This is a genomic window from Emticicia sp. TH156 (genome assembly GCF_002855535.1).
Lineage (GTDB): Bacteria > Bacteroidota > Bacteroidia > Cytophagales > Spirosomataceae > Emticicia > Emticicia fluvialis.
Map to the genome: position 1 here is coordinate 57,672 of NZ_PKRS01000012.1, position 115,343 is coordinate 173,014.

84 protein-coding genes (2 of these 84 cut by a window edge) are annotated in these 115,343 nt (G+C 42.1%); 45 read left to right on the top strand and 39 right to left on the bottom strand.

Going from position 1 to position 115,343, the window contains the following annotated elements; translation table 11 throughout:
* On the top strand, positions 1–645 hold the 3' portion of the coding sequence (locus C0V77_RS20080; protein ID WP_101728177.1) for a serine hydrolase. It extends 762 nt beyond the left edge of the window; the window shows 645 of its 1,407 coding nt (coding positions 763–1,407); its start codon lies off the left edge, out of view; it ends in the stop codon at positions 643–645.
* A 174-nt stretch (positions 646–819) separates the two neighbouring features.
* Here the strand turns inward: C0V77_RS20080 and C0V77_RS20085 are convergent, their stop codons facing one another.
* Together C0V77_RS20085 and C0V77_RS20095 are read right to left on the bottom strand one after the other, a co-directional pair.
* A complete protein-coding gene (locus C0V77_RS20085) occupies positions 820–2,532 on the bottom strand; it encodes a DUF6089 family protein (protein ID WP_101728178.1) in 1,713 nt (570 codons plus the stop codon).
* Between the two features lie 231 nt (positions 2,533–2,763).
* Complete coding sequence (locus tag C0V77_RS20095; RefSeq protein WP_229236335.1) at positions 2,764–4,851, bottom strand: S9 family peptidase; 2,088 nt, start codon at positions 4,849–4,851, stop codon at positions 2,764–2,766.
* Positions 4,852–5,043: 192 nt separating this feature from the next.
* Here C0V77_RS20095 and C0V77_RS20100 point away from each other — a divergent pair, with 192 nt between their 5' ends.
* A complete protein-coding gene (locus tag C0V77_RS20100) occupies positions 5,044–6,525 on the top strand; it encodes a M20/M25/M40 family metallo-hydrolase (RefSeq protein WP_101728180.1) in 1,482 nt (493 codons plus the stop codon).
* 49 nt (positions 6,526–6,574) lie between these two features.
* Here the strand turns inward: C0V77_RS20100 and C0V77_RS20105 are convergent, their stop codons facing one another.
* The 4 genes from C0V77_RS20105 to C0V77_RS20120 all read right to left on the bottom strand — a co-directional run bounded on the left by C0V77_RS20105 (position 6,575) and on the right by C0V77_RS20120 (position 13,379).
* Positions 6,575–6,967, bottom strand: a complete 393-nt coding sequence (locus C0V77_RS20105) for a MerC domain-containing protein (protein ID WP_101728181.1) — start codon at positions 6,965–6,967, stop codon at positions 6,575–6,577.
* A gap of 217 nt (positions 6,968–7,184) precedes the next feature.
* Positions 7,185–11,948: a hypothetical protein gene (locus C0V77_RS20110; RefSeq protein WP_143706141.1), complete on the bottom strand. Its 4,764-nt coding sequence runs from the start codon at positions 11,946–11,948 to the stop codon at positions 7,185–7,187.
* A 35-nt stretch (positions 11,949–11,983) separates the two neighbouring features.
* A complete protein-coding gene (prmA, locus tag C0V77_RS20115; protein ID WP_101728183.1) occupies positions 11,984–12,811 on the bottom strand; it encodes a 50S ribosomal protein L11 methyltransferase in 828 nt (275 codons plus the stop codon).
* Between the two features lie 43 nt (positions 12,812–12,854).
* Positions 12,855–13,379: a DUF2911 domain-containing protein gene (locus tag C0V77_RS20120; protein ID WP_101728184.1), complete on the bottom strand. Its 525-nt coding sequence runs from the start codon at positions 13,377–13,379 to the stop codon at positions 12,855–12,857.
* Between the two features lie 326 nt (positions 13,380–13,705).
* Here C0V77_RS20120 and mutL point away from each other — a divergent pair, with 326 nt between their 5' ends.
* The 5 genes from mutL (at position 13,706) to uvrA (ending at position 22,284) form a co-directional block, all read left to right on the top strand.
* Positions 13,706–15,604: a DNA mismatch repair endonuclease MutL gene (gene mutL / locus C0V77_RS20125; RefSeq protein ID WP_101728185.1), complete on the top strand. Its 1,899-nt coding sequence runs from the start codon at positions 13,706–13,708 to the stop codon at positions 15,602–15,604.
* A 10-nt stretch (positions 15,605–15,614) separates the two neighbouring features.
* Positions 15,615–16,268: a rhomboid family intramembrane serine protease gene (locus C0V77_RS20130; RefSeq protein WP_101728186.1), complete on the top strand. Its 654-nt coding sequence runs from the start codon at positions 15,615–15,617 to the stop codon at positions 16,266–16,268.
* Between the two features lie 36 nt (positions 16,269–16,304).
* Positions 16,305–17,213 carry a rhomboid family intramembrane serine protease gene (locus C0V77_RS20135; RefSeq protein WP_143706142.1) on the top strand — a complete coding sequence of 303 codons (909 nt, stop codon included), beginning with the start codon at positions 16,305–16,307 and terminating at the stop codon, positions 17,211–17,213.
* Positions 17,214–17,391: 178 nt separating this feature from the next.
* Complete coding sequence (dxs, locus tag C0V77_RS20140) at positions 17,392–19,326, top strand: 1-deoxy-D-xylulose-5-phosphate synthase (RefSeq protein WP_101728188.1); 1,935 nt, start codon at positions 17,392–17,394, stop codon at positions 19,324–19,326.
* A gap of 114 nt (positions 19,327–19,440) precedes the next feature.
* Positions 19,441–22,284 (top strand): excinuclease ABC subunit UvrA, encoded by a 2,844-nt coding sequence (uvrA, locus tag C0V77_RS20145; RefSeq protein ID WP_101728189.1) that lies wholly within the window; start codon positions 19,441–19,443, stop codon positions 22,282–22,284.
* 62 nt (positions 22,285–22,346) lie between these two features.
* On the opposite strand, the gene C0V77_RS20150 is transcribed toward uvrA, so the two are convergent.
* From C0V77_RS20150 to C0V77_RS20160, 3 genes are all read right to left on the bottom strand, one after another.
* A complete protein-coding gene (locus C0V77_RS20150; RefSeq protein WP_015028821.1) occupies positions 22,347–22,568 on the bottom strand; it encodes a DUF2795 domain-containing protein in 222 nt (73 codons plus the stop codon).
* 253 nt (positions 22,569–22,821) lie between these two features.
* On the bottom strand, positions 22,822–25,332 hold the full coding sequence (locus tag C0V77_RS20155) for a PspC domain-containing protein (RefSeq protein WP_101728190.1): 2,511 nt from the start codon (positions 25,330–25,332) through the stop codon (positions 22,822–22,824).
* Positions 25,333–25,410: 78 nt separating this feature from the next.
* A complete protein-coding gene (locus C0V77_RS20160; protein ID WP_101728281.1) occupies positions 25,411–25,746 on the bottom strand; it encodes a PadR family transcriptional regulator in 336 nt (111 codons plus the stop codon).
* Between the two features lie 217 nt (positions 25,747–25,963).
* Here C0V77_RS20160 and C0V77_RS20165 point away from each other — a divergent pair, with 217 nt between their 5' ends.
* The 9 genes from C0V77_RS20165 to C0V77_RS20205 all read left to right on the top strand — a co-directional run bounded on the left by C0V77_RS20165 (position 25,964) and on the right by C0V77_RS20205 (position 37,632).
* Positions 25,964–26,881, top strand: coding sequence for an AraC family transcriptional regulator (locus tag C0V77_RS20165; protein WP_143706143.1), 918 nt, complete (start codon positions 25,964–25,966; stop codon positions 26,879–26,881).
* 179 nt (positions 26,882–27,060) lie between these two features.
* Positions 27,061–27,885, top strand: coding sequence for an aldo/keto reductase (locus C0V77_RS20170; protein WP_101728192.1), 825 nt, complete (start codon positions 27,061–27,063; stop codon positions 27,883–27,885).
* Positions 27,886–27,928: 43 nt separating this feature from the next.
* Positions 27,929–31,144, top strand: coding sequence for an efflux RND transporter permease subunit (locus tag C0V77_RS20175; RefSeq protein ID WP_101728193.1), 3,216 nt, complete (start codon positions 27,929–27,931; stop codon positions 31,142–31,144).
* A 48-nt stretch (positions 31,145–31,192) separates the two neighbouring features.
* Entirely contained in the window at positions 31,193–32,284 is a 1,092-nt protein-coding gene (locus tag C0V77_RS20180) for an efflux RND transporter periplasmic adaptor subunit (protein ID WP_101728194.1), read from the top strand.
* Positions 32,284–33,627, top strand: coding sequence for a TolC family protein (locus tag C0V77_RS20185; protein ID WP_101728195.1), 1,344 nt, complete (start codon positions 32,284–32,286; stop codon positions 33,625–33,627). Before C0V77_RS20180 ends, C0V77_RS20185 begins: the two co-directional genes overlap by 1 nt.
* Positions 33,628–33,732: 105 nt before the next feature.
* Positions 33,733–33,978 carry a type II toxin-antitoxin system ParD family antitoxin gene (locus C0V77_RS20190; RefSeq protein ID WP_101728196.1) on the top strand — a complete coding sequence of 82 codons (246 nt, stop codon included), beginning with the start codon at positions 33,733–33,735 and terminating at the stop codon, positions 33,976–33,978.
* A gap of 3 nt (positions 33,979–33,981) precedes the next feature.
* Positions 33,982–34,275 (top strand): type II toxin-antitoxin system RelE/ParE family toxin, encoded by a 294-nt coding sequence (locus C0V77_RS20195; RefSeq protein ID WP_101728197.1) that lies wholly within the window; start codon positions 33,982–33,984, stop codon positions 34,273–34,275.
* Between the two features lie 169 nt (positions 34,276–34,444).
* Positions 34,445–35,971 carry a S9 family peptidase gene (locus C0V77_RS20200; RefSeq protein WP_101728198.1) on the top strand — a complete coding sequence of 509 codons (1,527 nt, stop codon included), beginning with the start codon at positions 34,445–34,447 and terminating at the stop codon, positions 35,969–35,971.
* Between the two features lie 203 nt (positions 35,972–36,174).
* Positions 36,175–37,632: a Gfo/Idh/MocA family protein gene (locus C0V77_RS20205; RefSeq protein WP_101728199.1), complete on the top strand. Its 1,458-nt coding sequence runs from the start codon at positions 36,175–36,177 to the stop codon at positions 37,630–37,632.
* Positions 37,633–37,728: 96 nt separating this feature from the next.
* Here C0V77_RS20205 and C0V77_RS20210 read toward each other — a convergent pair whose 3' ends face one another.
* A complete protein-coding gene (locus C0V77_RS20210) occupies positions 37,729–39,270 on the bottom strand; it encodes a YifB family Mg chelatase-like AAA ATPase (RefSeq protein WP_101728282.1) in 1,542 nt (513 codons plus the stop codon).
* A 247-nt stretch (positions 39,271–39,517) separates the two neighbouring features.
* Here C0V77_RS20210 and nadA point away from each other — a divergent pair, with 247 nt between their 5' ends.
* Positions 39,518–40,477, top strand: coding sequence for a quinolinate synthase NadA (gene nadA, locus C0V77_RS20215; protein ID WP_101728283.1), 960 nt, complete (start codon positions 39,518–39,520; stop codon positions 40,475–40,477).
* 1,123 nt (positions 40,478–41,600) lie between these two features.
* Here the strand turns inward: nadA and C0V77_RS20230 are convergent.
* Positions 41,601–42,674 carry a hypothetical protein gene (locus C0V77_RS20230; RefSeq protein WP_101728202.1) on the bottom strand — a complete coding sequence of 358 codons (1,074 nt, stop codon included), beginning with the start codon at positions 42,672–42,674 and terminating at the stop codon, positions 41,601–41,603.
* A gap of 537 nt (positions 42,675–43,211) precedes the next feature.
* On the opposite strand from C0V77_RS20230, the gene C0V77_RS20240 reads away from it, so the two are divergent.
* The 3 genes from C0V77_RS20240 to C0V77_RS20250 all read left to right on the top strand — a co-directional run bounded on the left by C0V77_RS20240 (position 43,212) and on the right by C0V77_RS20250 (position 45,966).
* Positions 43,212–43,670, top strand: a complete 459-nt coding sequence (locus C0V77_RS20240) for a nucleoside deaminase (RefSeq protein WP_255408986.1) — start codon at positions 43,212–43,214, stop codon at positions 43,668–43,670.
* Between the two features lie 88 nt (positions 43,671–43,758).
* On the top strand, positions 43,759–44,364 hold the full coding sequence (locus C0V77_RS20245) for a superoxide dismutase (protein ID WP_101728205.1): 606 nt from the start codon (positions 43,759–43,761) through the stop codon (positions 44,362–44,364).
* 315 nt (positions 44,365–44,679) lie between these two features.
* Complete coding sequence (locus C0V77_RS20250) at positions 44,680–45,966, top strand: aminotransferase class V-fold PLP-dependent enzyme (protein ID WP_101728206.1); 1,287 nt, start codon at positions 44,680–44,682, stop codon at positions 45,964–45,966.
* A 48-nt stretch (positions 45,967–46,014) separates the two neighbouring features.
* Here C0V77_RS20250 and ileS read toward each other — a convergent pair whose 3' ends face one another.
* Positions 46,015–49,452, bottom strand: coding sequence for an isoleucine--tRNA ligase (gene ileS / locus C0V77_RS20255; protein WP_101728207.1), 3,438 nt, complete (start codon positions 49,450–49,452; stop codon positions 46,015–46,017).
* 226 nt (positions 49,453–49,678) lie between these two features.
* On the opposite strand from ileS, the gene C0V77_RS20260 reads away from it, so the two are divergent.
* From C0V77_RS20260 to C0V77_RS20275, 4 genes are all read left to right on the top strand, one after another.
* Positions 49,679–51,097 carry a DUF1800 family protein gene (locus tag C0V77_RS20260; protein WP_101728208.1) on the top strand — a complete coding sequence of 473 codons (1,419 nt, stop codon included), beginning with the start codon at positions 49,679–49,681 and terminating at the stop codon, positions 51,095–51,097.
* A gap of 49 nt (positions 51,098–51,146) precedes the next feature.
* Positions 51,147–52,349 carry a DUF1501 domain-containing protein gene (locus tag C0V77_RS20265; RefSeq protein ID WP_101728209.1) on the top strand — a complete coding sequence of 401 codons (1,203 nt, stop codon included), beginning with the start codon at positions 51,147–51,149 and terminating at the stop codon, positions 52,347–52,349.
* A gap of 378 nt (positions 52,350–52,727) precedes the next feature.
* Positions 52,728–53,183, top strand: a complete 456-nt coding sequence (locus tag C0V77_RS20270) for a hypothetical protein (RefSeq protein ID WP_101728210.1) — start codon at positions 52,728–52,730, stop codon at positions 53,181–53,183.
* A gap of 502 nt (positions 53,184–53,685) precedes the next feature.
* Positions 53,686–55,164: a capsule assembly Wzi family protein gene (locus C0V77_RS20275; protein ID WP_101728211.1), complete on the top strand. Its 1,479-nt coding sequence runs from the start codon at positions 53,686–53,688 to the stop codon at positions 55,162–55,164.
* On the opposite strand, the gene C0V77_RS20280 is transcribed toward C0V77_RS20275, so the two are convergent.
* The 18 genes from C0V77_RS20280 to C0V77_RS20365 form a co-directional block, all read right to left on the bottom strand.
* Positions 55,138–56,754 carry a nucleoside-diphosphate sugar epimerase/dehydratase gene (locus C0V77_RS20280; protein WP_229236336.1) on the bottom strand — a complete coding sequence of 539 codons (1,617 nt, stop codon included), beginning with the start codon at positions 56,752–56,754 and terminating at the stop codon, positions 55,138–55,140. The two genes, C0V77_RS20275 and C0V77_RS20280, sit on opposite strands and share 27 nt — an antisense overlap.
* Before the next feature lie 768 nt (positions 56,755–57,522).
* Positions 57,523–58,284 (bottom strand): hypothetical protein, encoded by a 762-nt coding sequence (locus tag C0V77_RS20285; RefSeq protein ID WP_143706144.1) that lies wholly within the window; start codon positions 58,282–58,284, stop codon positions 57,523–57,525.
* A 227-nt stretch (positions 58,285–58,511) separates the two neighbouring features.
* On the bottom strand, positions 58,512–59,639 hold the full coding sequence (locus tag C0V77_RS20290) for a DegT/DnrJ/EryC1/StrS aminotransferase family protein (protein ID WP_101728214.1): 1,128 nt from the start codon (positions 59,637–59,639) through the stop codon (positions 58,512–58,514).
* 343 nt (positions 59,640–59,982) lie between these two features.
* Entirely contained in the window at positions 59,983–61,263 is a 1,281-nt protein-coding gene (locus C0V77_RS20295; RefSeq protein WP_101728215.1) for a nucleotide sugar dehydrogenase, read from the bottom strand.
* Between the two features lie 290 nt (positions 61,264–61,553).
* Positions 61,554–62,594, bottom strand: coding sequence for a Wzz/FepE/Etk N-terminal domain-containing protein (locus C0V77_RS20300; protein WP_101728216.1), 1,041 nt, complete (start codon positions 62,592–62,594; stop codon positions 61,554–61,556).
* A gap of 76 nt (positions 62,595–62,670) precedes the next feature.
* Positions 62,671–65,040, bottom strand: coding sequence for an SLBB domain-containing protein (locus C0V77_RS20305; protein WP_101728217.1), 2,370 nt, complete (start codon positions 65,038–65,040; stop codon positions 62,671–62,673).
* Between the two features lie 306 nt (positions 65,041–65,346).
* Positions 65,347–66,204 (bottom strand): glucose-1-phosphate thymidylyltransferase RfbA, encoded by an 858-nt coding sequence (gene rfbA, locus C0V77_RS20310; RefSeq protein WP_101728218.1) that lies wholly within the window; start codon positions 66,202–66,204, stop codon positions 65,347–65,349.
* Between the two features lie 217 nt (positions 66,205–66,421).
* Complete coding sequence (gene pseI / locus C0V77_RS20315; RefSeq protein WP_101728219.1) at positions 66,422–67,462, bottom strand: pseudaminic acid synthase; 1,041 nt, start codon at positions 67,460–67,462, stop codon at positions 66,422–66,424.
* Entirely contained in the window at positions 67,459–68,478 is a 1,020-nt protein-coding gene (locus C0V77_RS20320; protein ID WP_101728220.1) for a GNAT family N-acetyltransferase, read from the bottom strand. Before C0V77_RS20320 ends, pseI begins: the two co-directional genes overlap by 4 nt.
* Positions 68,475–69,161, bottom strand: coding sequence for a pseudaminic acid cytidylyltransferase (gene pseF / locus C0V77_RS20325; RefSeq protein WP_101728221.1), 687 nt, complete (start codon positions 69,159–69,161; stop codon positions 68,475–68,477). The genes C0V77_RS20320 and pseF overlap by 4 nt, the downstream gene beginning before the upstream one ends.
* 7 nt (positions 69,162–69,168) lie before the next feature.
* Positions 69,169–69,801, bottom strand: coding sequence for a pseudaminic acid biosynthesis-associated methylase (locus C0V77_RS20330; RefSeq protein WP_101728222.1), 633 nt, complete (start codon positions 69,799–69,801; stop codon positions 69,169–69,171).
* The gene (pseC, locus tag C0V77_RS20335; RefSeq protein WP_101728223.1) at positions 69,798–70,985 is read right to left on the bottom strand and encodes a UDP-4-amino-4,6-dideoxy-N-acetyl-beta-L-altrosamine transaminase; all 1,188 of its coding nucleotides are present in this window, start codon (positions 70,983–70,985) and stop codon (positions 69,798–69,800) included. The genes C0V77_RS20330 and pseC overlap by 4 nt, the downstream gene beginning before the upstream one ends.
* Complete coding sequence (gene pseB / locus C0V77_RS20340) at positions 70,986–72,005, bottom strand: UDP-N-acetylglucosamine 4,6-dehydratase (inverting) (protein WP_101728224.1); 1,020 nt, start codon at positions 72,003–72,005, stop codon at positions 70,986–70,988.
* 354 nt (positions 72,006–72,359) lie between these two features.
* Entirely contained in the window at positions 72,360–73,901 is a 1,542-nt protein-coding gene (locus tag C0V77_RS20345) for a Do family serine endopeptidase (RefSeq protein ID WP_101728225.1), read from the bottom strand.
* Positions 73,902–74,167: 266 nt separating this feature from the next.
* Positions 74,168–74,599: an Hsp20/alpha crystallin family protein gene (locus C0V77_RS20350; protein WP_101728226.1), complete on the bottom strand. Its 432-nt coding sequence runs from the start codon at positions 74,597–74,599 to the stop codon at positions 74,168–74,170.
* Positions 74,600–74,877: 278 nt separating this feature from the next.
* Positions 74,878–75,606: an SOS response-associated peptidase gene (locus tag C0V77_RS20355; protein ID WP_143706145.1), complete on the bottom strand. Its 729-nt coding sequence runs from the start codon at positions 75,604–75,606 to the stop codon at positions 74,878–74,880.
* Positions 75,607–75,771: 165 nt separating this feature from the next.
* Positions 75,772–76,248 carry a hypothetical protein gene (locus tag C0V77_RS20360; protein ID WP_143706146.1) on the bottom strand — a complete coding sequence of 159 codons (477 nt, stop codon included), beginning with the start codon at positions 76,246–76,248 and terminating at the stop codon, positions 75,772–75,774.
* Positions 76,249–76,356: 108 nt separating this feature from the next.
* Entirely contained in the window at positions 76,357–77,751 is a 1,395-nt protein-coding gene (locus tag C0V77_RS20365; protein ID WP_101728229.1) for a BamA/TamA family outer membrane protein, read from the bottom strand.
* 166 nt (positions 77,752–77,917) lie between these two features.
* On the opposite strand from C0V77_RS20365, the gene C0V77_RS20370 reads away from it, so the two are divergent.
* Positions 77,918–79,132 (top strand): acyl-CoA dehydrogenase family protein, encoded by a 1,215-nt coding sequence (locus tag C0V77_RS20370; RefSeq protein ID WP_101728230.1) that lies wholly within the window; start codon positions 77,918–77,920, stop codon positions 79,130–79,132.
* Positions 79,133–79,139: 7 nt separating this feature from the next.
* On the opposite strand, the gene C0V77_RS20375 is transcribed toward C0V77_RS20370, so the two are convergent.
* Positions 79,140–80,342, bottom strand: coding sequence for a PAS domain-containing sensor histidine kinase (locus C0V77_RS20375; protein WP_101728231.1), 1,203 nt, complete (start codon positions 80,340–80,342; stop codon positions 79,140–79,142).
* A gap of 368 nt (positions 80,343–80,710) precedes the next feature.
* On the opposite strand from C0V77_RS20375, the gene rsmH reads away from it, so the two are divergent.
* The 15 genes from rsmH (at position 80,711) to C0V77_RS23265 (ending at position 99,064) form a co-directional block, all read left to right on the top strand.
* A complete protein-coding gene (rsmH, locus tag C0V77_RS20380) occupies positions 80,711–81,619 on the top strand; it encodes a 16S rRNA (cytosine(1402)-N(4))-methyltransferase RsmH (protein ID WP_101728232.1) in 909 nt (302 codons plus the stop codon).
* A gap of 9 nt (positions 81,620–81,628) precedes the next feature.
* Positions 81,629–82,612, top strand: coding sequence for a glycosyltransferase (locus tag C0V77_RS20385; protein ID WP_101728233.1), 984 nt, complete (start codon positions 81,629–81,631; stop codon positions 82,610–82,612).
* A 6-nt stretch (positions 82,613–82,618) separates the two neighbouring features.
* Positions 82,619–83,458 (top strand): glycosyltransferase, encoded by an 840-nt coding sequence (locus C0V77_RS20390; protein WP_101728234.1) that lies wholly within the window; start codon positions 82,619–82,621, stop codon positions 83,456–83,458.
* A gap of 59 nt (positions 83,459–83,517) precedes the next feature.
* Complete coding sequence (locus C0V77_RS20395; RefSeq protein WP_101728235.1) at positions 83,518–84,435, top strand: glycosyltransferase; 918 nt, start codon at positions 83,518–83,520, stop codon at positions 84,433–84,435.
* Positions 84,436–84,470: 35 nt separating this feature from the next.
* Entirely contained in the window at positions 84,471–86,282 is a 1,812-nt protein-coding gene (locus tag C0V77_RS20400) for a hypothetical protein (RefSeq protein ID WP_101728236.1), read from the top strand.
* Between the two features lie 21 nt (positions 86,283–86,303).
* Positions 86,304–87,629 carry an NAD(P)/FAD-dependent oxidoreductase gene (locus C0V77_RS20405; RefSeq protein WP_101728237.1) on the top strand — a complete coding sequence of 442 codons (1,326 nt, stop codon included), beginning with the start codon at positions 86,304–86,306 and terminating at the stop codon, positions 87,627–87,629.
* 204 nt (positions 87,630–87,833) lie between these two features.
* Positions 87,834–90,440, top strand: a complete 2,607-nt coding sequence (locus tag C0V77_RS20410) for a carbohydrate-binding domain-containing protein (RefSeq protein WP_101728238.1) — start codon at positions 87,834–87,836, stop codon at positions 90,438–90,440.
* Positions 90,441–90,782: 342 nt separating this feature from the next.
* Positions 90,783–91,727, top strand: coding sequence for a glycosyltransferase family 2 protein (locus C0V77_RS20415; protein ID WP_101728239.1), 945 nt, complete (start codon positions 90,783–90,785; stop codon positions 91,725–91,727).
* A 218-nt stretch (positions 91,728–91,945) separates the two neighbouring features.
* Positions 91,946–92,761 carry a 3'-5' exonuclease gene (locus C0V77_RS20420; RefSeq protein ID WP_101728240.1) on the top strand — a complete coding sequence of 272 codons (816 nt, stop codon included), beginning with the start codon at positions 91,946–91,948 and terminating at the stop codon, positions 92,759–92,761.
* A 153-nt stretch (positions 92,762–92,914) separates the two neighbouring features.
* Positions 92,915–93,247 (top strand): NADH-quinone oxidoreductase subunit NuoK, encoded by a 333-nt coding sequence (gene nuoK, locus C0V77_RS20425; RefSeq protein WP_101728284.1) that lies wholly within the window; start codon positions 92,915–92,917, stop codon positions 93,245–93,247.
* A gap of 71 nt (positions 93,248–93,318) precedes the next feature.
* The gene (gene nuoL, locus C0V77_RS20430; RefSeq protein ID WP_101728241.1) at positions 93,319–95,262 is read left to right on the top strand and encodes an NADH-quinone oxidoreductase subunit L; all 1,944 of its coding nucleotides are present in this window, start codon (positions 93,319–93,321) and stop codon (positions 95,260–95,262) included.
* A gap of 50 nt (positions 95,263–95,312) precedes the next feature.
* Positions 95,313–96,761 carry a NuoM family protein gene (locus tag C0V77_RS20435; protein WP_101728242.1) on the top strand — a complete coding sequence of 483 codons (1,449 nt, stop codon included), beginning with the start codon at positions 95,313–95,315 and terminating at the stop codon, positions 96,759–96,761.
* A 62-nt stretch (positions 96,762–96,823) separates the two neighbouring features.
* Positions 96,824–98,218, top strand: coding sequence for an NADH-quinone oxidoreductase subunit N (locus C0V77_RS20440; protein ID WP_101728243.1), 1,395 nt, complete (start codon positions 96,824–96,826; stop codon positions 98,216–98,218).
* 40 nt (positions 98,219–98,258) lie between these two features.
* Positions 98,259–98,753, top strand: coding sequence for a GtrA family protein (locus tag C0V77_RS20445; protein ID WP_229236337.1), 495 nt, complete (start codon positions 98,259–98,261; stop codon positions 98,751–98,753).
* Between the two features lie 134 nt (positions 98,754–98,887).
* Positions 98,888–99,064 (top strand): hypothetical protein, encoded by a 177-nt coding sequence (locus C0V77_RS23265; RefSeq protein ID WP_173830571.1) that lies wholly within the window; start codon positions 98,888–98,890, stop codon positions 99,062–99,064.
* 137 nt (positions 99,065–99,201) lie between these two features.
* On the opposite strand, the gene C0V77_RS20450 is transcribed toward C0V77_RS23265, so the two are convergent.
* From C0V77_RS20450 to C0V77_RS20460, 3 genes are all read right to left on the bottom strand, one after another.
* Positions 99,202–100,134, bottom strand: a complete 933-nt coding sequence (locus C0V77_RS20450; RefSeq protein WP_101728245.1) for a hydroxypyruvate isomerase family protein — start codon at positions 100,132–100,134, stop codon at positions 99,202–99,204.
* A gap of 81 nt (positions 100,135–100,215) precedes the next feature.
* Entirely contained in the window at positions 100,216–100,941 is a 726-nt protein-coding gene (locus C0V77_RS20455; RefSeq protein ID WP_101728246.1) for an RluA family pseudouridine synthase, read from the bottom strand.
* Positions 100,942–101,090: 149 nt separating this feature from the next.
* Positions 101,091–102,236: a 1-deoxy-D-xylulose-5-phosphate reductoisomerase gene (locus C0V77_RS20460; protein ID WP_101728247.1), complete on the bottom strand. Its 1,146-nt coding sequence runs from the start codon at positions 102,234–102,236 to the stop codon at positions 101,091–101,093.
* Between the two features lie 317 nt (positions 102,237–102,553).
* On the opposite strand from C0V77_RS20460, the gene C0V77_RS20465 reads away from it, so the two are divergent.
* Complete coding sequence (locus tag C0V77_RS20465; RefSeq protein WP_101728248.1) at positions 102,554–103,438, top strand: fructosamine kinase family protein; 885 nt, start codon at positions 102,554–102,556, stop codon at positions 103,436–103,438.
* Here the strand turns inward: C0V77_RS20465 and C0V77_RS20470 are convergent.
* On the bottom strand, positions 103,435–104,499 hold the full coding sequence (locus C0V77_RS20470; RefSeq protein ID WP_101728249.1) for an acyl transferase: 1,065 nt from the start codon (positions 104,497–104,499) through the stop codon (positions 103,435–103,437). The two genes, C0V77_RS20465 and C0V77_RS20470, sit on opposite strands and share 4 nt — an antisense overlap.
* A 106-nt stretch (positions 104,500–104,605) precedes the next feature.
* On the opposite strand from C0V77_RS20470, the gene C0V77_RS20475 reads away from it, so the two are divergent.
* On the top strand, positions 104,606–105,115 hold the full coding sequence (locus tag C0V77_RS20475) for a hypothetical protein (protein WP_101728250.1): 510 nt from the start codon (positions 104,606–104,608) through the stop codon (positions 105,113–105,115).
* Positions 105,116–105,443: 328 nt separating this feature from the next.
* Entirely contained in the window at positions 105,444–107,264 is a 1,821-nt protein-coding gene (gene typA, locus C0V77_RS20480; protein WP_101728285.1) for a translational GTPase TypA, read from the top strand.
* Between the two features lie 72 nt (positions 107,265–107,336).
* Here the strand turns inward: typA and C0V77_RS20485 are convergent, their stop codons facing one another.
* The 4 genes from C0V77_RS20485 to C0V77_RS20500 form a co-directional block, all read right to left on the bottom strand.
* Positions 107,337–108,143: a crotonase/enoyl-CoA hydratase family protein gene (locus tag C0V77_RS20485; RefSeq protein WP_101728251.1), complete on the bottom strand. Its 807-nt coding sequence runs from the start codon at positions 108,141–108,143 to the stop codon at positions 107,337–107,339.
* Between the two features lie 85 nt (positions 108,144–108,228).
* Entirely contained in the window at positions 108,229–110,604 is a 2,376-nt protein-coding gene (locus C0V77_RS20490; protein WP_158237980.1) for a M1 family metallopeptidase, read from the bottom strand.
* A gap of 87 nt (positions 110,605–110,691) precedes the next feature.
* A complete protein-coding gene (locus C0V77_RS20495) occupies positions 110,692–111,285 on the bottom strand; it encodes a HupE/UreJ family protein (RefSeq protein WP_101728253.1) in 594 nt (197 codons plus the stop codon).
* Between the two features lie 237 nt (positions 111,286–111,522).
* On the bottom strand, positions 111,523–113,661 hold the full coding sequence (locus tag C0V77_RS20500) for a peptidylprolyl isomerase (protein ID WP_101728254.1): 2,139 nt from the start codon (positions 113,659–113,661) through the stop codon (positions 111,523–111,525).
* Positions 113,662–114,238: 577 nt separating this feature from the next.
* On the opposite strand from C0V77_RS20500, the gene C0V77_RS20510 reads away from it, so the two are divergent.
* The gene (locus C0V77_RS20510) at positions 114,239–115,234 is read left to right on the top strand and encodes a gliding motility protein (RefSeq protein ID WP_101728256.1); all 996 of its coding nucleotides are present in this window, start codon (positions 114,239–114,241) and stop codon (positions 115,232–115,234) included.
* Positions 115,235–115,296: 62 nt separating this feature from the next.
* Positions 115,297–115,343: the 5' portion of an ABC transporter ATP-binding protein gene (locus tag C0V77_RS20515; protein WP_101728257.1), read on the top strand. 1,855 nt of this gene lie beyond the right edge of the window; 47 of the gene's 1,902 nt are visible here — the first part of the coding sequence; the start codon lies at positions 115,297–115,299; the stop codon falls past the right edge of the window.

Consider the following 115,343-nt stretch of genomic DNA (forward strand, 5'->3'; position numbering starts at 1 on the left):
ATTAACCTTTACAAAAAAGGAGACCCCATAGATGACCCCTACAAAAATTATGATACCGAACGGATGTACACCTATCTGAAACACTTTAAGCCGTTCCGTGAGGTAGGCCTCAACTATGAATATTCTAATTTTGCCGTGGGATTGTTAGGTAATATTTTAGCTGTACAAAACCACACCACCTACGAAAAACTTCTGGCTGATAAAATTACCGGCCCTCTGGATATGAAGCATACATTCATCACTATTCCCGCAAAACAGGCAGGCAACTTTGCGCAGGGCTACAACGAAAAAGGTGAAGCCACCTCTCCCTGGGACCTGAACAGCCTGGCAGGGGCGGGCGGCATACGGTCGACAATTAACGACATGGTTAAGTACATACAAGCCAACATGAACAAGGCACCTGCAAATCTGCAAAAAGCAATAGACCTGACCCACACCATTACATTTGAACAAGGCCAACAGATTATTGGTCTGGGCTGGCATTTAACTAAAAATAGAAACATTTATCAACATTCGGGAGGAACAGGGGGATTCAGGACTTTGGTTGCTTTTGATAAAACCAAAAAAACAGCGGTTGTGGTTTTGTCTAACTCAGCCGAAGAAGTAGCTCCTATAGGTTTTGAACTATTAAAAATAAACAAATAAAAACCCCAGGTTTGGCTGATTGGATTATAACCAATGTGGATATTAAACAACAATAACAGTTTGTTTTAAAGAAAATACAGCGCTTAAAACAGGTTGGCTGCATTGATACAAAACAAAACCCCGGATACACATACTGCGTAGCCGGGGTTTATTTATTGCTTTAATACTTAGCTCTTATTTCAACTGGAACTCAATACGAGTGTTGGTTTTCTTGCCATCCGGAGTTGTATAAGGAGTTGAAGGATCTTCGTCTCCTTTTCCTTCGTAGGTCATGCGTGCTTTGCTGATACATTTCTTTTTCAAGAAGTAAGCATAAACAGCGCAGGCACGCAATTTAGCAGCACGAAGGTTGGCGGCTGTGCTTGGGCCATCGTTGTATGCCACTACAGTAAGCATACTATCTGGGCATCTTTGCAACAATGTACAAACGCGGTCAAGTTTTTTGTAGGATGTTGGTTTCAGTTTGTTGGTTCCGCTGTAGAATTCAATTCCCTGAGCTGCTGCGCTTAGTTCATCCAATTCTTCTTTGGTAATCATACATCCGCTTAGCGTTCTGTAACCCGGAGCCATACCATTTACGTAACCTTCAGGACAACCATCGTTTGACGCAAGACCAGGCAGGTCAGGACATTTATCTTTATCGTCAGCTACACCGTCATTGTCGCGGTCTGGGCAACCTTTAGCAGCTACAGAACCGGCAACTCTAGGGCAAGCATCATCTTTATCAGGAATACCGTCGCCGTCTGTATCAGGACAACCTTTCAATGAAGCCGGACCAGGCTCGTTAGGACAAGCATCTTCTTTATCTGTAATACCGTCACCGTCTGTGTCAGGGCAACCATTCAAGGCTTTCAAACCAGGCACGTCAGGACAAGCGTCATCTTTATCAGCTACGCCGTCTTTGTCGCGGTCTGGGCAACCCTGCAAAGAAGCAGGACCCGCTAAAGTTGGGCAGGCATCATCTTTATCTGCTACCCCGTCACCATCTGTGTCAGGACAACCATTCAAGGCCATTGGACCAGCCTGAGTAGGGCAGGCATCATCTTTATCAGGGATACCGTCACCGTCTGTATCAGGACAACCCTGGAATTTACGAAGCCCTTTTTCATTAACACAGGCGTCGCAACGATCAACAACACCGTCTTTATCTGTGTCTTTATCGCCAAAACGGTAAGATACCAGTAAATTACCTACCGCATAACCATCATTATAAGCTTTATTAGACACAAGGCTTGTAGTAGCGCGGCTTGTTCCATCAAGATAATCAGAGAATGCGTAGCGGTAACCCACTTCAAGACCCAATGTCCATCTTTCTGCTACATTATATTTTACACCTAACCCAAACGGAATTGCAAGCGCACCTTTTTTAAGATTTGCTTTGTCTTCATCCATCCATGATTGCAACGGAGGGGCAGTAGCACCCGACTGAACCGTTACTGTAGGATTAGTGAAAACACCTGCAAGACCACCATATAGATAAGGTGTCAGGTTTCTTTTAAAGCCTCCGTCACAGAAATACTTGCGCTCGCCGAAAGGATATACTTCAGCCAGTAAGGATAATTCTGAAAGAGGTGAGGTAAATTTCAGACGACGATAATTCCATCTTCCGTTAGGGTTATCCAAATCGTTTCCGGCTAAACCACCAAAGAAGACCTGACCTCTTACCGCAAAATAGTTACCCAGATGACGACGAACAAATGCGCCGAACATAGGACGGTTTTGTGAAAGATAAGATGCATCTTCTTGCATGTCTCCATAGTTCTGGTTAACTCCAAGCAGGAGGCCTGCCTCCCATTTGTATGGCTTGCAAACTTTACAGGTGTCTTGAGCTTGCGTTGTCAGAGCAAAGACGAATAACGACGCAAATACTAGTATTGCCTTCTTCATGTTGGGGAATTTTTTGTTAATTCAAAAATAAAATGTTGTAAAAAAATTGGACTAAATAAAATATTAAGGTCACAATCTGTTCGGAATATGGTGGCAAATAAAAAACAAATAGTTAGAAATTTAAAAAAAACGGGCTCATTTTTTTTGAAAATATGATTAATTGGTAAAAACACCCGGATAAACCCGCATTTAGCCCTGAATATTTCTGAACTACACCTGCCTATCAAAATTTCAATGTAAGGCATTGGCTAAATCGAGCATAAAAACATACTCTTTCGCTATCAGCTTCAGAGAAGAAAAACGACCTGATGCGCCCCCATGCCCTGCCTCCATGTCTGTGTACAATAACAGCAGGTTTTGGTCGGTTTTTCTGGTGCGTAATCGGGCCACCCATTTTGCGGGCTCAAAATACTGCACCTGTGAATCATGTAAACCGGTAGTTATCAACATATTAGGATAATCCATAGCGTCGATATTGTCGTAAGGTGAATAAGACAGCATATAGTCATAAGACGCTTTGTTTTTGGGGTTACCCCATTCTTCAAACTCTCCGGTAGTTAGCGGTATGCTTTCATCAAGCATGGTAGTTACAACATCTACAAATGGTACGGCTGCTACTATGCCTTTGTATAAATCAGGTTGCAAATTAGTAATGGCACCCATCAGTAACCCACCTGCGCTACCCCCCATGGCAAACAATTTGCCGGGGCTGCAGTACTGGTTAGCAATTAGGAACCGCGAACAGTCAATGAAGTCATAAAATGTATTTTTCTTATTAAACATTTTGCCGCCGTCATACCATTCGCGGCCCATTTCCTGCCCCCCGCGTATGTGAGCAATGGCATATACAAACCCCCTGTCGAGGAGGCTTAAACGTACTGAACTAAAGGTGGCATCGGTTGAGTATCCGTAAGAACCATAAGAATACTGTAACAAAGGGGCCGTGCCGTTTAGTAATGTTTCTTTACGATAAACAATTGATACAGGCACCTTTACTCCGTCGCGAGCTGTTACAAAAACCCGTTCAGATACATAATTGTTTTTATTGAAGTCGCCCAAAACGGCTTGCTGTTTTTTCAGTTCTACCTCACGGGTATCGAGGTTATAGTCAAATGTAGAGCCAGGCGTTGTGAGCGATGTATAAATGTATCTGAGTACATGGGTGTTAAAGTCTGGATTAGCGCCAATGTAGGCATCATAGGCGGGTTCGCCGAACTCAATATAATGGTCATTGCCGTTGGACTGATTAATTACCCGCAATTGAATAAGCCCCTCTCTCCTTTCCTGCAATACCAGATGGTTGGTGAATACCTCCATCGACTCCAGAAAAACATCTTTTCTGTGGGCAATTACCTCTTTCCATTTTGTTTTATCGGCTGCTTCATTTTCCTTTACCTCTAATAGTTTAAAGTTAGCGGCCTTGTTCTGATTAGTGCGGATATAAAATTTTTCATGCAAATGCTCAATTACATATTCATGCCCGCGTTCTCTTTCGGCAAATACTTTAAATTCGCCCAATGGCTTTGCAGCCTCTAACAACCTGTATTCGGTAGATACGCCGTTGTGGTCGCAACTGATGGCAATGTATTTTTTTGATTTCATTCTATAAAGCCCCATGTAAAACTGGTTGTCTTTTTCTTCATATACCAGTACGTCGGTCTTTACATCGGTACCTAATTCGTGGCGCCATACCTGATACCCCAGCAGCGTTTGCTGGTCGCGGCGGATATAAAAAAATGTTTTGTTATCTGCCGCCCAGGCATAGCAGCCACCCTCGGTATTTTTTATCTGTTCCTTATATAATTTACCTGTTTTCAAGTTTTTGAATCTGACGGTATAGTTGCGTCTGCTAACGGTATCTATTCCATAGGCCATCACCTCATCGTTATCGGTAATTTCGTATCCACCAATATTAAAGTAAGGTTTACCTTTCCCCAGCTTATTGCCGTCAAGCAATATTTCTTCAGGTGCTTCTAAACTTTCTTTTTTACGACAATAAATAGGATATTCTCCCCCCTCTATGTAACGGAAATAAAAAAAGTACGCCCCATCTTTAACCGGTACCGATTCGTCTCGTTCCTGAATACGGCTTTTCATTTCCTGAAATAGCTTTTCTTCAAAATCCTTTACCGGAGCCATCACCTGCTCAAGGTAGGCATTTTCAGCATTCAGATATGCTATAACCTCGGGATTTTCTCTTTCATTAAGCCAATAGTATTCATCTATGCGGGTGTGGCCGTGTACTGATAATTCTTTGAGTTGCGGTTTTGCTACGGGCGGGGTAATCCCATCGTGTTTCATTAGTTGTACTGTACTCATATTGTTATTTTTAGGAATTTTCTTTCTGAATTAAGGTAATATATGAATTTTAAACCGGCTTACCTTCGCCGGCTTTTGGTTTTTATATTAACCGTTAATAAACGGTTTTTTGTTCAACAAAGAAATAATTACGATTTTTATACCTAATATTACGGGTATAAACTAAATGAAATTAAAATAAATACAGTGTAGATGAGAAAGAGAATTTTACTTTTGACAGTTGTTGTAAGCGTCTCGTTGTTTTCTGCTTTTACTTTACCCAAAGACGAGTTGGAAGAAGTTTTCGGAAAAATCAATGATGATGTCCTGAATCGCGGCCGTGCTTATGAAACGCTGGGTGAAGCCACCTCAAGCATCGGGCATCGCCTTACAGGAAGCCCGAATGGTAAAAAAGCTGAGGATTTTGCCTATAACTTGTTGAAGGAATACGGTTTTGCCGACGTAAAATATATGCCTTTTGAGGTTGAATCGTGGGCAAGAGACACCGTTAGCCTGGCTATTGTACCCAAAGGCAGTGATAATTTCAGAGATGTTGAGGTTGTGGCACTGGCGCATTCGCCGGTTTCGTCGCACATCAAAGGCCCGATTGTAGATTGTGGCGACGGTGTAGAGGCTGACTTTGAAAAAGTAAAAGATCAGGTTAAAGGTAAAATTGCGTTGTTCAATATCAACCTGCAATCGCCGGAAAACAAAGGCAAGAAAAACCTGCATCGCTCTGAAAAAACGGCATTGGCCATTAAGTACGGCGCAGCAGGGGTAATTATTGCCAACGCGGTTGAAGGAGGCGTACTCCTTACAGGAACCGCCTCTGTTACCGGCGCGCTGATTCCGATTCCTGCTGTTTGTGTTTCGGTTGAAAGTGGCAAGCAGATTCGGAAATGGATGAACGACGAGCCTAATCTGCTGGCTGTAATTGATATGCAGAATTTCAGCCGCCCTATTAAAGCCAGAAACGTGATAGCTACCCTTCCCGGAAGCTCTAAAAAACTTAAAGATGACAAAATTGTAATTGGCGGACACCTGGACTCGTGGGACCTGGCAACAGGTGCAATGGATAACGGTATTGGCTCTTTTACAGTTTTAGACGTAGCACGGGTGTTTCAGGCATTGAAACTGAAAACCAAAAGAACTATTGAGTTTGTGATGTTTATGGGCGAAGAACAAGGCCTGCTGGGCTCTAAGGCCATGGTGAAAAAATATCTGGATGAGGGGAAACTGGATAAGGTTCAGTTAATGATGAATCTGGACATGGTAAACAATGCCCGCGGGTTTAATGCAATGGGGCGCCCTGAACTGAGGGCTTTCTTTGATGAAGTAGGCAATAAAATCAGAAAAATTGATTCCAGCTATACCAACACCAATCCGAACGGAGCCGGTTTGCACTCAGACCACCAGCCGTTTATGATACAGGGGGTGCCGGTTTGCTCGCCGTCGGGCAGTTTCCCGGTAAAAGCCTACAACTGTTATCATGCCAACTGCGACCGCTTTGATTTAATTGATAAAAAACAAATTAACAATAATGTTCGATTCACAGCCATGATGCTTTATGCCCTGGCCAATGCTGATGCACTGCCAACAAAGAAAATGAATGATGAAGAAACCAAAGAGTTTTTGATCAAGCAGAATCTGAAAAACGAGCTGATAATTGGCAAAGACTGGCGTTGGAAAGAATAAGATTTTTTACCGGGGCTCTCATGAAAATGAGAGCCTTTTTTATGGATGATTAATGCTGGTGGCTATGGCAGGCTCTTTTATGAAAATACCAGTTTAAACCATAAGCAAGGGCCATCAACAGGCCGCCACTTACATTAAGAATGGTTTCGTAGGCGTTAGAAACAAAAAAGATACCCAGCATATTAAATGCCAATGCCAAAGTTAGCAGAGCAAGGGGAAGTGAATTACGATGATTTTTGTAATCTTTTAACAAAAGATAAACCGCCAGGCAGGCACTTATGGCAATCAGAAAAAACTCTGATTTTTCGCTGATGGAATTTTTACTCAGATAAGGTAATGAGGTAATTATAAAAGGCATAGCCAGACAATGCACCATGCAGAGTATAGAAAGCCACAGACCTACTTTATTGAGATTATGATAATGAGTGAATATTTTCCGCATACTCCATGTAAAATTGTATCACAGAAACCGTGACACAAAGATAGAACAAATATGCAACATCATTGCAATTGTTTTAGTTCAATCTTATCTGTTCTTTCGGTTTTCCTGATTCGGTTGTGCGGGGCTGTGCTGATTAATCAATATTCGTGGGGCTGTTTCAGGTTATTTGCTTTGCAAAAAAAGGGCTGGCTTCTTAGTCGGCCAACCCTTAATTATATTAAAAACCCTCTTTTTCTGCTTCTTCTTTCTTTTTCTTTTCTTCTTTTTTCTGCGTTGCCTCTTTGGGCGCGTCTGCCAGCTTCTTGGGGTCAACTTTGGTTCCTTTAGGTGGTTCTTTCAGGCCTCGGTAGGTTTCCAGGAACATCTTCCTGAAGAGAATGGCCTCTGAGTGGTCGACGGCTATAACCTGATACCCACGGTCTTTTCTGCGCTCTCCTTTAGTTACCAGCGCATTGAAGGCATCATCAGAAGATATAATACCCATTTCATTTTCTTTATACCCCATATAATACCAGCTTTCTGGCGATAACTCCAGAAAAACATAGACCTCGTCGCCGGTAACTGGGTTTTTCCGTATTTCTACATACCCGTTTATTTTGGCATTGATATCTGTCTCGCCAATGTTTGATACTCCCAGCTTGCCCACGCTTCTGTAGGCGTTCTGTTTAGGCTCCCAGACCAACTGTAGGTCGCTGAATACGATGGTATTGATAAAGCGGGGCGAAAACCTGAATAACGGCACATATTCTTTAGCAGACCGCAGCTTGTAGTCTTCAATGTCTTTTTCGCCTACGATATACGAGATTTTTGAAATTAACTCAGGCGAATTAAGCTCAATGGCGGCTTCGTTTACACCCAGGTCAAGGTTAGTTTTTACAATTTTAGTAGCCATATTAGCCAGTATAGGCTGTGCCACCGGGAAGTTTAACAGCATCATGGTATTAAACTGATGCCTTGATGAATCGAGTCTTAAAGTAGCAAATCCTGTGGTTTGCATATACTGTGCCAGTTCTTTACCCAACAGGTTGTATTTGCCTTCCAGGTTAATAATACCCTTGTCTTCAATCAGTTCATATTTATTAACAGCCGTGGCTTTGGGGTCATCAGGCTTTATACTGAACAGCCTGTTAGTTTCGTCTCGGCGCAAGACACCGTTTACCACAAAAACATCCTGGTCTTCTTCGGTTTCTTTGGCAGACAAAAACGTAGGGTACAATCCATTGGTAGAAGTTGTAGTTCTGAAATGCAACCCGGCAAACAGCGGTTCTTCATCACTTTTCAGGTTTTTATCAACTGTAATAACCACTTCTTCAGATTTTTCTCCTTTGTATGGTATCCAGTAACCACCCAGTTTAGGATATTTTTTAAGTACCGGCAATACGAAACCATCCATAGCCAGGGTTTTAACAGGCGCCCACATAGAAATTTCTCCCTGATAGATGATTTTTGGTGACAGATACACGCTATCGCGGTCTCTGACGGTGGCATGAGCATAAGTAGAATACCCCTTCTCTTTCGTTTTCCTGCCGTCAGGTCCTGCCGGGAGCTTTACCTCTCTTAACTCAAAGTCACCCATTTTTATATTGAAAGTATCTTTTCTGGCATTCACAAACTGATAGGAGGCATCGCCGGTAAATCTGCTTTTGGAAAGAATCTGTATGTTACCATTGCTCAGGTTATGGAAGCCATTCAGGGTGTCAATTGTCAGTCGGGCGTTTTTAAAAGGCAGCATTTCGGCGTCTTTTCTGATAGCCACCTGCCCTTTGTTAGGCATGATTCTGGCATCTGCCGATTGAATGTATGGCACTCCGCCGATATTCAAGGTTAATTGCTCAATATCATAAACTGCCGAACTTCCTTTGAAAGCCAGCCCTTCCTGAGCAGAATTAGTTGATGCAAATAGTGTAGAGGCTAAATCGCCTTTCATGCTTATCTGTTTTTTCTTAATATTCCACTCTGCTTTGTCTATATTGGTTTTATAGGCTGCATAAGGAAACTCCAAAGAGGTCTGCCTTGTGGTATCATTAAAGCTATTGCCTTCATTACCCACAATATTTACCAGACTTTTGGTGATATTGAAATTAATATCTACGTTTTTTGCCAACAATACAGCTTTGGTTAAGGGAGAACTGGCCTTGATTTTAAACTGCGAGTTATCGGCAAAAAAGCCCTCTTTATTAAACTTGAATTGTTCAGAGCTGGTCTCTGAATCGTTACGAACCAGGTTACCTGCACCAAATAATCCGGTTTTTCTTAATAGTATTTTCCCTTTTAAAGATGAAGATGCCAGATAAAAATCAAACCCTTCAGTAGAGGCAATCAGCATTGAATCTGCTTTGGGTACCCATTTCAGGGTGTAGTCTTTTACATCTACTTTAGGGTAATAAGCCCCACCGGGCCTGGCGGTTTCCAGCACTTTACCCAACTTGCCTTTGGCTGTTAATGAGTCGGTAAAAAAGAAGATTTCGTCAGATGTTAAAGTGGCAGCCAGATGATTAATGTCTCCTGTGGTATGCAGGCCTTTGTCGTCCATCACCAGCTCAGAGGCAAACTTAACAGAGGTTTCGCTGCCATATATAGGATACTTACCACCGGGCACTTTATGCGAAAAGCCAATGGTGGTATCTGTCAGAATTTTTAGCTTTTCTTTAAACGGTTTAAATATATTGCCCGAATAGAAGGTGCCACTAAACTCCAAAGGTTTTACGTTCAGGCTGTCAAAGTCTATTTTCGGCACCTCAAATCGCACTTCACGGTTAAATGCCCGGTTGCCTCTGTAGGCATCATCAAAATAAACAATTACACCCTTATCTATTTTCAGGATAGGATACTGCGGCAAATGCATCCGGCCGGACTTGTTATCAGGTTTGTTGAGATACACCACGCCTGCGTTATCATATTTAAATTTACTGCCTATCTCTTTGGTAGCGCCTTTGGCATAGGCATCAGGGGGTGTAAAGGTAATTGAATCTATCCTGGGCAAAGAGAGCGAGTACTTCTCGTAATCGAGTACCAGTTCTTTACCAGAAAAACGAAAGTTTTTTGCCTTTAGCTGACCATCAAAGGCAAAGGTTCTGTTTTTACCTACTTTTACGATACCATCATAAGGCAATACATACGCTTCCAGCGAATCGCTCAGGTTAAAACGCTTCACACCCCTTATCAACAGTGATTTGTCTGTCAGGTTTAGGGAAGCATTAGCGGTAGAGTCTTTACTGCTGCCATAAACAGAAGGTATGAGCAGGTCGTCAAAATCTTTTTTACCAGTGTTGGCTGCCAGATAATGCTGGCCTTTTCTGGTAATGCTGTAGAGGTCTGTTATGGGGTTATAGTATAAAAAACCTTGCTGCTCGGCCAGCATAAAGCCAGATTTCAGGTTCTGGGTCGATACCCGGTTATTATTAAAAGCGCCTACCTCCTGCACACTGAAAGAAGATTTGTTGTTTTTCTGCACAAAATTAGAGGCCACAAGCAACGGATTAAAACTGCCACCACCGCTGAGCCTGCCTAACCTTTGGGCGTCAAAGAAATCGAGCGATTCAAACAAGGCTGGCACCTGCGTTTTGCCGGATACAATATAGAAATCCATTTTGCCTTCTGCCAGATTCCACCGCATGGCATCGCACTTGATACCCAACTGATGGTACGAATCTATAAACAGGGCATCTCTGTAACTGCCGGCTTCTATTTTATTCAATTTCAGCAGGCCGTCGGCAGGTATGTAATTGAGTTTTACGGCCGGATGATAGATGGAGTCCTGGCCGATGTAGGTTACAAAACTGGCCAATTGCGCATTGATGAAAGCATCATTAATTTCGAAGCGCGTACTACTGGTTTTAAAAACCGTTTTGCCATCTTGTTTTACTGTAATGTATGCATAACTATTGGTGGCAGATGAAGAAAAGATTCTTTTGCCGATAATAGAAAACCCACCTTTGTACTCAATACTTTTATCGATATTCTTGATGAAGGCGTCGCTCTGGTAAGACATAAAACGCGGATACAATGCCGGTACATTTTTGGCGCGCTTTTCGCCTTTAAACTCCAGCACTCCTTTTACCGGGGCTGTCAGGCGGTCGGGATAGGTAAAAGTAACATCTTCTGCTGTAAAACGCGGGTTTCTGACTTCAAAGGTATAGTCGGCCAGGGTTGCTGAAATCTGAGGTAGTCCGAGATTAGCCCAGGTGATTGTGCCGCCCTTACCTACAAAAATACCGTCTTTCAACGCTATGGTGCCTGAAGTTTGGCTAATAGCCACTGAGTCGCTGGCGGTGGCCATAACCAGGTCGGCATTGCTGAACTCAACAGCCACACCAGACAACACCGGCATGGGTTTCTTAGTCAACTCCGGTAACCCATTGCCAGCAGAAGGCGGCGGTGTTACTGGTACGGGGGAGTCCCATCCATCAAATAATTTTGATTCTTCTTCAGGGGCAGAAGCTGCAGTTGAGGCAGGTGGAGCAGATTTTGCTGTTTCGGGCATTTTACCAGAGAACGTGAAATCGAATGTACCCCCAAGTACATATAACCGGTTAAAGCCCGAGGCATAGATTCTGCGCTTCTCCAGAAAATCCTTGAAGGTTTCAAAAACACGGGTAGCTGTTTTTAGGTCATATTGCTCAACCGTCTTTTGCGCCACCCCCAGAAAATTATCAAGGCGTGTATTGTTATAGTTTTCTTGTGTTATCAGTTTATCAATCAGCAGAAAGAGGTAATAAAACTGTGCCATTTTATGCCCTTTCAGCCCCATCCGCCTGGTTGTATTCATCAATACCGTTTTCTGGCTGTCGGTAAAGCGGGTTGTCCAGTAAACCTCAAACTTATCGCCCATGGCAATGGCTATTGCATTTTTTTCTGCGCCCATTACCGTCTTAATCTCACTGATAAAGGTCTGTGGGTTTTCCGACAACCTGATTGATTGTGCCCTTGCCCCAACCGACAAAAGAATACCACAACAGAAGATAATAGTTAGGTGCCGCATATGAAAAGAACTGCGATTGTAATCGCCCTTTTAAATTACTTATATTTAAAAACGACTGCCGCCCAGTTATTCTTGCTTAGATGAGCCAGTTTTTTTAGCCCCACCGACTCGGCAACTGTTTGAATATCAGCGATATCTTTTTCATAAAACCCACTTACTATCAGTTCGGCGCCCGGAGCCATGAATTTAACATAAGCCGGTATCTGGCTGATAAGGATATTCCGGTTAATATTGGCCAGTACAATTTCGTAAACGTCTTGCGGCTGGTCTTCTATGGTTCCCTGCCTTACACTTACGTTTGTTACATTATTCAGCCGTATGTTTTCTATGGTATTTTCAACAGACCACTCGTCAATATCAAAAGCACTAATATGGCTTGCTTGCAGTTTTGACGCCAAAACAGCCAGAATACCGGTACCTGTGCCAACATCAAGCACTTTTTTGCCCGTATGGTCAATGTTAAGCTGATGCTCCATTACCATAGAGGTGGTTTCATGATGCCCCGTACCGAACGACATCTTGGGTGTAATAATGATTTCATAAGGAAACCCGGGCCTGGGTTCGTGAAAATCAGCCCGAACAAAAATCTGTTCACCAATCTGAATCGGCTGAAAATTCTTCTCCCATTCTGCGTTCCAGTTCTGCCTTACTATCTTTTTAAACTGATACGAAATACCCGTGCGCGCTGCGTAGCTTTCCAGCATTTGCTTCACGGCCATATCATTGAAAATTTCTTCCTGAATGTAGGCCTCCAGCCCGTCTTCGGTTTCAACGAACGATTCAAAACCTAACTCGGCCAATTCTGCCATCAGAATTTCCACAAAATCGGCATCTGCCTGTAACGTTAATTCTATATAATCCATGCTGTAAAGTTCGGAAATTCTTCTTACTTACAAAGTATTTATCTTAAAGTGTAACAGGTACTTTTACCTCGCTGTTCTCCCAAAGCAAAACCATGTTTGCTCCCCCGGCCATTGCAGCAAAGTCTATTTTAAATTGCTCTACGGTTCCGGTGGTTTTGCCGGCTGGCACATCTACCCTTAGTACATCTTGCAACTCGTCATATTTGGTACCCCACTGCCCGGTTTGTCTGTTCAGCACTATAGTCCATACATCCGCATTGGGTACTGTCCATAAAGTATATGTTCCGGCTTTTAGTGGTTTGCCTGCAATTTTTACATCTTGCTTTACCGTAAAGAGCGTGGCCTCGTTAGCACCAGTTCTCCAGACTTTGCCATAAGGCACCAACTGGCCAAAAACCACACGGTCTTTTTTGTAAGGGCGGCAGTAATCTACCTGAACCGATAAGCCATTCTGATTAAACGATGCGGTATCAGCAGGGCTTTTGCTTTTGGTATATGCCCTTACGCCAAAAAAAGCCAGAGCTAATACAGCCACCCCGGCAAGAAGTATTCCTATCTTTTTGTTCATACGAGAAAAATTTAAAGTGATTGATTAAAGCTGAGCCACTATTTAAAGACGCTGCTTTTTTATAAGAACTCATCTCTGAGGTGGTTCGTTTGAAGAGCCACTAAAATTAAATAAAGTTTTTTTCTGTTTTCATTTTAGAAAACGTCAATTTTGCGGTGCAAATGCTTTGTACTTTTTTTGAAAACCAATAAGTGTAAAATTGTAAGCGGCCCTGAGCAAGTGTAAGCCTTTGGGGTTGAATTTATTTGCAAGACAGGAACAATTTGGTTTAAAATTAAGGTTAATTAGATAATTAAAAACAGTTAAGAGGGCAAAAATACATACAAATGCTAGATATTATTCATTTACTACCTGATTCGATTGCCAATCAGATTGCGGCGGGAGAAGTTGTGCAAAGACCGGCTTCAGTAGTAAAAGAATTATTGGAGAATTCGATAGACGCCCAGGCCCAGACCATACAACTGATTGTAAAAGATGCCGGCAGAACCCTGATACAGGTAATTGACGACGGCGTGGGGATGTCGGCCACTGATGCACGCATGAGTTTTGAACGGCACGCTACCTCAAAAATTAAAACAGCCGATGATTTGTTTGCCATCCGTACCATGGGGTTCAGGGGCGAAGCGCTGGCTTCAATAGCCGCGGTGGCTCAGGTAGAATTACGTACACGCCGACAAAATGACGAGGTGGGAACGATGATTAGAATTGAAGGCTCTGAATTAAAAAGTCAGGAGTCTGTATCGTGTACCAAGGGTACAAATTTTCAGGTAAAAAATCTGTTTTTTAACGTACCTGCCAGAAGAAACTTCCTGAAGTCGAACCCGGTTGAAATGAAGCATGTGCTGGACGAGTTTCAGCGTGTAGCACTGGCACACCCCGAAATTCAGTTTACGCTTTACCATAACGATGTGGAGGTTTATAACCTGCCGGCCGGAAAACTAAGCCGCAGGATTATTGATATTTTTGGCAAGAACTACCGCGAGCAATTAGCTAATTGCGAAGAAGAAACACCTTTTGTAAATGTAGAAGGCTTTGTGGGTAAGCCGGAGTCGGCCAAGAAAGGGCGCGGTGAGCAGTTTTTCTTTGTCAATAAACGGTTTATCAAGCATAATTACCTGCATCATGCCGTGTTAAGTGCCTTTGAGGCCACAATACCCGAAGGCAGCAGCCCGTTTTACGTATTATTTCTTGAGATTGACCCATCACATATAGACATTAACATTCATCCGACCAAAACGGAGATAAAATTTGATGACGAAAGAGCCGTGTATGCCATCATCAGGTCGGCAGTAAGACGGGCCATTGGCGTATATAACCTGACACCTACTATTGATTTTGAATCTGATATCAATTTTGGCAATATCACTTCAACCGGCAGGTTCAGCGACACACCAACGCCCATCAGCCAGTCCATTTCAGATTTTGAAAAACCACGAAGAGGTCTTGAGTCGCTAGCCTCAATGAGTGATTCATTACGAGACAGAGGAAATACCGAAAACTGGCGTAAACTGTTTGAAGGTATGGAGAGTTTCAAGCCCAATAACCAGAGTACGCTGGGTTTTCAGAGTGCCGCCGCTCCTGCCGATGCGCCCATAACACTGGGCAGCAAAGCCAATGATATTATTCTTGACGAAAGCAAAAGACTGGCCGAAATAAAAGAAATAACGGCTATTCAGGTTCAGAACAGGTTTATTGTGGCGCAGGCCAAAAGCGGTTTGATGCTTATTGACCAGAGAGCCGCTTATGAGCGTATTCTTTACGAAAAGTATCATAACAACCTGAAAAATAAAAACTCTTTTACGCAACAACTGCTTTTCCCGAAAACAGTGGACCTCCATCCTGCTGATTTTCAACTGGTGCTTGAGATACAGGATGAGATTAAGGCATTGGGTTTTTCTTTTGAAGAATTCGGGCAGAACACCATCAAAATAAGCGGTGTACCACCAGAGGTGCAGGAAGAAAACGAAAAAGAGATTTTTGAGGGGTTATTACAACAATATAAAACCAACCAAAGCGATTTACATCTGGATGTGATTGAGAATGTGGCGCGCTCGTTCTCAAAAAAATCTTCTGCCAAATATATTGGCGAACTTTCGAAAATTGAAATAAATTTACTGATTCATCAACTTTTTGAAACGGCTGTTCCGGGTTATACTCCGAGTGGAGAACCGATCATGACCATTTTATCGGTAGAACGCCTGGCCGAACTCATTATTAAAAAATAAATCAAAAGATATGTTTTATTTAAGCCCTGTTGCCCGTAATTTACTGATAATAAATGTTGTAGTATTTTTTCTGTCGCGTTTTCTCAATGATGATTACATTACACAACAATTTGCGTTCTATAATCCGATTCTGCCTGGCGAATCGATGCTACTGAACCCGAATTTTAAGATATGGCAGCCCGTTACTTATATGTTTATGCACGCCAACCTTAACCACTTAATAAGTAATATGTTTGCTTTACTTATTTTTGGCTCGGGCATTGAAACATTTTTGGGTTCGAAACGTTTTTTAATATACTATTTAATAACGGGGGTCGGAGCTAGCTTTATTTACACTTTTGTAAATATTTACGATATGCTACAGTTCTCGCCGGAGTCAGATGCATACGCTTTACTGGCCTTAACGCCAATGGTGGGGGCATCGGGCGCGATTTTCGGTATTCTGATAGCATACGCTTATCTGTTCCCGAATAACGAGCTGATTATTTTCCCGCTCCCGATACCCATTAAGGCCAAGTATCTGGTCGCTTTTTATGGTATCTATGAGTTATACTCTGGGGTTCATGGCTCATCAATGGGAGTAGCTCATTTTGCACACGTAGGCGGCCTGCTGGTAGGCTTCATTCTGTTAAGATATTTCGGTTTCGGAAAAATGCGGTATTAATTTTTTATTTAAATTTGTTTAAGGAAAACGGAGAAGTTGGCAAATTTCTTAGAAGACATAAAAAGACCTTTTCGTCGTGGGAACACATTGGTGCAACTAATGCTCATCAATGCGGTGGTTTTCTTGTCTTTAATTCTGGCAGGCTTTATATTGTCTTTTGTTCCCGGCGGCAGTGTTATTGAAAGAGCCATCAATAACAACATTATATTGGTTGCGCCTTTAAGGGAGCTTGTGATGCAACCCTGGACCCTCCTTACCTACGGTTTTACGCATTACAGTTTCTGGCACCTGCTCTTTAATATGATGACCCTGTTCTGGTTTGGTACGCTGGTACAGGAGTTTATAGGCAGTCGTAAACTGTTAAGTATTTATATTCTCGGGGCGGTTCTCAGTGGCATTATTTACGTGGGTATTTATAACCTGCTTTTATTGGCGCCTCAGGTTAACAACATCAATTCAACAATACTTGGGGCCTCTGCAGCGGTGTGTGCGGTTATGTTTGCGGCCGTAACGCTTTTGCCTGAATACGAATTTTATTTTTTCGGGCTTTTTCTTATTAAAATAAAATACATTGCCTGGTTTTTTCTGCTACTTTCTTTTATAGTGCCCAGCAGTGGTATTTCTCATCTGGGTGGTGCTTTGGCAGGCTATTCTTACATTTATTTATTGCGCAAAGGGGTTAACCTGGGCAGCCCTATTGAAGCCGTTGCTGACTGGTGGAGTGATTTCTGGAGACCCAAGCCCAAAATGAAAATACCGCAAAGAAGATACAGTGAGTCTACGGTATCTAACAAAGGTATGAGCAGCTCAGGCCTGGACCCCAATTATTTTCCGGACCAGGATGAAGTAGATGCAATTCTGGACAAAATTGGAAAATCAGGCTATGAAAGCCTTACCAAAGAAGAAAAGCATAAGCTTTATCGTGCCAGCCAAAAGAAAGATTAGTTCAAGTAAATTCTGTTATTTTTTATACCTTTGTTGGCTTCATTTAACTTCATACTTCAAAATTAAGTATGGTTGGCAAACTGTTTGGGCGAAAATGTAAATTTTTACAATGAAAATAAACATTTTATAATTTCTTTAGTTTAAGCAGAACAATCGACTTGTAATTTGTTATAAAGATATGCTCATCACACCCGGCGAACTTCTGGAAAATATTGAAGAACCTTACGATCTAAGAAAACTTGACCGCTCAAAACTTCCGCAGGTTGCCGACGAACTCCGACAGTTTATTATAGATATTGTGTCTGTTTATGGTGGGCATTTTGGTGCAAGCCTTGGTGTGGTTGAGCTAACTGTAGCCCTGCATTACGTATTCAATACGCCGGATGACCAGCTCGTTTGGGATGTGGGGCATCAGGCCTATGGCCATAAGATTCTTACCGGCCGCAGAAAACAGTTTCATACTAACCGCTTTTATGGCGGTATTTCTGGTTTCCCGAAACGAAAAGAGAGTATATACGATACATTTGGTGTTGGGCATTCTTCTACCTCAATATCAGCTGCACTGGGTATGGCGGTTGGCTCGCTGCAAAACGGCAACAAAAAACGCCAGCACATTGCCGTAATCGGCGATGGCTCCATGACAGCCGGAATGGCCTTTGAAGCAATGAACCATGCCGGCGATGTAAAAGATGCCAATCTGCTGATTATTCTGAACGATAATTGCATGGCTATTGACCCCAACGTTGGGGCGCTGAAGCAGTATCTGACCGACATTACCACATCACAGACCTACAATAAGGCCAAAGATGATGTCTGGAATCTTCTGGGTAAAATGAGCACCTTTGGCAAAAGTGCCAGAGAAATTGTGCAAAAGGTAGAAAACGCCATGAAAGGCGCCTTGCTTAGCCAGAGTAATTTATTTGAAGCGTTGAATCTCCGTTATTTTGGCCCCATTGATGGTCATGACCTTGACCACATGGTAAGTGTAATGGAAGACCTGAAGAATATTCCGGGCCCGAAAATCTTGCACTGTCTTACAGTAAAAGGTAAAGGATATGCCCCGGCAGAAAAAGACCAGACCAAATGGCACGCCCCCGGGCTTTTTGATAAAGTTACCGGCGAAATAAAGAAAAAAGTCTATGACAAGCCAATGCCTCCAAAGTATCAGGATGTATTTGGCCATACCATTGTTGAGCTGGCCGAAGTAAACCCTAAAATTATTGGTGTTACACCTGCCATGCCCTCAGGGTCATCATTAAATATAATGATGAAAGCCATACCAGACAGGGCATTTGATGTAGGCATTGCCGAACAACATGCCGTTACGTTCTCTGCCGGAATGGCCACTCAGGGAATGGTAGTTTATTGCAATATCTATTCAACTTTTATGCAGCGCGCCTACGACCAGGTAATTCATGATGTGTGCATACAAGAGCTACCGGTTATCTTTTGCCTCGACAGAGCGGGATTTGCCGGTGCCGACGGCCCTACGCATCATGGCGCTTATGATATTGCCTACATGCGCTGCATACCGAATATGGTAATAGCCGCCCCTATGAATGAAGAAGAGCTGCGGAATATGATGTACACTTTCCAGCTGGATGAGTCGCAAAAGCTGAAAACAGCCTTTACGATACGGTATCCGCGTGGCGAGGGAGTTTTACCTGACTGGAGACGACCGCTCAGAAAAATGACCATCGGCAAAGGGCAAAAAATAAAAGATGGCGCAGACATTGCCATTCTAACTATTGGCCACATAGGCAATTATGCAGTAGAGGCCTGCCAAATGTTAGAGGCCGAGGGTATAAGCGCAGCACACTACGATTTAAGATTTGTAAAACCACTGGACGAAGCTCTTTTGCATGAGGTGTTCAGACAATTTGATAAAGTAATAACCGTAGAAGACGGTTGCCTGAAAGGTGGTATGGGAAGTGCCGTACTAGAGTTTATGGCCGACAATGAATATACCGCCAAGGTAAAACGCCTGGGTATTCCGGACCGTATAGTGGAACATGGAGAGCAGATTGAGCTGCACCGTGAGTGTGGTTTTGACCCTGAAGGTATAGCTGAAGCGGCCCGGGAGATGATTAATAACAGGATTCTGGTGTACTAAGAAATCTGTACATGTCTGATACTGAAATTAAGCGGCTATGGCCGCTTAATTAGTTTTAAACAGGAACCACAAGCCCCTGTTTTTCGTTAGTTTTAAATAATCTGCCTTATACTAGTGAGCGAAAAACAATTGAACGACATCGACCTTACCGGCTTTGACCAGATAGAGGTTTTAGGTGCCCGAGAACATAATCTAAAAAATATTGACGTCAACATTCCCCGTAACAAGCTTGTAGTTATTACAGGTATTTCGGGTAGTGGTAAATCTTCACTGGCTTTCGATACCATCTATGCCGAAGGCCAGAGACGATACATGGAGAGCTTCTCTTCTTATGCACGAAGTTTCATCGGCGACATGGAACGGCCGGATGTAGATAAAATCAATGGTTTGTCGCCGGTTATCTCAATCGAGCAAAAAACTACTTCAAAAAATCCCCGCTCTACAGTGGGTACAACCACCGAAATTTACGATTTCCTTCGCCTGCTATTTGCGCGTGCCAGTGAGGCATTCAGCTATGTATCCGGCGATAAAATGGTAAAGCAAACGCAGGACCAGATTATTGACCAGATTCTGCAACAGCACGAAAACCAGAAAATCACTTTACTGGCGCCATTGGTAAAAGGCCGGAAAGGGCACTATCGGGAATTGTTTGTTCAGATAGCAAAAATGGGCTATAATAAAGTGCGGGTAGATGGCGAAATAGCAGACATAACACCAAAAATGCAGCTGGACCGCTACAAGATACATGATATTGAAGTGGTTATTGACAGAATAGTACCCAAATCTGAAGACCGATATCGTTTAAACCAGTCTGTCAGCACGGCCTTGAAGCAAGGCAAGGGGTCTATGATGCTGGTAGACGCACAAGACAAAGCACAGTATTTTTCGCAGAACCTGACCGACCCTAAATCGGGTATTTCTTACGAAGACCCGTCGCCCAACAGTTTTTCGTTCAACTCGCCTTATGGCGCCTGCCCTACCTGTAATGGTTTGGGCACGATTGAAGAAATAACCGAAGAATCAATTATTCCTGATAAATCGCTGAGCATTAGCCGCGGTGGTATTGCACCACTGGGCGAATACCGCGATTTGTGGATTTTCAAGCAGATAGAAATTATACTGAAAAGTTTTAAGGCCAATATCTCAACGCCAATTGATAAACTACCACCCGAGGCACTGAAGACCATTCTTTATGGCAGTGAAGAGCCGGTGGCCGTGCCATCAAAAAAATATCCTGGCACTGAATGGAACACCAATTTTGAAGGGGTTATTACCTTTCTGAAACGCCAGCAGGACTCTGACAACGATAAAATACAGGATTGGGTACGCGACTTTCTGGTAATAAGAACCTGCCCTGATTGTAATGGCTTGCGGTTAAAAAAAGAATCGCTGCATTTTAGAATAGACAAAAAAAATATTGCCGAACTGGCAGAATTGGATATCAGTGAAATTGCTGCCTGGTTTGAAAATCTGGAAAGCAGGTTGTCTGACCGCCAGAATATTATTGCCAAAGAGATATTAAAAGAGATACGAAAGAGGCTTGGGTTTCTACTGGGTATAGGCTTAGACTACCTGACACTGAACAGGCCTTTAAGAACGCTTTCAGGGGGAGAATCGCAGCGGATTCGTCTTGCCACGCAAATTGGCACACAGCTGGTGGGCGTATTGTATATCATGGACGAACCCAGCATTGGCCTGCACCAGAGAGACAACGTAAAACTGATACAGGCCCTGAAAGACCTGCGAGATTTGGGCAATACGGTTCTTGTAGTAGAGCACGACAAAGATATGATGCTGGAGTCAGACTATATCTTAGACATTGGCCCCGGAGCCGGCCGACATGGCGGAAACATTGTAGCCAAAGGTACACCACAGGAGTTTCTGGCAAACAAAAGTACCACCTCTGACTACCTAAGTGGCCGTATAAATATTGACATACCTAAAGAACGTAGAAAAGGCAACGATAAAGCGCTGGTAATTAAAGGAGCTACCGGACACAACCTGAAAAACGTTACACTGAGAATACCTTTAGGTAAAATGGTTTCTATTACCGGCGTAAGTGGTAGCGGCAAATCTTCGTTGATTCATGAAACCCTGTTCCCGATTCTGAACCGTCATTTCTATAATTCTAAAAGAGAGCCACTACCGTATAAATCGGTTGAGGGGCTGGAAGCTATTGATAAAGTAATTGAGGTAGACCAAAGCCCGATTGGACGTACGCCCAGAAGTAACCCTGCCACGTACACAGGTATGTTTTCTGACATACGTACTTTGTTTGCCGAATTACCGGAAGCCAAAATAAGAGGGTATAAGCCTGGTCGGTTCTCGTTTAACGTAAAAGGCGGCCGTTGTGAAGCCTGCGAAGGCGCAGGAATGAAAAAGATTGAGATGGAGTTTCTGCCTGATGTACACATAGCCTGCGAGACCTGCAAAGGCAAACGTTTTAACCGTGAAACCCTGGAAGTACGCTTTAAAGGCAAATCAATAGCAGATGTGCTTGACATGACGGTTGAACAGGCACTTGATTTTTTTGAGTTTCAGCCTAAAATTTTCAGAAAGGTACAAACACTTTTTGATGTAGGCCTGGGCTATATTACCCTTGGCCAGCATGCCACAACGTTGTCTGGCGGTGAGGCACAGCGCGTAAAACTGGCCGAAGAGTTATCTAAGAAAGATACAGGTAAAACACTGTATATATTAGACGAGCCTACAACAGGTCTGCATTTTCAGGATATTAAAAAGCTATTGGAGGTACTTCAAAAGCTGGCAGATAAGGGTAATTCGGTATTGATTATTGAACATAATCTGGATGTAATCAAGGTATCTGACCATCTGATTGACCTGGGGCCGGAAGGCGGCACCAAAGGAGGGCAGATTATTGCCGAAGGCACACCTGAGCAGGTTGCCAAAGTAAAAGGCAGCTATACGGGGTATTTTCTGAAAGAAGAATTAAAATAACAAGCCTCATCAAGAAAAAAGAGCAATAAACGGTGTTTATTGCTCTTTTTATAACTGAAAACCTAATATTCATCTTCGTTGAAGAAAAAGTCATCTTTGGTCGGATAATCAGGCCAAATTTCTTCGATGCTTTCGTACGGTTGCCCGTCGTCTTCTAATTCTTGTAAATTTTCAATAACTTCAATGGGTGCTCCTGAACGAATCGAAAAATCTATCAACTCATCTTTTGTAGCGGGCCACGGAGCGTCTTCAAGGTATGACGCAAGTTCGAGTGTCCAATACATAGTTTATTCCTTATTTAATGTTACAAAAAATTTGTGGCTGCAAAAGTATAACAATTTTTAATTTGTCAAGTATTTTGTTGCTAAAATGTACTAATTGTCAAACGTTTTTTTTCTAAAATATTATATAAACGTCAAAAAAAACTACATTTTTTAGATAAGCCTACTGACTATCAATCTATTACAAAAATAAAAAAAACTCCTTTTTATCAAAATAAAAAGGAGTTTTTTTGTTCCGGGCTACTCCGTGTTTATGTTACTCACGGGTAATTTTACTTGCGCCGCTGGTATGAGAAGAGTTCAGTGCTCTTACTTTGCCCAGCCTTATGCTACTTGCCCCGCTTGCGTCCGCATCAACCTGGTCAATTGCCATGTTGCGGGCATTCACCTGGCACGCACCTGAGGCATCAACATCCACCTTCTCTGCCGAGCCGCGCAAGTAAGCATTAGAAGCGCCTGTGGCATCCAAGTCTATCTTACGGGCATCTACATCAACTGCCAGTTTTACTGCACCAGACAATTCAATCTTAATGTCCTGAGTTTTGTCTTTAAAGCCTATTACTTTAACGCTTGATGCGCCCGACAAGTCAAGACCCTCTAGTTTTGGCATCGTAATATTAATGTGCGTTCTTTCATTCCGGCGGCTGAAACTGAATTTATCTCTGTACTCTATTTCAAGGGTTCCACCATTTACATTTACATCCAGATCATCAATATTATCCTGGCTGTCTGAATTAGCCTCAACACTAAAGGTTTCTCCCTGCCGTACCGTTACAACAAATGCGCCACCAACTTCAATTTCTTTAAAATTGCGGACATCAAACTTTTTGTCAAACTGCCCTTTGCCTTCAAAGACCTCGGTATCGAACGATACTTCATCGTCGTTATAGTCGTCTCTGTTTCTTAAGGCTTCGCGTTCTTCATTGCTTAGTTTCGGGCAATCGCGGCAAACCATACCAGAATCCCTCTTCATTACAAAGGTATATTGGTCTATGTCGTCATCGTTCACATCAAATTCATTATTCCAACGACTAAACACCTCATAATAGAATCTTCTAGTTAGCTTAAAATCTTTGTTGTAAGGTATGTAAAGTGTCATATCAAGGTCTTGGCCGCGGAAACGCGCCTTTTCACCCAAGAGCATTTCCTCATTAAACACAAGCACCGAGTCACGCTGTTTTACTTCATACAGTACATTTCTGGCGTTTTGCTCTGCGTCTGCTTTTGTGCGACCCTTTGCTTCAAAGCGTTGTTCCAGTTTCAGGTCTGTGCCTTCATAGCCTTTTAGCTCTACGCTCACCTGATTTTTAACTTCTATTCCGTCAAACTCATCATCATGGTTGTCATAAGAATCAATAACCAGGGTCTGGGTTGGTAAAGGGAAGTTTTTAGTTACTTCAACCCTGCCGGTTTTCTTGAAATTCAAGGCATATTTAGTTGCCAGAATACCAGTTCCCATCAACCCGGCCAGCCATAGACCGAGTAAAGAAACCCAGAAATTACGGGTACCGATACGGCGGTTGGTTATTAAGATTAAACCAACCATTAAAAGAGCAAGAAAAGGGGTAAACATAGCCAAAAAGGCAAACAGACCGGCAGTTGGATGAATGTCATCTGCAAACACCCTGAACGGGCTGTTATCAAAAAACTCTGTACCTTCTATGCCGCTGGCTACTCCGAAAAACGCAGCCACAGAGCCTACCACCGCTACTAAAGCAACCAATGCAAAACACATCACCACTATACCCGCTAGAATTCTTACTACAGGCCCCAGATTCTTTAATACATCTCCGATACCCTTGATAACAACAGCTATTAAACGGAATGGGAATAACAATATCTTGGTCAATGCATTTTCAGGGGCACTCTTGTCTACTTTAAGACCCTCTTTAATATTGGTTTCAATATTAGAAAGTGTAACGGGCTCACCTTTCATTTCCATCTTTTGGGTAAGGGTTTGTGCTTTAGGGGCCACAATCCAGAGAATAACATAGGTTATACCACCAATAAACACAATAGGCACACCAATAACGAACAATAAGCGGATAACCGTAACGTCGACTCCGAAATAAGCCGCCAGACCACTGGCTACCCCACCCAGCACCTTGTTGTCGTTGTCTCTATAAAATTTCTTGATTTTCTCGTCTTCTACAAGGTTGGCATTGGGTGGAAACACTACCCAGCAAACAAAGTAGCCAAGAAAAACAAAAGCAGAAATTGATGCCAGGTCATCAATCAAAGGCGGAATGCCCAGAAATAAAAACAAGTATATGATTCGTACCCAAACCACATCCATATTGAAATAATGCGCCAGACCCGAGAGTACACCTCCGAGTGCTTTGCGTTTTACATCACGATACAGACGTTTAGGGGCTGCAGGCTGGGCTGCCTGACCGGCAGAGGTGGTATCCTGAGCAGAAGCCCCTGATGGTTCAGAACCTGCCGCGGTACTTTCTGCTTTGGCATTAGCTCTGCTTTTAAGGTCTTCTTCTTCCTGAAATGCCTCAAAGTCGGCCACACTGCCCATCGACTGGATGAGGTCGTTCACACCGTCAAGGGTTATTACCTGCGCCACGGTGTCTGACTTGCCCTTGATCCAGAATTTTTCGGCTATGCGGGCTTCAATGTCAGAAACTATTTCCTGGCTGCCCTCATAGGAAGAAAAATACTGCTGGATAGAACGCAGATAGTTACTTAATTTGTCGTAGGCATCTTCTTCAATATTAAAAACTACGCCTGCTATATTTATCTGTATTGTCTTTTTCATTGTCTTAAACTGTAAATACCACAGGAAATTGCCGCTGTGGCTTATTTAAAAGAAAGGTAAGTCTTCAGTATTGTAAGATTATTTGGTTTTCTTGCTGATAATGGTACTTACCGATTCTGACAGCTCATTCCAGGTACCATTAAGGTTGTCGAGAAACATTTGCCCTGTTTCGGTTAATACATAATATTTTCTTGGCGGCCCCGAGGTTGACTCAACCCATTTGTAATCTAAAAGACCAGAGTTTTTAAGGCGTGTCAACAGTGGATAGAGCGTACCCTCAACTACCATTATTCTGGCATTGATAAGTTCGTCCAGAATTTCGGAGGCATAAATCTCACCCCTCGAAATGATGTGTAAGATGCAGTACTCCAGTATCCCCTTCCGCATCTGCACTTGAGCATTTTCTAAATCCATATTATCTATATCGTTTAAAGCAGTATCTGCTCGATTTAACATGACAAAGATAATAAAAGGTACTATGCAATGCAAGATACTTGGTCTAAAAAATTATGCGTTTGGGATGAACGGCTAAAAAACATGAGCAAATCAGTTTTTTTAAGGACGAATTTAATTGGTTTTTAAATTCTATTTCTGCTTTCATTTTGTACTTTTGGGCTTTGAACCAATTTTTGTGAAAACGCCTGATTTCGAAGTATTTATTGGCATCACAAAACTGATGCAGGCTTTAGGCTTACCCAATCCGTATTCGTCTGATTTCCAGCTATACAGGTTTGAAGAAGCCATGAAAACAAGACCTGCCCTTAGCCCTGTTTACAGAAGCGACTGCTACATTTTTGCCCTTATAACAAGCGGACGGCTGGCGTTTAAAGTTGGTATTTCAGACTTTATGATGCAGGCCGGCACGCTGTATTTCTTAAGCCCCTGGCATTTGCAGCAATACCACCGGCTGGAAGACCTGACGGGATACATTTGCTTTTTCAACGAGCATTTCTTTGCCTCTACCCCGGAAGGCCTGCAGTGCGTAAAAGACCTGCCCATGTATCAGTTGGAAGGCAGGGCTGTTTTTGACCTGACAGCCGACCAGCAACAGCCCTTTATAGACCTGTTTGAGCTCATGCTGAAAGAAGCAGGTAATACGGGGGCGTCTCGCTGGGACATCCTGCGCCATCTGATGCAAATCTTTTTTATTAAGGCACAGGAAACCTACCAGGCACATACCAATCAAACCGCTGGTGATTCAAAAAACCAACGACTAACCAGCGCTTTTGAACGCCTGCTGGAAGAACACTTTCTGCTGCTTTCAAAAGGCAGAACAGGAAAGGTATTTTCGGTGAACGAATTTGCCGAGCAACTGAATGTACACCCAAATCACCTGAGCAATATGCTACGCCGTGAGCTGGGGAAGTCGGCCAAACAGCTGATTAATGAACGACTGGCCTTTGAGGCCAAATCTTTGCTGCATACAACAGAACTCTCTGTAACAGAGATTGCCTACCGGCTACGCTTTGACGAGCCAACTAACTTTACCAAATTCTTTAAAAAATCAACAGGAATGCTACCCCGCGAATACCGCATGCAAACCGCCTGAAAGTACACCATAAGAGAACGGCTATGATTTGCCAATTAAACTAAATCTTGCTTTAATTATATAATATGTAGATTTTGGGTGTCCTCATCTTCGATTTTTACCATTCTTCATGCAATACTTACCGTGTATGACAGGCTTTGTAAACTGAACTTTGTGGCCTATTTTCAATTATAGTATTCATGGATATACTTACCAAACAGTACACCATCGGCAAATCGCTGGTTATAAACCGGATTGGCCTGGGTACCATGCGTGCTACAACCGGGGCGGGGTTGTGGGGTGAACCCACCGACCGCCAGGCGGTTATCAGAGTGATACGGAAGGCCTACGAACTGGGTGTCAATTTTTTTGATACTTCAGATGCCTACGGCCCGGGTTGTTCTGAACTGATTTTAGCCGAGGCCATAGAGCCTTTCAGGCATGAAGTAATAGTAGCTACCAAAGGTGGGTCGGTTAAATATGCTCCCGGCAAGATATTTGCCAGTGGTAAGCCCGGTTATCTGAAAACCGCTGTTGAAGCCAGCCTGAAACGCCTGAATGTGGAAGCCATTGATTTGTATCAGCTGGATGATGTAGACCCCGAAGTACCCATTGAGGAATCGGTTTGGATGCTGGCAACACTAAAGAAACAGGGGAAAATCAAAGAGATTGGCTTATCTAATGTAAAACCGGCGCAGTTAAGGCTGGCGCAGGGCATTACAGAAATAGTTTCGGTACAAAATTCGCTCAGCATTACTAACCAGACACATCTGGACTTTGCCAAAGCCTGTGCCGCCGAAAACATTGCGTTTATTGCCTATTGCCCCACAGCAATGATTGACACCGATAAAGCACCGAAATACCGGAAGAAAGCCGCAGAGCTGGGTATTACCCTGCCTCAACTTTCGTTACTCTGGCTTTTGAGAAAGTCATCAAATATTATTCCCATTCCGGGAACATCATCTGAAAAACATTTGCAGGAAAATCTGGCTGTATGGCAACTGGAGCCCTCGGTTCTTAGTTAATCTGCCGGTCTGATAGTTATAATTAAAACCTAAATCTTTACTTATGTGGATTGTTCGATTAGCCCTTAATCGCCCCTATACCATTGCTGTCATGGCATTTTTGATGATGCTCGGGGGCATTATGGCAATCCGTTCGATGCAAACGGATATTTTCCCGAAAATTGATATACCTGTTGTTAACATCGTTTGGGCATATCCGGGTCTTTCAGCCCAGGATATGGAGCGCCGGGTTGTTATTAATAACGAAAGGGGTATTTCCTCTCAGGTACAGGGGGTGTCGCGTATTGAGTCTAGCTCTATTCCGGGTATTGGCTTGTTACGGGTGTATTTTCAACCCGGCACAGACCTGGGCCAGGCGCTGGCACAAATCTCGGCGGTATCATCCACAGCACTCCGGCAGATGCCTCCGGGTATGCAGCCACCTGTTTTACTCCCTTATAATGCCTCTAACCTGCCGGTGTTACACATGATTATTTCAAGTAACACCATGGGCGAAGATGCTGTGGCCGACTACACCAATAACTTTCTGCGTTTGCGTTTATTTACTATTCCGGGCTTGCAGACACCCGGTGTTTATGGGGGGAAGCAACGCCAGATTAATATTGACATAGACCCTGCCCAGCTAACAGCCAAAGGGTTGTCGGCCGCCGATGTTATTTCTGCCCTGCAGAACTCAAACGTTATTCTGCCGGCAGGAACAGCCCGTATGGGCGAAACCGAATATAACATAGCTCTGAACGCCAGCCCGAGTACGGTTGACCAGTTTTATGATATTCCGGTAAAGGTAATTAACGGCCAGACCATTAAAATTGAAGACATCGGTAAGATATCCGACTCATTTGCCGACCCAACCAATATTGTACGCATTAACGGCAAGCACGCCAGCTATCTTACCATATTGCGTAAATCAAGCGCTTCTACCCTTACCATTGTGGAATCATCAAAAAACATGATTCCTAAAATAAAAGAAGTGGCGCCAGAGGGACTGGAAATAACGACCGATTTCGACCAGAGTATATTTGTAAGTGCTGCCATAGATAACGTATTGCACGAGATGATTCTGGCCATATTTCTGGTAGGTTTGATGATATTCGGATTTCTGGGTAACTGGCGTAACGTATTCATTGTTATCACGTCTATCCCGTTGGCAATCCTGACAGCCATTATTGTTTTAGACCTGACGGGTAACTCGCTGAACATCATGACACTCGGCGGCTTGTCATTAGCCGTAGGTATGCTGGTTGACGACGCCACCGTGGCCATTGAGAGTATCCACCGTCAGTTAGGCATGGGTAAATCGCTCGTTCGGGCCATATTAGACGGGGCAGCCGAAATTGCTACGCCTGCTTTGGTTGCTACGCTATCTATCTGTATTGTGTTTATTCCGGTTTTGTTCATTACTGGCCCGGCAGGGTTTCTGTTTGTGCCAATGGCCTTGTCGGTAGTAGTGGCCATGCTTACCTCTTACGTGCTATCGCGCACACTCGTGCCGCTGCTTTCAAGATTAATGCTTTCGGCAGGGGCACATGAAGCACATGGCAGCCGATTTGACCGCTGGAGAGACCGCCAGTTTGAACGTCTGCAGAATACCTACGCCAGCCGCCTGGGCAAAATGCTGAAACAGAAGGGCTTGCTATTGACAGGCTCGCTTGTTCTGGTAGTGTTAACGGTTGTACTCATAACCCCAATGGTAGGTACCGACTTCTTCCCCACTACAGATACGGGCTTTATGAAACTGCATTTCAGAGCGCCTTTTGGCACGCGTATTGAAGAAACAGAAAAATATGTAGAAAGAATTGAAGAAGCAGTAAGGAAGATTGTTCCTCCGGAAGAATTAAGTACTATCAGCGCCAATATCGGTGTGCCTATTTTCTTTAACCTGGCCTATGTGCAGTCTGACAACGTAAACGGTATGGACGCCGAAATTATGATTGCCCTGAAGAAAGAACACAAACCAACCGAGATATACAGAAACAAGATAAGAGAGGTTCTGAATAACGAGTTTCCCGGAACACAGTCGTATTTTCAGACAGCCGACATGGTGGGGCAGGTATTGAACTTCGGCTTGAGTTCGCCGATTGATTTGCAGATAGAAGTAACCGACTATAACAAAGGCTATGAAATGGCCAAAGTATTGCGGGATTCACTGAGAAAAGTAGCCGGCTTAAAAGATGTTACTATTAAACAAGTACTAGACTACCCTACCCTGAAAGTAGACGTTGACCGCATCAGGGCAGCACAGGTGGGCCTTAGCCAGAGAGACGTGGCCAGTAATTTATTGGTAAACCTGTCGTCGAGTGGTTTGTTTGCACCTTCTTATTTTCTGAACCCGGCCAATAATGTAAACTATACAGTAGTGGTAAAAACACCAAGCAGCAAGATTCAGTCGGTAAGTGACCTGATGAATCTGCCGCTTACCACCAGCGCTACGGCCAATGCCTTAAGCAGTAACTCGACATTGCAGCCGACAGACGTGCCCAGGCAGATAGCCCAGACGGTGCGTAATGTATCAGAAATTACCCCCGGGGTTATGCCAAGCCAGATAAACCATGAGAATATCCAGCGTGTACTCAATGTATCGGCCAATGTAGAAGACCGCGACTTAGGCTCAGTGTCAGCAGATATTGAGCGCGTCATAAAAAACATGGGGCAGTTACCTAAGGGATTCAGCATTAACGTACGCGGACAAGGCCAGGTAATGAACGAGTCATTTACTAATATGGCTCAGGGTCTGGTGCTGGCCATATTGCTGGTATATGTACTAATGGTAGTTTTGTTTCAGTCATTGAAAGACCCGCTTATTGTACTGGTATCAATCCCGGGTGCATTGATGGGCATCATCCTGTTTCTTTTTGCCACAGGCACTACCATCAATGTAGTATCGCTGATGGGCTCAATTATGGCAGTGGGTATTGCGGCTTCTAACGCAACCTTATTGGTGAGCTATGCCAATGACTTGCGGGCAGAAGGTTATACCGTGTTACAAGCCGTTACAGAGGCAGGAAAGGTACGTATGCGCCCTATTCTGATGACAGCCCTGGCCATGGTGTTGGGGATGATTCCGATGGCGATTGGCCTGGGCGAAGGCTCAGAACAAAATGCACCATTGGCACGTGCCGTTATAGGCGGCCTGATTGTTGCCACGCTGTTTACGCTTTTTGTAGTTCCGGCCGTGTATGCCGGTTTATATAAAGGTAAAGCCAAAGCAACCATAAGCCTGCTGGACGACCAGGATGCCAAAAGCCAATCAGAAGCCTGATAAAACAAAACCCTTGAAACAAACAGACATTTAAAACAAGTAAGTAATATGAAAAATCAACAAAATCTTCGCCGGATCGGATTATTGACCATCATTGTGGTGGCTATAGGGGTTGGGATTTTTGTGATAAACCGGGCTGATTCTGCCGAACCTCCGGTTTCTAAAACAGCCGATGCTACCTCTGTAAGCACCATTACCATCAGCAGGCAAAAGTCAGAAAGAACCCTGATGTTATCGGCAGAGGCGCGTCCTTACCAATCGGTTACACTTTTTGCTAAAATAAGTGGTTATCTGCAAAAATTATATGTAGACAAAGGGCAGAACGTAAAAGCAGGCCAGACCATAGCTGTGATAGAGTCTCCGGACCTGGAACAGGAAAAACTGGCTTTGGAGGCTGATTTGAAACAAAAACAAAGCTACCTGCACAGGCTAGAGTCTTTGCTTTCAAAAAAATATGTAACCGAGCAGGAAACCGACAGAGCTCGTGCTGATGTTGAAATGGCCAAAGCCCGTCTGGACGCCCAGAAAGAGAAGTTATCTTACACCATCATCAGAGCTCCTTTTGCGGGTAATGTTTCAGCACGTTATGCCGACGTAGGCGCTTTGTTACAGGCCGCCACTTCATCTCAAACCAGTGCCTTGCCTGTGGTTACGGTGTCGCAGGTAAATCGTTTAAGGATTACAATATTTATAGAGCAGGCAGATGCCGCCTCTATCCGCCCGGGCACACCGGTTGATATTCTTGTGCCGGGTTCTGCCGATACACTACATGCAAACATTACACGCATGACGCACGAACTTGATAATCGTACCCGCATGATGCTTGCCGAGATTGAATACAACAATGCCAACAACCAGATACTGGCAGGCAGTTTTCTGAAAGTGCTGATTCACCTGCCTGCACAGGAGTTTCTGAGCATGCCTGCTCAGGCATTGGTGGTGAAAGGTGATAAGTATTTTGCACCTGTTATTAAAGACAAACGTGTGTTTTACAGACCCATCAAAATAGGTGCAGGAGACGGGCTTCATTACCGGGTTTATGCAGGTCTGAACCAAGGAGACGTGGTGGCCCTGAACGTAGGAAACTCATTAATAGATAGCACACTGGTAAAAGTGGTTAATAAACCGGCAACTAAATAATGAAAAGAGTCATATTGATTTTATGTATCTGGGGCTGTGGATTCACTCTTTCGGCACAGGTAAAAACATTAAGTTTTCAGGAAACGCTGCAAATGGCCATGCAGCAGAATGTGGGCATTAAAAAAGCACAGAATAGCGTTGAATCGGCCAGTTGGGATGTTTACGGAAGCAAGAACCTCTTCCTGCCTAATGCTACATTTAACGGCGGCTTCAATTTCCAGTCGGGCAGTAACCTGCTTACCGTGGCTACGCCTTCTCTGGTAGCCAGTACTTATACAGGGTTAAACCTGCAGGCCAACAGTAACTATGTGTTGGCCGATGGCGCTGCCCGTAGGTATCAGGTGCTGGTATCAGAAAAAACAGAAGAAGCGGCAACCACTCAGCTTAAATTTACTCGTCAGCAGCTGACCAATGACTTGAGCCTGGCTTTTCTTCAATTATCGCTCGATCGCCGGTTAATTGAGATTGCCGACCAGAACTGGCAACTGTCTAAAGAACGTGATACCGTGCTGACAGGCCTGGTAAAAGCCGGCCTTAGATTACCCAATGAACTTTACCAGCAACAGGCACAAACCCGACTGGACGAACAACAGGTAATTGCTGCCAGAAACCTGCTACAGAACCACAAGATATTCTTAATACGCAGGTTAAACCTGCCAGCCGGGGAATACGATTTTCAGGATTTACCCGACGAGAGCCTGCCTGGTTATTCAACGCAGGAGGCAATCAGTTCAGCTTATAACAGAAGAAATGATTTATTGACACTGAAGCAGCAACGTGAGGCCATTGCCTTGAGAACCCCGATTATTAAGGCCAATTTAAAACCCCAACTGGTTGCTACGGGAGGTTTAACCACCGCAGGCAGGTACCTTTTCCAGCAGAATATCAATGGTAATGATGTATTGAGCAGCATTGAGCAACGCAATATGCTGCGCCAGTTAGGCAATCAGGTAAACGTATATGCAGGGTTAAATCTGGTTTGGAATATATTTGACCGCAACCAGACCAAAACGGCTGTTGCCAAAAACCGCATAGAAGAAATGAACCGCCAACTGGATATTCAGGACAGGCAAGACCAGATCAGAGCAGAAATTAAACAAGCCTTAACCGACTACGAAACCGCACAACAACAGTACACCACCGCAAAGGCGCAGTTATCAGCAGCACAAGCCGCTTTTGAGTTACAGCAAGGCCGCTTTCAGAATGGTCTGGCTACCTTAATAGATTTATTTACGGCACAAAACTCGCTGGCATCAGCCAAAGTAAATGTGGCCCGGGCCACTATTCAGGTACGCTACCAGCAAAAACTGCTGCAGTTTTATACGGGTGATGTGCAGGAGTAAACGCCAACAAAAAAGAGAAGCATTGAATGTTTCTCTTTTTTGTTGGTTGAGCATTTGTCAAAGTTACCAATTTTTGGTATTTTTGTTTAGGTAACAATTAATACCATGAGCAAAAATACATCTATATCCATTGGGTCTCATTTTGACTCCTTCATTCAAAGACAGATTGAAGCAGGCCGTTACGCATCAACCAGTGAGGTGGTTAGAGCCGGATTACGTTTACTAGAGCAGGAAGAAGAAAAACTAAAGCTTTTGAAACAGGCATTGAGAGATGGCGAGCAGAGCGGGTTTGTTGAAGGTTTTAATCCTCAGGAATTTCAGGAAAAGTTAAGACGAAAATCTGTAGGTTGATATATGTCTGAATACAGAATTTCGCAACTTGCACAACAGGATTTAGAGGATATTTGGGGCTATACAATTCAAGAATGGTCATGTGAACAAGCCGATAAATATATTGGAGGCATACTGGCATCTTTCAACTCAATAGCAAATGGACATATAATTGGGAAACCTATTGATTATGTGTTACCCGGCTACAAAAAAGCACTATATGGTAAGCACTACATTTTCTACAGAATATCTTCTGAGGGTATAACAGAAATAATCCGTATATTACATGTACGCATGGATGTAAAAAACCGTCTTTAACATGATGCGATTTGCTGTTTAGTGCCTAAACTCCCTTTATACAAAAATCCACTAATACTTTGAAATCCCCGCTTTCCGGTTTAGCTTTAAATCAGAATACTGATACTCCCTGACAGTTCTGTAAATCCACGACTCTCCTAAAAAAGAAACCATTCAATCTTATAAACCGATGAAAAGAATTTTCTTTGCTCTGTGGCTTTTGTCAACATGCGTTGTGGCGCAAAAAGCGGCCTCTTCTAAGGCGCAACTACCCTCTCCTGTAACTTTTACCGACCAACAGGACCATGAAAACATGATGCGGCAACTGGGTATTAAACGCCTGAGACCCGGCCCGAGTGGTAATGAATCTGCCCCGAATCATGCCAATTATGATGAGGCAATGGCGAATCCGTGTCCGGCACTACCCGATGCACTAACCCTCAAAAACGGGAAAAAGGTAAGCACACCCGAAGATTGGTGGAACAAGCGCCGCCCCGAACTGATAGAAGACCTGGAACGTGAGGTGTACGGCCGACTACCTAAAAAAATACCTGCCGTAACCTGGACAGTAAAAATAACCGACAAAGAACTGATAGGACGCATACCTGTGGTAGCGAAACAGCTAATAGGCCATGTAGACAATAGTGAATACCCGCTCATCAATGTCGACATCAATATGATGTTGGTGGTACCTGCCAATGTAAAAGGCCCCGTACCGGTTTTGATGATGTTCGGCAGGCCGTCGTTCCCTGCCCCGGCACAACCCAGCCCGGAGCACATGGAGAAAATCAACGCCGCTTTTAAAGACATGATGATTAAGCATGACCCTTCTCTGAAGGCTGTTTTTGACCAATACCCTGCGTACTTGCCTATTACCCGCTTACCGGGGCCTAACTTCTTTGCGCCACCGGTAAACGGCGAGTCGCCCTCTACCGAGCAACTGCTGGCCGCAGGCTGGGGCTATGCCACCATTGACCCTGCCAGTATACAGGCTGATAACGGTGCAGGCATAACCCGTGGTATTATAGGCCTGGTCAATAAAGGCCAGCCCCGCAAACCTGATGACTGGGGAGCCTTGAGAGCATGGGCCTGGGGTGCCGCAAGAGGCCTTGATTATTTAGAGACCGACCCCGCCGTAGACGCCAAACGGGTAGGTATTGAGGGCGTTTCACGCTATGGTAAAGCAGCTTTGGTTACACTGGCTTTTGAAACCCGTTTCGCTATCGGTCTGATTGGCTCTTCCGGCAAAGGGGGTGCTACGCTTCACCGCCGGGTGTTTGGCGAAGCCGTTGAAAGCCTTACAGGCGGAGAATACTACTGGATGGCCGGTAATTATATGAAATACGGCGCGGAAGAAGCCTCTTTTGGCAGAAAAACCGGATGTGACTTACCCGTTGACTCGCACGAATTGATTGCCTTATGTGCGCCAAGACCCACGTTTATCAGTTACGGCATACCAGAGAAAGGAGACGCCCGCTGGCTGGACCAGCAGGGCAGTTATATGGCAACCATAGCCGCAGGAGAAGTATTCAGGCTATTAGGTGCAAAAGACCTGGGGGTATCGAACGATTACACCAAAGAAAAGATGCCGCCTGTAAACAAAGATATGCTGGATGGGCATCTTGCCTGGCGACAACACGACGGAGGCCATACCGATTGGCCGAATATGCAGCACTTTATACCATGGGCCAGCAGGGTTTTGAAGTATCAGAAGTAAAGCGCGGCGCCACAATTATTTTGCTTTCAGTAATAAGGCGCGGAATTTATTCTATTTAGCTGATTGGCAATAAAATAATTTTCTCACTGACCCATTATAAGTGCATAATTATTTACTTTAGCAAAGCCAAAACAACTAGCTTTGCTTCAGACCTTAATACCTAAAAACGTAATCATTCAATCCTTTTATACAGCGTTTTAAACATGAAAGAAAAATCAAGTGAATCCCGGAGAGAATTCATTAAAAAAGGAGCCATTGCGTCTTCTTTTTTTATAGTTCCCCGGAACGTGCTCGGTGGTGTAGGGTTTATTTCTCCCAGCGACCAGCTTAACATTGCTGCTATCGGTGCCGGAGGTAAAGGCCGCAGCGACATCACCAATGCTTCAGTAAAAGGCAGAGAACGAATTGTGGCACTTTGCGATGTCGACTTTTCAGGCTCAGCCAAAGAAACTGTCAAGCTATTCCCCAATGCCAAGCTTTTTGCCGACTACCGCGAAATGCTGGATAAGCAAAAAGACATTGATGCTGTAACTATTTCTACGCCTGACCACGTACATGGGCCTGCAGCAGCTTTTGCCATGGAACGCGGCAAACACGTGTATGTGCAAAAGCCAATGACGCACAATATCCGCGAGGCACGTATGCTAACCGAAATGGCCAGAAAGCATAAAATTGTGAGCCAGATGGGTAATCAGGGGGCATCTAACCCTTTGCTTAAAACCGTACAGGCTTGGGTAGACTCTGGCAAGCTGGGTAAAATTGCCAAAGTACAGATATGGACCAACCGCCCGGTATGGCCACAAGGAAATGCTATGCCAAAACCAGACGACAGCCTGAAACCAAAAGACTTAGACTGGAACCTGTGGCTGGGGCCCAATGAATATAAACCGTATATACCTAATCTGCATCCATTTGGCTGGAGAGGCTGGTGGGATTATGGTACTGGTGCCTTGGGCGATGTGGGCTGTCACCTGATAGACATTCCGTTCAGAACGCTGGGTTTAAAATACCCTACTGATGCTGAATGTAGTGTGGCCTCGGTTTACACAAAAATGTGGACACCTGAATACAATCCTGAGGGTTGCCCTGCTTCTTCGTTTATTACCCTTCATTTTGGTGCTACTGACAAGAGCAAGTCGCCTATTGAAATGACATGGATGGACGGCGGTATCAGACCGGCTCACCCGGATATTATTCCGGCTAATGAGGATATTGGCGGCACCAACAGCAGCAACGGTGTAATGATTATTGGTGAAAAGGGCATTATAACCACGAACATCAATGACAGCTCGCCAATGATGCCTAAATTGTTCCTGAATGATGGCACTAAAGAATTAGGCCCTGATTTGCCTAAGGACATAGAACCTGAATACGGACATCAACGCAGATGGGTAGATGCCTGTAAAGCAGGTTTTAACAGCAAAGAGCACAAAGGCCTTACATCATCTTTTGATTATGCAGGACCAATGACCGAAACTGTTTTAATGGGTAACCTGGCTATTAGAAGCTATCTGCTTAAGAGAGAAAACAGCAAAGGGCAGGCGGAATTCTACGCACGCAAAAAACTACTTTGGGATGGAGAGAACATGAGAATTACGAACCTGGAAGAAGCCAACCAGTTTGTAGGAAGAACTTCTTACCGCGATGGCTGGAAAGTTTAGTAAATTTGATTTTCAGAGATAATCAGGAAGGCTGTCATTGAGTTTTGAGCAATCAAAATCAAGAACAGCCTTCTCTTTTTAGGCAAATTTCAATCATCAGCCCGCCCAGCTTTCTCTGTCCAGACTTCTGAACTGAATGGCTTCTGCCAGATGCTCAATCCTTATTTCTTCCGACTCTGCCAGATCGGCAATGGTGCGCGATACTTTCAGAATCCGGTCGTAAGCTCTGGCCGATAAACCCAGCCGCTCCATGGCTTTTTTCAGAAGCGCCTTTCCGGCATCACCTATTTCACATATTTCTTTCACCATTTCGGGCGGCATCATAGCATTAGAATGAATATCCGGGTATTTTTCAAACCTATTTGTTTGTATCTCACGGGCTTTTATTACTCTTTCTCTGATAACGGCCGATGACTCATTCTTACGGGTAGATGATATCTGGTCGAAACTTACCGGTGTAACCTCAACGTGCAAATCAATCCTGTCGAGCAAGGGGCCTGAAATCCGGTTCAGATATTTGCCAACGGTTCCGGGCGGGCAGGTACATTCTTTTTCCGGATGATTATAAAATCCGCAGGGGCATGGGTTCATGCTGGCAATGAGCATAAAATTGGCCGGAAACTCAACCGCCTGTCTTGTTCTTGATATCACCACCTTCCGTTCTTCCAGTGGCTGGCGCATTACTTCCAGTACGGTGCGTTTAAACTCGGGCAATTCATCCAGAAATAAAACCCCGTTATGCGCCAGCGAAATTTCACCGGGTTGCGGAAACCCTCCCCCTCCTACCAAAGCCGCATCTGAAATAGTATGATGTGGCGCCCTGAAAGGCCGTCGGGCAATTAATGAGGCCTTCACGCCCAGTTTTCCGGCTACCGAATGAATCTTGGTTGTCTCAAGCGCTTCATGCAGTGTCAGCGGAGGTAAGATAGACGGAATACGTTTGGCCAGCATGGTTTTACCTGCCCCCGGCGGGCCTATCATAATTACATTATGCCCGCCGGCTGCGGCAATTTCCATGGCCCGTTTGATATTCTCCTGCCCCTGCACATGAGAGAAATCTGCTTCATATTCGTTAATCGAGTTATAGAAAATATCACGTGTATCTGTTACCAGCGGTTCTATTTCTTTCTCACCGATTATAAAATCAATGGCTTCTGTTAAGGTTTTTACCCCTATAATATCCAGGTTATTAACAATAGAGGCCTCCATGGCATTTTCAGCCGGCAGAATAAAACCTTTCAGCTTTGACCTCCGCGCTTCTATAGCAATCGGCAGCACGCCCTTAATGGGCCGAAGGGTACCATCAAGGGCCAGTTCGCCCAGAATCACATATTCTTCCAGATTTTTAACCGGGCTGATTAACTCTCCGGCTGTCAGAATACCCACAGCCATCGGCAAATCATAAGCCGACCCTTCCTTCCGGATATCGGCCGGAGCCAGATTAATAACCGTTTTTTGTCTGGAAATCTGATAATTGCAGTTTTTTAGCGCAGCATCAATACGTTGTTGACTTTCTTTCACAGCACCATCAGGCAGCCCTACTATAGACATCCCGATGCCTTGTACTACACTTACTTCAACTGTTATCAAGGTGGCATTTACTCCATATACAGCAGCCCCAAAGGTTTTTGATAACATATAATCGGTTTTTTCTGTCAAATTAAACCATCATTTTAATACTAAACAAATTCTGCTTTCAATCAGGCAAACTTCGGCTTGTAAGGCCTATTGTTTTGGCTGACCCGGGAAACTATTTCAGTATGAATGAGATTTTGCGTAAGTAAAAATTGTTATTGCATTAAAGATACAAAAGTAGCAATATCTTTGCAGCTAAAACCAGTAAAGGTTTTGCGTTTTATTGACAGTTTTTACAAATAGAATGAAGATGGTAAAGGAAAATATTGATTATGTTGCTGAAATAGCACGACTGAAGAAAGAAAAGAATGCCGTTATTCTGGTTCATTATTATCAGGTAGCTGAAATTCAGGACATTGCCGATTACATAGGCGACAGCCTGGGGCTTTCTCAGCAGGCAGCTAAAACAGATGCCGACATGATTGTTTTTGCCGGTGTGCGCTTCATGGCAGAAACAGCAAAGATATTGTCGCCGCAAAAGAAAGTGGTGCTTCCGGATATGAACGCCGGGTGTTCTTTGGAGGAGTCAGCCCCGGCCGATGAATTTGCGGCGTTTAAAGCACAACACCCGGACCACATTGTGATATCTTATGTAAACTGCTCTGCAGCTCTGAAAACCCTGACAGACGTGGTTTGCACCAGCAGCAATGCGGTAAAGATTGTGGAGAGTTTCCCGAAAGACCAGAAGATAATTTTTGCCCCTGATAAAAACCTGGGCGGATACATTAACAGAGTAACAGGCCGGAACATGGTTTTGTGGGACGGCGCCTGTATGGTGCATGAGACCTTCTCTGGTAAAATGATTCAGGATTTAAAAGCCAAACACCCTGCCGCGCTGGTTGTGGCGCACCCAGAAAGCGAAGAATCTGTTTTGCAACTGGCCGACTATATCGGATCTACAACCGGATTATTAAAATACGTAATTAACAGCCCTGAGAAAGAATTTATTGTGGCTACTGAGTCGGGCATTTTGCATCAGATGCGCAAAGCCGTGCCTGACAAGAAGTTCATAGTGGCGCCTACGTCTAAGAATGGTCATGCTTGCCAGGCTTGTTCAGACTGCCCGCACATGAAGCTCAACACACTCGAGAAACTTTATTTGTGCCTGAGAGATGAAGCGCCGGAGATAACTTTAACGCCTGAAATTATTGCTGAGGCCCGCAAACCCATTGAAAGGATGCTGGAGTTATCGGCGAAGTTTGGGTTGTGAGAATACCTTTGTAAAATTAAATTAGCTATACTTTTTCTATTACGACTGAGAGTAAGTAAGGAATAAGAAACAACAATATTATTCCTGAAACAAAGAAGATAATGACAGTTCTTTTTTTCTGAAACGTAGTTGATTCTTCAATGTCAATTGTATCCAAGGGAGGAAGTAATCTATGAATGAGATATAATAAAATCAAAAATGGAGCAAATAATACGATTCCATTCAAGATTAGGGAGTATATATCTTTTCTCATCACTACAATCGCAAATTTCAGTTTGAATTGTAAGGTAGCGACAACTGTTAAGAATATCATATAATATAAACATAAAATGCCTCCAAACACATATTTGTATTCTCTTTTGGCGTAAGTTTCGCCATGTTTTTTAAGCAAAAAACTATAGAGGAAATCGCGAAGAAGTAAAAGGAATTTCAAATGTTGTTTGATTATACAGGATACTTTTCCAGCCAAATAAGTCTATATTATCACTACTAATATAATATTTTTTTCGGTTACTCAAAATGCTTATCTGGAGATTGTATATCTGATTTTGAATAAAAAGAAAATAAGAACAAAAACCACAATAACTTCTGCAAGTATTAATGTAACACAAAATATCCTATTCTTTTGGTAGCCTGAATCATGCAAATCATTATATGGATATTTGGCTAGCTTTTCAAAAAGTTTGTTAAATAAATATCTATATGCTATGTAAAAAATCACTGATAGTGGAACAAGAATATAAAAATTATTGATGCCTATTTTACTTGGATTATTTAAAAATATGCTAAAAAACCATCCGATTATGCCAATAATTAAAATTACAGGTGGTAGAAAGTACAAAGAAAAGCGCATCCTAAAATCATTAAAATTACTAATTTCAGAATCATTTGGATATAATTGATGTGTATAAAACCAGCACTTATCTCTAATTTTTAATAGAAATGATATCATAATGGTTGAAATGAAAAATGAATTATTTAATCTTAAATACAATAAACGATATATTTCTAACTTTAATAATACTGGACAACCAATAGAAGTAGAGTAAAAATTAATCTTTTAAGTAGTATAATAGCCTATTTGTATAAACTTAAATAAGCTATTATATTCATATTTAAAACTCTATTGGCATATCGATTGATTATCAGTAGTTTGGGAATAAACTGAAATGCCAATTGTAACAGCACCAGCTACAACAGCAATCCATCCCCCTGCAGCCAATCCTACAATACCAAGCCCTAATTGTATGGCATTAAGTCCATCTTCTTCGAAAGTAAAATTCCCGTCCCATACTCCTATGCCTAATTGCACAGTGTCAATGACGATGCCAGCTATACCAACTCCATTTATCAAACCTTTATAATCAGCTAAACTGCCCCCTACTGCTCTTGCAATTGCATCTGCTTTATCTAAGGAAAATCCTGTTACATTAGCCGCTAATCCGGTAGCAAATATTGCATCTTCAATCTGACTATTCAAAGTACTTCTTTCTGATCCACCTCGACATGCAGCTCTATGTATATTATAACTTCGTATGGGATATTGCTCTACATAATAATAAGTTGTACTACTGCCATCTCCTCCTCCAGAAGTATAATTGCCAAAATTAGAGGGATAATCAGAAGCAGGGGTATCGTTGGGACATACTAGTTCACTTACAGTATGTAATGTAACCGTTATTTCAGCACAATTAACCCCACAAGAAGTCCCGGAAACTGTTTGATAAGTAATAGTCACTTGGTTGCACTTCTTTACTCTGGAATTAGATGTTCCACCAACATTAAACGTTTGCCTTGGCTTACCATTTTTATAAAATACACCTTCTCTTAAAGCATCATTCCAATCTGTTTTTAAAATCCACCCGTCAAAATTTTCACTTCTTAAAATAGATTCTTTCGGGTCTATTTTAAATCTATCGTATGCAATTTGAGCCAACTCGTATTTTATCTTATTTTTTTCTTTATAGACTACAAAGAATTCAACAATTGGATGAACAAATTCTTTAGGCATTTTCTCTCTATACGATGTTTTTTCATCGTAGTAAATGATTCCTGGCCTATTTTCATCTTCATACTCCATTGGTATTGAAATAAACGACTTCTTGGATTTGTCCATTAGATTCATTGCATTATCCCAATTCACCTTTCTCAAATAATTCCTCTTTCCTGTCTCTTTTTTTTCTCGTAAAGCAGACAAATTAAATTCAGATTGGCTATAAAACCATTTTTTTGCCTCTTCTATTGATAGAGTTTCTAACTCTTTATCTAACAGAATTTTCCTCTATTAAAGATTTTTCACAGGATAATGCACTAATTCCACCAGAAATTAGCAACAAATTTTGGATAAATTTTCCTCTTTTCATTGAATTAAAATTTAAAAGTCAAGCAATAAATATTTATGAGTTTATTAAAAACACCTTAGTTAGATTGGCTTATTATGTTCTTCAAGTTCAGAGAGTAGAAATCTTAACTGTAAAAATTTTAGTCCTTATTAGACAAAATATTTATCAGTAACTAAAGCAGAATTCCACAGCAAAATACAAGGCAATTATATTATACTTTTTATTGAAGACTATATAGGAATAATAAAAATTCACATAATCTTAATATGATTTGGGCTAAACTCTAAATCTGAAAAAAAATGACAGTTAAACAATTAATAAACTATGTTAAAATCGGTGCTTAATTTTTGACAGATTATCTTTGCGCATTGTACCATTAACCATTTACCAATTTGGGTCTCTCTTATCCGCTATACTCGCACGAATACTTTATGGCTAAGGCATTGGATTTAGCCATCCAATCAGGCGAAGCCGGGGAAATTCCGGTGGGTGCAATTGTAGTAGCAGGCGGCAGCAAAATTATAGGCAAAGGCACCAACCAGACCGAACAACTGAACGACGTAACAGCACATGCCGAGATAATTGCCATTACGGCTGCTTCACAATTTCTGGGCGCCAAATACCTGAAAGACTGCACTTTATATGTAACGCTTGAACCTTGTGTGATGTGCGCCGGGGCGTTGGGGTGGTCGCAGATTGACCGGATTGTATATGGGGCATCTGACCCGAAACGTGGTTTTTCCAGGGTTTCTCCCAATATTCTTCATCCTAAAACTACGCTCGTAAAAGGCATTCTGGAAAAGGATTGCGAAACACTAATGAAGAATTTTTTCAGAAATTTGCGAACATAATTTTAGCGCTTCGCGTTAAACTAATAGCTACGGCGTTACATTCAACACTAAGTTATTTGATAATCACAATTAAAACTTTCTTTAAGATATGGCATACACACTCGATCCGCTCCCTTACGCAAGTGACGCACTGGAGCCTCATTTTGATAAGGCAACAATGGAAATCCACCATGACCGTCATCACCAAACCTATGTAACTAATCTCAACAATGCCATTGCAGGTACTGAATTAGAAGGTTTAAGTTTAAAAGAATTGCTAACAAATATCAGCAAATACCCTGCTCCGGTAAGAAACAACGGTGGTGGCCATTTCAACCATGATTTATTCTGGAACATTTTGTCTCCTAATGGTGGCGGTGCCCCTACCGGCGACCTGGGCAAAGCAATTGATGAGGCTTTTGGCTCTTTTGATACTTTCAAAGATGAGTTTAAAAAAGCGGCTCTTGGACGTTTCGGTTCGGGTTGGGCATGGTTAGCAGCCGATGCCGATGGTAAGTTATTTATTACGTCTACTCCTAATCAGGATAATCCTTTGATGGACGTGGCAGATAAAAAAGGAACACCGATTCTGGGTCTTGATGTTTGGGAACACGCCTATTATCTGAAATTCCAGAACAAACGCCCTGACTACGTAGATACATTCTGGAATGTAGTGAGCTGGGATGCAGTAGCGAAATTGTATTCAGGTAAATAAAATTATTCTCGTTCTATTGATATATAAAAGCCGGCTCAAATCAGATTTTGAGTCGGCTTTTATATATCAATCTGTCTTTCAATTTCTTTGTTCTTTCAGTATTTTGGTTTATTGAGTGTTTACTCCGGAGGTGCTGTAAGCCACTTCAGCTAAAGTGCATACCTGTATATACATTGGCATTTTGTGTTTTTTTTGGATTTAGTAATGTATTTTATAGACATCCGGTCTAATCAGCAATAAAAATAATTCTTCCATTTGTATCTGTTTTGCTTTTACTTATATTCGCAAACACTCAATTCCTAAACTACTGAATCAATGAACTCACGCCGGCACTTCATCCGCAGTGTATCTGCGCTCACCGGAGCATCGCTCTTACCCACATTAAAGGCGCTTTCAGCCGACGAGCTCGTAACCATCGGCTCATTTAAAACCAATAAATCAGCGTTGGAACTGGCATCTGACGAAGACTACTGGTATCAGATTCAGCAGGCTTATACAGTATCGCCGCAAATTATTAATCTGAATAACGGTGGCGTAAGCCCTGCACCCCTGGTGGTACAAAATGCCGTAGAACGTTATGGAAAATTTGCCAACGAAGCGCCGAGTTACTTTATGTGGCGCATATTAGACCAGGGAAGAGAACCACTGAGAGAGAATCTGGCAAAATATGCGGGGGTATCGCCGGAAGAAATTGCTATCAACCGTAATGCAACCGAGGCCTTGGATACGGTGATTCTGGGTTTGCCCTTACAAAGAGGTGATGAAGTAGTAATGACCCGCTACGATTACCCGAATATGCTACATGCCTGGCGGATGCGAGAAATGCGTGATGGACTGAAAATCAACTATGTTGATTTAGACCTGCCGTTAGAAGACAACGACCTGATTGTGAAGAAATTTGTGGAGAAAATGACACCCCGAACCAAAGTGGTGCATATTACCCATATTGTAAATTGGAACGGGCAAATTTTACCTGCCAAACGCATAGCAGACGAAGCCCACAAAAGAGGCATTGAAGTACTGATAGACGGTGCTCATTCTTTTGCGCATCTGGAATATAAAATACCTGATTTAGGAGGTGATTACTACGGCACCAGCCTGCATAAATGGCTGTCGGCACCGATAGGCTCGGGTATGTTATGGATAAAGAAAGAGAAAATCAGCAAGGTGTTTCCGTTGATACCTAACGATAAGCCCACCTCTGACAATATCCGTAAATTTGAGAACCTCGGTACCAGACCTTTTATGATAGAGCAAGCCATAGGGCAGGCACTTAATTTCCAGTTGGCTATTGGCAATGCCCGTAAAGAAGCCCGGTTGCGGTATCTGAAAAACTACTGGGCCAAAGAGGCTTCAGGTATTACAAAGTTTAAGCTGAATACGCCTTTAAAAGCCGAATACTCGGGTGCATTGGCGCATTTTGGCATAGAAGGCCTGGAAGCAGGCAAAATTGAAGGCGAATTGCTCGGGAAATTCAAAATACATACTTCGCCCGTTAAATGGGAAAAGTTAGATGGCGTGCGGGTAACACCTCATGTGTACACTACTCTTAACGATTTAGACAGGTTACTGGATGGCATAAAGCACATTGCTAAAACATAAAAAAAGGTGGAGATTGCTCCACCTTTTCTGTATCTGTTTAATCAGCATTTACTTTGCTACTTCAACATTTACAAGCAACAGGAACTCGTCCATTTCAATTTCACTGGCTTGTTCAACCGAATCGCTTAAAACCAGCGAAAGCGCCTGCACTTCCTGGCAGATATAATCTTTATTGGCCTGAACTGCCGCTACCAACGTTTCATTATTGTTGGCTAACGATATCCTGATTTTATCGGTTACTTCAAAACCATTATCTTTTCTGTAGTTCTGAATACGGTTTACAAAATCGCGGGCGATACCTTCATAACGGAGTTCTTCAGAAATGGTCATATCCAGCGCAACTGTTAGCCCACCTTCGCTGGCTACTAACCAGCCCGGTACGTCTTCTGTCAGAATCTCAACGTCTTCCAGTTTCAGATGTGTAAACGCTGCCAGTGCTGACTGCGTGGCCAGTTCGCCGGTTTTTTCCAGTTCTTTCAGTTGTTCTGCTGTTATAACATTTATAAAGCTGCCCACCTCTTTCATGTCCTTGCCGTATTTAGGGCCCAGTACTTTAAAGTTTGGCTTCACTTTCTTTTTCAGGATACCCGAGTCATCATCCAGATATTCCACAGCCTTAATGTTTACTTCCGACTTAATGATTTCTTCCACATGACGAATCTTCTCACGCGTACTTTCAGAAAGCACCGGAATCAGGATTCTTTGCAATGGCTGACGAACCTTAATTTTATGTATTTTACGCAATGAGTGCACCAGCGATGATATTCTCTGGGCTAAATCCATCGATTCTTCCAAATCAGCATCTACCAGTGTTTCGTCATATTTATGCCATTCAGTAAAGTGCACCGACTCATGCAAGAAACGGGTTTTGCTGGCTTTAGCTTCCTCACGGATGCAATCAGTCATGTTTCTATACAACCAGTCTCCATAGAAAGGAGCAATCGGCGACATCAACTGCGAAACCGCAACCAGACAGTGCTGTAGTGTTTCATAAGCTGCCTTTTTGTTCTCGGTCATTTCGCCTTGCCAGAAACGACGGCGGCACAAACGCACATACCAGTTAGAGAGTTGGTCGCATACAAAATCCTGTATCAAACGCCCTGCTTTAGTAGGGTTGTAGGTCTCGTATTGCTCTTCAACCTCTTTGATAAGCGTATATAATTTAGACAAAATCCAACGGTCCATTTCAGGCAAACGCTCATAAGGCACACGGTCGGCCTCTGTCATTTTATAATTATCCAAATTGGCATACAGCGCAAAGAAATTGTAAGTGTTGGTAAGTGTACCAAAAAACTTACGTTGCACTTCTGTGATACCATCCATGTTAAACTTGAGGTTGTCCCAAGGCTCGGCGTTGGTAATCATATACCAGCGGGTTGGGTCGGCACCATATTGAGATAGCGTCTCAAACGGATTGACAGCATTACCCAGGCGTTTAGACATCTTGTTGCCGTTTTTGTCAAGCACCAACCCTGTCGACACCACGTTTTTAAAGGCAATAGAGTCGTACAACATACCAGATATGGCATGCAGGGTAAAGAACCACCCACGTGTCTGGTCTACACCCTCCGAAATAAAATCAGCCGGATAATTATTTTCAAAAATCTCTTTGTTCTCAAACGGATAATGCCACTGTGCAAACGGCATAGCGCCAGAGTCAAACCATACGTCAATCAGGTCGGTTTCGCGTTGCATTACTTTACCGCTGGTAGATACCAGATACACCTCATCTACATAAGGGCGGTGCAGGTCTTCTTTGTTATCGGCCAGCAATGCAAGAAAATACTCGTTCTTCTGCTTTTGTTCGGCAGATAGTGCCTCATCTTTCAGGGCATGCAGAATACCGTTTTTCAGTTCTTCCAATGAGCCAATGCAAACCTCTTCACCGTCTTCGCTCCGCCAGATAGGTAGCGGAGTGCCCCAGTAACGGCTGCGAGACAGGTTCCAGTCTACGGCGTTTTCAAGCCAGTTGCCGAAACGACCCGTCCCGGTGCTTTCAGGCTGCCAGTTAATGGTCTTATTCAAGGCCACCAGCCTGTCTTTCATGGCCGTGGTGCGAATAAACCAGCTATCAAGCGGATAATACAACACAGGCTTATCAGTACGCCAGCAGTGTGGGTAAGGGTGGTCAAACTTCTGAACATTGAACGCTTTATTCTCAGTTTTCAGTTTGATACCGATGCGCTCATCTACCGACAGATATTTGTCTCGGCCCTGTTTCTGGCGTTCTGTTTCTTTTTCGTCGTCTGTCAGATATGCCTCTTTAACATACTCCAGGGCAAAGTCAGAAATTTCTTTTACAAAGCGGCCACGCTTATCAACAATAGGCACCTCTTTGCCGTTTTCGTCTTTCACCATTATCGGCGGAATACCATTTTGCTGTGCAACCCGGAAGTCGTCAGCACCGAAGGTTGGTGAAGTATGTACAACCCCTGTGCCGTCTTCAGTAGTAACAAAGTCGCCTATAATAACTCTGAAAGCAGCTGCATCCGGCTGAACATAGGGCAATAACTGATGATACTCAATACCCTCTAATGTAGCGCCTTTAAATTCTGTAAGGATTGTCCACGGAATCAGTTTTTTGTCTGACGCAGCAAAGCCGTCAAAATCACCGTCCAGCCCTTTCTCAGAGAAATATTTACTCACCAACACTTTTGCCAAAACCACATTTACTGGCAGGTAGGTGTACGGATTAAACGTTTTTACCAATACGTAGTCAATGTTTTTACCTACCGTAAGCGCTGAGTTGGCAGGGAGTGTCCACGGGGTGGTTGTCCAGGCCAATATGTACACCTCATTGCCTTGGGCTGCTTCAAACAAAAAGTCAGACTTGTCTGATTTCTTCACCTTAAACTGCGCCGTAAGAGAAGTATCTTTCACTTCTTTGTAAGTGCCGGGCATGTTTAACTCATGAGACGAAAGCCCCGTTCCTGCAGCAGGCGAGTATGGCTGAATGGTATACCCTTTATAGAGCAGGCCTTTTTTGTAGAACTCTTTAATCAGATACCAGATAGACTCTATATATTCGTTTTTGTAGGTAATGTACGGGTTATCAAGGTCTACCCAGTAACCCATTTTTTCGGTCAGGTCATTCCATTGGTCGGTAAAGCGCATCACCGTTTCACGGCATTTCCGGTTATACTCTTCAACCGATATCTTAATCCCAATGTCTTCTTTGGTAATACCCAGTTCTTTCTCCACTTGCAGTTCAACCGGCAGGCCGTGGGTATCCCAACCACCTTTACGTTTTACCTGAAAGCCTTTCAGGGTTTTGTACCGGCAGAAAATATCTTTAATTGTACGAGCCATTACGTGGTGGATACCCGGCGCTCCGTTAGCAGACGGAGGCCCCTCATAGAATGTAAAAGCAGGTGCGCCTTCTCTTACCTCTACCGATTGCTCAAATACTTTATTCTTTTTCCAGAACTCCAGAATTTCGTCAGCGATGGCTGCGTAGTTAACAGATTTATATTCTTTATAATGCATATGTAAAAGCGAATATCGGCAGGCTTTACAAATCCTGCCTGAAACAGAGTGCAAAGATAACGATTTTTAGCCCATAGAAATAATTGAAATAAACAGATTTAAGGTTTTAATCAAATTCAAAACCTGGTTTATCCGGGTTTAAGATTAAAATTTTGAGATTAAATCATTCAGAATTAAACCGACAAACTGTATTGTTATCTAACACTGCACACATAAATAACAAGCCGTGTTACAAAAGCAAACCCAGCACTTGTTCTGGAGAGCGGGATTCGGAGCGCCACTCTCAACCATAAAAGAGGCCAAACACCATTCTGCCAAAAGAATTTTCAAGAGGCTCCTGAAAGATTCAGAATCTTTCAGCCCTATCGAAGTGGTGAAGCCCCCGGATACGACAGATACCTTTTCTAAATCAAAAGACAAAACAGACCTAACGCGCCTAAAAGAAAAGCAACTTGAAATTGAGAAGCAAAGAAAGGAAGACCAAACCAGACTTAATATTGCCTGGATTGAAAAAATGAGTTCGGGCAAAGAGGTTCTGAGAGAAAAAATGGCATTTTACTGGCATGGGCATCTGGTATCCAGAAGTCAGGATGCCTATTATTCGCAAAGCTATGTAAATACCCTTCGTAAATATGCTTTGGGGAAGTTCGGAGATTTGCTGCTTGCGGTTTCTAAAGAACCATCAATGCTACAGTTTTTGAATAACAGGCAGAACCGAAAAAAAAGTCCGAATGAAAACTTTGCCAGAGAATTGATGGAGTTGTTTACACTTGGCAGAGGCAACTACACCGAAAAAGACATTAAACAGGTAGCCAGAGCTTTTACAGGATGGGACTTTGACACAAACGGCCAGTTTGTATTTAAAGAAAAACAACATGACGACGGCGATAAAACCATTTTTGGCAAAACCGGAAACTTTAAGGGAGAAGACGTTATCTCTATGATTCTTGAAAAAAAAGAAACTGCCGTTTTTGTAACAGAAAAAATTTACAGGCAGCTTGTGAATGAAGATACCGCCAACCCCTGGCATACTGAAAAAATACTCAAACTTGCTGAACGGTTTTATGAATCGGGTTATGAAATTTCGCTTTTGCTTCAACATATTTTTACTTCCGACTGGTTCTTCGATGCGCGCAACATCGGGTCGCATATTAAGTCACCTATAGAATTACTGGTAGGCATGAAAAGAACCATGCAAATACATTTTGATGACCCGGAGGCGCCTTTGCTTATTGAGCGGCTGTTAGGTCAGATATTACTGTATCCGCCCAATGTAGCGGGGTGGCCTGGAGGAAAAAACTGGATCGACAGCTCCAGTCTTTTGTTCAGAATGCAGCTTCCGTCTCTTATTTTTACAGACAGGCAACCCGAAATAAGTGCTAAAAGCGATGGCGACATCAATACGGAGTACCAGACACGTAAAAGAGGGTTCAGTGGTGAATCTGACTGGCAAAAATTAGCGCCATATTTTGCAGGCAAAAAAACTAACCTGCTGGAAGAAATGACAAATTATTTGCTTCAGGCAATGCCCGATGAAAGTATAATGAAAGAAATTGAGAGCCGCGTTAAGGCCGGGCCACAGGCTGATGCCATGAAAAAAACAACCATGTATTTATGGATGCTCCCTGAATACCAACTATGCTAGGCATAACCTGTTAGACTTTTTTATTTACATTTAAACGGACTTATCAATAATGGCATCAAGAAGAGATTTTATCAAGCAATCGGCATTGGCAACCATAGGCGGTATGCTGGTTCCTCATTTTCTGAAAGCCTACGAAACACAACACCCGGGTGTAGAGCCGGTGAACGGCAAGGTTTTGGTTGTTGTTCAGTTGTCAGGAGGTAATGACGGCCTAAACACGGTAATTCCATACACAAACGATATTTATTATAAAGCCCGGCCCAATATTGGTATTGCGCCCGACAAAGTACTAAAACTAAACGACGAACTTGGCCTTAACCCTGCCATGGACGGCCTCAGACGATTATATGACGATGGCCTGGTGAGTATCATTAATAATGTTGGTTACCCAAACCCTGACCGTTCTCATTTCCGCTCTATGGATATTTGGCATACCGCCAGTGAATCAACCGAATACCTGAATACCGGATGGCTGGGACGATACCTGGATGCCAACTGCGCCGGGCATTGTACACCTTATCAGGCATTGGAAATTGACGACACCTTAAGTTTGTCAGTGAAAGGCGAAAATGTAAAGGCATTGGCAGTAAAAGATACCGAAAAATTATACCGGCTGGTAAGCCGTCCGTTTATTAGTAAGGTTGCAGGTGTTGCGCCGGTGTCAGCCAATCAGAATCTGTCATATATGTATAAAACCCTTGCTGAAACATCGTCATCAGCCGAGTTCTTACATACTCAATCAAAAATTTATAAATCTTCGGCCACTTATCCGGTCGGAGAACTGGGCCAGCGCCTGAAAACTATTGCAGAACTTATTATATCAGACCTGCCCACCAGAGTATATTATGTAAGCGTTTCTGGTTTCGACACCCACTTTAATCAGCTAAATCAGCAGGAAAGGCTTCTACAGAACTACTCTTCGGCCATACAGGTATTCGTTAATGACCTGCAAAAAAACAATAAAATTAACGATGTGGTGATTATGACTTTCTCAGAATTTGGCAGAAGAGTAAAAGAAAATGCCAGTGCCGGTACAGACCACGGTACAGCTAATAATTTATTTTTAATAGGCGGTAGCCTCAAACGCCCTGAAATATTGAATGAAGCCCCTGATTTAACCAATCTGGATGAGGGCGATTTGAAATTTTCAGTTGATTTCAGAGATATTTATGAATCGTTGCTAAATGACTGGCTGCACTCTGACGCAAAAAAAATACTGGGACGTGCATCAGGAAATTTAAAACTCGTCTAATTTTAAAAATTTCCGGCTTCAAGCTTCATGTAAAAAACCACTTAGTTTGTATTATCTTCTTTTTTTATGTCTATAAACTATTGTTTTCGACCTGAAAACATAGAATTTTCTGCCAGAGTTGTAGGCTAAATTCGCTTATATTTCTGTTATTTTGTGCCCTGACTTTCAAAATTAACCTTTTTGCCTATACCTTAATTTATCTTACTTCAACTAAGATAATTAGCATTACAACCTCTAAAGACTGATATATTCTGGCATACTGGCGGATAATAGGTCAAATGCCCAGCTTAAATCTATGATTTTCAGCTTTATGGAAGGCAAATAGCAATATCCGTCAGAAACATTTACGGCTTTTTTCTAAACCCTAATCATACTTAATTGAAAAACTTATCGGTAATACTGCAACTTGATGCTAATTATTTTGATGAATCTCGGCAGAAACAGAATAATCAGGAGCTTAGAGCACTTTATCCGTTTTATGCTGAAAGCGGGTTATTAAAAGAATATGTAAAAGAAATTGGATGGAAAGAAACAATGCTGGTACAATCTGATATGTTTAAATATAATTTCAAGGTTTATCCAATTATATTTAATTACATAAACGAAAAAAAAATGATAAATCCATTAGGTTTTTCTCCTCTGATAGCCAGATTAGATACGTCAAAAATCAGACATGAAAGCGGGAAGCACAAAGTTGAACCTATTAAACTTGATAACCTAAAGCTAAAGGCTCTCTCTCGGGCATGTAATCAATCAATGTGCGAAATTCAATGTAAAACTTTATATCGTTTTCCCGCCGAATTTCAAAAACATCTATTACCACAAAGTTTATAGCGATAAACTAAAAGCATTCGTTTCTGCCCAAAAAACCCCGGCCAGAGTTATTGATATGAGCAATGTATCTAAGTTAGCAGACTTACAACAACCTGATAAATGGAAAGACGAAACCCACCTGAATAATGCAGGTGCCCTGTTGTTCTCGGCATACCTTAACGATAGCCTCAAAGAAAATATAAACAGAAAGACTGTCTTAAAGTTTAATTAAGGGCATTTGATATAATAACCCCTAATGCCCGATTCATTTTGCAGGCTACGGTATCTTTGCTATATTGCAATGAATAATTTTGCCAGGAAGACTATAAATGCTATTGAGAGAAAAACGACTGCTCATGATTATTGTGAATTAAATGTTAATTGTTAAGAATCAGCACGGTTAAACCCACTTTTTAATTTCATCTTTAATTAGATAGCCTGAGGATGAATAATTGGATTATGACTTCGTAAATTGCAGCAACCCAAATTTTTTAAAAGATATTTTTTTGCTAAAGCCCTATATATGAGTTTTTTTTACAGAACTGGTATTTTAATATTTCTTTCGATATCTTTTGCTTTTAGCCAGAACCGTACCAATGGCACAAAGCTTCATATCGAAAGCGGAGTCTTTGCGTCCAGTTCAGGCAAAACACCATTTTTGATACGTTCTAATCAGTATGGTACTGTTCCGATTGAAAACCCCATCTTTACCCTAAGGGCAGGGCTTATCAAAGAATATGATTCTACCAAAACATCATCAAGCCATAAACTAAGAAAATTCTCTTACGGATACGGCATCAACGCCGTAGCTAATGTGGGCAAAGCCAATCAGTTTTTACTTCCTGAAGCTTATCTTAAAGTAAGGTATGGCGCTTTTGAATTATACAGCGGCCGAAGAAAAGAAATTACAGGCCTGGTAGATACCACTCTTACCATGGGTTCGTACATCTGGTCCGGCAATGCCCTTCCTATTCCTAAAGTACAAATTGGCCTGCCCAACTATGTTTCTATTCTTGGAAAAGGTCTATTTTCTGTGAAAGGGGCTTTTGCCCATGGTTGGTTTGAGAACGGCCCTGTTCAGAACTTTTTTTTGCATCAGAAGCACCTGTATTTAAGAATCGGGAAACCCAGCTGGCGTGTAAAATTATATGCCGGTGGTAACCATCAGGTCCAATGGGGGGGGCGACCAGCTGAGCCATTTATTGACAAAAAATCAGGTGCACTTATCACAACCTATCCTTCAGATTTTGCTACATACCTAAAGATAATTTCAGGTTTAAGTATCAATAAAGGAGAGAGCAGCCTAAACTCAAACATACCAATAAATGAAGCCTGGAACAGACCCGGAAACCATCTCGGCAGTTTTGATATTGCAGCAGAAATTAACACCCGCCTGTTTGATGTGTTTTTGTACCGGCAAAGCATTTATGAAGACGGTTCACTGTTTTACCTCAATAATATAACCGATGGACTACTTGGCGTATCTTTAAGGCGTAAATTAGTAGAGAAAGGTATAACAAGAGTTACCTTCGAATATCTGGATACCAGAAGCCAGGGAGGACCAACCGGAAGTGAAAACACAGTTCCAGAACTAAGAGGGATGGATAATTACTTCCAGAATGGTACTTATACAAGGGGTTGGACTTACTATGGTTATACGCTAGGCACACCTTTACTTGTGCCCATGTGGACAGTGAATAAGGAGGGGTTGCCGGCAGAACTTCAGATGCAGGAAGACACCTATATGCTGAACAGGGTACAGGCTTTTTCTTTAGGCGTTAGTGGAAAAACTAAAAACATGGATTATTATACCAAAGCACTTTATAACATAAATACAGGTACTTACCCGTTTGTGCTAGATCGCCGGCAATTTGCCTTGCTGTGCCAGGTAAGGTATAAGCTGCCGAAATTTTCTATTGTTTCTTCTGTATCATTTGATGAGGGTAATCTGTTCACAAGCACCTTAGGGGGTTACCTAGGGATACAAAGAACTTTCTTCTAACTCATCAAAGTCAAGATTTTCGTAAACTGAATTATTGCTGATAAACTCCGGAATCAGTTTTTTCATTTCTGATACAATGCGGGTATTATTAAGCGATGCAATAGTGGTTTCCAGATGGGCAATTGCCACTTTCAGCAAGTCATAGTCTACAGGTACAACTTTGGCTATCATAATTTTTGAATGATAGGTGGGTTGTGTATTTTCGTTACTATTCAGTAGTTCTTCATACAGTTTTTCACCCGGCCTGAGTTGCGTTATTTTTATTTCAATATCTTTATCGAGCTCCAGACCAGACAACTGAATCATTTTCTTGGCGAGGTCAAATATTTTCACAGGCTTGCCCATATCAAAAACATATATCTCGCCGCCTTTCCCCATTGTACCCGCTTCAAGCACCAACTGGCATGCCTCCGGGATAGTCATAAAATATCTGATAATTTCTTTATGCGTTACCGTAACGGGGCCGCCGTTCTCTATCTGTTTTTTGAATAGCGGTATAACCGAACCATTAGACCCAAGCACGTTGCCAAATCTGGTAATTATAAACCTTGTTCTGTTGCGGTGGTGGCTATCCAATGCCTGCACGTACATTTCTGCCAGGCGTTTGGAAGCACCCATTACATTGGTGGGATTCACGGCCTTATCGGTAGAAATCATTACAAATTTTTCAGCCTCATACTTTGAAGCAAGTTCTGCTATAATTTTTGTACCATGCACATTTACTCTTACAGCCTGATACGGACTTTTTTCCATGAGGGGAACATGCTTATATGCCGCAGCATGAAAAATTACCTGAGGTCTTTCTTCATTAAAAAGGTGGTCCATTAACCCTTCATTGGTTACATCGTACACCTCTACACGTATGTCGGGCAACTGGGTTTTATCAACATTTGAGGTTCTGAGTATCTCACTTTCTAAGTCATAAAGCGCCGACTCTGCCTGGTCAATCAAAACAATTCTTCCCGGCGAAAACTTAAGCAGTTGCCGTACGAGCTCACTGCCTATTGACCCGGCCGCGCCGGTTACTAATACTTTTTTATCTTTTATAAACCTTTCTACAAAACGGTTATTAATAAATATCGGGTCACGCTCAAGCAAATCGTCTATTTCAATATTTTGTATTTGCTTGGTAGTTAATTCCCCGTTTATCCACTTATCAATAGGCGGAATTGACTTAAGTATAATGCCCAGAGCAAGAAAATCTTCAGCAATTTTAGCTTTTGCTAAAGGCGTTATTTTTTCTATGGCAAAAACAACTTCCAGATCTTCTTCTGTAGACCTTGGATTAGTAATATACTTTTCAATTGCGTCTTTTCTTGATAAAACCCTAATTCCTTCAATAGTTTTATTGGTTTTTTGTGGGTTATCATCTATAAAGCATAAAATTTTATAGCTTTTGGTTTTATCGTTAAGTAGACTGTTTTTAGTTATACGGCCCAGGTCTCCGGTTCCATAAATAATAATGGGGCTGATAGCCTTAATGTTTCTGTAAAATGTTTCATAAAGGCTTTTTACAAGAAATCTGCTGAAAATAAGCGCAAAAAGGGTAACAAAATAACTAATAATAGTTATACGCGGTGGTATACACAAATAAATGATGTTATGATAACACCCAAAATTTGACAGGAAGAATATAAATATGCTGCTTAATGAAACGACCTTCACCAACAGTGTAATATCTTCTGTACTGGTGTGCCTTACTATGCCCTCATACGACTTGAAAATAATGAAAAAGAGGCCGTTAATAAGCAAAACAAAAAACAAATGATATTTATAAAACTGAGGCTCTACGTAAGTAAGTTCGAAATCAAAGTGAACAAAAATGGCAAGTGTAAAAGTTATGGAACATATAATAAGATCAACTAAAAAAATCAGCCATTTAGAGGCGAATTTCTCAGAATATTTTCGTGTAGAAATCGTCATAGACTCTTAATCATTAATTTTATAAATCGGAAAGCACAGCAAATTTATTATTTATCATTTAAGACACAATCAAAAAACACTTTTTAACGCCGAAAACTTTTTAAACGGATAACCTTTTACAACCTGTTTTAATGATAGCGCATGTTTGATTGGTTTTATACTATCAGAATGCAATAACTAATAGAATCAATAAATTATAAGAGAAGACTTAGGGTGTTATAAAAAAGTCAAAACTAACGGCACTCCAATACAGAAGTTCATACACGGAAGGAAAAACTGATACTTAGTACATTATTAAATCTTTCTTCTAAGCACAAAACTTCAGTTGCCAGATAAAAGCCTGCACTTGGTACACTCAAAAGCCCTGTTCTTATATTTTGGACATAGAAAAAGGGAGCTACTTTTAAAACGGCAACTCCCTAAAAAAACTCGGAATTATTTATTAGAAACCGCCTTTTTTAGTTGCTCATTTTCCAACTTCAAGGCTTTTACTTCTTTATTTAATTCAATCATATACAGCGTAAGCTCTTCTATCTTCTCCATTAATTTGGCGCTTGTTTTAGATACATCAAGGCCATTTTTATGAAATTCTTCTGCTGACTGAACATTAGGCAGGTGCTTGTTCTCTTTTATGAAAGATTCAACTTTATCAAGAGGCATTAATTCATAAGAAGGCTCAAATACATAATCGGCCCAGTCTTTAGAGCTTTTCAAGGCAACTTTTACTTTTTCAGTAATGATTCCGTCCTGAACAATAAGGCGATACTCATTGTTGGTCGGCATGGGGAATTCAGCATCAAAATTACCAACGGCAAGAAATCCCAGAGAGCTCGACTTCGAAGAACCCAGGTTTATTCTGACATTTTTATTGTCAAATTCTCCTTTAATAAGAGGGCTAAGGTTATCTAAGCTCATACCTTTCCATTCGCTACCATTATAGTAGTAAAACCCTGAAATCAAATCAGTTTGATAGACCATCAACCCATTGGCAGGATTCTGAATGGAATTACGTTGCTGCAATGACATACGAGGTATAAGAAGACCCTGGCTTGAAGACTTAATATCTAAAACGGCAGATTCATGCGGTAATGTTGTACCAATACCCACGTTACTTCTTTCTTTTTGAGCAAAGCCCACCAAAGTACTTGCAGAAAACATGGCAAGTATGCAAAATGATTTGGTAAAGATTGTTTTCATACGTGGCAAATTAAAGTTTCGACTTGATTACGCGCTAATATATACAGGTTTTTACGTCAAAAAAAATATTATTTATTTTTTTTATTGATTGGAGGCTATTTTTTTAATTATAGATAAAAATACCCTTAACTGCCTGATGTTTAACTTCTTTGAAAAAACAAATTGAAACAAAGCAAGCATATATGGTTTAAAAGTGTATCTAAGTTTGAATGTATAAGAGCAATTAATTATTCTTGAATACATTTCTTTATCTCTGAAACAATCCTTTCCAGTTCAGATGCACTCAGGTTAGAGCCAGAGGGCAAACATAAACCCCTGTTAAACAATACTTCCGAGACCCCTGACCCATAAAAAGGGGCATCAGTAAAAACAGGCTGAAGATGCATGGGTTTCCATAAGGGCCGTGATTCTATATTGTGTTTTTCCAGATGAAGTCTGATTTTTTCTCTTTTTTCATAATTCTCAAACAATATACAGGTCAACCATCTGTTTGAGAAATAATCAGAAGTAGGCTCATCAAGAAACGTTATTTCACTATTACCTTCCAACTCGTTTTTGTAATAAGTATAGTTGGCTCTTCTTTGACTTACCCTGTCGTTCAACACCAACATCTGACCTCTGCCAATACCCGCACAAACATTGCTCATACGATAATTATACCCTATAGCCGAATGCTGATAATGAGGTGCATTATCACGCGCCTGTGTAGCCAGATATCTGGAGCGGTCAATCATATCTTTCTCATCAGATACCAATGCCCCCCCACCCGAAGTGGTAATAATTTTGTTGCCATTGAAAGAGTAGATGCCAAATTTACCATAAGTACCCAAACTTTTGCCTTTAAAAAAAGAACCCAGAGCCTCTGCGGCGTCTTCAATCAGTGGAATATCATATTTATTCGCAATAGAAAGTATCTTGTCTAACTGCGCTGGCATTCCATACAAATGCACCAGAATAATAGCTTTTGGTTTTTTACCAATGGCCAACCGCTCTTTAATTGCGGTTTCCAGTGCTTCGGGGTCCATATTCCAGGTTAACTCTTCAGAATCAATGAAAACTGGGGTAGCTCCCTGATAAACGATTGGGTTACAGGTAGCTGAAAAAGTAAAACTTGAGCAAAGCACTTCGTCTCCGCTGCCAACGTTGAGTAAAATTAAAGCCAGGTGAATAGCCGCTGTTCCTGAACTTAAAGCTGCTGTGTGCGCAATGCCTGTATAATTACAGATATCTTGCTCAAAGCCATTCACGTTAGGACCTAGAGGGGCAATCCAATTTGATTCAAAAGCCTCAGTTACAAATTTTATCTCCTTATCTCCCATATGAGGAGATGACAACCATATTTTGTTTTCAGACATCAATTTACTTAATTTTCTTTGCGGAACTACCTTTCATAATTATAATGAAATATTTAAACAATAATTCTGTTCTTGATTTTAAATTGTCATTCGCTTACGATAAAACAATTATTAATTTCAAAAAACCTGTAAAACTCTTTTTTTAAGCATTCAAATCCTCATTTTAAGATTTTTGGTTTTAAAATATGGAATAATTTTACTCTAATTATACCCTAAAGATATTTGAAACCATAAATTTCAGTCTCAATTTAATCAAATCTTTAGTTTTCATTCTATTTTTATATTTCAACCATTCATAATATCAATTGATTAAGCGAAGTTCATCGTTTAGATAACCAATTTATCAAAGCCTTTTATCAATTATCTCTTTATCAAGCTGGCCTTTTACATCATAAATTACTCCGGTAAAATCTCTCAGAGAATTTTGAATGACAGACCCATTGAACTGATAATGATTTACAGCCAGTATTATGCCGTCATAATCTTTAAAATTCAAATCTTCTTTTAATTCAATTGCATAAGCCGCCTTTACTTCGTCTGCCACTGCCCAGGGGTCAAAAACATCAGTAGAAATGCCATAGTCTGTCAGTTCATTTATTACATCTAACACCCTTGTATCACGGATATCCGGACAATTCTCTTTAAAGGTAATACCTAAAATCAGTACCTTTGCTTTACTTACAATTACGTTATTTTTTATCAGAAGTTTTACCGTCTCTACCGCTACATGCTTGCCCATGTAGTCATTAATCTTCCTGCCGGCAAGTATCACCTGTGGATGATACCCCAATGCCTCTGCCTTATATGCCAGATAATACGGATTGACCCCTATACAATGACCACCAACAAGGCCAGGCCTGAACGGCAGAAAATTCCACTTTGTTCCGGCTGCTTCAAGCACAGAAAGCGTATCAAGCTCCATTTTATCAAAAATAAGTGCCAGCTCATTCATAAAAGCTATATTGATATCTCTCTGGCAGTTTTCAATCAGCTTGGCAGCCTCAGCCACCTTAATTGATGCAGCTTTAAAAGTACCGGCCTCAATTATAGTAGCATAAAGTTTATCAACAAAATCTGCAATTTCGGGGGTGCTTCCTGCGGTAACTTTCTTAATTTTTGTGAGTGTATGCAGTTTATCTCCAGGGTTAATCCGCTCAGGTGAATAACCACAGTAAAAGTCCTGATTATAGCGCAGGTTGCTGTACCCCTCTAAAACCGGCACGCAATCTTCTTCTGTGCAACCGGGGTACACAGTACTTTCATAAATGACAACATCGCCTTTTGACAATACCCTGCCAACCGATTGAGATGCCGCCAGCAGGTATTTTAAATCAGGCCTTTTAAAGCTGTCTATCGGTGTTGGAACAGTGATTATGTATACATTTTGCCTGCCTGGTTTTATCTCATCGGTAACCAGTGAAGAAGAGAATGCAAGCTTGTCGGCAGACTCCAAATCTTTACTGCTTAGTTCTTTTGTTCTGTCATATCCATTCTGAAGCTCACGGATACGATCGATATTTATATCAAAGCCTATAGTCGGAAACTTCTTCCCGAATTCCACAGCAAGCGGTAAGCCAACATATCCCAGACCCACTATTGTAATTTGTATATCGTTAAAGCGCATGATGATGAAATGGCTTGCATGTATTGATTCTATTGGCTATTCAGAATTTCAGTTCACCTCTAATTAAAATTCTATTCGTTAGAACTGGCATTAAAGCCGATTGATTACAAACGCAGCGACAGAGAGTAGAAAAAACAGGGTGAACCTTTTAGCACACCCCTGAAAATTTTATTGTACGAGGCGTTTCTTTAATGTAGCATTAGTTATCTGCTGCTATATTATACATTAAAACACCCCTTGGTATTTAACACCAAGTATTATTGCAACCAACACCATAGCTAAAGGCTGCCTTAGCTATTTATAACTTTTGAGTAATTGTTATTTCTTATCAAAGCGGCTATCAGGGCAATTAAGCCGCCTATAAATACTGCTACTAATAGAATTAAACTTTTTCTTGGTTCACTTTTTCTGGTAGGCACTGTTGGGGGTTCTAAAACCTTAAAAACGGGTGTTTCCTGCTGAACTTTAATTTTTGCTTCCTCATATTTTTTTAAAAGTTCATTATAAAAAGTAGAAGCCATACGGTATTCTGACTCTATTCTTTCACGTTGAATATCAGCCGATTGTAACCTCATGGTTGACTCCTGAAACTGGTCGCTGTACTGTGCCTTTTTTGTTTGGTTAAAGTAATATTTGCCCTTGGCTACATTTACCCTTTCTTCTAAAAAATCAAGGTCTTTCTGTGCCTTATCTACCCTGTAGCGCGTTACATATTGCGTAAGATAATTCATAGCAAAATTTGCTACCTCAGCTGCCACATAAGGGTCGGGCATTTTAACAGATATATTAATAACCCCACTTTTTTTGTCAATAACGCCTACAATTCTTGCTTTCAAGGCCTGGATTCTTTGTTCGTATTTTTTACCAATTACAAGAACGCCGTTTTGATTATGTGGCGCCTTGACAGTATCTTTCTGTTTCTCGTCAGTTTTTTTTTCAAATTCGCCCTCATAAAACTGTTCAAAGGTTATCTTTCGGTTATCTCTGGTTACAACAGGCTGCTTGAAAAGCTCCAGAAAGAAAGGAGTACTCTTAAGAATATCCGGATACAAATCAGGCCTTACCGCCTCGGTGCCATCTGCACTACCTATGTCTACACCGGCAAGGCTTGCAATACCCGCTAAATTACCAAGACGTAACCCCCCTCTGCCCAGCATCTCGGGCAGTATTTTTCCCTGAGCAGTAAATTGCTCTTTTTGTGAAAAGCCATACCAGAGACCTATACCTGCCGAAGCCAGTATGATTAAAAAAATAAGAATTTTTTCTTTCCAGATAACCTGAAAAAGAGCCTTGAAATTAAGACTAACTGTATTATTTGTTGATTCCTTCATTGGGTAATCCTTATGCTTTCTATTTAACTTCCACTTTCTACGGCAACAACTATTGGGGCGTTCAATCAAAAAATATCTATATAAGCCTGATGAGCGTTAGCAACACGGCAGATAAAGAAACTAAGCCCGTACTCAATGCTATTCGCTCGGCGGTGGTCATTCTAACCCTGTTTCTTTTTGGCACCATTACGGTCATACCTGACTTCACCTTCGGATACGCCTTTATACCTAAAAAGCTTCTGGTTCTGTCTGTGCTACCGTTAGCGTATATTACGTAGGTTTTTCTTACAAAAGCGCTGTCGGTAAAGCCCCCTGCTTGTGCTATGTAATCTCTGAAAACAAAACCCGGCTGATAAGCCACACTGGTAGGATTAAGCACCTGCCCTGCAATAGTAACCGTTTGCCTTTCTTTAGGAATCTCTATTCTGTCTCCGTTTTCCAGAAAAAGATTTGATGGAGTATTTCTGTTTTTAAGTGCCTTCTCAAAATCTACAAAAACCAGTCGGTTATCTCTGTAAAGTTTAGCGCTGGTAATATCTGATTCCTTTCTTAGTCCACCTGCCCGGTCAATAATATCTACAATGCGGTCGCTTTTATTTTCTATGGCATAACTACCCGGATAATTTACCTCACCAACTATCTGTACCGTCGGCTGGTCGTCATAATTAGGCAGATTCCGAATAAACACCTTATCGAAAGGCTTTAGTTTGGTCAAATTTTCGTTTCCTTGTACCGAGCTTAAACTGAAATTAATAATTTCAGTTGTTTTATCGTTCGATTCGTCATTATATAACCTTCTTGCAATTTCAACGCGCTTTGAGGTGGCTCCGTCAGATAACCCTCCGGCCAGAAGAATCAGGTCTTTTACTTCCATGTTTTCTGCAAATTCATAAAAGCCCGGAATATTAACGGCCCCTTCAATATAAACCAGCCTATCTTCTCTGATTTCGCCGATAGATTTTATCAGCAACTGGTCTTCCCTCTTCAATTCTATATCACTTATTTCTCCATTCAGCAATTTTCTTAAGTTAATTGCCTGGTATTCAGAATCAAAATTATCTTTTTTTCTTACTAAAATGGCACGGTCGGGGTAAGCATCTTCACGCAAACCCTTGGCGAACTCAATCAGTTGCCTGACGGTTTTTATTTGACCGCCCAAGGCAAACTCGCCCGGTCTCATTACTGCTCCTTTAATTCCTACTTTATTTTCGAAACGGTCAAGTATAGTGCCGATTAGGAATTGGTCACCGTTTTGGGTAACAAACTCCGGATTGGCCTGAGGGTCGAAAGTCAGGATTTTCTTCTCGCTCTGGGTATTTCTTGTTACGTTCACTGTGGCTGTGTAGGCCTTATCTGTGAAGCCTCCGGCATATTCAAGCAGGGTTTTGAAGTTGTCATTCTCTTTCAGCTCAAAAATACCTTCTTTGTTTACCTGCCCTGTAATTCTGACACGGTTCTGAACTACCGGCACCAGAATGACATCCTGGTCTGTCAGGTTCATGTCATCTTCGCGGGTTCCTTTAAGCAGAAAGTTATACACATCTATTTTTTTGATAACAGCGTTGTCGCGTATTATCTGAATATTTCTTAAAGACCCTTTTTCTGTGGGGCCGCCAGATAGATACAATGCGTTAAAAGCAGTTGCCAACGAAGAGAGCGAATAAGTACCCGGGTTTTGTACTTCTCCGACAACCGTTATTTTTATAGTTCTTACATCGCCCAGTGTAACATCTACATTCAGCGTGCCGTTTCTTAAGCCTGCAAAGATAGTTTTAAGCCGGGCAACAATTTTGCCCTTTGCCTGCTCAATTGTATTGCCGTTTACATAAATTGGCTGGAGATTTTCAATTTTTATGGTGCCTTCTGGCGACACCGTAGTGCTGTAATGCTGATACGCATAGCCGGTAATATCAATTCTTAGCTCATCGTCAGGCCCGAGAATATAGTTTTTGGGTGTTGGCAGCCTCAGGTTCGGCTCAAAAGTAAGGTTTTTGTTGTTGAAGAGCTGGCTCCCGAATATGACAGGTTTCTTTGCAACTGAATCTTTTCTATTAACTATTTCCGGCCTAGACTCGGCAGATAAATCTTTTACATCAACGTCTCCTAATTGCTCACGGCCGCCGGTTTCTCTTTTTCTGTTCGAATCATCTGATTTCCTTGTTTTATCAACACCGGTTTTATCGTTGGTCGATTTGTTATTGAGGCGGTTTATTCTTTCTTTTACTTTGGCTATGTCCTGAGCGCTATATCCGTTAGCAATAGCCATTGCCTCTATTTGTGCATCAGACAGTCCTCTTTTTTCTGCGGCTTTAATAAGTGCTTCCAGCTGCTTGTCGGTTAGTTTATCAACATTTTCGGGCATTTGTTGGGTAACCTGAGAATACGCTACTTCTGAAATAAAAAGCATTAATACCAGAACCTTAAAAATAGTTTTAAGTGAAGCCATGATTTGAATGATACGTAGGAATCTTAAATTAGGGTAAAATTAAAAAACAACAATTACGGCAAACCCATTAGCAGGCGCCCATTTTACATTTCTGATAAAACCCAATATCAGCCATTGCAATCACCTATTATTCCATCCATGTGCCGGAGAATCATTAAATATCTCCGATATATTTTCTATTCACAGTCAGGTTGTGTTGTCAAAGCAGAAAGATATTTTGGTTAGGCGCAGAATCATTTTCCATTAAAGAAAAACGCTGCCTGTTTTCTTTTTAGAGAATTTCAGGAACAACAAAATATACGAATATCAGATTAGATTCAATAAATACTGACCATACCCGCTTTTAACAAGGGGCTTGGCTATGGTTTCAAGCTGGCCTGCATCTATGAAGCCCATTCTGTATGCCACCTCTTCAATACAACCAATTTTAAGGCCTTGTCTTTCTTCTATAACCTGTACAAACTGGGCGGCTTGCATTAAAGAAACAAATGTGCCGGTATCGAGCCAGGCAGTACCTCGGTTCATAATACCTACACTAAGTCTGCCACTTTCAAGATAAACTTTGTTGATATCGGTAATCTCCAGTTCGCCACGCGGTGATGGTTTTATGTTTCTGGCGATTTCTACCACGTTGTTATCATAGAAGTATAAACCCGGCACGGCAAAGTTTGACTTAGGCTTTTGAGGTTTTTCTTCAATAGAAATGGCCTTACGGTTATCGTCAAACTCAATAACACCGTATCTTTCCGGGTCATGCACCTGGTAGGCAAACACAATGCCGCCGTCGGGGTTGGTGCTGCTCTGCAATAATTTGCTTAAACCGCTACCATAAAATATATTGTCGCCTAATACCAATGCCACACTGTCGTTACCGATAAAATCGGCACCTATGATAAAAGCCTGCGCCAGGCCGTCAGGCGATGGTTGTTCGGCATAGCTGAACTCACAACCTATTCTGCTCCCATCGCCCAATAACTTTTTAAAGTGAGGTAAATCATGAGGAGTAGAGATAATCAGAATCTCGCGGATTCCTGCCAGCATAAGTATCGACAACGGGTAGTAAATCATTGGCTTATCATAGACTGGCATTAACTGTTTACTCACAGCAAGTGTAAGCGGATGTAAACGGGTTCCAGAGCCTCCGGCGAGAATAATTCCTTTCATATGTTTATAATAAAGTAATACGAAACTTTAAGATTTCGTGTCAGGTTAACTTAAACTGCAACGTAATCAAGAAGATACTTTGACGGAAAGTTAAATCTTTCTTACGTAATGGTATAGTAAATTTATAGAAAATTTATAAATAACCAGTAATTGAAAAATACAGATTGAAGGATTAACGGGGTATCGAATACCCTGTTTGCCAGCTCAAATAAATTTCTTATGATTCGATTGACTGCAACGGAGTGCCGGCTTTTAAGTCGGTATAGCTGATTTTGCCTAGCAGCCCTTCATAGTACTTAGGCGGTAGACCGTCTCCCGGGCGAATTACCCTTAAGTTTTCTTCAGTAAATGCCTCGCCCGATTTGATATCTTTTACTACATAAATTGAGCGTTTAAACAAAAGGCTTTTCTTTTCTGATTCCTGAACACCATACTGAATAACCCCCAACGACTGCCAGGCTCTTTCGGTTTCAATCACTAACGATTTCAGTTCGTCAGGTTCTAACGAAAAAGCTGAATCTACTCCGCCCTCGGCACGACTCAGGCAAAAGTGCTTTTCTATAACGGTTGCCCCCAATGTTACTGCTGCACATGGTACGCCAATGCCCATGGTGTGGTCGCTCAGGCCTACTTCGCACTGAAACAAATCGCGCAGGTGTGGAATAGTACGAACATTAGAGTTTTCAGGACTGGCCGGATAGTTGCTTGTGCATTTCAGCAGCACCAGGTCTTTACAACCATTAGCCCGTAAAACAGCTACGGCTTCATCAAGGTTGGCCAGTGTACTGGCACCTGTTGACATAATGACGGGCATCCCCGTCTTGGCAACCTTTTTCAACAGCGGGAAATGGTTGTTTTCAAAAGAAGCTATTTTATGCGCCGGTGTGCCCAGGTTTTCAAGAAAATCTACAGCCGTATCATCAAATGGGGTAGAAAAACAGATAATGTTATTGTCGGCGGCACATTTAAACATGGCTTCGTGCCATTCCCAGGGGGTGTGCGCTTCTTCATACAATTCGTAAAGATTCCGGTTTTTCCAGAGCGAAGTATCGTCTTTGATATCAAAAAGCCCGCCTCTTTGGTTGATAGTTATGGTATCGGCTGTATAAGTCTGTAATTTAATGGCATCGGCCCCACATTCAGCGGCTGTCTTAATTATTTTCAGGGCTCTTTCTAATGACTGATTATGATTGCCGCTCATTTCGGCAATTATAAATGGCTTATGGTTTTGCCCTATGCTGTAATTCGCTATTTTCATTGATTCCTCCTTGTATATAATACAGTTTCAAAGCCCTGATAATCTAAGTTTTTAGTAAACAAAAAGCCGGCATTTTTAAATGCGCCTATTGACCCTTTATTTTCGGTTTTTATATACGCCTCAATGGTGTATCCGGGGTTTTCTCTTAAAAAATACCGCACAGCCCTTGTTAGCAATTGCCCAGCCAGCCCTTTCCCTCTGAATGATTTATCAATCGATACACCAACAATGCTATTTTGCTTATCGGGGTTGTTTTCAAATCTTACCTGCCCTATTGGCTGTTGGCGGGCATCTTCAAAAACAAGCATCAGGCAGTTGGGGTCTTTTATTTTTTTAAGAAACCACTGCCGGTGATTTTCAAGTACCACCGGTTGGCTGTTAAAAGATTGTTTCCGTACCTCTTCGTCATTAGTCCAGTTAAAATAACGCATCAAATCGGTTTCACTGGCTGTTCTGATATTGATATCATTAAACTTTGAATGAATAAGCACATCAATAAATTTACCTTCAAATAAGCAATGGCCTGGCAATGTGGCTTCTAACTGGTAATTACTTTTTTCAATAGCCACATACAAATGAGGCCTCAAATTAAAGGCATAAGTAAATATTTTATGCAGATTCAGCTCTTCAAAAGCAACTTTTTCAATTAAAGAAAGATAAGTACGCCAGTGAAATTCGAAAAAATCTTTTTCGAGGCTGGTTTTCATGATAAACGATATCTCAGCATGCCTGTCTGTCCAGTTAATATGTACCAATCCACCATAGCCAATGCAGGTGTCATTTTCAAGATAAGAGAAAAGCAACTGAGCTGGTTTGGCTGTTTCAAACAATTGAGCCACCACCTTATCGAAATACCATTCCTGCTGCTGAGTAGTAAGCGGGGCGGCCTGCCTTAAATGATAAATCTGCTCATTCCGCCACTGCATTATGTCATATTTATCCTGGTCTCGCAGAGGCACAATGGCATATTTTTCAGAACCAAATATCTGTTGCGTCAGGCAGGCATATTTTCTCATGAATTCATCAGTCTAAATTTCAATTCAGCCAGTTTCCAGTCGGTTTCATTGTCAATGTCTTGTCCTTCAAGCTCGCTTATTTCAACCGCTCCTGAATTAGAGGTAATCAGTTTCTGGCTTTTCAGAAAAGAACTTACATGAAAGAAATAGAATTGCCCCGCATCATGATAGGTCTGGGGTAAATCCTGAGAGCGGGTAAGGGCATGTTGTGGCTCTACCCAACTGATTTGGTCTTGTTCTTTATAAAAAGCACGCTGAATTGGAAACGAAAAACGCTGAACAGGCAAAACCGTATCAAACCCATTGGCATTAAGCAGCGCATAAGCCTCCTTTAGCTTTTGAACAGAGGTAAAGGGGGCAGTTGGGTAGATGCAACACCCGTACTGATAGCTTTTTTTTATAGTTTGGTATTGGGTTAGCACCTCTGTTAATACCGCGGCGGTTGTGGCAAAGTCATTGGAGTTTGCTGCCGACCGGAGAAAAGGGACACTGGCGCCCAATTGCCGGCTGACAGAGGCAATTTCGCTATCATCGGTAGATACCATCACTTCATCAAACAAACCACTTTTTAATGCCGCCTTTATGGAATAGGCAATAATAGGCTCTCCGCAAAAGTCTTTTACGTTTTTCCGAGGAATCCGCTTGCTTCCTCCTCTTGCCGGAATAATAGCTATATTGCCCATGTGCCTGTTAGTCCTTTTTCTGCATTAAAAACCAGGTGATGTCATCCTGAGGGAACGCCGGGTCTCTTCTATAAACAAAGCCGTAATCTACCAGGCTTAAATCAGTGTATTTCTCGAGCATTTCTCCGGCAAAATCTCGTTTGAAGAGCCTGTCGGTATGCCCGCGGTAATTAATTGAGACCGGAGACGGGTTGTAATATTCACAAATGAGAATGTATCTGCCCGAGGTATCATAGAGTTTCTGGTAAATGACAGGCAGCACCTCAGGGTTGATATGAATCAAGACTCCTTTTATTAGCGCAACCTCATATTTTTTTACCGGCTCATACTCAAGAATAGAACCTTGAAAGACGTTCTCAGAACCTATAACTTTTCTTAATTCACCCGCAGCTTCTTCATTAATTTCAATACCTCCTAAATCAATGCCCGGATACAAAGCCTTGATGGCTCTAAGGTTCATACCGATATTAGCGCCAAACTCTATAAGAGATTTGGGTTTGCCCGCCTGATGCAAAGCTTTTACAAAGAAGTTGAGGTTAGACGCCAGATACTCCTGACTTTGATTACGCTGAATGTACTCATTACCAAAGCTGCCCGCCCAAAACTCTTCCTGCGGTGTGATATAATTCTTTTCTATCATGGTTGGGTGTTCAGAAAATTAAGGATGGAATCTATAACAAAGTTTTGCTCGTCGGTAGTAAGGGTATGGTACATCGGAATACTCAAACAGCGCTTGTAATATGCTTCTGCCATAGGTCTGTCGCCTTCTTTCCAGCCTAAATCAAGATAATATGGCATGATATGCGAGGGTACGTAGTGTATCTGAGCCATAATATTATGCGCGTGCAGATGGTTATACAAGCCCAGGCGGTTGTCTACCTCTATTACATACAGATGATAGGCATGGCCTTCTACAACACCCGAATGCCCCTTAATGAAAGGACAATCTCTGAAGGCCGCATCATACCGGGCTGCAATGGCTCTTCTGCTGGCCAGATTGTGGTCAATTCTTTGTAACTGACTGCTGCCTAAAGCTGCCTGGAAATCGGTAATTCTGTAATTATAGCCAAGCGACTGCATTTCCATATACCAGCCGGGGTAGGTGCCGGCTCCGCCCGCCAGCTCAATGCTGTTGGTGTATAAGTTGGTATCGCGCACAATACCGTGTGTTCTTAACTGAAGCAGTTTTTTGTACAATTCTTCGTCATTGGTGGTTATCATGCCCCCTTCTCCGCAGGCAATGTGTTTAACCGGGTGAAACGAGAAAACTGCCAGGTCGGCAAAATTACCATTTCCACAATATTGATTTACACCGTTTGAATCTTTGAAAAATCCACCCGGCGCATGGCAGGCGTCTTCAATTATCCAGAGGTTATATTCATCGGCCAGTTTCCGGAAGGCTTCCATGTTAACGGCTCTTCCGGCAAAATCGACCGGGATAATTCCGGTATATGTTCCTTCAGGCGCGTTTTCCAGTAATGCTCTTACAGCGTTGATATCGAGCAGATAGGTTTCAGGGTCAATATCACCAAACACAATCTCGCCGCCACAATATCTTACACAATTAGACGACGCCACAAAAGTAATGGGTGTGGCAATAACCTTTTGCCCTTCTTTTACACCCAATGCCAAAGTACATAAGTGCAGAGCTGCTGTGCCGTTTGAAACCGCCACGGCATAACGTGCGCCAATAAACCGGGCAAAGTTATCTTCAAACTCTTTTATTTTAGGCCCCTGTGTCAGATACGGACTTTTAAGGGTTTCAATAACAACGGCTATATCTTCTTCAGTTATATGTTGTTTTCCATAGGGAATGACATTCATTTATACACTAAAGTTTGAGTCTACATGTTCTTTAATCAAATTTCTCAGGCTCTCAACTGTTTCCCATTCTGTGTTTTCAGCAGATGTGTACCTGAAGCCCACCGGTACCTTTTGCGCATTAAACCCGGCCGTAAAATCTTCAATTTTCCATTTATGCATAGAAGGCAGAATGGTAAAGTACTTACCCAGATCGTAGGTCAGGAACGAGTCTGACTCGGTAATCATTTCTTCATGAATTTTCTCGCCGGGTCTTATTCCAACAATTTTTGTTTCGCATTCAGGCGCTATGGCCTCAGCCACATCCAGAATACGGTATGAAGGAATCTTCGGTATAAAAATTTCGCCTCCCCAGGCGTGTTCCAACGCATGCATGACCATGTCTACACCACCTTGCAGAGAGATATTGAAGCGGGTCATGTTGGGGTCTGTAATAGGAATAATTCCTTCTTTACGCTTATTCATAAAGAAGGGAATAACCGAACCGTTTGACCCCATTACGTTGCCATAACGAACTACCGAAAACCGGATGGGGTTCCAGCCTTTTATGTTATTGGCTGCCACAAATAGTTTGTCTGATGCCAGCTTGGTGGCTCCGTAAAGATTGATAGGTGCACAGGCTTTGTCTGTCGATAAAGCCACTACCCTTTCTACATCTGTTTCCAGGCAGGCATTGATAACGTTCTCTGCACCTAAAACATTGGTTTTTACACATTCCATCGGGTTATACTCTGCAATGTGCACGTGTTTCATGGCTGCGGCATGAATTACGAAATCAACCCCACGTAAGGCTCGTTTCAGGCGTTCAAAATCACGTACATCGCCTATAAAGTACCTCATTTGCGGATACTTGCTGTCGGGGTATTCCTGCGCCATCTGAAATTGTTTTTGCTCATCTCTGGAAAAGATGATTAATTTCTTTATTTCAGGATGCCTGCTTAATATATGCTTAGTAAGAGCTTTACCTAACGAGCCTGTTCCTCCGGTAATAAGGATTGATTTATCTTTCAGCGTAAATGACATAGAATGTTTAAGTTTGGCTCAAAAAATATCAATGGTAAATTTATGATATAACCACGACGATATTTTTTAACAGTTCACTAACCCATGAGTGCATGAAGGCACAAAATTAGTTAAGATTGAACGAAAAAAGAACAGAACAGCCAACTACTTCTATTGATACACGGTATTGGCTGAGGATTTGATACAATAATCAGAAACTGGCATCATAAAACATATAAAGCATTTTGTAAAAACCCATTACGGCTTTTACCCTGTGCTATAAACAAAAAGCAGTAGCAATTTTTGAATTACTACTGCTTTTTGAAATACTATCTGATTGCAAGAGCCTGATTGATATCTGTTGGCGCCCTGGTACTATTCTAAAGAAACGCCATAACAAACCGTGCGTGATATGCTTTGGTAAGTACCGCAAATCAGTACGCCATCGTCTCCATTTTCTTTTGCGCTCTTGATGGCTTCTTTAAATTCACTGACCGATTTAATTTTGCGCTCTCCTACTTTCAAAACAATAAATCCTTCACGCATTTCGGTATAATCGGCAATATCGCCATCATAAATTCTTTTTACTACTACACCACCCTGAACACCGAGTTTTTGTTTTTCTGCCGGCGTTAGGTCAGACAGCTCTACCCCTAGTTTTTCAAAAGCTCTGTCGGCTTCAACAGCTTCTTTTTTCAGAATGTCGCGTCCGCCGTCTCTGTTACGTAGCACTACATCGAAATCTTTTGGTTTGCCGTCGCGTATTACGGTAACCATTGCTGATTCACCCGGACGTTTACGACCAATCATTTCCTGTAATCTTGGGCCGCTTTTGGTTTCAACACCATCCACTTTCACAATTACGTCGCCTTTTTTGATACCGGCGGCTTTGGCAGCGCCGTTTTCAATTACGTCAGCTACATAGATACCCGATGTTTCTTTTGAACCAACTTCTTCTGCTCTTTTGCTGTCAAGCTCCAACAGGTTAATGCCTAAGTATCCGCGTTGAACATTACCGTATTTCACGATGTCGGCAGTTACTTTTTTCACAATGCTTGAGGGCACCGCAAATGCATAACCTGCATAAGCGCCGTTAGGGCTGGCTATGGCAGTATTAATACCTATTAACTCTCCTTTCAGGTTCACCAGAGCCCCACCACTGTTGCCGGGATTCACTGCGGCATCAGTCTGAATAAATGATTCAATGGCATCTGATGTTCTTTGCTGGCGGTCGTCGCTGTTACGTCTGAACATTTGTTGTTTTTGCGCCAGAATACCAATATTGCGGCCTTTGGCACTTACAATACCTGCAGTTACTGTTGACTCAAGATTGAAAGGGTTACCTACGGCCAATACCCACTCGCCAACTTTTACGTTATCTGAGTTAGCAAACGACATGGCAGGAAAACCAGTGCCATCTATTTTAATAACAGCGATGTCTGTTGAAGGGTCAGTACCCAGCACTTTGGCTTTGTAGGTTTTGTGGTCTGAAGTAATAACCTCCAGCTCGTCTGCTCCTTCTACTACGTGGTTATTTGTGGCAATGTAGCCATCTGCCGCTATAATTACTCCAGAACCTGAAGATTCCTGTTGCTGGCTTCCGCCCCGGGGGATTCCGAAACCGAATGGGGAATCATCGCCAAATAAATCATCAAACATAGAGCGTTGCTGACGCACCATACGAGACGACTTGGCCTTAATGTGTACTACTGATGGCGTTGAAAGTTCTGCTGCATAGGTAAAGTCGCCGGGAACGGCCGCTCCGCCTGAATAGTTAGCTAGTCTGTTGATAGCAGGAGTTGAAGATGACTCATTAAAAATAACATCTTTTCCTTCAAGACCCAACATACGATAACCACCTATGGTAACGATACTACTTGCAATAGCAATACCGATTGTTTTTAATGTGTTGTTCATAGTTCTGGAAGCTAATTTAAAACTGAATTGTTCTGATTACACTGACCGGAAACCGGCCATTAGTAAAATATTATCAAATCCTGTCTTCTTTCTTTTAGGGTACAAATAAAATTATACTATTGCTTTGTACAAATTTAACGCAAAAGTATTTATGATAATTCGTAGCCGGCGGTATTTTTAACAAATTTTAACTAGGGGTATTGCGGTATGCAACAAAAGGCAAGAAACCTTTCAGAATCTTGCCTTTGTTGTAAATATTACTTTAATTAAGCTATTTCAATCAGGCGAGGCTCTTTTGGTTTTGCCTCTTCTTTTTTGGGCAGTTCAAGTGCTAAAACGCCATCATTATATGCTGCTGCAATTTTTTCGCTGTCTACAGTTTTCGGTAATGTAAACGAACGCTTGAATGAAGAGTAGTTAAACTCTTTGCGTGTGTACTTACCGTTGTTCTGGGTTTGTTCTGTTTCACTTTTTTGTTCAACTGAAATGGTCAATACATTTTCATGAACATTGATTTTGAAATCTTCTTTTTTTAATCCCGGAGCAGCCAGTTCTAGTTTATATAAGTTTTCGTTCTCCAGGACATTAACAGCCGGGAATGAATGTTGATGTGTTGGCGCAACGCGCTCAAAGTCGTTCAAAAAGTTTTCTAATAATGAAGGGAATGCAGGTGCGAAACTTCTAACTAATGTTGCCATGGTTTTATAAATTTAATATTGTTTAACATTTTTATTTGCCACTCCGTTGTGGCTACGTATTCATAATATACAATTTGTGTACCACCAGCAAAATAATGACAAAGTGGCTGCAAACCACATTTTACACGTTATTTTTCATGTCAATTTGACACGCGCCCTGTTTTGAACCCTGCTAAAACGGCATAAAAAAATAGTGGAACCGGTCTGTGACCAATTCCACTATGCCAAATGTTTTTTTACCTGACTTATTACGTTTATTATCTCATTTAAGAAAGTACTTAAAACAAACTGGTTTGCATAAATTCCGGATAGGTGTATGGCTTTAGTACAGCGGGTGTATCAGAGTTTTTTTCTGTGATATGCCTGCCAATGGTGTAGGCATCCATTTTATGCGCATCAAAGGGCTTCATAAATACCTGAATGGAGGTAGCATCAAATCCGCCGGTGAGCCAGGCATTCTCTGTTTCTTCGGTTAATATTACCGGCATTCTTTGTTTCAGATTATGGATTCCGGCCACCAGCGGATTGGCCTCGGTAGTAAGAATAGAAAACGTGTCTTTGGTGGCTCCGGTGTCATGGTCTGTCCAGGTATCCCATATTCCGGCCATACTAAAAACTTCACCGCTTTTGAGATAAATAAAATACGGGTATTTTTTTCCTTTAATGTCCTGCCATTCAAAATAACCTGTAGCTGGTATCAGACAATGTCTTCTGCGGGCTGCGTCTTCAAAAGATGGTTTTTCAAATATACTTTCAATGCGGGCATTTATGGTATTTTTCTTTAGTTTGTCTGCCTGCAAGTTGCTTCTGGCCCATGATGGAATCAGCCCCCAATGCATCAACTGTAGTGCATCTGGCTCAATACCAGTAATAACCGGCCAAACCTGGTAGTTATAAGCATTGTTATGATACACCGGTAGCAGCTCATTTATTTTTTGCCAACTCTGAAGCCGGTACCTTTCGGCAATTACCTGTGGTTTTTGATTAAGCGATAAATGACTGCACATAGCTACATTTAAATAAATAAGGCCTGAATACAAAGGGCGCCAGTAAATCAATTATGAAGGCCGGGCTTTCAAACCGCCCTGTAAATACAAAAGGCACCCGTTAAGTGCCTTTTTTGTTTTGAGATGCCTTGCAGGCAGAGGTATAAAGCGCCGCCCTGCACATATTTAAATAGACTTAGGTGGTTGAGAGAACCTAATCTCCAAACCTCTGTCTAACTTGTTTTTAACAACTTTAATGCTCACCTGCCCTGCAGGTTTGATGGCCCATACCAGACTAGGATTCTCAGAAACCGGTTTTCCGTACCTGACCGTAAATAAGTCAGACAGCTCCCGTTTGAGTTTTTCATTGGTGTCGTCGGTATTCATGTAAATATCAAGACCAATACCCGAAACGCGATTCTGGCTGTTTTTTTCATACAGTATATCTACCGTTTCAAGGTTTTCGGTGTCAAAAGAATAACCCAGATGAGATTCATCCTCTTCAAAGAGCTCAACAGTTTCTTTTTTCCTGACATCTTCAATTGAGTCGCCGAATTTTACACCTCTAAGCAATCCTTCGCCAGTACCCATAATTGTACGCGCCAGATTCTGAACATTAGTGGTTGCAGGCGCATCTGTTGGTTGCACTTCTTTTGATTCCACTTTTTGGTTTTCTTGGGGGTTACTACAAGCAAGGATGAACAAAATTAATACAAAAATGTAGACTTTCATGGATTTGTTTGAATTATAACAATATTTATTGTTCCGTATTTAAAAATCTCTGGTTACTGCAAAAAACACTCTTCTCTCTCCTAAACCATTTAATGAATAATTTACCCGCCCCACCACGTTATAAAACGTTACAACATCAAGGCCAATGCCTGCTCCGGTTATCAGTTTATTGGCCAATCGGCTATTATTGAGCGCTGAATAACGGTTTCTAACGTACCCAACGTCGATAAATGAATTTAAGTATGCCGCGAGTGGAAAAGTATTAAATTGCTTTATCTTAAGGTATCGTTTCAGGTCAAAGGTACGATTAAACAGGTTGTACTTCAAGTTAGTTTTCAGAAGACCGTATTGCTGGCCGTCAATTACGTACAGCTCGTAGCCCCGTACAAGGTCATTTCGGTAGCCCAACCCCAGTGTTTGCAAAAACGGTTGTTTCTGAGGTAAAGACATCCGCCCTCTCAGGCTGTAATTGGCATAAAATTTCTTACCTAGTGGAATATACTGCGTATAAGCAGCCGCAAGACTAAACAGATTAACATTATCGGTAGGCAACAAACCATATTTGGCTGCCGAAAAACTTATCAGGTACCCGTCGAGTGCATATTGGCGGTTATCGCGTTTATCATAAATATAAGCATAACTAGCCAGAAAGTAACTCTGTTTTTGCCTGGCATGAAGAAAATAATCAGGGTTAAGCGCTGCTATGGTATCTCCAATCTGGACCTGCGTATAACTCAATTCTAATTGCTGGCTCTGATAAAAGCCTTTTCTCTGGCTGAAGACAGAATACAGATACAGCCGCTCACGCTGCCGGGCTTCGCTCTGAAAAAACTGCAGCTTATCTTGCCAGGTGCGGTAGGCCATTGTTTTGTTCATTACATACAAGGCCCCCAGCGAAATACGTTTGGTAAGTTCTTTGTCCAGATAAGGCGTTGAGTACGCCACTTCAAAATTAGGCACAAATCCAAATTCGGCCCTTAGTTTCAGTTGGTCATTATTGCCCGTCAGGTTTGAGTGCCTGCTGTAAACGCCAAAAATGGTTCGGCTTAAATCGCGGCGACGTTCATACCACCACTCGTTTATGTTGCGGTCGGCCAGATAAAAAACCGGATACGCCACAAAATAGAGCCTCTCTTTTACTTCAATCTCAACATCAATTACTGTGCTGCTTACTTCGGCAACGGCAATATTCACTGTAATAAACAGATTCGTGTTAACAATCTTCCGGCGGTCGGTTTCAAGCACATCTGTCAGCGTTGCTTTGTTAAGACTGTCTCCTTCTCTTACAGCCACCTCGCGCATAATAATTTTGGCTTTGGTGCGTGTATTGCCCTTAATTAATATCTGCCTCACATAAACGGAGTCCTGCGCATAGCCGAGACAGCCGAAATGTGTCAGCAAACCAAACAGAAAAAAAAGGCTGAATTTACTCATTCAATGCAGGCAGATAGGAAATTTTGTTTCAGAACAGAAAGGCGGAATCAATTTCTAAAATCCAAAATTAAGGTATTTTCTACGAATAATCTTAAAATTTCAGAAATCAATACAGGAAAACTAAATTATTACCATATTTACGCATTCAACCTAAAAACCATGTTGTATGGAGCGCCTTTTCATTACCGATAAAATAAGCAAACTATTACCCAGCATTAAAGAATTTGTTGTCAATGAATTATATCCGCTGGAAACTACTGAAAATCTGACGCATAATTTCTCATACATAGAGCCTGTTCTTCAACAAAAGCGGGAACTTGTAAAAAAGGCGGGGCTATGGGGCTTGCATTTGCCTAAAGCTGACGGGGGACTTGAATTAAGCCTTTGCGAATTTGGACAGATTAGCGAAATACTGGCCATGACGCCCTTTGGCCATTTTGTGTTTAACACCCAGGCACCCGATATTGGCAATACCGAGCTGATGCACAAATATGCCCCAGCACATTTGAAAGACCAGTACCTGAAACCCCTGATGGACGGGGCTATCAGAAGTTGTTTTTCTATGACAGAGCCAGAATTTGCAGGCTCTAACCCTACCCGCATGGGAACCACTGCCGTAAAAGACGGAAACGATTATGTAATTAACGGGCACAAATGGTTTACGTCATCGGCTGATGGCGCCGCTTTTGCTATTGTAATGGCGGTAACGAGTCCGGATGCTGCGCCGCACAAAAGAGCCAGCCAGATACTGGTACCTACTGATGCCCCGGGCTTTACCCTTGTAAGAAACATACCGATTATGGGCCATGCCGGCGACAGCTGGGCAAGCCATGCCGAAGTTACGTATGAAAACGTGCGTGTGCCGCAGGCCAACCTCATTGGGGCAGAGGGTAGCGGTTTCTTACTGGCACAGGAAAGACTAGGACCCGGAAGAATACACCACTGTATGCGTTTTATTGGTATAGCCGAAAGAAGTTTTGAGCTGATGTGCCAATACGCCGTTTCAAGAGAGATGGAAGAAGGGATTGTTTTGGGCGAAAAACAGTTTATTCAGGGCTTTATTGCCGAAAGCCGTGCTGAGATTGATGCCGCCCGACTGCTGGTTTTAAGAACAGCCAAAAATATAGACGAGCAGGGTGCCGCAGCCGTGCGCGATGAGATATCTATGATAAAATTCTTTACGGCCAACATGATGCTGAGGGTAATTGACAGAGCAATACAGACGCACGGAGCGTTGGGCATGACCAACGACATACTGCTGGCACACTGGTACTCGCACGAAAGGGCTGCCCGTATTTATGATGGTGCCGATGAGGTGCACAAAGCCGCACTTGCCCGCGGTATTCTGAAAGGCTATGGGCTTGAAGTAAGAAAGAAATAACTTGAAGCTAGGCCTCATGCAGCACAATTCTGAAAGTAGTGCCTTTATCTGTTTGCGTTTCTTTCACAAAAAGTTTACCATCATGGTAGTTTTCAATAATACGCTTGGCAAGTGTTAAGCCAAGCCCCCAGCCTCTTTTTTTGGTACTGAACCCCGGCTTAAATATTTTACGCAGATTGGCCGGGGTAATACCCTTACCTGTATCGCGGACATCAATGGCTATCCTGCTTTTTGTTAAGGGCATAAGGCTTACAAATAATTCTCCTTTGCCGCTCATGGCATCAACTGCATTTTTGCAGAGGTTTTCTATTACCCATTCAAATAAATGCCGGTTTACTTCCACTCTGGTTTCGGCAGGTATGCGGCTTTCAAAATGAACTTTTACCTTGGTAGAAATTCTTCTTTCAAGATATTTCAACGACTGCTCAACCATTTCGGGCAATGTTTCCTGACTCATTTGCGGCACAGACCCGATATTTGAAAAACGGGTGGTGATAGTCTCCAGGCGTTTTACGTCTTTCTCCATTTCATCGCCAATAGACGTATCAAAATCAGGATTCGACCGCAATACCTCAACCCATGCCATCAAGGCCGAAATCGGAGTACCCAGCTGATGCGCTGTTTCTTTAGCCAACCCGACCCAGACACGGTTTTGTTCTGCCTTACGAGACGAACTGTAAGCAATATAAGCCATTGAACCAAAGACCAGAAACGTTGCCAGCAATATGTATGGGAAGTATCGTAATTGTTTTACTACTACCGAGTTGCTGTAATAAACATAGCCAATGTCTCTGCCTACCACAAACTGTATAGGCGGATGCTCCTGCCCCATAGCAGCTACCATTTTATACTTAAAATCCATTTTATCCTCTGCTGTCCATTTCTTTTTCTTGTCTTCCAGCTCGGGTATATTCTGCGAATACTCAGACGGCACACCGTTCAGAACTATTATCATAGGCACGGTTTCATTGGCTTCGAGCATTTCCTGTACGTAGGTATACTGGCAATCTTTTCCGTTCTCCTGAATGGTAAAGCCTATACCAGCTGCGTAGAGAGACGCATACTTCTTTTCACGGTCTTCAACCTGCTGCCCCAGCTGGTTAAAATAATACAATACGGCTGCACCTATTATCAGTAAAAGAAAAATCAGTACGAATCTCCAACCCGTTACCTGCTCATATATATTTACAAATACCTCTCTGCGTGCCATTTACTAAATAAGTTTGACTGGTTTTTATGATAAAACTGCGTATTTTTCAGATAATCTGCTAATTAACGCATAAAACTTTAACGATAACAGCACCATTTTTAGTTTGAGCCAACTCACATTACAGACAGATATACTTTGCACGGGGCAGAAGTATTTTGTTTTTTCACTATTTTTGCAATTATTATTGATATTTAACCTGTTTGCACTTATTTCTTTCGCCTGTAAATGGCTATTTTTAGACTCATATTTCAGTAATTTGTCTCGTCCGTAGCCCTGCTACGAACTCAAAAATTACTTCATCTGAGCAAAAAATATCTCATTTTCGGCACTAAATTAAAAGTTCAAACAGGTTTATTAAACCGCAATTTATGTCTGCCTACCATGTTCCTGTTATGTTAAAAGAATGCCTCGACGGCCTGAACATCAAGCCCGATGGTATTTATGTAGATGTAACATTTGGTGGAGGCGGCCATTCAAGGGCAATTCTGGAAAAACTCACCGCCGGCAAATTGTATGCTTTTGACCAGGACGCCGACGCCAAAGCAGAATCGAAACTGATAGATTCTAAAAACTTTACGTTTATTGATGCAAATTTCAGGAATATCAGGCAATACCTGCGTTTGTTTGGTGCAAAAAAAGTAGATGGTATTCTGGCCGACCTCGGTATTTCTTCGCATCAGATTGATACCCCCGAACGTGGCTTCTCAACCCGGTTTGATGCCGAGCTGGATATGCGGATGAACCAGAAAGCCGATATCACGGCCAAAAACATTGTAAATGAGTATTCGGTTGATCAATTACATAAAATACTGGGCATGTACGGAGAAATCCAAAACGCCCGCACTGCCGCTCAGGCCATTTATACAGCCCGCCTGAATAAAAGCATTGAAACCATAAATGATTTAAAGGGCATACTCAATAAATTTACTCCGCGCGGTAAAGAAAACAAGTATTTTGCACAGGTTTTTCAGGCATTGCGAATTGAGGTGAATCAGGAAATGGCAGTGCTGGAAGAGTTTCTTCAACAAACGCCCGAAGTATTGGAACCCGGTGGGCGATTGGTGGTGATGTCTTACCATTCGCTGGAAGACCGGCTGGTGAAAAACTTCATCAGAAGCGGTAAGTTTAGCGGTGAAGTTGAGAAAGATTTCTTCGGAAACGACATAAAACCTCTGGAAGCTGTAACAAGAAAAGCAATTGAAGCAGGCGCGGAAGAAATCGAGAGAAATCCACGAGCAAGAAGCGCTAAGTTGCGCATTGCTGAATGCCTTAAATAGAAGCATGAGATGATAAAAGTAAGCGTAGTGGTTTTAACTTATAAGCATGAGCCGTTTATTCGTAAAACCTTAGATTCTATTCTTAGCCAGAAGGTGAACTTTAGTTTTGAAGTAATAGTGGGTGACGATGCGTCGCCAGATAACACGGCCGCTATTATAAAAGAATATCATCAGAAATACCCGAACATAATTGTACCGCTGCTGCATGAAAAAAACCTGGGTGGCTTTGGTAAAAATAATACATTGGTGGCCCTTGAAGTAGCAAAAGGACAATACATTGCACCAATGGATGGCGATGACTACTGGACAGACGATAACAAGCTGCAAGAGATGGCTGATTTTCTGGACACCAACCCTGATTATGTGGCCTGTTTTCATAATGCCGAAATCATTTTTGATGATGATTCTCATCCGAATCAGTTCGTGAACCCTCCAGACCAGAAAGAAATAGTTTCCATTGAAGATTTTATTGGTGAAGACGAAGTCTGGTTTATAGCCACTTCGGCCATTTTGTTTCGTCATGGAGTTATTACCAATTATCCGAAATGGTTTCATGAATCAAAAAGCGGCGACATCCCGCGTTATATCCTGTTGGGTAAAAACGGAGGCAAGTTCAGGTACATAAATAAGGTGATGTCAGTCTACCGAAAAAATCGCCACAGCGGCATGAGCTTCACCGACGGCTATGCCGATGCAGAATTTCTGGAAAACCGTATTGGAATGTACCGCGGTATAGATGAAGAGCTAAACCGCCGGTTTCATACCACGCTCAACAAGAATATTGCCCGTTATTACCGAATGCTTTTAGACAGCAGGCAGTATGCCAACACCTACTTCAAAAAGGTTTTTGCAGCTATTCAATACCTGCGTTTAGCAAAACCGTCTTATGCAACTAAAAAGGAAATAATCCGCGATTATATACTACCGGTATGGCTTGTAAGTACCTATAGTTTTTTTGCGTTATTGCCACATCGACTCAAAAAAAACCAATAATACGGCATGGAATCTACCAGACCCCAAGTAAGTGTTTGTGTTCCTACATATAACCATGAATCGTTTATAAGGCAGACATTAGATGGTATACTGAGCCAAAAAACTGATTTTAGCTATGAAATTGTAATAGGTGATGATGCCTCTACCGATAATAATCAGACCATTATCAGAGAATACATAGCGCAGCACCCACAGCTATTCAATGCTTTTCTTCATCAGGAAAACCAGGGGCCAACAGAACCTAAAGAGTTTGCAGGGCGCAATAATGTATTAGGTATCATAAAAGCCTGCAAAGGCGATTATGTGGCCTTGTGCGAGGGAGATGACTACTGGACAGACCCCCTGAAGCTGCAAAAGCAGTTTGATTTTATGGAGGCCAATAAGAGCTATATGATTTGCCACCATAATATGCAGGTGATATATGAAGATCATTCGCCGGGGCATTTTTTCAATACCTCAGACCAGAAGATGCACTCAACCATTCAGGATATTCTGGAAGACCGATGGTTTATTGCTACTGCCAGCACCTTTTACAGAAACTATTTCCGCGACCATGATTTTGCAGCATGGCACAGCCGTGCCGCCGCCGGCGACTGGGCATTGGTGATACAACTGGCCGCGCAGGGCGACATTCATTATATACCAGAGCCGATGGGTGTGTACCGTAAACACAGAGGCGGGCTAAGCAATGTACAGTCGGCCACAAATGTAGGGTTTCTGAAAAACAGAAAACAAATGTTTGCCGATGTGAACGAATGGCTGGATTATAGATTCGATGCCACCATTGCCGAAACAAACAGGAGATACGACGAACAAATTCAAGCACACGAGCATAATTTTTCCTAATTTTGTGAGTTACCGGTTTCTGAACGGGGGTAGAGTCCAAAAACAGAAGATGCTTTTTTATGAAAATAACCATTGTTACACCACTTTTTAATGACTGGGACTGCTTGTATCAACTCGCTGAACAAATACATCTGGTATTGGCTAACACCGAATACAGCAACTACCAGATACTAGTAGTAGACGACTGCTCAAGTCTGGAAGTAAACATAGACAAACTAAAAGGGCACCCCCTTGAAATTCTACACCTAAACAAAAACCTTGGCCACCAGAAAGCAATAGCCATTGGGCTGTCTTACCTGAATGTAAATTATGACAGCGACTTTGTGGTGGTAATGGATGTAGATGGTGAAGACCAACCCGAGCATTTACCTTTGCTACTTGCAGAAGCTATAAAAAGCAACGGAAAAGAAATTGTTTTTGCCCGCCGCACCAAACGTAATGAGAGCTTCTTCTTCAAGGTTTTTTACAAAATATATAAGTACATTTTTATTCTTTTAACCGGTAAGATAATCAACTTTGGTAATTTTTCAGTTATTCCGCTTAAACTGCTTAACAAGGTTACGCACGTATCTGACATCTGGAACCACTACCCCGGTGGCATTATCCGGTCAAGGCTAACGTACAAATCGGTTGGGCTTGAAAGAGGAGAGAGATACACGGGCAAGTCAAAGATGAACTATACCTCATTGGTTATACATGGCCTGAGCGCCATTGCGGTTTATATTGACACCGTTTCGGTTAGGCTAATGATAGCCATTTCATTACTTATTATGGTGGCCATTGCAAGCATTATTATTGTTTTTGCCTATAGTGTATACATCCCGATGTGGGGCGTATTGCTGTTTTTAGGTATATTGATGCAGGCCTTTCTAAGTTCTCTGATTCTGGTTTTTACGGTACTGTCATATCGTGTAAATTTCAATTTTCTTCCTGCAGTGCATTTTCAGGATTACGTGGGGTCTGTCGAGAAAGTTTAGGTTGAGGGCTACACCACCTTTTAGCATGTTCTTTTATGAAAAAAAAGTTAGGTATTTATATTCTGGTGTTGGTTCCTATGGTAGCATTTTACGCTTTTGCGTTCAAAAATGCGTTTAACATAGGCTGGAACGACGACTGGCACGGCATAGAGGGTTTTCTGGCCAGCTGGATGCAACAAAGCACCATGGGCGAAAAGATAACACTGCTTTTTTCGCAGATGTGCGAACACCGCATAATCTATGTAAGGCTTAGCACATTAATATGCTACCAGTTGTTTGGCGAAGTTAACTATAAGATTTTAATGCTGATGGGCGTGGCTCATTTGCTCATTCTTCCCTTTGTTTTTTATCGGTTGCTTCGCGAAATAAATCTTGGAGTAGCCTATTTAATACCTATTCTGTTCATTATTTTCAATACCCAACCTATTGAAAACATCTTCTGGGCTATTACTTCATTGCAGCCTAATGTGGTTATTATTTTTGGCCTATGGGGTTTTAGTCTGCTTTTATTCAATAAGCAATTATGGGCTTTTTATTTAAGCATTGTTCTGTTCTTTATAGCCATGTTTACTAATGGCAATGGTATGTTTGCATTTCTGGCGGCCATACCCATTTTACTATACACCCGCTCGAGAAACGAGAAAATACAGTATTTTGTATTCTTGGTATTCAGTTTCTGGCTTTATTTTTATGATTTTGAGAAACCGGGCATACGACCGGATGTAAAGGTGAACATCACACAGTTTCCACATATTATCATAGGAGATTTCTTTGCCTTTTTCGGCTCTCCTATTGACAGCACCGTTCAGTTTTACAATGTCACGCTTAAACATGTGATAGCCATTTCAGCCGGAGTACTTCTGGTTGGCTGGCTGGCTGTGCAGTTATTCACCTTTTTGTATTATCGTTTTTTACCAAAGGCTAAGAAGGACACCACTAACTGGTTTTACAGACTGTATACCCGATTGCTACAGCACCCCAAATTTAATCTTTACCTCTTAGCTGCCTTTATTTTTGTGGGCTTAAGCGGGGCAGCTTTTTCGGTATCACGAGCCAGCCAGGGTTTAGAACAAGCATTTGCCAGCCGTTACAAAACGGTTTCTATTATTTTGTTTGTAATAGTTTACCTGAGTTTTTTCAATGTAGTGGCAGTTGCACAGTGGAAAAAGTATCTCCGGATTTCAATACTTGTAGCCATTTTATTCAGTCTTTTTTCTTATTACGAAAGCCTGGACGAAGTTGAAAAACACAGGCGTTTCTTTGGAACTACCATTCTGAACTGGAAAAACAACGGCCGTTATTACTACTATGCCTTTGAGAACTCACGCAATCCGGACGACCACGTGCCTATTAACCATTATCAACGGTTACCTATACCGCCTTTCAACTACGCGGGTTTTGTGCCGGGCATTATGAAATATGTGAACGACATACTTTGGATAAGCCGTGTACATTTCAAAAACTATACGCCTCCCGCAGAGATTGATATTATGAATAAAGCGCTATATGAAAACCAGATTGCCAATACCAGTACAGAAATGGTGAAGGTTACCGACTACTCTAATTCAATTCATATAGAATTGGAAAACACGTTTGTTCCGCTTGGTACAAGATATGATGGCTATTATGCCATTTTCACGAATGAAAAGAACCGTCTGGCATTTACATTAGAAGCGCCTGCCAATAAATTGAGTACTTTTTTGGGAACGCACCAATTCTATAACAGCCGGATTGATGCCATAGTAGCCAAACCCGATTTGCCCGTTGGCACGTTTAGCATGAAGATAGGCAAACTGGAAAATGGCAGGTTTAAAGTCATTAAAGAGCAAACAATCAACATTCAATAAATTAAGATATTAAAAGCTGATATGAAATTAAACATCATAGGTGGTGGCATGACCGGTCTGGCGGCTGCATACGTTGCAGCCAAACAGGGCATTAAGGTTACCGTAATTGAAGGCAGCGATAAATTTGGCGGGCTACTCAATACTTTTGAGATTGGCGGTAACCATTTGGAGTATTATTACCACCATTTCTTTACGCAAGATGCCGAGCTACGTTGGTTGTTGCAAGACCTTGGCATTGCTGATAAAGCCTTCTATAAAAAAACCACTATGGGGGTTTTCAGAAATGGAAAAATATATGATTTTAATTCACCAGTTGATTTACTGAAGTTTAAGCCCGTAGGTTTTATAGGCAAAATCCGTTTTGGATTAACCAGTATTTTTTTGGGTAAACTGGCCAAGTGGCGAGAGAACGAAGGCACCCCTACCCTGGAATGGTTTTATAAATGGGCAGGGCGAGATATAACAGATGCCCTCTGGAAACCCATGCTCAATATCAAATTCGGGCCTTATGCAGGGCAGGTACCGTTGTCGTGGATGATTGGCCGGATGGCTCAAAGACTAGGCTCAAGGAAATCGGGAGACGAGCGCCTGGGCTATATTCAGGGAAGTTGGAAAACCCTGATAGAAACGCTTCTGAAAAGATTGGATGAAATGGGCGTGGAACTCATCAAAAATGAACCCGTTGAAGAATTTAAGATTGAAAATAAAGAGATAAAAGGTATAAAAACCAAAAATCTAAACATTGAAGGAGACAAGTTCCTGCTGACTATACCTTCTATTTATTTCGATAAAATCAAAAACTCTCCACTTGATGCCAATGGCATTGAGTATTTCGGTGCAGTGTGTACAATTCTGGAAATGAAAAAATCGTTCAGCCATATTTACTGGATGAACGTGGCCGACCAGGGTTTCCCGTTTGGTGGGGTAATTGAGCACACCAATTTTATTCCGAAAGAGCAATACAATGGCTCACATATTCTGTACTTATCCCGCTACTTTGCCATGAGTGAAGACCTGGCGAAAATGAGTAATGAAGAAATCAAAGACCTGATGATTCCGCCTTTGAAACGCATTAATCCGGAGTTCTCAGAAGACTGGATAAAAAATGTGTACATCTTCAAAACCAATACAGCTGCAACTGTATGCGATTTGAATTTCTCTGAAAAAGTACCGGCTTGCGAGACCCCAACCAAAAATCTGTACATAGCCAATATGGCTCATATTTACCCTGACGAAAGAAGTACCAACAACTCTATCAGAGTTGCGGCCGAAGCCTGTAAAGTAATGGGCATAAATGCCGATTTTGTACCTTACGGAGCGTCTCTTTCAGGCCAGATAGGTTTTTAAGAATTAGACAAATAAGATAAGTATTCAGGAGACTGCCATAAACCGGCGGTCTCTTTTTTTATTGTTTGTTTTTACAATCCAATTTGGGCGTACTTCAATTTTATGGTATGCCCATAAAGTTTGTCTTTCCTATACCACTCTTTTCAGTTTTTGTTCGTCTATACCCACAATACACAATGTTTCTTTTCTAAAACAACCACCAATATGAATAAACCCATAGTTCAATTGTTATTTTTAACAGTTTTATCACTATTTCAATCATGTAAAACTGACGAACTCACAAAAACCGCGAGCATTTCTGCACTCGATTGTTCAAAAGCAGTATTCTCGGCAAACGCAACCAGCGGGGTATCTTTTACGGCTACTGCCAATGTTCCTTATTCAGGCGGAAACGCCGCTGAATATCCCCAAGGTACAGCTGTTGCCTCAACTGGTGTAACCGGATTAACAGCTACTTTATCGGCAGGCACTTTAGCTAATGGAAGCGGAAGTGCCAGCTTTATTATCACCGGAACACCCGCCACTGCGGGAACGGCCAGCTTTCCGATTGAATTAGGCGGACAAACCTGTACATTATCCTTAGCGGTTACTCAATCTCAGGCCAGTATTGCCAGTCTGACGAGTTCAACTGCACTGGCTGCCGGAACAAGCGAAACTGCCTATTCTGGCACAATCACATTGGCCTATACTGGTGGTAACGGTGGTTTTTATGATGCTTCAACGGTTTCTTCAACCGGAGTAGAAGGATTAACAGCCACATTAACAGCCGGAACATTGGCTAATGGCTCAGGCAGCCTGACCTATACCATTTCTGGTACGCCTACCTCAGCCGGAACCGCCATATTTAATATTAGCTTTGGCGGCCAAACCACTACGCTTACTTTGGCCATAGCAGCCGGCACAGCAGGTATAGCGAATCCGGCCAAAGATACAGTGGTGATAGCTTATTCAGGTACCAGTGCAGCAGTAAACAACGCATTCATCAACGATGGCGTTAGTGTAGCCGTAAATGGTGCCGACGTAACCGTAACCTCTAAAAACACGACCAAAGAAATTGTGTATCTGCTATCAGGCGCAGCCACCAAAGGTAGTTTCAAGATTTACAGCGAATATAAGTTCAATATAACCATGAAAGGTCTTAACCTGACCAACAGCAGCGGCCCTGCCATAAATATACAGTCAGGCAAAAAGGCAACAATTAATATACTGAACGGAACCACTAACGCGCTGACAGACGGCGCTACTTATACGAGCAGCAGTGAAGACCAGAAAGGAACATTCTTCAGCGAAGGGCAACTGAATTTTATGGGTACTGGTACACTCAATATAACCGGAAACTACAAGCACGCCATAGTTTCAGACGATTATATTTATGTAAAAGAATCTAATATCATTGTAAAATCGGCAGTAAAAGATGGCATACATGCCAATGATTACTTTGTGATTGATAACGGAACCCTCAACGTAACCGCTACAAGCGATGGTATTGTGGCAGAAGAAGGGTACGTGTCTATTAACGGTGGCTCGGTAACTGTTAATAGTGTAGACGATGGCATAAGCGCACAGTATGACGGAACAGACGCAGGGATTACACCCTATGTTTCAATTAAAGGCGGAACTGTAAAAATAACCACCACCGGCGACAAAGGCAACGCCATCAAAAGCACCAGTTACACCTCAATCGGTACAGCAGATGCCGTTACCCTAACCGTGAGCGGAAAAGGCGCTAAAGGTATTAAAACAGATGGCGACTTCACGCTTTCGGCAGGTACAGTAAAAATAACCGTATCAGGTGCAGCTTATTATGTAACTGACGATGCTGACATTGCTGCTTCAGCCGGTATCAATTGCGATAAAAACCTGGCTATTAAAGGTGGTAATCTTACTATTACCAACACCGGTACCGGTGGCAAAGGCATAACTGTGGACGGTACTGCCACTATTAGCGGAGGTGCCACTGTTATTTCGGCCACAGGAAGCAAATATACTTATAGCAGTTCGCAAACCAGTGAAGCCAAAGGCTTTAAGAGCGATGGCAGTTTCATAATCACCAATGGCGAATTGAATATTGCTGCCACTGATGATGGCATTAAATCAGAAACCAGTGTTACGGTGAGCAACGGTACTATTAATATCACCAAATCGACAGAGGGAATTGAAGCGCCAACCATTACTTTTGATGGAGGCATAACCAATGTAACTGCGTCAAACGATGGTATTAATGTTACGAAAGGAACGGTTTCTGGCGGAACAGAATCAAATGACGGAAGCAATCTGTTCATTAACAATGGTATCTTAATAGTTGCCGGGAGCGATGCGATAGACAGCAATGGCAACATTACCATTAAAGGCGGTATAACCATTGTAAACGGCCCTACCAATCAACCCGAAGAAGCCATAGATGTAAACGGCACATTTCTTGTAAACGGAGGCACGCTGATTGCAGCAGGTTCAAGTTCAAATATGTCGAAGGCGATGGGGGCAGCCTCAACCCAGGTAGGCATGTTCGTCAAATCGAGCACCCAACTGGCCGCTTCTTCATTGCTGCATATTGAAAATGCATCCGGCACAGAGCTGGTTACTTTCAAACCTAAAAATGCCACTTATTATTTCCACTTCTCTTCACCTGGGTTATTAAAAAATACGCAGTATAAAATTTACTTTGGCGGAAGCTATACAGGAGGCAGTTTTACAGGCAATTCATCAGGATGGGGTTTATATACCGGAGGTACCTACTCTACTTCCGGTGCCACTTTGAAAAGTACTACCACCACATCGGCATCCAGCACGGTAAATACGATTACTTTCTAATCAGGTTAAATCTTTTTGCAGGGGTTGCCAGGTAATTGGCAGCTCCTTTATTTTATTAACGATAGCAACAGGCAATTATCAGAAATGCTTGTTTCAGGCATTTTTAGCGCTTTCAAACGCGACCAAATTAATGAGGGAAACATTTTTGAAAAATAATACAATAATTTTTCAAACACGAAACTTTTCATGAACACTGGTCGTTTTAACATCATACGCGCTGAAAGAGCCAAAGTCCTGCCCCACACGCAGGACTTTTTTATGTCTATATTTTTCTTCTTTGCCCTTTTGTATTTTAAATAATCTATCTTTGCGATTTAAAGATTGCACTAAGCCCCTGTTATAATGATTTCTATTGTCATTCCGATTTTTAACGAAGAAGAAAACCTGCAAAATCTTTATAATCGACTAACCTCTGCCGCTCCGTCATGGGGTGAGGATTATGAAATTGTATTGGTAGATGACGGCTCAAGAGATCAATCTTTAACCATGATGCGGGTGATGGCCGCAAAAGACCCTCGCGTTAAGGTGGTAAAACTTTCGCGCAATTTCGGGCATCAACCTGCCATTTCTGCCGGTATAAAAGTTGCTAAGGGTGATGCCGTTGTGATAATGGATGGCGATTTGCAGGATCCCCCGGAAGAACTCAACCGTTTTTTAAATAAATGGCGTGAAGGCTATGAGGTTGTATATGCTGTGAGAACAAAACGAAAAGAAGGATTCTTTAAGAAAGTAGCTTACTCGGCATTTTACAGAATTCTGGCCTGGATATCAGACATTGAAATTCCGTTAGACTCAGGAGATTTTTGTGTAATGGACAGAAAAGTAGTAAATGTGTTGGTAGAAGAAATGCCGGAACAGATCCGATTTGTGAGAGGTATGCGTGCCTATGCGGGCTTTAAACAAGTGGGTGTTACTTATGAAAGAGCAGAAAGGGCAGCAGGAGAAGTAAAATATACTTTCAAGAAACTTATCCAACTGGCGCTTGACGGCCTATTCGGGTTTTCGAGTTTCCCGCTTCGGTTAGCTACTTACATGGGCTTTCTAATCTCTATCCCTTCGTTTATTCTGGGCACATTCTTTATATTACACCGTTTAATAGGCTTTAAGGTGTTCGGGCATGCACCCGAAGAAACACCGGGCACGGCTTCACTGGCAGTAGGTATGTACTTTCTGAGTGGTGTAATTCTGATTATACTGGGTATTCTTGGCGAATACATAGGTAGAATTTACATTGAAGTAAAAAAGCGCCCTTTCTTTGTAATTGATGAGGTAATTGAAAATAAATAACGTTTATAACTAGAAATAATATTGTGCCATGCTCTGCCAGGAGGTGGCATTTTTTGTTTGGGGCGACAGCCCTCTGCCATAAAACAGTTGGTGCGAATAGAAGCCCCCGACACAGATTACCAATCTGTGATACAGACACAACAATATAATTTAATGCTGTTTTGGCCAATCCGTTTGATTATTTTCTAACTTTGTGACTCTGATTTAAATAATAAATAATGCTTACTCATACACTTAAACTCCGAAAACCTCTTGCCGTAATTGACCTCGAAACAACAGGAGTGAATATTACCAAAGACAGAATTGTGGAATTGTGTATTGCCAAAGCCAAACTTGACGGAACCGTTGAGGTAAAGACAAAACTGATTAACCCGGGGATTCCGATTCCGATTGAAACAAGCCTGATTCATGGAATTTATGATGAAGACGTAAAAGATGCCCCCACTTTCAAGCAAATCGGGAAATCGCTGGCTCAGTTTATTGAAGGTTGCGACCTGGCCGGTTTTAACAGCAACCGTTTTGATGTACCCATGCTGGTTGAGGAGTTTCTACGCATTGATGTAGATTTTGACATTAAAAACCGCAAGTTGATTGATGCGCAGAGGATTTTTCATTTAATGGAACCCCGAACGTTATCGGCAGCCTACAGATTCTATTGCAACAAAACCCTTGAAGGCGCCCATAGTGCAGAGGTGGATACACTGGCTACACTTGAGGTACTGTGCTCGCAGGTTGAAAAATATGAGGGTGTAAAACTGAAAAACGACAAAGGTGAAGAATACGAGCCTGTTAAAAACGACATGGACGCCCTGCACCTCTTAACGTCGGCCAATATTGTAGACTTTGCACAACGGATGACCCTGAACAGCAAAGGCGAAGTATTGTTTAATTTTGGCAAACACAATGGCAAACCGGTAAAAATGGTATTGAAAAATGAGCCACAGTATTACGATTGGATGATAAACGGAGATTTCCCGCTTGACACCAAAAGAAAATTAACCGAAATAAAGCTGAAAATGATGATAGAAAAATAGTTTTTGCGTTTAAAAACACCGTTTTTCTTCTATTTTTAACAGCAATTTATATGAAACCAGCCAGCCGTTAAAATTCAGGCTGATAATTGTTTATTGATAATTGTTCATTATTTTTGCGAAAAATTTTTCGGAAAAACAATCACAAATCTGCAGATGCAAAATAAAATACCAGACATTATCCAGACCGTCCCATTGCTCAATTATGTCTTATTGGCAAGTATTTTATTCATCATTGGCGTAGTGGGAGTATTGATACGCCGCAATGCAATCATCATATTTATGTCTATTGAGCTGATGCTCAATGCGGTTAATCTTTTACTGATTACGTTTTCGTCATACAGAGCAGACCCCTCAGGGCAGGTTTTTGTATTCTTTATTATGGCAGTAGCCGCGGCTGAAGTAGCCGTTGGGCTGGCAATTATTGTGATGATCTATAGAAATATCCGCTCTATTGATGTTGGTTTGTTGGATAAACTGAAGTGGTAATTGCCCTTCAGAATTTAGATATAATAGTTTTTAAACCTTATTCATGCCTTTGAGGCTGAGGCTATTAATATATGTCAATCATTACTCTAATACCTTTATTTCCACTCATTGGTTTTTTAATCAACGGTCTTGGTTTTCGTAAAATCTCAAAAAGCATAGCCGGACCCATAGGTGTTGGGGCTTCATTACTATCATTTATTGGTACTATAATAGCCTACACCCAATTTGCAGAAACCAATCAGCCTATCATTGTCAATGTTTTCGACTGGATTACCGTCGGCACGTTACAGATTAACTTCGCTTTTCAGATAGACCAGCTTTCCATTCTGATGCTCTTTGTCATTACCGGTGTGGGTACGCTCATACACCTGTATTCAATGGGCTATATGCATGATGATGAAGGATATGGCAAGTTTATGTCATTCCTTAACCTGTTCCTTTTCTCAATGCTTTTATTGGTGATGGGGTCCAACTACATCGTAATGTTTATCGGTTGGGAAGGCGTAGGGTTGTGTTCGTACCTGCTTATTGGTTTCTGGAACAAAAATACCGAATACGGTAATGCCGCAAGAAAAGCCTTTATCATGAACCGCATTGGTGACCTGGGCTTTCTGATTGGTATTTTCCTGATTATCATTAACTTCGGTACAGTAGAATATGCAGAGGTTTTTGACAAAGCCAAAGGCTTAAGTGTTGGCAATGGCGCTATTATTGCCATTACCGGCTTTTTGTTTATAGGTGCCATGGGTAAATCGGCGCAGATTCCGTTGTACACCTGGTTACCTGATGCCATGGCTGGCCCTACTCCGGTTTCGGCCCTTATTCACGCCGCTACCATGGTTACGTCAGGTATTTACATGATTGTACGCTCAAATATTTTATATACGCTATCACCTGCCACACTTGAATTTGTTGCCTGGATAGGTGTGGCAACTGCTGTGCTTGCGGCTACCATCGGTATCTTTCAGAACGACATCAAAAAGGTATTGGCCTATTCAACCGTTAGCCAGTTAGGCTATATGTTTATGGCATTGGGGGTATCAGCCTATACGTCTGGTTTCTTCCATGTGGTTACGCACGCGTTTTTCAAAGCGTTGTTATTCCTTGGCGCAGGTAGTGTGATTCATGCCATGGGTGGTGAGCAGGACATCCGCCGGATGGGTGGTTTGTGGAGCAAAATTAAAATTACGGCAATAACCTTCCTGATTGGTACGATTGCTATCTCAGGTATTCCGCCTTTTGCCGGTTTCTTCTCAAAAGATGAAATCCTTGCCCATGTTTACGAGCATAGCAAAATTATGTGGGTGCTGGCTGTGGCTGGCTCAATGATGACAGCCTTTTATATGTTCCGTCTTTTCTTCCTTACTTTTACAGGGTCGTTCAGAGGCACCCATGAGCAAGAGCATCATTTGCACGAATCGCCTGCGAGCATGACCATTCCCTTAATGGTTCTGGCTGCTTTATCAGTAGTGGGTGGTTTTATAGGTATGCCTGAAATCTTCCATTTCCCTCATGCGCTTGCCAACTTCCTGAACCCGATTTATGAAGGATCAAAAGCGGTTAATCCAGAATTTGGAGGCCATCCGGTAGACCATTCAACAGAGTGGATGTTAATGGGTATTTCTGTAGCTGCAGCAGTTATTTCAATATTTGTGGCCTATACCCGATTTGGCAACAGCAAAAATGTACCGGTTGAAGACAGCGAAATTACTGGCATTCAGAAAGTTATCTATAACAAGTATTATATTGACGAAATTTACCAGGCTGTATTCGTGAATCCGATAAAAGGATTGTCTAATCTGTTTTCAGGTATTTTCGAGCCGAAAGGATTCGACGGTATCGTAAACGGCGTAGGTGGTTTTGTGAACTCGTTCAGCAATGCGGCCCGTAAATTACAGGCCGGTGGTACAGGCTTCTATTTGTTTGCCATGGTTATCAGCATCGCGGTTATTATCGGTATTAATCTGGGCTTTCAGGTTCTGGAAACAATTAAAGCAATTGTTGGAATAAAATAACCCATTATTTCAACCAAACATTACGACTTAAAAATTAAAACTCATTACGGATGTTAGCACTAATCCTTATACTAATTCCCCTTATCGGCAGTCTTATTCTGTTTTTGTTAAGAGGTAGTAATGCTGGAGTATCAAAAAATGTGGCCTTGATAACAGCCCTTGCAGAGTTTGCCTTAGCTGCTTACACTTTTCTTTCGTTTGACACTCAGACCATTATAGAAGTAAAATATGCCTGGATTAAAGACCTGAGAATCAATTTCCATTTGGGTATTGATGGCATCAGCCTTTTAATGATTGCCCTTACCGGCTTCTTAGTGCCTTTAATAATTGTTTCTACGTTCAAAAACAGCTATAACAAACCATTCTCTTTTTACTCGCTTATTTTATTGACTGAAGCGGCTTTGATGGGAGTTTTTATGGCTAAAGATATATTTGTTTTCTATTTCTTTTACGAAATAGCCCTTATACCGGTTTATTTTCTGGCTGCTTTGTGGGGTGGTATCAATGCGCCCAAAATCACTTTCAAAATGTTTGTGTATACTATGTTTGGCAGCTTGTTTATGCTGGTAGCCATTGTGTATCTGTACATCAACGCCTCAACAGCCAATATTCAGGAACTTTACAACGCAGCCAAGTTTATATCGCCGGCTAATCAGAATCTGCTTTTCTGGGCTTTCTTTATAGCTTTTGCCATTAAAATGCCGGTGTTACCTTTTCATTCCTGGCAACCGGATGCTTACAGTGAGTCGCCTACTCCGGCTACCATGTTGTTGTCGGGGCTACTTTCAAAAATGGGTGTTTATGGTCTTATTCGTATTCTGCTTCCCCTTTCGCCGGTTGGTTTGTCCAACTTCGGTACAATTGCCATGGTACTGTCTGTAATTGGTCTTATTTACGGCTCAGTTATTGCCATACAGCAAAATAATATTAAACGTCTTATTGCTTATTCGTCATTTGCGCACATGGGCTTAATGGCCGCCGGTGTTTTATCTGGCACTTTGAGCGGAATACAAGGAGCCCTGCTGCAAATGGTAGCGCATGGTATTAATGCGGTTGGTTTGTTTTTTATTGTGAAAATCATTTACGACCGCACACAAACCAGAGACCTGCAGGCATTAGGTGGCATAACACAGCAGACCCCCGCATTGAGCATCTATTTTATGATTATTATGCTGGGTAGTGTGGCGCTGCCTCTTACCAACGGATTTGTAGGTGAGTTTTTATTGCTGAAAGGCGTGTTTGATAAAAATGCCTGGTTAGGCGGCGTTGCAGGCTTGACCATTATTTTTGGAGCAGTTTACATGCTGCGCCTGATGCAACGTTCTATGTTTGGCCCAAGCAACGAGGTAACGGCTAAATTCAGCGATGTGAAAGGCTCAGAAATTGCTGTGCTGTTGCCAATAGCAGCCGTTGTACTACTGATGGGTGTTTTCCCTAATGTATTTTTGAAAATTACTGAGCCTGCGGTAAATAGTTTATTACAACTGATTCATCCTTAATTCATAGTTCATACATGGCTGTTTTTATACTGCTCCTGAACTGATAATGATAAATAGACCTTATGTATCCTATACTCGTACTTTCTATTTCCGGAATTATTACCCTTTTCTTAGGTTTTCTTAAATCGAAGAAGGTGCTACTTCCTGCTTCTCTTTTATTTATAACAATTGCCTTTATTGCCAATTTTTATGAGTGGAATAAGCCGGGTCTGTATTTCAACAATATGCTTCAGGTAAATAACCTGTCGATACTCTTTACGGCAATACTTTTGGTTTCTGCTTTTCTGATTATGGCGTTGTCGAAGGGATTTATTGATGAAGACCATGCACAACCTGCAGAGTATTTTGCCATCCTTCAGTTTTCGCTGGTGGGTGCCATCATGATGACAGGTTTCCAGAATCTTATCATGCTTTTTATCGGAGTTGAGATTCTTTCGGTATCTATGTATGTATTGACAGGAAGCGACAAGCGGAATCTGAGAGGAAACGAAGCGGCCCTTAAGTATTTTTTGATGGGGTCGTTTGCTACGGGTATCATGCTATTTGGTATTGCCATGCTTTATGGCGCCAACTATTCGTTTAATATTGATGTAACCAGAGCAGTAGCACAACAGGCACAATTGAATGGAGGCCCGGTATATCTTTACATAGGTGTTACATTTTTACTGATAGGTTTATTGTTTAAGGTATCGGCGGCACCGTTTCACTTCTGGACTCCTGATGTGTATGAGGGCGCCCCTACTATTTTTACAACCTTTATGTCTACAATTGTAAAGACAGCGGGCTTTGCAACTATTTATCGTATTTTAGATGCTTCGTTCTCTCCACTGTATGGTTTCTGGTGGGTAATGGTTGTTATCATGACCGTACTTAGCCTTGTTATCGGAAACATTACCGCCGTTTCCCAAAGCAGCTTCAAACGTATGCTTGCTTTCTCGAGTATTTCGCATGCCGGATACATGCTATTAGCTGTAATTGGCTTAAGCAATAAATCAGACGATTCTATAGTATTCTATTCATTGGCTTATTCGTTAGCCACTATTAGCGCCTTTGGCGTATTGATGGCTGTATCAAAAGAAAAACTGATTAACGGCCGCCCTGATGAGAGTATATCTGTATTGAATGGCCTGGGTAAAAGAAGCCCTTTCCTGGCTTTTATACTTTCCATTTCTATGCTTTCACTGGCGGGTATTCCGCTTACGGCTGGTTTCTGGGGCAAGTTCTATGTTTTTGCAGATGCTGCCTTCAGAGGCAAAATCTGGTTGCTTGTAGTGGCTATTCTGATGTCGGCAGTTGGTATTTACTACTATTTCAAACCCATTATTGCCGCTTACATGAAAGAGGGAGAAGGTGAAAGTATTAATCTGACGACCTTTCATAAGATTATTCTGGGCGCTGCGGCATTTGGCACATTATTACTGGGCCTCTTTCCTGATTTACTAAGAAGCCTTATGTGATTGAAATATTGCTATAAATATTAATGTCTTGCTTAAAATTTTGAAAAAACTAAAGAATAAAGAATTACGGGTTTTCGTGTCTTTTTTCTTAACAGCTATCTTAGGCGCCGGTACAAATTTTATTACACAGATCCCTTATAAATATCTTTTCCTTCATTTGGGCTTTGCCGATAAACCGGCCTTTAATTTCAGCGTTTCGGCTGGTTATCTGACAGCCACAGTGGTAAGTTTTGTTCCGGCAAAAGTTTTTGCATTTTCTGCCAAGGAGTCAGGCAATACACGGCGCGAATCGGTAAAATTTTTAACCATTGCTCTATTGGCCTGGGGAATACAGGTGGGCGTTTCATCTCTTGCATTTGATCATCTGGCCAACCGGTATTTTGCTGAACAGTCGTTACTTGTTCGTGAAAAGAGCTCTCATGTAGTAGGCATGGGAGTCAGTTTTCTTGCCAATTACTTTGGCCACAAGTTTCTTACTTTCAGAAGTACAGGTATTTATAACAGGATAAAAACCCGCAACGGGCGCCAGAATTGAACTTTAGCAAGATAATATTGCTTTTTTAAGCCTCATTTAAGGTGATTTTAAAAAAAATTTAAGAATTGCTTGCTTTGTGTCTTAAAATAAACTTAAATTTGCAATGCGTTTCAAACCTTAAACATCATAAAGAAATGAAAAAAGTATTTGCAATTTTATTCGTAGCCGGTATGGCATCTCTAGCAGCTTGTACTTCTAAATCAGAAACTACTGCTGATTCAACTGCAACTGTAGACACTACTGCTGCTGCTGTTACTACTGATACTACTGCTGCTGCTGATTCAGCTGCTGCTGATACAACTAAGAAATAATTCTTTGATCAGATAGTTTCAAAAGAAGGTCTTATTCGATTTAAACGAATAAGACTTTTTTATTTAACACCAATAATAAAAAAGGTATCGGGTTGAAGCCTGATACCTTTTTTATGGCACGCCAAAGAAGGAACATTTCAAAAATTATCGCTCCAACGGTAGGCATCTATTAGTTTTTTCTCTCCTTCTGCCCCTTTATAGGCGTTTCCATGTTCCATACCCAGAATAAACTCCTGATTATTCGCTTTTGATTTATCATAAATATGTTTAAACAGGCTCTTGTAGTTTACCTCTCCTGTGGTTGGTTCATTACGGCCGGGCTCATCCCCTATCTGAAAATACCCGATTTCGCTCCAGCACCAGTCCATATTTTGTGTCAGGCGGCCTTCGTTGCGTTGCATGTGCCACATATCAAACAGAATCTTGCACGACGGGCTGTTAACTGCTTTACAAATCATGTAGGTCTGGTCTGAATGGCGCAGAAACAGCTCCGGCGTATCGCTAAGGGGCTCAAGCACCATTGTTAAGCCATGTGGCTCCAGGATGTCGCATGCGCGTCGTAAAGCATCAATAACGTTTGCGGTTTGTATGCCCAGAGGTAATCTTCTTTCAAAAAATCCAGGTACTACTGTGGCCCATTTGGCATTAACACGCTTGGCTACCTCTACAGAGGCACGGCAGGTTTTAAGGAAATTTTCAAGAAACTCTTTCTTTCCGGTGGTAAGAGATATTTTCCAGTTATCGCCGCCGTCAATCACAAATACCCCCATTTTCATATTCAGCTTTGCAAGGGTTTCCCCAATTTTCTTTTGTACGTCTACGGGGCGCCCCAGCATTCCGTTGTCTTCCAGCGCCATAAAGCCGTTGTCGGCCATAAATTTTAGCTGGTCAATCAGGTCTTTTCCAGCCAGATTCTCAAACATACCGAAATGCGGTGCATACAATAGCTTGAATTGATTGGCTGCTACCGGGTTGTTTTGCTGAGCCTCAGCTGCTAAAGAAGCACCCAACGGCAGTGCTGACGCTCCGGCAACCATAGCGCTTTTGGAAATAAAACTTCTGCGATTCATTTTTATTCTATTAAGGGGTTGATTGATGCAAGCTGAAGAAAGTAATGCCTTAGACCAAAGCGGGGTATATCATGAATTTTGTTAATACAAAAAGTCAAGATTCTCGGTTTTGATATCTTCGGGGTCCAGTTCAAGAAACTCTTCCCAGAAGGGGTTCTCTGGTAGTGGTGCAATACAAAGAATTGGTTCTTTTTTAACCGGATGCACAAAGTATAAACGGCGGGCATGTAAATTAATATTACCCTCGGGGTTGGTTCTGGGGAAACCATATTTTATGTCTCCTCTTATCGGGCAACCCATAGTTGCCAGCTGAACTCTTATCTGATGCGGGCGCCCCGTTATTGGGTTTATCTCTAACAAATGAAAGTGATTGATTTCTCCCAGATAGCGGTAATTCAATTCTGCTTTCTGCGAACCTTTCACTTCTGTATCATAAGCCGTAACAACGTTTTTCTCTTCATTTTTTACCAGCCAGTGGGTCAGCTTGCCGCTTTTTTTCTCTGGTCTTTTGCCTACTACTGCCCAATAGATTTTCTGAACATCGCGGCGCCTGAAAAGTTCATTCATGCGCTCAAGTGCCTTTGATGTACGCGCAAAAACTACAATACCACTCACGGGGCGGTCAAGCCGGTGCACCGTACCCAGAAAAACATCGCCGGGTTTGTTGTACTTCTTCTTAATATAATCTTTTACGTAGTCAGCTAATGTTTTGTCTCCTGTGGCATCTCCCTGCACTAAAATCCCCGGCGCCTTATTAACAATAATAAGGTGATTGTCTTCATAGAGAACATAAAATGGATGTTTCATATCATTATAATTTGCAACAAAGATACTTAGTTTTTTGTAGTTTAACTACAAAACTGTATCTGCAGGGGTGTTTAGTGGGTACATCAAGCTCTTATTGCACAGGCTTATGGCGGTTTAATAAAACTTCTGGCAAGGGCTGTTTATTTCAATCAAAATTCTAAAGCTATGCGGCGGGTTTCTTCATCAGTACGGATGTAGTCTTCCAGGGTTGGGCTTTTAACAAAGCTAACCTTGTGCATGCAAGCCTCAATGAGGTCAGACATCTCAAGAAAACCAATCTCATCTTTCAGGAATGATGCTACGGCTATTTCATTAGCGGCATTGACAATACAGGCCATATTGCCTCCTCTTCTGAGTGCCTCAAAGGCAAAGCCCAGATTACGGAATGTCTGTGTGTCTGGCTGTTGAAAAGTAAGCGACGGATACCTGGCAAAATCAAACCTGGGGAAGTCTGATTTTAAACGGACAGGATAAGACAAAGCAAATTGTATAGGCACGCGCATATCAGGCAAGCCCATCTGCGCCTTAATGCTGCCGTCTTCAAACTGCACCATAGAATGAATAATACTTTGCGGATGCACAACCACATCAATCTGCTCGGGGGTCAGGTCAAATAACCACTTGGCTTCAATCACTTCAAGCCCCTTGTTCATCAATGATGCCGAATCAATGGTAATCTTGGCACCCATGCTCCAGTTTGGGTGCCTCAAGGCTTGCTGTTTGGTAACTGTTTTCAGAAACTGGCGGTCTTTACCAAGAAATGGCCCGCCTGAAGCCGTTAGAATGATTTTTTCAATAGGATTATGAAATTCTCCGACCAGGCATTGAAAAATCGCCGAATGTTCAGAGTCAACCGGCAGAATATCAACTTTATTTTTTTGTGCCAAATCTGTTACCAGTTCGCCTGCCACTACCATTGTTTCCTTATTAGCCAAAGCTATATGTTTGCCGGCTTTAATAGCTGCCAGGGTGGGTATCAGCCCTGCATAACCAACCAGAGCAGTCAGCACCATTTGAACCGATTCCATCTGTACTACCGATGCCAGCGACTTCTCTCCGGCATAGACTTTTATCTGAAGGGGGTCAAGCGCTGCAAAAACTTGATCATATAGCGCTTCATTTGAAATTACCACTACATTCGGCCTGAATCTGGCAGCCTGCTCAATCAGCAAATCGGCATTGTTCTGGGCTGTGAGTACTTCTATTTCAAAAATATCGGGGTTGGCGGCAACCACTTCCAATGCTTGTGTACCAATTGACCCTGTTGAGCCCAAAATAGCGAGACTTCTTTTCATGTAGTGTCGTGAATGCTTTTTTCTTAGAATAAAACGTATTACACCGGCGTTATTAGTATCCTTATTACAAAGCTGTTATAATTGTTGCTGTTAACGAAACCGGTTACAAGGGTTATATGAGGGCAAATGAGGTTATTACAAATCAAATAACATCCTGAAGCCTGTCTGGCTGGCAAAGTTCGTAAAATTTAACGAGAAAGTTTTTATTTTGCCATTCGGATTAAACTTTCATTTATTGCAACATGAAAGGCTTACCACGCAACGGTTGCAGATGGCAAATTTAAGGCTTTAGGAATATTTAAGTGAGGAACCAAACCATGCAAACGGCTGAAGACCAATTTCAATTTTTTGAGGGAATACTTTTTGAAACACTGGGGCACGATGTGCAGGTGAATGAGTATCGTCTGTTACAGGGTGGAAGCATCAATGCTACGGTCCAGATACTTACCAGTGAAGGCAAGTATTTTGTTAAATATAATACGCTTAACTACGACCAGATGTTTGCGGCCGAGGCACGCGGACTTGACCTGCTGCGCGAAACGAAGGTGATTAGAATACCCGAAGTAATAAACTGGGGAAGGCGAGACGGACACGATTACCTGATTCTGGAACATATAGAGGCCAATAAACAGAATAAGTTTTATTGGGAAACCCTTGGGCATAAACTGGCCGCCTTGCATAGAAACACCAGCGATTGTTTCGGGCTGGGCTTTAATAATTACATTGGCTCGCTGGAACAAAATAATGAACCAAACATTAACTGGATACCTTTTTTTATTGAGAAAAGGCTGAATGTGCAGGCTGGTTTGGCTTATTATAATGAGCTGATAGATAAAGAAGTATATGACAAGTTTCAGAAGTTCTACGAGTTACTTCCTTCGCTGCTTCCGGATGAAAGACCCTCGTTATTACATGGAGACTTGTGGGCAGGCAATGTTATTGCCGACAACATGGGTGAGCCCTGCCTGATAGACCCTGCCGTATATTATGGCAACCGCGAAGTAGAACTGGCCTTTACCCGTCTTTTTGATGGTTTCGATAACCGTTTCTACGAGGCTTATCATGAGAGTTTCCCATTACAGCCACGGTTTGAAGACCGCGCCGGCATTTATAATTTGTATGCCCTTATGGTTCATGTCAATATTTTCGGGGCAATTTATCTGCCGCCCGTGCTGAGAACACTTAACCGGTATTTATCTTAAACCACAAGCAGATTGCAGCCTCTGATATCGGAGTTATCGAACCGGCCAATAACACTGAACTGCTGGTTTGCTGGCTGATAAGCCCCTAAATCCTGGGTTTCAATGAAGCAACAAGAATCAACATTGGCCAGGTCTACTACATTAATACCTCCACGAACAACTGCTTCTTTCGATAAACCCGTATGAAACTGTGTCGAGATAATTTTGAAAGGGTCGTTGATTTCCCGTAACAGCACTTTCATTGAGGCCGGTAGCTGAAATACACCTTCACCCATAGAATACCCCTGCGAAAGCAGTTCGGTCATGCCGTATTCAGAGTGAATCTGTTTAACCGGCAAAGCTTTTGTAAGAATGGCGTGTACTTCCTCACGCAATAACTCTTTTCTTCGCCCTTTCATACCACCGGTTTCCATTACAATGATCCTGTCTTTCAGATTTTCCATGAAAGACAAATCGTGGCCTTCTTCTACCAAATCAAGCAGGGCAAAAGTTACACCTATTAACAAAACCTTACGGTGTGTCTGGTTGTTTTCTGAAAGCTGCTGCAGCTTATCGAGCATCTCGGCGGTATTATGAAGGTAGAATCCTGATTCACGCGAGAATGTGCGGTAAATAAAACTTTGCACCATATACACCAACGACGAATTATTTCGTTCAAGATATGAGGGCAGCAAAGCAAGAATATGGTAGTCGGTTAATGGCCCATAGAACTGCTCAAAGATTTTCTGGCTGATGTGTTCATAAAAAGGCAGGTCGCTTACGTAATGCCTGCTTACATTCTGCTGAGTTGTGCCGCTGCTTTCAAAAACTATTTGTTCAGGGGCATTACCAGAAATGATTTTATGATGCTTGAAGAACTGAATAGGCAGAAACGGAACTTTCTCCAAACGATTGATTCGTCTGGGGTCAATTTTCAGAAAACCCAGATATTGATTATAAACCGGATTGGCCACAGCCTGAAACCGGAAAATCTCAAGAGCCAGCTCATCAAAAGTATGCTGCTTCTGAGGATAGTCACTTAACTGAAGAACTGCCGATTTGAGTTCGTCTCGGATACCCATGAAATAGATTTATTGGTAGTTTCGGGGCGTAACAACAAAAAATGTTTCGGTTAGGCCTAAAACTTTCATTTTTATACTAAATTGCTTCTAAAATTACAGATTACAGATGAAAAAGGTTTCAGTATTGGTTGTTTTTAGTGTAACAGTATTGCTAATTGGCTGTTATAATGACATATCGTTCGATTTAATACCATATATTGAGTTTAGAGATTTACGTAAAGAAACCACCCTTGACAGCTTCTCGGGTTCAAAGAAAGATTCAGTAATTATAAGCATACATTTTGAAGACGGCGACGGAGATTTAGGCCTGAGCGAAGAAGAAAAAAAAGTAGCTGTAGATAAGCAGGACTTTAATTATTTGCTGAAGATATTCAGAAGCAAGGACGGCGTATTTCAGGAGATTCCACAACCGGTACCTTATTCGGGCTTCTTTCCGCGTCTTAAATTAGATGATAAAAAGCGCCCCATAGAAGGAACGCTTAACTACTCAATTGTATATTTTCATAATTCTGTTCCGGCCAAAGACACCGTTAAGTATCAGATTACCATTAAAGACCGGGCAGGAAATGTTTCAAATACGGTAGAATCGAAACCCATTATTCTCAGAGAGTTTTAACGATTTGATTTTTAATGCCCGGTTTTCAGCTTTACCAAAAACTTTTATGACCCCGGTTTTTTACTGCCTGAGGCCTGAAATAGTTGCAAGCCAGCCCGTAATTTTGGTTTAGTTTTAGTACTTCATAAAAACCCCCTGCCTTAAAACCAGATATTATTGCACTATTCCTATTAACAATTTAATAATGATAGGATAATCTACCAAAAACAAGGTTTTCTCATTGTATTTTTCTAATTTTGCAGTTTATTTCAAAAAGGTGTAGTTCGTTAGTCGTTTATCCGTGATGCGTTGGGGTAAAGATTGGCGCATTACGATAACTTTAGACTTCATGCAAAATATTAGAAACATTGCCATTATTGCCCACGTTGACCACGGTAAAACAACCCTGGTTGACAAAATTATTCATGCTTCAAAAATCTTCAGAGAAAATCAGGAATTTGGTGATTTGATTCTTGATAACAATGACCTTGAACGTGAGCGCGGAATCACCATTGTGTCGAAAAACGTATCAGTACGTTATAACGATGTAAAAATCAATATTATAGATACCCCGGGCCACGCCGACTTCGGAGGAGAGGTTGAGCGCGTTTTGAAACTGGCTGACGGTGTTATTCTGTTAGTTGATGCTTTTGAAGGCCCGATGCCTCAAACCCGTTTTGTATTAGGCAAAGCCCTGCAATTAGGTTTGAAACCAATTGTGGTAGTAAATAAAGTTGATAAAGAAAACTGTCGCCCTGAAGAGGTACACGAACAGGTGTTTGACCTGATGTTTAACCTTGAGGCTACTGAAGACCAGCTTGATTTCCCATGTTTGTATGGGTCGTCTAAACAAGGCTGGATGAGTACCGACTGGAAAAAACCAACGACTGACATTATTCCTTTACTTGATGCCATTGTTGCCAATATTCCGGCGTCACCGGTTGTAGATGGTACCGCGCAGATGCAGATTACCTCTCTTGATTACTCATCTTTTGTGGGTCGAATTGCCATAGGCCGTGTGGCCAGAGGTGTACTGAAAGAAGGTATGCAGGTAGCGCTTTGCAAAGCAGACGGAAGCGCCAAAAAGATGCGTATTAAAGAACTGCACGTTTTTGAGGGCCTTGGTAAAGCAAAAGTAGCAGAAGTGAGTTCGGGTGAAATTTGTGCGGTAACAGGTATTGAAGATTTTGAAATTGGTGATACCGTTGCCGATGCAGAAAATCCGGAAGCCCTGCCACGTATTGCTATTGATGAGCCAACCATGAACATGTTGTTTACCATCAATAACTCGCCGTTTTTTGGTAAAGAAGGTAAGTTTGTTACATCTCGCCACTTACGTGACCGTCTGATGAAAGAAACAGAGAAAAACCTTGCCCTTCGCGTTGAAACCGGCGATACTGAAGATAAATTTATTGTATTTGGCCGCGGTATCCTCCACTTGTCGGTTCTGATTGAAACCATGCGTCGTGAAGGTTACGAACTACAAGTGGGCCAGCCACAGGTATTATACAAAGAAGGTGAAAACGGTGAAAGACTTGAGCCCGTTGAAACCCTTGTAGTAGATGTACCAGAAGAAACAGCCGGAAAAGTAATTGAGCTGGTAACGCAACGCAAAGGCGAATTATTAATTATGGAACCTAAGGGTGACTTACAACACCTTGAGTTCAATATTCCGTCTCGTGGTTTGATTGGTTTACGTTCAAATGTATTGACTGCCACTTACGGCGAGGCCATTATGAACCACCGCTTCAAGGCCTATGAGCCGTTTAAAGGCGCAATTCCGGGTCGTATCAATGGTTCGTTGATATCGATGGGTAACGGCCCTGCAACACCGTATTCAATTGATAAACTGCAAGACAGAGGGGTTTTCTTTATTGACCCGAACGAAGAAATTTATATGGGTATGGTAGTAGGCGAACACAACCGTCAGAATGACCTTGTAATTAACCTGCAAACAGCTAAAAAGCTGACCAACATGCGTGCTTCGGGTTCTGATGACAACGTGCGTATTGCGCCGAAGATTAATTTCTCTCTGGAAGATGCCATGGAGTATATCCAGAAAGATGAATATCTGGAGATTACGCCTAAGTCGATTCGTATGCGTAAAATATACCTTGACGAAAACGAGCGTAAACGTTATGAAAGCAAAGGCGCTTTTGCAATAGCTTAATTTGCTCAGAAGTAATAAACGAAGAAACCCTGCCGGCCGGTAGGGTTTCTTCGTTTATGGGCATATAAAAACTCAGTCTTCAAAACTGGCATCCCGCTTCTGGCTTTTAGCCATGAAGGCTTCCTGCAAATCGTTTGATAGCAGCATGGCGGCGTTCCAGGTTGCCATGTAGTTCAGGCCGTCGGCAACAGTGTGGTCTCTGGTATGCAACAGAATATGCTTGGTACCACGGATAGACAAGGGCGACCTGGTAGATATAGTAGCAGCCAGTTTAAAAACCTCTTCCATCATGGTAGCTTTATCATTGTAGGTATTGTTTACAATGCCTATTTTTTCAGCTTCTTTGCCGCCTACATGCCGCCCTGTATAGGCCATTTCACGCACCCGGCCCTCTCCTATCAGCTTTGGCAGCCGTTGAAGTGTACCTAAATCGGCTACCATACCCATGTCAATTTCCTTAATAGTAAAGAATGCATCTTCGGTGCAATAGCGTATATCGCAGGCACAGATAATGTCTAGCCCGCCACCAATACAGCCGCCGTGAACTGCTGCTAAAACAGGCTTGGAGCAGTTTTCAATGGTATTAACCGGCGCCTGTAGCCTGAGAACGTCTGTTCTGACTTTTTCTCTCCTGCGTCCCTCGCAGGTAATATCTGTTTGTGCTACCGTCATCAGCAGGCTTAAATCTATGCCTGCGCAAAAGTGTTTGCTCTCGCCGCCTTCCAGCACAATTACCCGCACTTCGGGGTTCTCATCCAGATTTTCAAAAGTATCTTTGAGTTCGTCCCAGGCGGTCTGGTTGAGTGCATTGGCTTTTTCGGGTCTATTCAGTACCACATGGGCGATATGATTCTGTATCGTAAGTTTTATTGTTTGCATAGCTTTAAAAGTGGCTGAGTTTAACAAAAAAAGCCGGAGAGGGTCATATCTCCGGCTAAATTTAACATTATTTTATTAAGAATTATTATTTCTTATCTCCGCTTGTTTGCACACCAGAAGGCTGGTTCTTTTTAGCTTCCTGCATTGGATTAGGCCCCGGATTAAAACTTCTCTGCTTGAAAGCCTGGAAACGGGTAGGTTGTTCTGGCTCTTTAGGGAAGGTGTTGTCAGACGTATCAATATCCGGAATCTCATGGTAAGGGTCCAGCTTGAACTTCGCTACTTTTTTGGTAGTTACCAAAGTCTTTTTCACCTCTTTATCATTTAACCTCCAAAGTTCGGCCGGTATTCTTACGTCTTCAAAAGTACCATCTTCAAACTCCATTCTGATAATTACAGGCATTACCAAACCACCTTTGTTTTTCAGGCTTAAAACGTAAAAGTTCTTGCCTTCATCTACCATTTTACGTTCATCGGCTGAAAGAGTAGAAAGATACTGCTCATACTTTTTCTTATCGGCTTCTGATACTGCAAATCTATCATAAGTGTTATAGAAGTCTCGCATGGTTGAGTCAGCCTCTACTACCGTCTGTTTAATATCTGTTTTGTTGCGGATATTGCTTAGTGTTTCTTTTTTGGCATCCGCATCTGCTTTAGCTGCTGCTTTAATTTTGGCGGGGTCCTGCGAGTCTATACTATACCATTCTACATTAGCAATGGCCTGGTCAACCGGCTCAACGCCATAAAACCAGCCTTTCCAGAACCAGTCAAGGTCAACGCCAGATGCGTCTTCCATTGTACGGAAGAAATCGGCAGGTGTAGGGTGTTTAAAAGCCCAACGTCGTGCGTACTCTTTGAAGGCGTAGTCGAAGAGTTCACGCCCCATGATGGTCTCCCGAAGAATGTTCAGCCCTGTTGCAGGTTTTGAATAGGCATTAGGCCCAAAAGTACCCGGCAGAATGTTATCTGAACTACTCATAATTGAGTTCTGCTTATCGGCATCCAGTTTCATATAACCCGTAATGTATTGTGGCTCGATACCTGTAGCCGGGAAGTTTCTGTCCCACTCAAGACAGGTTAAGCCTTCCAGGAAAGAGTTCAGCCCTTCATCCATCCATGACCACTGGCGCTCGTCAGAATTCACAATCATCGGGAAGAAGTTGTGACCAACCTCATGAATAATCACCAGAATCAGAAAGTTTTTAGTTCCTTCTGAATACGTGCCGTCAGCCTCAGGGCGTGCGCCGTTAAAGCTCATCATCGGGTACTCCATACCCCCTACTGAACCATGAACCGAATAAGCCACCGGATACGGATAAGCAACCGTGCGTTTTGAGTAGTTAACCAATGTGTGCGCCACTACACGGGTTGAGTATTGCCCCCAAAGCGGGTTAGCCTCTTTAGGATATAAAGACATTGCCCACACCTTTTTGCCTTCAACGTCTACCTGCATGGCATCCCAGATGAATTTACGAGAAGTAGCAAAGGCAAAATCACGTACATTTTTGGCTGCATAAATCCAGGTCTTTTTGCCGGTTGGCTTGCCCTTTTCGGCAGCCTCGGCTTCTGCCTGTGTAACAATCAGTACCGGTGTTTTTGATGTTTTGGCCTGCTCCATGCGTTTTAATTGAGTTGGAGTAAGCACTTCTTTAGGATTTTGCAGCTCTCCGGTGGCACCCAATACCATATCGTTAGGCACTGTCAGGGCTACTTTATAGTCTCCGAAAGGAAGCGTAAATTCTCCCTGCCCCAAGAACTGTTTATGCTGCCATCCGTTTACGTCATCATAAACAGCCATACGAGGAAACCACTGGGCAATTTCATATAGAACGTTACCATCTTTCGGGAATAGCTCAAAACCGCTTCTACCCCCTACCAGTTTCAAATCAATGATGTTGAATTTCCAGTCGACCTGAAACACAAAAGCCATTCCTTTAGCCAAAGGCGCTGGCAGGTCTATGCGCATCATGGTACCGTTAATGGTATATTTCAAATCTTTTCCGGCTGCGTCTTTTACGGCCAGAATTTTATACCCGTAGTCTTTATCATTAGCGCCACTCAGATTACCAATGTTGGTAAAACTAGACCCACTGGTTGGGTTAATGGCACTCTGGCGGGTAGTGTTTCCGTCTGAGTTTTTAGAGAAAACGTTCTGGTCAAGCTGCATCCATAAGTAACGGAGCTCTTCAGGCGCATTGTTGGTGTAGGTTATTTTCTCTGTACCGGTTATGCTTTGGTTGTTGTCGTTCAGTTCAGCTTTGATGTCGTAGTCTGCCTTTTGCTGCCAGTAGTCTCTGCCAGGTGCTCCGGCTGCTGTACGAAAAGTATTGGGGGTAGGCAAGGCAGTACCCATTTGCTCAAATTTGGTATTGGCATTGTATTGGGTAGCAGGCGCCTGCTGCGCTTGCGCCGAAACCATGCCGCACAAAACCGTCGCGATAAAAATGGAGATTTTTTTCATGCTTTGATGAAGGTTTAATACTCTGTTAGTGTTAAATGTTTGCGATTGATACAATTTATTTTAGTCTTGTGCCTTTGGTGGAGGCAGTTAAAAAAACCATTTCTCGGTCATCAGTTTAAATGCCACCCCTGCAACAAAACTTGACAGTATGAGATTCCAGGTATGTTTTTTTACGTGGAAAACACTGAGCATTAAAAAAGATAGTATCATGGTTATGGCAACAATCAGTATCTGCCCGAACTCAAGACCCACATTAAATGCCAGCAACTGCTGAATGATGTTCTGGTCTTTACCTAATAAACTGCGTAGGTAATTAGAGAACCCCATGCCATGAATAAGCCCAAAACCCAGGGCTAAAAAATACCTTACCGGCGAAAAATGCTCTGGTACCAATACACTTGTGCTGCTCTTATGAAACAGATTGCTGATACAGGTAATAATAATTGTTACGGGTATCAGAAACTCAATGAGCTCGGTACTATAATCAATCACATTTAAAGCTGCTAAAGCAAGTGTAACCGAATGCCCGATGGTAAATGCTGTTACCAAAATTAAAATTCGTCTCCAGTCAGATATCCTGTAAATGGCACATAAGGCTATTACAAACAAGATATGGTCATAGCCGTTGATATCGGTTATATGTTGATAACCCAACTGAAGGTAAATTGAAAATTCGGTCATTAGTTTAGTGGTTAGGCAGTATATTAGTAAAAGCAAAAATACAAGTTTTGCAAAACCCTGATTATAAAGCCAGTGCTTATTTTTAAAATTTTTAAGAATTACCCGCTTTCATAAACATTTTACGCCGGGCTTTTATCCGGTTGGGTTGAAATTGATACAAAAACCTGATTCACACAAATTAAAAATAGCAGCCTGTAAACAAGCTGCTATTTTTAAATTATAACGGTTTCTGAAGTATCAGAAGAATTTCGATCTGTTATCAACGATTTTCGCGTTATCGCGGATAGCCTGGTTGGCCATGTATGAAGCGCCAAAGCCTCCGGTACGTTGCAATACCTGCGCTTTATACTGGCTGTAGTCTGCAATGGCAGGGGCGTTTTCAAGACGCGTGGTTTCTACAATAAACACACCGTTTTCGCCAACAAATGGTTTTGAACGTTTACCTGATGCCAGGCTGAAAATCTTACCGATGGCGATAGGGTCAACGCCTGGAGTAGTTAACAGACCAGTGGCAAAATTAATGCCATTGGCTGCCTCAACGATAGCACCTGCACCATATTTTTGTGCAATTTGCTCTAAAGTACCCGAAGCCCCGCTCAGTTTTTTCAGAATCTGTTCTCCTTTAATTTCGTTACGCACTTTGGCTGTTAAGGCTTCTCTGAAGTCGTCTACCTTAGGGCTGTCTTTTTCTGATTTAGCTGTAACTGCTGCCACAATAAAATTATCGCCTATTTCAAAAACGCGGTTAGAAACCGAGCCTACTTTAGTGTCGTCATTAAATGCCCACAAAACAACTTCGCGTGCGTTCTGTATTGTGTTGAAAGCAGTTGCTTCAGGGAAGACCCTTTCGGCTTTCAGCATAACCAGTTTAGGGTCTTTCTTAACGGCTTCTTCAAACTCTTTTTCTGAGCCTGCACCTGAACGCAATGTTTCAGCTCTTTGATACGCCGCATTGCGGGTGGCTTCGCTGGCCTGTAATTCGCGGCTGATACTGGCAATTTTATATTTTAAGTTTGATTTAGGCTCAGTTACTTTAATAATATGGTAACCAAAGTCTGTCTCTACCAGATTAGGTATCAGACCAGTTCCGCTAAATCCAAACACGGCGTTGTCAAATGGTTTTACCATTGCACCTTGTTTAAAGAAGCCTAGGTCTCCACCTTGCTGAGCCGAACCGTCCTGGCTGTTGGTACGAGCCAGCGTTGCAAAATCAGCACCTTGTTTCAGCTGGTCAAGAATAGACTGTGCCTGTTTGCGCGCCAATGCTTTTGCAGAATCTGGTGCTGTTTTGTTTACCGGAATCAGAATATGGCTTGCTCTTACAGTGTAGGCGGTGTCAGTAGTAGTACCTTCATATTTATGAATAGAATATACGCTTCCTTCCTTAAACGGCCCGATTACCGCACCAGGGATAGCCGAAGCCAAAGCCGCTTTCAATTCCGGGGTCAGCTCGCTGGCTGAACGCTCAAAAGGCAATCTTATTTCTGAATTGATAGTGGCATAATCTTGCGGGTCTTTAGCTGCAGCCAAACCTTTTGCAAAAGATTTGATGTCTTCATAAAGCGCGGCGCTGTCTTCTTTAGTTGGAGCAACCTGATATACCACATAGTTGAACGAGCGGCTGTCATAACCTGTATATTCATTTTTATGTTTACTCAGGTAGTCAGACAACTGGCTGTCTGTAACCTTAATGGTAGTATCGTTTACGCTAAAGAATGGCACATACAAATAACGGGCGTCTGCCTTGCTAACCTGGCCTTCGTATTCTTTTTTGGCTTCTGCTGTTGTTACAAAGGTGGCCGCACTAATCAATGCATTGTATTTTTCTAACAAACGTTGTTTGATTGCCTGTTTTTTGATTTGCTCCCAGGCCATTTTCTGAGGTGCAGGCAATTGGTTTTTTGCTGCTGCGTCAATAAACTGAATATGACTGTTGCGGTCATACTGCCCTGTTTGCGGATTAGTAAACTGTTGTTTGATAAGCGGGCTGAGGTTTTTGGTACCCTGAATCATCTCGCTTAACTCTTCAGGTGTTACTTTCAGACCTAATTTTTCAAATTCTTCATTATAGGCAATGTCGAAAATCATCTCCTCCCATACCTGATTGCGGAGTTGTTGAACTTCCTGCTCCTGAAGAGCTCTGCCTGCCTGTTGTTCGTAGTTGGAACGTGCTGCATCCAGCTTTGCCTGAAATGCCTGGGCATCAATGGTAGTACCGGCTATTTCACCGATTTTGTTTTTATTACCACCAAACAAGCCTCCATTTCCGCCACTTCCATAGAATAAGTCTCCTCCAACGATAAATAGAATAAGGGCAACTGCAATAACTGCAACTGCGATTCCCGAACGCTCCCGAATTTTGTTAATTAAAGCCATTAGTTTTTATTTTATACTTAGATTTTGGTCCGTGTTTTTAGGAATATAGGTTTAAACAGTAAAGTACTCAAAAAAACGAACCGCAAAAATACACACATTCATACATAATATCAAAGAAATACAATTAGTAAAATGTGTTTTTTAAGAAGTTTTATATCCGGTAACTTAACCGATTGCCCCGGGCTATAGCCAAAAGCCTTTTTCAGGGTTCAATCTGCCCGTTTGCTTCAACAAAGCTGATGAACTACTTTTTGTAAATTATTTATTTTCAGTTGTTTGATGTACCCCAAAACACCGTATAAATTACAAACCGCATACTGCCAGCAAATCCTGTTACCTATTGCAACACAACCTTTGCCACAAAACAGTTGCCTTTTAACAAAACCTGCCCTACAACCCTGCACACAAACAAAAAGTAACCAATGGGCTACTGAAACTACCAAAGCTGCTGCAACCAAGGTTATTTGTATCTATTTGGCAGGCATATTAAAAACTACTATAATTTGTGAATGTACATGATTAGAGACAAATAATTGCCTAATTTTGTACGTTTTTCGAAAAAACACTTATTCATCGTATGAAATATCGTATCCCTGGTTTTTTCTTTCTGATTGCATCCTGTTTTTATGCCTGCCAGAATACCGATTCTGCTGCTGAAGCAGATGTATCTCAGATTCAGGTAAATGTAACTATTGAGCACCTTGAAAACACATTGATGAACCTGAAAAGCAAAGAAGAAATCAAAGGTTTTCTCGAAAAACACCCGGCCTTTGTTGAAACCTTCTATCAGACATCGGCCAATGACCCGGCTCTCATTGACCGGATTGATATGCTGATTCATCACCCTGCTATTCTTGAATTGTACCAACAGACACAGCAGGCATTTGGCAATTCAGACAGCCTGAGGCAACAATTTGAAAATGCCTTCAGGCACATAAAATTCTATTACCCCGATTTCAAAGAGCCAAAGATTATCACTACGTTTGCCGGCCTTGACAATGAACTGGTAGTTACTGATAGTCTGATAGTGATTCCGTTGGAATCTTTCATTGGCCCCGGCGCCAAATACCGCCCGCAGCACCCTAACTATATGCTGAAACGATACGACAAACCTTATCTGGTACCGACGGTTATTACTTTGCTGTCAAGAAAATACAACAGAGTTGATTTAAACGACCGTTCTTTACTGGCCGATATGGTGTTTTATGGCAAGAGTTTTGAGTTTACCCGGGCGGTTATACCCAACATTGCTGATTCGCTCGTAGTTGCTTATGCCGACTCAAATCTTGTAAAGATCTGGCATAATCAGGAATACGTGTGGGGGTATTTTCTTGACAACAAACTACTTTTTGAAACCAACGAAAGAATAAAAGACAAGTATGTGGCTGAAAGACCATTTGTAACCGAGATAGGGGCTGACTGCCCCGGGCGCATTGGCCAATGGGTGGGTTGGCGAATAGTAAGCCGGTATCGAACCGAAAACCCAGCGGTTACGTTAGTACAACTGATGGAAAACACCAATGCTCGCGAGATTTTTGAGCAATCGAAATATAAAGGGCAAACAGAAGATTAGTCTGCCTGCCTATTACCTTTTAAAATTTAAAATCCCCGGCGGTATCTGGAGGATAAAGTACTATGGCAAAAAGAACCCGAAGTTTTGGAGAAGAGGCTTCAGAAAAAGA

Bases quoted from the DNA above. Each gene is read 5' to 3' on its own strand.
- C0V77_RS20500 (WP_101728254.1), bottom strand. From the start codon at position 113,661: ATGGCTTTAATTAACAAAATTCGGGAGCGTTCGGGAATCGCAGTTGCA.
- C0V77_RS20150 (WP_015028821.1), bottom strand. From the start codon at position 22,568: ATGTATTGGACACTCGAACTTGCGTCATACCTTGAAGACGCTCCGTGG.
- C0V77_RS20245 (WP_101728205.1), top strand. From the start codon at position 43,759: ATGGCATACACACTCGATCCGCTCCCTTACGCAAGTGACGCACTGGAG.
- mutL (WP_101728185.1), top strand. From the start codon at position 13,706: ATGCTAGATATTATTCATTTACTACCTGATTCGATTGCCAATCAGATT.
- C0V77_RS20120 (WP_101728184.1), bottom strand. From the start codon at position 13,379: ATGAACAAAAAGATAGGAATACTTCTTGCCGGGGTGGCTGTATTAGCT.
- pseI (WP_101728219.1), bottom strand. From the start codon at position 67,462: ATGAAAATAGCGAATTACAGCATAGGGCAAAACCATAAGCCATTTATA.
- C0V77_RS20205 (WP_101728199.1), top strand. From the start codon at position 36,175: ATGAAAGAAAAATCAAGTGAATCCCGGAGAGAATTCATTAAAAAAGGA.
- C0V77_RS20110 (WP_143706141.1), bottom strand. From the start codon at position 11,948: ATGCGGCACCTAACTATTATCTTCTGTTGTGGTATTCTTTTGTCGGTT.
- C0V77_RS20465 (WP_101728248.1), top strand. From the start codon at position 102,554: ATGCAAACGGCTGAAGACCAATTTCAATTTTTTGAGGGAATACTTTTT.
- C0V77_RS20200 (WP_101728198.1), top strand. From the start codon at position 34,445: ATGAAAAGAATTTTCTTTGCTCTGTGGCTTTTGTCAACATGCGTTGTG.
- C0V77_RS20290 (WP_101728214.1), bottom strand. From the start codon at position 59,639: ATGTCTGAAAACAAAATATGGTTGTCATCTCCTCATATGGGAGATAAG.
- dxs (WP_101728188.1), top strand. From the start codon at position 17,392: ATGCTCATCACACCCGGCGAACTTCTGGAAAATATTGAAGAACCTTAC.
- C0V77_RS20365 (WP_101728229.1), bottom strand. From the start codon at position 77,751: ATGAGTAAATTCAGCCTTTTTTTTCTGTTTGGTTTGCTGACACATTTC.
- C0V77_RS20400 (WP_101728236.1), top strand. From the start codon at position 84,471: ATGAAAAAAAAGTTAGGTATTTATATTCTGGTGTTGGTTCCTATGGTA.
- C0V77_RS23265 (WP_173830571.1), top strand. From the start codon at position 98,888: ATGAAAAAAGTATTTGCAATTTTATTCGTAGCCGGTATGGCATCTCTA.
- typA (WP_101728285.1), top strand. From the start codon at position 105,444: ATGCAAAATATTAGAAACATTGCCATTATTGCCCACGTTGACCACGGT.
- C0V77_RS20455 (WP_101728246.1), bottom strand. From the start codon at position 100,941: ATGAAACATCCATTTTATGTTCTCTATGAAGACAATCACCTTATTATT.
- rsmH (WP_101728232.1), top strand. From the start codon at position 80,711: ATGTCTGCCTACCATGTTCCTGTTATGTTAAAAGAATGCCTCGACGGC.
- C0V77_RS20370 (WP_101728230.1), top strand. From the start codon at position 77,918: ATGGAGCGCCTTTTCATTACCGATAAAATAAGCAAACTATTACCCAGC.
- pseF (WP_101728221.1), bottom strand. From the start codon at position 69,161: ATGGGCAATATAGCTATTATTCCGGCAAGAGGAGGAAGCAAGCGGATT.
- C0V77_RS20405 (WP_101728237.1), top strand. From the start codon at position 86,304: ATGAAATTAAACATCATAGGTGGTGGCATGACCGGTCTGGCGGCTGCA.
- C0V77_RS20185 (WP_101728195.1), top strand. From the start codon at position 32,284: ATGAAAAGAGTCATATTGATTTTATGTATCTGGGGCTGTGGATTCACT.
- rfbA (WP_101728218.1), bottom strand. From the start codon at position 66,204: ATGAAAGGAATTATTCTCGCCGGAGGCTCTGGAACCCGTTTACATCCG.
- C0V77_RS20285 (WP_143706144.1), bottom strand. From the start codon at position 58,284: ATGAAAACAATCTTTACCAAATCATTTTGCATACTTGCCATGTTTTCT.
- C0V77_RS20330 (WP_101728222.1), bottom strand. From the start codon at position 69,801: ATGATAGAAAAGAATTATATCACACCGCAGGAAGAGTTTTGGGCGGGC.
- nuoK (WP_101728284.1), top strand. From the start codon at position 92,915: ATGCAAAATAAAATACCAGACATTATCCAGACCGTCCCATTGCTCAAT.
- C0V77_RS20395 (WP_101728235.1), top strand. From the start codon at position 83,518: ATGAAAATAACCATTGTTACACCACTTTTTAATGACTGGGACTGCTTG.
- C0V77_RS20170 (WP_101728192.1), top strand. From the start codon at position 27,061: ATGGATATACTTACCAAACAGTACACCATCGGCAAATCGCTGGTTATA.
- C0V77_RS20095 (WP_229236335.1), bottom strand. From the start codon at position 4,851: ATGAGTACAGTACAACTAATGAAACACGATGGGATTACCCCGCCCGTA.
- C0V77_RS20100 (WP_101728180.1), top strand. From the start codon at position 5,044: ATGAGAAAGAGAATTTTACTTTTGACAGTTGTTGTAAGCGTCTCGTTG.
- C0V77_RS20190 (WP_101728196.1), top strand. From the start codon at position 33,733: ATGAGCAAAAATACATCTATATCCATTGGGTCTCATTTTGACTCCTTC.
- C0V77_RS20350 (WP_101728226.1), bottom strand. From the start codon at position 74,599: ATGGCAACATTAGTTAGAAGTTTCGCACCTGCATTCCCTTCATTATTA.
- C0V77_RS20180 (WP_101728194.1), top strand. From the start codon at position 31,193: ATGAAAAATCAACAAAATCTTCGCCGGATCGGATTATTGACCATCATT.
- ileS (WP_101728207.1), bottom strand. From the start codon at position 49,452: ATGCATTATAAAGAATATAAATCTGTTAACTACGCAGCCATCGCTGAC.
- C0V77_RS20295 (WP_101728215.1), bottom strand. From the start codon at position 61,263: ATGCGCTTTAACGATATACAAATTACAATAGTGGGTCTGGGATATGTT.
- prmA (WP_101728183.1), bottom strand. From the start codon at position 12,811: ATGGATTATATAGAATTAACGTTACAGGCAGATGCCGATTTTGTGGAA.
- C0V77_RS20415 (WP_101728239.1), top strand. From the start codon at position 90,783: ATGATTTCTATTGTCATTCCGATTTTTAACGAAGAAGAAAACCTGCAA.
- C0V77_RS20435 (WP_101728242.1), top strand. From the start codon at position 95,313: ATGTTAGCACTAATCCTTATACTAATTCCCCTTATCGGCAGTCTTATT.
- C0V77_RS20195 (WP_101728197.1), top strand. From the start codon at position 33,982: ATGTCTGAATACAGAATTTCGCAACTTGCACAACAGGATTTAGAGGAT.
- C0V77_RS20440 (WP_101728243.1), top strand. From the start codon at position 96,824: ATGTATCCTATACTCGTACTTTCTATTTCCGGAATTATTACCCTTTTC.
- C0V77_RS20300 (WP_101728216.1), bottom strand. From the start codon at position 62,594: ATGAAGGAATCAACAAATAATACAGTTAGTCTTAATTTCAAGGCTCTT.
- C0V77_RS20175 (WP_101728193.1), top strand. From the start codon at position 27,929: ATGTGGATTGTTCGATTAGCCCTTAATCGCCCCTATACCATTGCTGTC.
- C0V77_RS20410 (WP_101728238.1), top strand. From the start codon at position 87,834: ATGAATAAACCCATAGTTCAATTGTTATTTTTAACAGTTTTATCACTA.
- C0V77_RS20375 (WP_101728231.1), bottom strand. From the start codon at position 80,342: ATGGCACGCAGAGAGGTATTTGTAAATATATATGAGCAGGTAACGGGT.
- C0V77_RS20250 (WP_101728206.1), top strand. From the start codon at position 44,680: ATGAACTCACGCCGGCACTTCATCCGCAGTGTATCTGCGCTCACCGGA.
- pseB (WP_101728224.1), bottom strand. From the start codon at position 72,005: ATGTCATTTACGCTGAAAGATAAATCAATCCTTATTACCGGAGGAACA.
- C0V77_RS20450 (WP_101728245.1), bottom strand. From the start codon at position 100,134: ATGAATCGCAGAAGTTTTATTTCCAAAAGCGCTATGGTTGCCGGAGCG.
- C0V77_RS20490 (WP_158237980.1), bottom strand. From the start codon at position 110,604: ATGAAAAAAATCTCCATTTTTATCGCGACGGTTTTGTGCGGCATGGTT.
- nuoL (WP_101728241.1), top strand. From the start codon at position 93,319: ATGTCAATCATTACTCTAATACCTTTATTTCCACTCATTGGTTTTTTA.
- C0V77_RS20320 (WP_101728220.1), bottom strand. From the start codon at position 68,478: ATGAGAAAATATGCCTGCCTGACGCAACAGATATTTGGTTCTGAAAAA.
- C0V77_RS20495 (WP_101728253.1), bottom strand. From the start codon at position 111,285: ATGACCGAATTTTCAATTTACCTTCAGTTGGGTTATCAACATATAACC.
- C0V77_RS20345 (WP_101728225.1), bottom strand. From the start codon at position 73,901: ATGAACAACACATTAAAAACAATCGGTATTGCTATTGCAAGTAGTATC.
- C0V77_RS20420 (WP_101728240.1), top strand. From the start codon at position 91,946: ATGCTTACTCATACACTTAAACTCCGAAAACCTCTTGCCGTAATTGAC.
- nadA (WP_101728283.1), top strand. From the start codon at position 39,518: ATGGTAAAGGAAAATATTGATTATGTTGCTGAAATAGCACGACTGAAG.
- C0V77_RS20085 (WP_101728178.1), bottom strand. From the start codon at position 2,532: ATGAAGAAGGCAATACTAGTATTTGCGTCGTTATTCGTCTTTGCTCTG.
- C0V77_RS20390 (WP_101728234.1), top strand. From the start codon at position 82,619: ATGGAATCTACCAGACCCCAAGTAAGTGTTTGTGTTCCTACATATAAC.
- C0V77_RS20305 (WP_101728217.1), bottom strand. From the start codon at position 65,040: ATGGCTTCACTTAAAACTATTTTTAAGGTTCTGGTATTAATGCTTTTT.
- C0V77_RS20275 (WP_101728211.1), top strand. From the start codon at position 53,686: ATGAGTTTTTTTTACAGAACTGGTATTTTAATATTTCTTTCGATATCT.
- C0V77_RS20105 (WP_101728181.1), bottom strand. From the start codon at position 6,967: ATGCGGAAAATATTCACTCATTATCATAATCTCAATAAAGTAGGTCTG.
- C0V77_RS20460 (WP_101728247.1), bottom strand. From the start codon at position 102,236: ATGAAAAGAAGTCTCGCTATTTTGGGCTCAACAGGGTCAATTGGTACA.
- C0V77_RS20160 (WP_101728281.1), bottom strand. From the start codon at position 25,746: ATGGATTTAGAAAATGCTCAAGTGCAGATGCGGAAGGGGATACTGGAG.
- C0V77_RS20475 (WP_101728250.1), top strand. From the start codon at position 104,606: ATGAAAAAGGTTTCAGTATTGGTTGTTTTTAGTGTAACAGTATTGCTA.
- C0V77_RS20485 (WP_101728251.1), bottom strand. From the start codon at position 108,143: ATGCAAACAATAAAACTTACGATACAGAATCATATCGCCCATGTGGTA.
- C0V77_RS20155 (WP_101728190.1), bottom strand. From the start codon at position 25,332: ATGAAAAAGACAATACAGATAAATATAGCAGGCGTAGTTTTTAATATT.
- C0V77_RS20355 (WP_143706145.1), bottom strand. From the start codon at position 75,606: ATGTGCAGTCATTTATCGCTTAATCAAAAACCACAGGTAATTGCCGAA.
- C0V77_RS20130 (WP_101728186.1), top strand. From the start codon at position 15,615: ATGTTTTATTTAAGCCCTGTTGCCCGTAATTTACTGATAATAAATGTT.
- C0V77_RS20510 (WP_101728256.1), top strand. From the start codon at position 114,239: ATGAAATATCGTATCCCTGGTTTTTTCTTTCTGATTGCATCCTGTTTT.
- C0V77_RS20385 (WP_101728233.1), top strand. From the start codon at position 81,629: ATGATAAAAGTAAGCGTAGTGGTTTTAACTTATAAGCATGAGCCGTTT.
- C0V77_RS20265 (WP_101728209.1), top strand. From the start codon at position 51,147: ATGGCATCAAGAAGAGATTTTATCAAGCAATCGGCATTGGCAACCATA.
- pseC (WP_101728223.1), bottom strand. From the start codon at position 70,985: ATGAATGTCATTCCCTATGGAAAACAACATATAACTGAAGAAGATATA.
- C0V77_RS20210 (WP_101728282.1), bottom strand. From the start codon at position 39,270: ATGTTATCAAAAACCTTTGGGGCTGCTGTATATGGAGTAAATGCCACC.
- C0V77_RS20470 (WP_101728249.1), bottom strand. From the start codon at position 104,499: ATGGGTATCCGAGACGAACTCAAATCGGCAGTTCTTCAGTTAAGTGAC.